Source organism: Streptomyces sp. NPDC089799, from assembly GCF_040684755.1.
In the GTDB taxonomy this organism is placed as follows: Bacteria; Actinomycetota; Actinomycetes; order Streptomycetales; family Streptomycetaceae; genus Streptomyces.
Window position 1 is genome coordinate 1 of the sequence record NZ_JBFBGR010000036.1, and the last position, 81350, is coordinate 81350.

58 protein-coding genes, 1 pseudogene and 1 riboswitch are annotated in these 81350 nt (G+C 73.0%); of the genes and pseudogenes, 30 read left to right on the top strand and 29 right to left on the bottom strand.

What is annotated here, in order from left to right; genetic code table 11:
- Window positions 1-108: 108 nt before the first annotated feature.
- The 5 genes from AB0O36_RS30215 to AB0O36_RS30235 all read right to left on the bottom strand — a co-directional run bounded on the left by AB0O36_RS30215 (window position 109) and on the right by AB0O36_RS30235 (window position 12491).
- On the bottom strand, window positions 109-2133 hold the full coding sequence (locus tag AB0O36_RS30215) for a SpoIIE family protein phosphatase (protein WP_365115675.1): 2025 nt from the start codon (window positions 2131-2133) through the stop codon (window positions 109-111).
- Window positions 2134-2203: 70 nt separating this feature from the next.
- Window positions 2204-2875, bottom strand: coding sequence for a 4'-phosphopantetheinyl transferase superfamily protein (locus AB0O36_RS30220; RefSeq protein WP_365115677.1), 672 nt, complete (start codon window positions 2873-2875; stop codon window positions 2204-2206).
- A 100-nt stretch (window positions 2876-2975) separates the two neighbouring features.
- The gene (locus tag AB0O36_RS30225) at window positions 2976-7985 is read right to left on the bottom strand and encodes an aminotransferase class I/II-fold pyridoxal phosphate-dependent enzyme (RefSeq protein WP_365115679.1); all 5010 of its coding nucleotides are present in this window, start codon (window positions 7983-7985) and stop codon (window positions 2976-2978) included.
- Window positions 7986-8077: 92 nt separating this feature from the next.
- Complete coding sequence (locus tag AB0O36_RS30230; RefSeq protein ID WP_365115681.1) at window positions 8078-10495, bottom strand: MMPL family transporter; 2418 nt, start codon at window positions 10493-10495, stop codon at window positions 8078-8080.
- Between the two features lie 145 nt (window positions 10496-10640).
- The gene (locus AB0O36_RS30235; RefSeq protein WP_365115682.1) at window positions 10641-12491 is read right to left on the bottom strand and encodes a DUF6777 domain-containing protein; all 1851 of its coding nucleotides are present in this window, start codon (window positions 12489-12491) and stop codon (window positions 10641-10643) included.
- A 726-nt stretch (window positions 12492-13217) separates the two neighbouring features.
- Here AB0O36_RS30235 and AB0O36_RS30240 point away from each other — a divergent pair.
- Together AB0O36_RS30240 and AB0O36_RS30245 are read left to right on the top strand one after the other, a co-directional pair.
- Entirely contained in the window at window positions 13218-14498 is a 1281-nt protein-coding gene (locus AB0O36_RS30240) for a phosphatase PAP2 family protein (RefSeq protein WP_365115759.1), read from the top strand.
- Between the two features lie 116 nt (window positions 14499-14614).
- Window positions 14615-15355, top strand: coding sequence for a CPBP family intramembrane glutamic endopeptidase (locus tag AB0O36_RS30245; RefSeq protein ID WP_365115684.1), 741 nt, complete (start codon window positions 14615-14617; stop codon window positions 15353-15355).
- Between the two features lie 35 nt (window positions 15356-15390).
- Here AB0O36_RS30245 and AB0O36_RS30250 read toward each other — a convergent pair whose 3' ends face one another.
- From AB0O36_RS30250 to AB0O36_RS30290, 9 genes are all read right to left on the bottom strand, one after another.
- Window positions 15391-17097: an alpha/beta-hydrolase family protein gene (locus AB0O36_RS30250; protein ID WP_365115686.1), complete on the bottom strand. Its 1707-nt coding sequence runs from the start codon at window positions 17095-17097 to the stop codon at window positions 15391-15393.
- Window positions 17094-18866 (bottom strand): sulfate permease, encoded by a 1773-nt coding sequence (gene sulP / locus AB0O36_RS30255; protein ID WP_365115687.1) that lies wholly within the window; start codon window positions 18864-18866, stop codon window positions 17094-17096. The genes AB0O36_RS30250 and sulP overlap by 4 nt, the downstream gene beginning before the upstream one ends.
- Window positions 18867-18881: 15 nt before the next feature.
- Window positions 18882-21602, bottom strand: coding sequence for an HAD-IC family P-type ATPase (locus AB0O36_RS30260; RefSeq protein ID WP_365115689.1), 2721 nt, complete (start codon window positions 21600-21602; stop codon window positions 18882-18884).
- 42 nt (window positions 21603-21644) lie between these two features.
- The gene (locus tag AB0O36_RS30265; RefSeq protein ID WP_365115691.1) at window positions 21645-22625 is read right to left on the bottom strand and encodes a polyphosphate kinase 2 family protein; all 981 of its coding nucleotides are present in this window, start codon (window positions 22623-22625) and stop codon (window positions 21645-21647) included.
- Window positions 22626-22779: 154 nt separating this feature from the next.
- On the bottom strand, window positions 22780-23871 hold the full coding sequence (locus AB0O36_RS30270) for a substrate-binding domain-containing protein (protein WP_365115761.1): 1092 nt from the start codon (window positions 23869-23871) through the stop codon (window positions 22780-22782).
- A gap of 82 nt (window positions 23872-23953) precedes the next feature.
- Entirely contained in the window at window positions 23954-24946 is a 993-nt protein-coding gene (locus tag AB0O36_RS30275; RefSeq protein ID WP_365115693.1) for an ABC transporter permease, read from the bottom strand.
- The gene (locus AB0O36_RS30280; protein WP_365115694.1) at window positions 24943-26505 is read right to left on the bottom strand and encodes a sugar ABC transporter ATP-binding protein; all 1563 of its coding nucleotides are present in this window, start codon (window positions 26503-26505) and stop codon (window positions 24943-24945) included. The genes AB0O36_RS30275 and AB0O36_RS30280 overlap by 4 nt, the downstream gene beginning before the upstream one ends.
- A 109-nt stretch (window positions 26506-26614) precedes the next feature.
- Complete coding sequence (locus tag AB0O36_RS30285) at window positions 26615-29377, bottom strand: SpoIIE family protein phosphatase (RefSeq protein ID WP_365115695.1); 2763 nt, start codon at window positions 29375-29377, stop codon at window positions 26615-26617.
- Window positions 29378-29454: 77 nt separating this feature from the next.
- Window positions 29455-30414, bottom strand: a complete 960-nt coding sequence (locus tag AB0O36_RS30290) for a cyclase family protein (protein ID WP_365115696.1) — start codon at window positions 30412-30414, stop codon at window positions 29455-29457.
- A gap of 109 nt (window positions 30415-30523) precedes the next feature.
- Between AB0O36_RS30290 and AB0O36_RS30295 the strand changes: the two genes are divergently transcribed.
- A complete protein-coding gene (locus AB0O36_RS30295) occupies window positions 30524-31660 on the top strand; it encodes a PP2C family protein-serine/threonine phosphatase (RefSeq protein ID WP_365115697.1) in 1137 nt (378 codons plus the stop codon).
- Between the two features lie 85 nt (window positions 31661-31745).
- A riboswitch (TPP riboswitch) is annotated at window positions 31746-31915 on the bottom strand.
- A gap of 393 nt (window positions 31916-32308) precedes the next feature.
- Here AB0O36_RS30295 and AB0O36_RS30300 read toward each other — a convergent pair.
- A complete protein-coding gene (locus AB0O36_RS30300) occupies window positions 32309-32896 on the bottom strand; it encodes a response regulator transcription factor (RefSeq protein ID WP_365115698.1) in 588 nt (195 codons plus the stop codon).
- A gap of 1932 nt (window positions 32897-34828) precedes the next feature.
- Between AB0O36_RS30300 and AB0O36_RS30305 the strand changes: the two genes are divergently transcribed.
- The 17 genes from AB0O36_RS30305 to AB0O36_RS30385 all read left to right on the top strand — a co-directional run bounded on the left by AB0O36_RS30305 (window position 34829) and on the right by AB0O36_RS30385 (window position 53273).
- A complete protein-coding gene (locus AB0O36_RS30305; protein WP_365115699.1) occupies window positions 34829-35899 on the top strand; it encodes a ketoacyl-ACP synthase III family protein in 1071 nt (356 codons plus the stop codon).
- Between the two features lie 150 nt (window positions 35900-36049).
- Window positions 36050-36982, top strand: coding sequence for an alpha/beta hydrolase (locus AB0O36_RS30310; RefSeq protein ID WP_365115700.1), 933 nt, complete (start codon window positions 36050-36052; stop codon window positions 36980-36982).
- 422 nt (window positions 36983-37404) lie between these two features.
- The gene (locus AB0O36_RS30315; protein ID WP_365115701.1) at window positions 37405-39156 is read left to right on the top strand and encodes a fatty acyl-AMP ligase; all 1752 of its coding nucleotides are present in this window, start codon (window positions 37405-37407) and stop codon (window positions 39154-39156) included.
- 199 nt (window positions 39157-39355) lie between these two features.
- Window positions 39356-40285: a hypothetical protein gene (locus tag AB0O36_RS30320; protein WP_365115703.1), complete on the top strand. Its 930-nt coding sequence runs from the start codon at window positions 39356-39358 to the stop codon at window positions 40283-40285.
- Between the two features lie 77 nt (window positions 40286-40362).
- On the top strand, window positions 40363-41241 hold the full coding sequence (locus AB0O36_RS30325) for a diiron oxygenase (protein WP_365115704.1): 879 nt from the start codon (window positions 40363-40365) through the stop codon (window positions 41239-41241).
- Window positions 41238-41486, top strand: a complete 249-nt coding sequence (locus tag AB0O36_RS30330) for an acyl carrier protein (protein ID WP_365115705.1) — start codon at window positions 41238-41240, stop codon at window positions 41484-41486. Before AB0O36_RS30325 ends, AB0O36_RS30330 begins: the two co-directional genes overlap by 4 nt.
- Window positions 41483-42310, top strand: a complete 828-nt coding sequence (locus AB0O36_RS30335) for an aminoacyl--tRNA ligase-related protein (protein WP_365115706.1) — start codon at window positions 41483-41485, stop codon at window positions 42308-42310. The genes AB0O36_RS30330 and AB0O36_RS30335 overlap by 4 nt, the downstream gene beginning before the upstream one ends.
- Window positions 42310-43284: a nitronate monooxygenase gene (locus tag AB0O36_RS30340; protein ID WP_365115707.1), complete on the top strand. Its 975-nt coding sequence runs from the start codon at window positions 42310-42312 to the stop codon at window positions 43282-43284. Before AB0O36_RS30335 ends, AB0O36_RS30340 begins: the two co-directional genes overlap by 1 nt.
- 21 nt (window positions 43285-43305) lie before the next feature.
- Entirely contained in the window at window positions 43306-44178 is an 873-nt protein-coding gene (locus AB0O36_RS30345) for an alpha/beta hydrolase (RefSeq protein WP_365115708.1), read from the top strand.
- The gene (locus AB0O36_RS30350) at window positions 44171-44446 is read left to right on the top strand and encodes a hypothetical protein (RefSeq protein WP_365115710.1); all 276 of its coding nucleotides are present in this window, start codon (window positions 44171-44173) and stop codon (window positions 44444-44446) included. Before AB0O36_RS30345 ends, AB0O36_RS30350 begins: the two co-directional genes overlap by 8 nt.
- A 17-nt stretch (window positions 44447-44463) precedes the next feature.
- The gene (locus AB0O36_RS30355) at window positions 44464-45030 is read left to right on the top strand and encodes a 4'-phosphopantetheinyl transferase superfamily protein (RefSeq protein WP_365115712.1); all 567 of its coding nucleotides are present in this window, start codon (window positions 44464-44466) and stop codon (window positions 45028-45030) included.
- Window positions 45031-45101: 71 nt separating this feature from the next.
- Window positions 45102-45362: an acyl carrier protein gene (locus tag AB0O36_RS30360; RefSeq protein ID WP_365115713.1), complete on the top strand. Its 261-nt coding sequence runs from the start codon at window positions 45102-45104 to the stop codon at window positions 45360-45362.
- The gene (locus AB0O36_RS30365) at window positions 45359-48073 is read left to right on the top strand and encodes an aminotransferase class III-fold pyridoxal phosphate-dependent enzyme (RefSeq protein WP_365115715.1); all 2715 of its coding nucleotides are present in this window, start codon (window positions 45359-45361) and stop codon (window positions 48071-48073) included. Before AB0O36_RS30360 ends, AB0O36_RS30365 begins: the two co-directional genes overlap by 4 nt.
- A complete protein-coding gene (locus AB0O36_RS30370; protein WP_365115716.1) occupies window positions 48070-49767 on the top strand; it encodes a fatty acyl-AMP ligase in 1698 nt (565 codons plus the stop codon). The genes AB0O36_RS30365 and AB0O36_RS30370 overlap by 4 nt, the downstream gene beginning before the upstream one ends.
- A 166-nt stretch (window positions 49768-49933) precedes the next feature.
- Entirely contained in the window at window positions 49934-51019 is a 1086-nt protein-coding gene (locus tag AB0O36_RS30375; protein WP_365115717.1) for a monodechloroaminopyrrolnitrin synthase PrnB family protein, read from the top strand.
- 59 nt (window positions 51020-51078) lie between these two features.
- Window positions 51079-52338 carry an FAD-dependent monooxygenase gene (locus AB0O36_RS30380; RefSeq protein ID WP_365115718.1) on the top strand — a complete coding sequence of 420 codons (1260 nt, stop codon included), beginning with the start codon at window positions 51079-51081 and terminating at the stop codon, window positions 52336-52338.
- The gene (locus AB0O36_RS30385; RefSeq protein WP_365115720.1) at window positions 52335-53273 is read left to right on the top strand and encodes an SAM-dependent methyltransferase; all 939 of its coding nucleotides are present in this window, start codon (window positions 52335-52337) and stop codon (window positions 53271-53273) included. Before AB0O36_RS30380 ends, AB0O36_RS30385 begins: the two co-directional genes overlap by 4 nt.
- Before the next feature lie 110 nt (window positions 53274-53383).
- Here the strand turns inward: AB0O36_RS30385 and AB0O36_RS30390 are convergent, their stop codons facing one another.
- Window positions 53384-54082, bottom strand: a complete 699-nt coding sequence (locus tag AB0O36_RS30390; RefSeq protein ID WP_365115721.1) for a TetR/AcrR family transcriptional regulator — start codon at window positions 54080-54082, stop codon at window positions 53384-53386.
- Window positions 54083-54322: 240 nt separating this feature from the next.
- Here AB0O36_RS30390 and AB0O36_RS30395 point away from each other — a divergent pair, with 240 nt between their 5' ends.
- The 5 genes from AB0O36_RS30395 (at window position 54323) to AB0O36_RS30415 (ending at window position 60234) form a co-directional block, all read left to right on the top strand.
- Complete coding sequence (locus AB0O36_RS30395; RefSeq protein WP_365115723.1) at window positions 54323-55708, top strand: DHA2 family efflux MFS transporter permease subunit; 1386 nt, start codon at window positions 54323-54325, stop codon at window positions 55706-55708.
- A 413-nt stretch (window positions 55709-56121) separates the two neighbouring features.
- Complete coding sequence (locus AB0O36_RS30400; RefSeq protein ID WP_365115725.1) at window positions 56122-56952, top strand: diiron oxygenase; 831 nt, start codon at window positions 56122-56124, stop codon at window positions 56950-56952.
- Window positions 56953-57031: 79 nt separating this feature from the next.
- Window positions 57032-58435, top strand: coding sequence for a cation:proton antiporter (locus AB0O36_RS30405; protein WP_365115727.1), 1404 nt, complete (start codon window positions 57032-57034; stop codon window positions 58433-58435).
- A gap of 127 nt (window positions 58436-58562) precedes the next feature.
- Window positions 58563-59306: an AraC family transcriptional regulator gene (locus AB0O36_RS30410; RefSeq protein ID WP_365115729.1), complete on the top strand. Its 744-nt coding sequence runs from the start codon at window positions 58563-58565 to the stop codon at window positions 59304-59306.
- Window positions 59307-59358: 52 nt separating this feature from the next.
- On the top strand, window positions 59359-60234 hold the full coding sequence (locus AB0O36_RS30415; RefSeq protein ID WP_365115730.1) for a sterol desaturase family protein: 876 nt from the start codon (window positions 59359-59361) through the stop codon (window positions 60232-60234).
- A gap of 161 nt (window positions 60235-60395) precedes the next feature.
- Here AB0O36_RS30415 and AB0O36_RS30420 read toward each other — a convergent pair whose 3' ends face one another.
- From AB0O36_RS30420 to AB0O36_RS30480, 13 genes are all read right to left on the bottom strand, one after another.
- On the bottom strand, window positions 60396-61652 hold the full coding sequence (locus AB0O36_RS30420) for a nitric oxide synthase oxygenase (RefSeq protein WP_365115731.1): 1257 nt from the start codon (window positions 61650-61652) through the stop codon (window positions 60396-60398).
- 157 nt (window positions 61653-61809) lie between these two features.
- On the bottom strand, window positions 61810-62469 hold the full coding sequence (locus tag AB0O36_RS30425) for a sterol desaturase family protein (RefSeq protein ID WP_365115733.1): 660 nt from the start codon (window positions 62467-62469) through the stop codon (window positions 61810-61812).
- Window positions 62466-63308, bottom strand: a complete 843-nt coding sequence (locus AB0O36_RS30430) for an SDR family oxidoreductase (protein ID WP_365115735.1) — start codon at window positions 63306-63308, stop codon at window positions 62466-62468. Before AB0O36_RS30430 ends, AB0O36_RS30425 begins: the two co-directional genes overlap by 4 nt.
- 81 nt (window positions 63309-63389) lie before the next feature.
- Window positions 63390-63926 carry a flavin reductase family protein gene (locus AB0O36_RS30435; RefSeq protein ID WP_365115737.1) on the bottom strand — a complete coding sequence of 179 codons (537 nt, stop codon included), beginning with the start codon at window positions 63924-63926 and terminating at the stop codon, window positions 63390-63392.
- The gene (locus tag AB0O36_RS30440) at window positions 63923-64411 is read right to left on the bottom strand and encodes an SRPBCC family protein (protein WP_365115739.1); all 489 of its coding nucleotides are present in this window, start codon (window positions 64409-64411) and stop codon (window positions 63923-63925) included. The genes AB0O36_RS30435 and AB0O36_RS30440 overlap by 4 nt, the downstream gene beginning before the upstream one ends.
- 1 nt (window position 64412) lies before the next feature.
- A complete protein-coding gene (locus AB0O36_RS30445; protein WP_365115740.1) occupies window positions 64413-65744 on the bottom strand; it encodes an aminotransferase class III-fold pyridoxal phosphate-dependent enzyme in 1332 nt (443 codons plus the stop codon).
- Window positions 65741-66817, bottom strand: coding sequence for an SDR family oxidoreductase (locus AB0O36_RS30450; RefSeq protein ID WP_365115742.1), 1077 nt, complete (start codon window positions 66815-66817; stop codon window positions 65741-65743). Before AB0O36_RS30450 ends, AB0O36_RS30445 begins: the two co-directional genes overlap by 4 nt.
- A gap of 369 nt (window positions 66818-67186) precedes the next feature.
- Complete coding sequence (locus AB0O36_RS30455) at window positions 67187-68320, bottom strand: acyl-CoA dehydrogenase family protein (RefSeq protein WP_365115743.1); 1134 nt, start codon at window positions 68318-68320, stop codon at window positions 67187-67189.
- 413 nt (window positions 68321-68733) lie between these two features.
- Entirely contained in the window at window positions 68734-71001 is a 2268-nt protein-coding gene (locus AB0O36_RS30460) for an MMPL family transporter (RefSeq protein WP_365115745.1), read from the bottom strand.
- 207 nt (window positions 71002-71208) lie between these two features.
- Window positions 71209-72615, bottom strand: a complete 1407-nt coding sequence (locus AB0O36_RS30465; protein ID WP_365115746.1) for a HAMP domain-containing sensor histidine kinase — start codon at window positions 72613-72615, stop codon at window positions 71209-71211.
- 45 nt (window positions 72616-72660) lie between these two features.
- Window positions 72661-73341 carry a response regulator transcription factor gene (locus AB0O36_RS30470; RefSeq protein WP_365115747.1) on the bottom strand — a complete coding sequence of 227 codons (681 nt, stop codon included), beginning with the start codon at window positions 73339-73341 and terminating at the stop codon, window positions 72661-72663.
- Window positions 73342-73687: 346 nt separating this feature from the next.
- Complete coding sequence (locus tag AB0O36_RS30475; RefSeq protein WP_365115749.1) at window positions 73688-74851, bottom strand: agmatine deiminase family protein; 1164 nt, start codon at window positions 74849-74851, stop codon at window positions 73688-73690.
- A 200-nt stretch (window positions 74852-75051) separates the two neighbouring features.
- The gene (locus AB0O36_RS30480) at window positions 75052-75699 is read right to left on the bottom strand and encodes a helix-turn-helix domain-containing protein (protein ID WP_365115751.1); all 648 of its coding nucleotides are present in this window, start codon (window positions 75697-75699) and stop codon (window positions 75052-75054) included.
- A gap of 111 nt (window positions 75700-75810) precedes the next feature.
- On the opposite strand from AB0O36_RS30480, the gene AB0O36_RS30485 reads away from it, so the two are divergent.
- The 5 genes and pseudogenes from AB0O36_RS30485 to AB0O36_RS30505 form a co-directional block, all read left to right on the top strand.
- Window positions 75811-77520 (top strand): serine/threonine-protein kinase, encoded by a 1710-nt coding sequence (locus tag AB0O36_RS30485; RefSeq protein WP_365115752.1) that lies wholly within the window; start codon window positions 75811-75813, stop codon window positions 77518-77520.
- Between the two features lie 76 nt (window positions 77521-77596).
- Entirely contained in the window at window positions 77597-78778 is a 1182-nt protein-coding gene (locus tag AB0O36_RS30490; RefSeq protein WP_365115754.1) for an agmatine deiminase family protein, read from the top strand.
- 110 nt (window positions 78779-78888) lie between these two features.
- A complete protein-coding gene (locus tag AB0O36_RS30495; protein WP_365115755.1) occupies window positions 78889-79470 on the top strand; it encodes a helix-turn-helix domain-containing protein in 582 nt (193 codons plus the stop codon).
- 414 nt (window positions 79471-79884) lie between these two features.
- Window positions 79885-80610, top strand: a complete 726-nt coding sequence (ureA, locus tag AB0O36_RS30500) for an urease subunit gamma (RefSeq protein WP_365115757.1) — start codon at window positions 79885-79887, stop codon at window positions 80608-80610.
- Window positions 80607-81350 (top strand): annotated as a pseudogene (locus AB0O36_RS30505) (urease subunit alpha); the annotation flags it as partial. The gene ureA and the pseudogene AB0O36_RS30505, both read left to right, overlap by 4 nt.

Consider the following 81350-nt stretch of genomic DNA (forward strand, 5'->3'; position numbering starts at 1 on the left):
GCGACCAGCAGCAGGCCCCGCCCTCCCTCGTCGAAGGTACGGGCCCGCCGCATGTGCGGGGCGCCCGCTCCCCACGGAGCGGGCGCCGGCCCGTGTCGTGCGCACCCCTCAGAACCCGGTCAGGGACTGCTCCGCCCAGATGGTCTTGCCGATCGGTGCGTGCCGGGTGCCCCAGCGCTGCGCGAGCTGGGCGACCAGCAGCAGGCCCCGCCCTCCCTCGTCGAAGGTACGGGCCCGCCGCATGTGCGGGGCGGTGCTGCTCGCGTCGGAGACCTCGCAGATCAGCGTGCTGTTCTCGTGGATCAGCCGCAGCTGGACGGGCGGCGCGCCGTACCGGATGGCGTTGGTGACCAGCTCGCTCACCAGCAGCTCCGTGACGAAGGAGGCGTCCTCCAGTCCCCAGGCCGTCAGCTGGTCGGTGGTGTTCCGGCGGGCCTGCGCCACCTCGGACGGATCCGAGGACAGGTCCCAGACCACCACGCGGTCCGCGTGCAGGGCCCGGGTCCGGGCGATCAGCAGGGCCACGTCGTCCTCGGGACGGTGGGTCAGCAGGGCCGCCAGCACCCGGTCGCAGACCGTGTCCAGCGAGGAGGCGGGCTTGGTCAGCGCCGAGAACATGGTGTCCAGCGCCTCGTCGATGTCGTGCTCCCGGGCCTGCAGCAGACCGTCGGTGTACAGGGCGAGGACGCTGCCCTCGGCGAGCTCTACCTCGGCCGTCTCGAACGGCAGTCCGCCCAGGCCCAGCGGCGGGCCGGCCGGGACGTCCAGGAAGTACACGGAACCCTCCGGCGAGACCACCGCGGGAGGCGGATGGCCGGCCCGGGCGACCGTACAGCGCCGGGTCACCGGGTCGTAGACCACGTACAGGCAGGTGGTGCCGATGCCGCCGGCGGCGTCCCCGGCGGAGTCCCGGTCCGCCTCGTCCGCGGACAGGTGGATGATCAGGTCGTCGAGGTGGGTGAGCAGCTCGTCGGGCGGCAGGTCGACGTCGGCCAGCGTACGGACCGCCGTGCGCAGCCGGCCCATGGTGGCGGCGGCACGGATGCCGTGGCCGACCACGTCGCCCACGACCAGCGCCACCCGCGCCCCGGACAGCGGGATCACGTCGAACCAGTCGCCGCCCACCCCGGCCTCGGTGCCGGCGGGCAGGTAGCGGTAGGCGATCTCCAGCGCAGACTGGTCGGGCAGCGTGTGCGGGAGCAGGCTGCGCTGCAGGGTCATGGTGGTGGTGTGGGCCCGGTGGGTGCCGGCGGGGACCGGCGCGTCCGCCCCTTCCCGGCCTTCCCCGTCTTCCCGGCCGGTGCCGGTTCCCGCACCCGTTCCGGTGCCGTTCGGCGCGCCGGTCCGGGCGTCGGTGCCCTCGGGCAGCAGCATCCGCGGCCCGTCGTCCTCGGCCGCGGGCCGGTCGTGTGCCGTCAGGCACACGGCGTGCACCCGGCCGTCGGCACCCCGCAGCGGGTCCAGCGAGGTCGTCCAGCTGTGCTCGGCACCCGTACCGGCGGGGCGGACGAAGGCCTCCATGTGCTGCGGCTCGCCGGTCTCCAGCGCCAGGCGCATCCTCCGCTCCACCTCGTCGCTCACCGGGTCCGGGGCGATCTCCGGCAGCCGCAGTCCGCGCATCTCGGCCTCGCTGAGCGCCAGCGTGCGCTCCATGCCGGAATTGGCCCGTACCAGCCGCAGATCCGTGTCGAAGATCGCCTGGAAGCAGGGGGACTGGGTGAACGCCCAGTCCCTCAGCGGCTCACCCGGGGCCGCACCGGGGCCGTCCGTCACGTCCGTCACGGCCGACACCACGAACCACTTGACCGTTCCGCCCGAGGACGTCCAGCGGTGCGCGAGCAGACCCACTTCCACCCGGCGGCCGTCCCGGTGTCGCAGTGCCACCGTGCCGCTCCACCGTTCCCGCCCGGGCGGGAACGGCGGCGCCGTGCCGTCGATGCCGTCGGCGAGCAGCAGGTCCGCGGGCCGGCCCACGACCTCGGAGGGCGGATAGCCGAGGAGGCGGCGGGCGTCGTCGCTCCACTCGGTCACGATGCCCTGCTCGTTCACCGTGGCCGTGGCCGTGTACGCCGGCCCGCGCGAGGCGTCCGGCTCCTCCGGCCGCTCACCCGGGGAGGTGGGAAGTCGCTCCATCGCCGCTCATCTCGCCCTCGCTCGTGTTCAGCCGCTGTCCCACGGGGACGTGCGCGGCCAGGGGCTCCACTCACCAGCATGATCCGGCGGACCGGGGAGCACCAACGCAGTGCGGCGCCAGGACGAGTGCGAGGACCGCTCCGCCCGCCCGCCACACCATGGCGCGGCGCCGCCCGCCGAGGGCCGGCGGGTCCAGGCCGAGGAGCTCGACACCGCGCGGGGCGTCCCCGAAGACGCTGCTCCGGCCGGCCTTGACCGCGGCCTCCTTCAGTGCCCAGACCCCGGCCATCGCCTCGGGCCGGTCCTGGTCGACCAGGGACAGTTCCCCGGCGGAGAGGATGCGGTCCGCGACCCGGCGTACGGCGGCGGCCGAGACCGTCTCGCACAGGTCGACGCCGACCGGTTCCGGTGCCAGGGCCGCCGCCGTGTGGCGGGCGGTGTGGCTGATGGAGACGTGCAGGCCGGGCACCGGGCTGCCGCCCACCAGGATGCGGGGGCTGCCGTCCGGCCGCGGGAGGATCTCCACCTCCGCCGCCGGGACCGCGAGGGCCTCGCCGACCAGGCGTTTGGCGAGCGCGCGGCCGGCCGTCCACTCGGCCTGCCGCCAGGCCGGCAGGGCCCGGAGCAGGTGCTGCTCCGCCGGTGAGAGGGGCGGCGCCCGGTGGGGGCCGGGGCGCTCGGCGACGACGATGCCGGCGCCGCCCCACCGGTGGATCCGGCCGGGTTCGACCGGCGGAAACATCGGCGGACTCGGCGGCGGGCCCGACGGGAGCCGCGGCGGGAGTCGCGACGGCAGCCGCGAGGGGAGCCCCGACGGGGACGCGGTGTCCATGGCGGCGGCCCTACGCGGCGGGCGCCGGGTCGAGGCGCCGCAGCTCGTGCTCCAGCACGGACACGGCCCGCCGGATCTGGTCGGGCGTGTGGTCACGGGTGACGAAGAAGCGCAGCCGGGCCAGTTCCTCCGGTACGGCCGGGTGGAGGATCGGATTCACGCTGACGCCCTGCCGGAACAGGGCCTCCGCCAGACGCAGCGTCTTCGCCGAGTCCCCGACGACGGCCGGCACGACCGGGGTGTCCCGGCTGTCCCCGACGGCGACGCCGGCGTCACGGGCGAGGCGGACGAACAGCGCGGCGTTCTCCGCCAGCCGCGTCACGCGCTCCGGCTCGGCCCGCAGCACCCGCAGTGCGGTCAGCGAGGCGGCCGTGTCCGCCGGGGTCATGCCCGCGCTGTAGACGAAGCCGGGCAGCGTGTAGCGCAGGAACCCGACGGTCCCGCGGGTCCCGGCGACGTATCCACCACAGCTGGCCAGGGCCTTGGACATGGTGCCCGCCCACAGGTCCACGGACGCGCGGTCGACGCCGAAGTACTCGCCGATGCCGCGCCCGGTGGCACCGATCGTCCCGATGCTGTGCGCCTCGTCGATCATCAGCAGGGCGCCGTGCCGGCGCTTGACCTCGATCAGGGCCGGCAGGTCGGCGATGTCGCCGTCCATGCTGTACACGCCCTCGACGACGACCAGGACCCGCCGGTACTGGTGCCGGACCTGCCCGAGGAGGGAGTCGAGGGCGGCCGCGTCGTTGTGCGGGAAGGGCCGTCTGGTCGCGCCGGAGAGCCTGCAGCCCTGCAGGATGCTGTCGTGCGCCAGGGAGTCGTGGACGACGAGGTCCCCGGGCCCCACGAGGTGCCCGATCACGGAGACGTTGGTGGCGTGCCCGTTGGCCAGGGTGAGCGCGTCCTCGCAGCCGAGCAGGCCGGCCAGCTCCGCCTCCAGCTCCAGGTGCAGCGGGCGGCTGCCGGAGAGCAGCCGGCTGGCGGACGCCGAGGTGCCGCAGCGGTCCACGGCCTCCTTGGCGGCCGCGGTCACCCGGGGGTGCGTGGCCATGCCCAGGTAGTTGTAGCCGGAGAAGGAGAGCAGCTCCCGGCCGCCGACGACGGTCGTGTCCGTCATGCCGCCCTCGTGGACGAGGAAGTACGGGTTGGGCAGCCCCAGCCGGGCGAGCGTGCCCAGGCGTTCGCCGTGGGCGGCGACCTCGGGGAAGCACTCGATCCGGGTGAGCTCCTCGGAGAGGGGCACCGGGTCCGGGGCGGGCCCGGCGTCCGGGGCGGTCGCCGGGCCCGCCGACGGTGACGGCCCGGTGCCTTCGCCGTCCCCGGACCGCTGCTCGGGTACGTCTGCCAGTACGGGTACGTCTGCCGGTACGGACACGTCTGCCGGGACGGGTACGGCTCCCGGTTCGGATACGTCCGCCGTTACGGGTGCGGCTGCCGTCACGGGTGCGTCGCCCGCCACGGCCACGGCCGTGCCGGCGTATGCGCTCGCGATCAGGGCCGCGATGCCGGCGACGGTCGGCCGGTCGGCAGCGCGTTCGCCGAGGGTGCACCGGGGCCAGTCCCGGCTCAGCGCCGTGAACAGGTCGGTCAGCATCAGCGAGTCGAAGCCCAGGTCGTCGATCAGCCGGTGGTCCCCGCACAGATGGCCCACCGGGAAGGCGCTGATCCGCGCCACGTGCGCGAGCACGGAGCCGGTGACCTCGTCGTGTTCCTCCTCGACGTCGGCGTTCCCGGCCGGTGCGGGCGGTGGCGCGGGCGCGGGCGTGGGTGCGGAGGCGGGCGCGGGCGCAGGGGCTGGAGCGGGTACGGCCGGGGCGGCCGGGGCCTCGGCCCCGGGCTGCCGCGCGGGGACGGTGGCGGCCAGGCCGTGGAGCAGCACCACCTGCTGCTGGACCAGCTGGAGCAGCTCGTTCATCAGGCCGTTCACCGGGTGGTTCGCAGGCGGGTTCGCCGTGTGGTCCGAAGTGAGGCTCGCCGGGTCGTCGTGGTTCATCGGGGTCTCCGTGGGGGGTGTGGGCCGGGTGGGAAGGGAGTCGGCAGGCGTGGGCTGCGACGAGGCGGGCTGCGGGGTCGCGGGCTGCGCGGTCATGGGCTGCGCGGACGGGGTCTGCGCGGCCGGGGCCGGGCCGGCCGGGCGGGTTCCCGGCACCCAGTAGGACCGGGTGTCGAGCCCCGCCACCGGCAGGTCGATCAGCCGGCGGTCCGCCACGGGAACCAGCGCGCGGGGGTCGACCGGAACGCCGAGGACGGCCAGCTGTGCCAGGGCCCGGACGAAGCCGGTCGCGCCGTCCGCCGCCTCGTCGGCCGCGACCACGTGGACGTCGTCATGGCCGTAGAGGACCCGCCGGACCGATCCGAGCAGCGAGCTGCCGCCGTTGACCTGCAGGAAGATCCGCGCCCCCCGGTCGTAGGCGGTGCGGACGGCATCGCCGAAGTGGACCGGCGCGGACGCCTGCCGCGACCACAGCTCGCGCAGTTCGCCGGGGTCGGTGCAGACCGCCGCGTTCACCGAGGAGACGAACGGCAGGACGGGGCTGCTGATCGGGCGCTCGGCCAGCCCCGCCCGCACGGTCTTGTCCACGGCCGCCAGCAGCGGCGAATGGAAGGCGCCGGACACCTCCAGTGCCGCCGTGACGACGCCCGCCCGGGCACAGACGTCCCGCAGGGCGGCCAGCCCCCTCGGGGTGCCGCTCACCACGACCTGCCGCTGCTGGTTGAAGCAGGCCAGCCAGACGTCGTCGATGCCGTCGAGCAGCCGCCGGCAGGTCTCCTTGTCGGTCTGCACGGCGAGCATCCCTCCCTGCAGACCGCCCCCGGCCTCGCGGAACGCGGCACCCCGGTGGGCCAGCAGCCGGACCGTGTCCTCGGCGGTGAGCGCCCCGGCCGCCGCGGCGGCCGCGAACTCCCCGACGCTGTGTCCGAGGGCCAGCCCGGGGGTGACCCCGCAGTCGGCGAGCAGACGGGTGGCCGCGATCTGGACCGTGCCCAGCACCGGCTGGCACACATCGGTGGCGGTGACCGCCTGCCCGGTCCCGCCGGCGTCGCCCGGGGCGGCGGCCGCCCGGCCGTACAGCAGCTCGCCAGGGTCCAGGCCGGCGTCCCGCAGGGCCACCGCGCTCAGCGCGCCGACCGTCTCCCGGAAGCCGGCGAACCGCTCGTACAGGTGCCCCATCATGCCGGGCCGCTGACTGCCCTGGCCGGGGAAGAGGAAGGCAGTCCGCTGCGCCGCGTCCGGCAGCGGCGCGTCGGCGGCGTACGCGCCGTCCCCGAGGTCGCCCCGGGCACCCTCCCGGAGCTGCCGGCGGGCCCGCCGCAGCCGCTCGGTGAACGCCTCCGTGCGGGAGGCCGCGATCGCCAGCCGGGTCCGCAGCACCTCCCGGGAGCCCAGGGTGTGGGCCAGCGCGGTGAGGGGCGTCCGGCAGTCCGGGCCGAGCACGTCGAGCAGCTCGCCGATGTACGCGTCCAGCCGCTCCGGGCTGCCGGCCGAGAGCAGGAGGAGCTGCGGCTCCGTTCCCCCGGTGCGCACCGGCGGCCGGGTGACGGCCGGGCCGGGCCGCTCCTCCAGGACCACGTGGACGTTGGTGCCGCCGAACCCGAACGCGCTGACGGCCGCCCGCCGCGGGGCGTCCGAGGCCGTGCCCCTGGTCGGCCAGGGGAGCACGCTCCCGGCGAAGCGCAGGCCCGCCGCGGAGACGCCCAGGTCCGGATGGGGGGCGGTGTCCGGCTGCGGCACGACCGTGCCGTGGTGCACCACCAGCGCCGTCTTGATCAGCCCGGCGATGCCCGCCGCGGACAGGGAGTGCCCGATCAGGGCCTTGCCCGCACCCAGGTAGCACAGGGAGGGGTCCTCGTCGGGGTACTCGGTGCGCAGCCGGCGCAGTGCCTCGATCTCGGCCCGGTCGCCGGCGGCGGTCCCGGTGCCGTGTGCCTCCAGATAGGCCACGGAGGAGGGGGCGACACCGGCGTCGTCGTAGGCCCGCAGCATGGCGCGCAGCTGGCCCTCGGCGGTGGGCACCAGCGGTCCGGGGGACGCGCCGTCGTTGGCCGAGCCGATGCCCTTGATCACCGCGTAGACGCGGTCCCCGGCGGCGAGCGCGTCGGCGAGCGGCCGGATGACCACGGCGCCCGCGCCCTCGCCGAGCACGAAGCCGTCGGCCGCCTCGTCGAAGGGGCGGCACACCCCGGACGCGGACAGCGCGCGGAGCCGGGAGAAGCCGACGAGGCCGTCGGGGGTCAGGCTGAGGTACACGCCGCCGACGACGGCGATCCGGCAGCCGCCCTGGCGCAGCTGGGCGACCGCCTGGTCGAGGGCGACCAGGGATCCGGAGCAGGCGGCGTCGACGGCGAAGCTGGGGCCGCCCAGACCGAACTGCCGGCTGACCGTCCCGGCCGCCATGTTGAGCAGGCTGCCCGGAAGGGTGAACGTCTGGATGCTGCCGTGCGGACCCGCCTGGGCCCTGACCGCCGCGATACCGTCCGGGTCGTCCGGGTCCGCGGGGCCGTCCGGGTGGCCGGGGTGGCGGGGGCGCTCGGTGCGGTCGGCGCGGGCCGGGTCGTCGGCGTCGTCGGGGTCGGCCGCCGTCCGTACGGCGTCGGCCAGGGCCATGGCCCGGATGGGGGCCGCCATCAGGTCCTTGTAGTCCGACACCGACACGCCGACGAACACCCCGGTGTTCTCCCGGTCGAAGTCGCCCCGCCCCAGTCCCGCGTCGTCCAGCGCCTCACGGGAGACGTCGAGCATCAGCCGGTGCTGGGGGTCCATGGCCCGGGCCCGGGCGGGAGGGATGCCGTGGTGCAGGGCGTCGAAGCGGTCCACCCCGTCCAGGAAGGCGACCCGGTCGGTGTACGAGGCGTTGGCCGCGGACGGGTTGCCGGGCTCGTGGAAGGGCGCGTGGTTCCAGCGCTCCCGGGGCACGGCGGCGAACTGCCGCTCCCCGCTCTTCAGCAGCTCCCAGTAGGCGCGGATGTCGGTGGCGCCGGGGAAACGGCAGCCGAGTCCGGTGATGGCGATGTCGCTCATGACGGGCTTCCTTACGGTTCGGACGAGGAGGAGCGGGAGGGGAGGGAGCAACGGGAGGGGAGGGAGGGGGAGCGGGGCGGGTACGCCGGCGGTCAGCGGCGGGCGCCGGCCGGGGCGGGAGGCGGGGGAGGCGCGGAGAGCAGCGCCGAGGTCGGGCAGCGCCCGGTGTGCGGGAGGGGCGCGGAGAGCAGGACCGAGGTCGGGCACTTCCCGGCGCCCGGCACCGGACCGGCGCCCGGGGGAGGGCCGGTGGCCGGTCGCGGCTGCAGAGGCGGGAGAGGGAGCGGCGGCAGCAGCGCCTCCGGCGGCGCCTGGCGCCGGAGTACCCGGGGGATCGGGACCCGGAGCCGGGGAGCCCACCAGTTCAGGCCGCCCGCCAGGCGCATCAGCGCCGGTACGAGCACGCCCCGGACGAGCGTGGCGTCGAGGAGGACGCCGAGGCCGGCGCCGATCCCGAAGAACTGCAGCAGGGAGACCTGCGAGGTGCCGAAGCTCAGGAGGGTGAAGGCCAGCAGCGCGCCGGCCGTGGTGACGATGCCGCCGGTGTGGGCGATGCCCGAGACGATCGAGCGGGCGTTGTCCTGTCCGGCGTCGTGCGCCTCCTTGATACGGGCGAGGACGAAGACCTCGTAGTCCACCGACAGCCCGAAGACGATGCAGAACAGCAGCACCGGCATGGTCGTGCTGAGCGGTCCCGGGGTGAAACCCAGCAGGTGCTGCAGGTGCCCGGACTGGAAGACCCACACCATGGCTCCCATGACGGCCGCGAGGCTCAGCGCGTTGAGCGCGATGGCCTTCACCGGGAGCAGCACGCTGCGCGTGAAACCGAGCAGCAGGACGAACGTGGTCAGGGTGATCAGGCCCAGCGCCAGGGGTATCCGGTCCCCGACGGTGGCCTTGGCGTCCACGAGCACCGCGCTCGGTCCGCCGACGAGGGCCCCGCCACCTTCCGGAGCGGGAACCGCGCGGACGTCGTGCACGAGCTGCTGGGCGGCGCGCGACTGCGGGTCGGCCTGCGGCACCACGGAGAGCACCACCGGGCCGCCGGCGGCACCCACCGGTCCGCCGGAGCCGGTGACCGCGCTCCGCTCGCCGTGCCGGAACGATCCTCCGGGCCCGTTGACCAGATCCACCCCGGGGAGCGCGGACAGCCGGCGGGCGTAGTCCTGCCGTGCCGACGGGGACGTGGTGCCCGTCATGACGACGGTGAGCGCGCCGGAGCCCTTCGCGTCGAACGCGTCCCGCACCAGGTCCCCGGTCTGCCGGCTCGACGCGCTCACCGGCAGCGCCCGGTCGTCGGGGGTGGCGAACCCGGCGTGCGCGAACGGACCGGCGAGCAGCGCCAGCAGACCGATCACCGGCAGCGCCGCGAGCAGCGGACGGCGTACGACGATCCGCGCCAGCCCCGCCCAGAACCGCGACCGGGAGCCGGAGCGGACCCGTCGCCGCCACGGCACGGCCCAGGCGTTCACCCGGTGGCCGAGGAGCGCCAGCACGGCCGGCAGCACGGTCACGGCGCTCAGCGCGGCGATCGCCACCACGGCGATGCCGGCGTAGGCGAAGGACCGGAGGAAGTACGGCGGGAAGACCAGCAGCGTGGCCAGTGCGGCGGAGACCGTCGCGGCACTGAAGACGATCGTGTGGCCGGCGGTGCGCACCGTGCGCAGGGCGGCCTCGCGCGGGGCGGATCCGCCCGCGAGCTCTTCGCGGAACCGCGAGACCACCAGCAGGCCGTAGTCGATGCCGAGCCCGAGGCCGAGCGCGGTGGTCAGGTTCAGTGCGAACACGGACACGTCGGTGACGGCGCCCAGGGCGCTCAGCACCAGCAGCGTCCCGGCGATGGCCAGCACCCCGATCAGCAGCGGCAGGGCGGCGGCCACCGCACTGCCGAAGACCAGGACCAGCAGGATCAGGGTGCCCGGCAGGACGAAGGCCTCGGCCCGCTTCAGGTCGGACTCGGAGAGGTCCTGCAGCTGTGCTTCGATCAGCGCGGGCCCGCCCACGTGCACGGTCAGCGCCGGGCCGGAGGCGGCGCGGGGACCGCTCGCACCGCCGGCACCGTTCGCAGCGCTCAGGTCCTCGTCGAGCTGCCGGACGCGCTCGGCGAGCTTCTCCCCCTCACCGTCCACGTGCGCGACCACCATGGCGGCGTGGCCGTCCCGGCTGCGCAGCTCCGCCGCGCCACCCTTCCAGTACGAGGTCACGGCGGTCACGTGCGGCCGGGAGGCGAGGCGCTCGGTGAGCTCCTCGCCGGCCTTGCGGGCGGCCGGACCGTCGACGGAGCCGCCGCGGGCCTGCGCGACGACGACCAGGTTGGGCGTGGCGCCCAGGTGCTCGGCCGTCAGCCGGGTGACACGGCTGGACTCCGACCGCGGGTCGTCGTATCCCTGCGTCTTCAGCCGGCCGGTCGCCCCCGCGCCGAAGACGGCGGAGAGCAGCAGGAACGCCAGTGCGGCGAGGAGGACCAGTCGGGGACGACCGGTCGCAAAGACCCCTGCGCGACGGAACATGGGTGCCTCCGGTCCGGGTGGCGGATCGGTCCCGCTCGGGTGCGGGACGGTCGTCTTCCACCGTGCCGGGAGGCGGGCCGGGGCCGTAGCCCCGGCTGTTCGTTACTTGACAGGAGCGGCGGAGGAGTGGTCCGCCGCCGGCCCGTCACTCGTTCGACTGCTGGTTCTGCTGCTGGTTCTGCTGTTGTTCCTGCTGCTGGTCGGGCTGTTGCTGCTGGTTCTGCTCCTGCGGAGGCGGCTGCTCCTGCCGGCGCTGTTCCTGCTGCCGTTGCCGCTGTTGTTCCTGCTGGTTGGGCTGCTCCTGCTGCTGCCCGGGAGTCTCGCCGCGCGGTGCCTCCTGAGTGGGGGGTGCCGGGGCCTGCGAGGTCGGGGCCTGGGGCGCCGGGGTCTGGGGCGCCTGGGTCGGGGCCGGTGCCTTGGTGGTCGGCGGCGCCTGAGGAGTGGCCGGCCGGGTCCTGGGCGGCCTGGTGGGCGCCTGAGGGGTGGGGGTGGGTGCCTGGGTCGTCGGCGCCTGACCGGTGGGCGCCTGGCTGGGCGGCGCCTGCGGGGTGGGCACCTTGCTCTTGGGGGTTTCACCGGGAGGCAGCGGGCTGGCGGGTGCCTCGCTCGTGGGCGCCGGGGTGGGGGACTGCGCCGGGGTTTCGCTCTTGGGCGTCTCCGTCTTGGGGGTTTCGGTCTTGGGCGTCTCCGTCTTCGGGGTCTCGCTCTTCGGGGTCTCCTTCGCCGGGGTTTCGCTCTTGGGGGTCTCGGTGGGGGAGGTCCCCTTCGTCGGGGTCTCGGTCCCGGGCGCCTCGGTCTTCGGCGACTCGGTCTTGGGCGTCTCGGTCTTGGGCGACCCGGTGTCCTCCGGTGCCTTGGTGTCCTTGGGCGCCTTGGTGTCCTTGGGGGTCTCGCCACCGGGGGTCTCGGTCTTCTCGGGCGTCTTCGATTCCCCGGGCGCCTTGGTCTCCTTGGGAGGCTCGCCCCCGGGCGTCCTGGTGCCCTCGGGCGTCTCGGTGCCGGGCGGCCGCCCGGTGCTGCCCGGGGTCTCGGTACCGGGCCGCTCGGTGTTCGTGGGGTTCCCGGTCTCGTTGCCGGGCGGCCTGGGGCCGGTCGGGGTTCCGGTGCCCGGCGCCTCGGTGTTCGTCGGCGCCCCGGTGCCCGGCGTCCGGGTGCCCGGGGGACGGGTGCCCGGCGTTCCCGTGTTCGCGGGGGACTCGGGCGGCGGCGGCCACTTCGTCGGCGGCAGCGGCCAGTGCCTGGGCGGAGCCGGAGCCTTCCGGTCCTGCCGGCCCTGGTGGTCGCCCACCTGCCGGCTCACCCAGTGCTTGTCCTTCTGGTCGAAGATGACGAAGTTCTTGACCGGCTTGGGCGCGCGGTTGACCACCACCACGTTCTGCGGCCGGTATCCGGGCCACGCGGTGCCCTTCTGCGCGGGCCTGGTCCGCTGCGCGACCGCACGGCTCAGCGGATTGCCGCAGGCGCACCGCACCTTCGGCTCCCCGTGGCTGTCCACCAGTACGGCCGTACCGGCCTGGAGCACCGCCTGGTAGCTGGTCGGGGCGCCGTCGCGGAAGCCGTGGTTGGTGATCCGGGTGTCCGACCGCAGCTGTACGGGGGTCAGCGAGCGCAGATAGCCGGGGACCGCCTGCTCCCGGACGCCCACCACCGAGGCGAACGCCCGGTTCTTCACCGGGTCGGCGTTCAGGAAGCCGATCTGCTTCTCCACGTCGCAGCTGGCGAGGTTCCGGCTCCCGCCGTACAGGCCGGGTTCCGAGCCGGCCACGCTGGCCAGGGCCGCGGCCGTGGTCGCGGTCGGCGGGGCGTCGGGTTCGGCGGCGGGCAGTGCCGTCGTCGTGTTGGCCGTCGACGGGGTGAAGGGATCCGGCCCGGAGGTGTTGGTGGGCTGGAGGATGACCTCTCCGGCCACCGCCGGACCGCCGCCCGGCCGGGTGAGGACGACGGCCAGGACCACGGCGGCCACCACTGCGGTGGTGACCGTGGCGATCCGCGGCACCGAACGCCACCAGTGGCCGTTCCCTCCCCGGCCGGAAGGCTGCCCGGACCCTCCCGCCCCGCCGCCCGGCGGCGGAGAGGGCGGGGGAGGCGGCGGCGGAGGAGGGGGGCCGACCGGGGGACCGGTCGGGGGGCCGGACGGAGGGCCAGTGGGCCGGCCCCCCGACGGGGGCGGCGGGGGCGGCGGAGGGACGGACCCGGCCGGATCGCCGGAAGGGCGGCCGGAGAGGGGACCGGCCGGCGGGCCCGTCGGACGCTCTGAACGCGGTTCGGAACTCATCTTCCCCTCCTCCGCCTCGGCTCGGCTCGTGGAATCGGATGACGATAGGACCTTCTTTATGCCGCTTTGTGAGAGGTTTCACACCTTTGGACTCATTGTGTGCTCAGACGGCATGGATCCGCAGCGTCTGGCCGCCCCCGGCCCTCCCCGGCACGGCCCTGGCACGGCCCTGGCGCGGCCCCGGCGGGCGGCGCGGGGTGGCGGTCGGCGGATCGCGGCTGCAGGACCCCTCGGGGCAACCCGTGAGCTCCGCTAGCATGTTCGGATTCACGACACGCCCTCGTCGCCCGCCCTTCATCGGGGGGAGCGCGTCATCCGGTCGATGAGTGGCTTATTTGACCAAAACCTAACAAATCGGCCAAACAATTGATATCAAAAGCATCGCGGGTGTTTTCCGGGAAAAGCGGCGGAACGGCGTCCGGCGGGGGGCGGCGACCATGGACGGTCCTGTGGATCGTGGCGGGCGTGGTGGTCCTCGGATTCCTCGTCGCGCTGGAGATCACCGCGCGCCACTACGGCCTGCGGGGGCCGATGACCAATCAGGTCCGGGAAGTGGTGTTCGCCCCCAAATCGGCGCCGCTGCTGTACGGCAGCATGGCATTGATGATGACGGTGCTCACCTGGCGCCAGCGCTTTATCTCCCTCGGTGTCGCGATCGGCATCGACCTGGTCTTCTTCCTGGTGCGGCTGGCGGCCGACGCCAAGATGATGCCCGGCAACGGCGCGCTCTGGGTGGTCCTGGCCTGGGGGGTCATCGCACTGACCCGCCGCACCGGCGCGGAACGCGTCCTGCTGCTGAAGGGCGTCGGGCTGGGCCTGCTGCTGGTGACCGGCCGCAAGATCGGTGACATCTGGCTGCTCATCACCTCCAACAGCCGCCCGATGGTGCTGGACCAGTACGTGGCGACCGCCGACCACGCGCTGGGCAACCCCTCCTGGCTGGCGGGTCGGCTCGTCAACGCGACCGGTCCGGTCGGCTTCCACATCCTCGACTGGGTCTACGCCCAGCTCGGCGTCGCCGCGGTCCTCGTCTCCCTGTACGCGCTGCGCAACGTGGCGGCCGAGCGCCGCTTCCCGCGCCACCACCTGGTGCGCACCTTCCTGGTGATCGGCCTTCTCGGCCCCGGCATCTACATGATCTTCCCGGTGGTCGGGCCGATCTACGCCTACGGTGCCGAGGCCGGCGCGCACTGGGCGGTCGCCAACCTGTGGCCGGACATCATGCCCACGCCGTCCAGCGCCCCGCAGCCCATGCCGTTCGACGGGGTCACCCCGCGCAATTGCATGCCCAGCCTGCACACGGCCTGGGCCACCGCGATATTCATCCATTCCCGGAAGGGGCCGCGCATTCTGCGGTTCTTCGGCACTTTCTGGCTGATCGCCACCCTCGCCGCGACGCTGGGATTCGGCCTCCATTACGGCGCCGACATCATCGCGGGCGTGGTGTTCACGCTCACCATCGAGATGGCCCTGCGCACACAGGCGCGCGGCTGGGACCGGGCGGGAATCGGGTTCGTCGCCTGTGGCGCGACCGTGTTCGTCGCCTTCCTCCTGTCCTACCGCTTCCTGCCGGTGGAGATGGCCCGCCTCCCGTGGCTCTTCGGACCGCTCCTCCTCCTGGCGACGGGCTCGGTCATCGCCGGCTACGTACGGATCACGCGGCGGTGGGAACCGAAGGCCGCCGTCCCCGCACAGCGGCAGCCCGAGAAGCAGCCCGAACTGGTCTGACCCACACCACCGGCCCGCGCCCCCCTGGACGCGGGCCGGTGGTCCGAGCGCCGCGCTGCCGGGACACTGTCCCCAGGGGGATCCGCGGCACGGTGCCCGGCAAGGCGGTGAGGAGCATGGCCCGCATCCGCAGCCGGATCCTCAGCCGGGTCCGGATCCGGCGGAGGATCGGCACCCGTACGGCTGTGGGACTCACCGTGGCCGTCCTGGCCGCAGCCAACCTGGCGGTGCACCGCTGGCCGGGCCCGCCCGGCCTGCTGACGGCCGTCGCCGGCACCGCCCTCCTCCTCGCCGTGCTCCGCTGGGCCGGCGGGACCCCGGCCGACGCGGGTCTGGCGCCGGACACCCTCGCCCGCGGCGCCCGGTGGGCCCTGGTCCTGATCGGCCTGGTCGCCGCCGTCTACCTCGCCGCAGCCCTGCTGCCGGCGACCCGGGTGCTGTTCCAGGACAGCCGGTACGAGGCGATGACCGGCGGCGAGGTGCTGCTCCGCGCCTTCGTGCTGGTCCCCGTCGGCACCGTCCTGCTGGAGGAGACGGCCTTCCGCGGCGTGCTCTACGGGCTGGTGGACCGCGACCACGGCGCCGTACGGGCCACGGCCGTGTCCAGCGTGCTGTTCGGCCTCTGGCACGTGCTGCCCTCGCTGGGGCTGGCCACCGCGAAGCCGGCGGTGGAGGGCGTCTTCGGGGACTCCGCGGCCGGCGCCGCCCTGGCCGTCCTGTCGGCCGTGCTGTTCACGGCCGCCGCGGGCGTCCTCTTCTGCGAGCTGCGCCGCCGCAGCGGCAGCCTGCTGGCCCCCATGGGCCTGCACTGGGCGGTCAACGCACTCGGCTACCTCTTCGGCCACCTCCTGCGCTGACCGCCCGCTCCCTCCCCGGCCTCGTGCGCGGCGTCTCATTGCTGCGGCCCGACGATCTCCTTGAGCCGGTCCAGATCGCCCGCCGTGAACCCGGTCGGCCGCATCACCGCGTTCCAGCCGTCGACGTAGGCGACCTTGTACGTGTGCCCGTGCCCGTCCGGCACGCCCGTGGAGAACGGCAGGTCGGCGGTGATCTGCCAGAACGTCACGAAGGGGATCCAGACCATCGACTCCAGCACGTCGTCGCCGGGTGCCTCGCCGATCCAGTCGGGTTCGGACAGGACCAGGTTCGGGCTCCACCACACGATCGGATCGGACGGGTTCATGAGGTACAGCACCCGGGTGCCGTCCCACGGCTTGCCGGCCGGCGGGATCCCGGCGGCCGGGTCGTGGGTGAAGCGCACGGTCCGTCCCTCGCGGTAGACGGGTTCCCGCTCGGGACTGCCCGGGTCCCGGCCGTCGCTGAACTCGCGGAACAGCGTGTTGAAGTTGGGCGGGCCGGCGAACAGGGTGCCGGCGGTGCGGTTGCGCAGGTCGTACTCCCCGCTGAAGGCCGTCTCACCGCCGAACGAGCCCAGGCTCTCGCCCGCCACGAACAGCCGCGGCCGCTGGTCCTGGGGGAGCTTGGACCAGGTGTCGTAGACCGCGTCGAAGAGTTCCCGGCCGGCCTCGCGGGCCTTGGACTGGTCGACGAGGTACGACATCCACGAGGGCAGGTACGAGTACTGCATCGCCACGGTCGCCGAGTCCCCGTTGCCGAGGTACTCGAAGGTGTCCACCGCGGCGGGGTCCACCCAGCCGCTGCCCGTGGTGGTCATCACCAGCAGGTTCTCGCGCTGGAAGCCGCCCGCCCGCTGGAGGTCCGCGACGGCCTTCGCGGCCCGGCCCTCCGCGTCGTCGGCGGACTCCAGCCCGGCGTAGGCCCGGACCGGCTCCTGCGCCGGCCGGTGCGTGAACGCGCCGATCTCCTGGGCCGACGGCCCGCCGCCGGCGAAGGCCCGGCCCTCCCGGCCGAGGGTGTCCCACGGCACGACGGAACCGGGGCCGCCCGAGCGCAGGCCCGTGGTGGGCTGGTGCACGCCCTCCGGGGTCTGCGTGTCGCGCAGCGAGAACGCCTCGTTCGCCGCGTTCACGAAACCCTGCAGCAGCAGCCCGGAGAACGCCAGCCAGGCCAGCACCGCCACCAGCAGCCAGCCGGTCACCCGCGCCGCCCGCTCACCGAACCAGCGGTCCAGCAGCCGGGCGCACCGGCGGTAGACGGCCCGGAGCCCGCGCCCGGTCCACAGGAGCAGGAAGAAGACGGCCGCGGCCACGAACGGGCAGGCCACGGCGGTGGCGACGTTGTGGTCGGTGACCCCCATCAGACGGCGGATCTCGTACTGCCAGTACTGCCCGAGCCCGAAGGAGACACCGAACAGCACCACCGCGGCGACCAGCAGGACCAGCCAGGACCGGCGCGCGGGAGTGCGCGCCGGCCGGTCGGCGAAGGCGCGCCACACATAGGCCCCGACCACGCCGAGCCCGTACCCGATGGCCGCGCTGATGCCGCAGATCAGCCCCTGCAGGACGCCCCCGCGCGGCAGGAGCGAGGGAGTGAAGGACAGACAGGCCAGGACGAGGGCGCCCCAGCAGCCGGGCAGGGTGAGGTGGAAGAGCCGGCGCAGCCTCCCGGGGGCGGCGGTCGCCGGTTCCTGCGGCGACGCCGGCTCCCCGGACGCGGACATCTTGGTTGCGTTCGTCATGGCCGTCCTCCGGGAGCGTGCTCCCCGGGCCCGTCGGGCGGGGCGGTCCACTCCGCTCCGGTGCGCGTGCGGAACGCGGCGACGGCGGACTCCAGGGTGGGGAAGAAATGACGGGGGTCGATGGTGCGGTCGAGCTCGTAGCGCTGGATCTTGCGCCGTACGGGGTCCTTGAGTTCGGCGAACACCAGGTGCACGCCGTCCGCGTTGAGCTGCTCGTCGAGCTCCTGCAGTACGTCGGCGGCAGTGGTGTCCACATCGGTCATGGGTTCCGCCGCGACCACGATCCAGCTGGGCCTGGGGTCCGCGGAGGCCAGCCGCCGGACCTCGTCGCGGAAGGCCCCGGCGTTGGCGAAGAACAGCGGCGCGTCGAACCGGTAGATCACCAGGCCGGGCAGCCGCCCGGCCCGCGGGTAGGACCGCACGTCGTGGAAGCCCTCCAGCCCCGGCACCCGCCCCAGCACCGTGTTGTACGGCCACCAGGCCCGCCGGAACACGTTGAGGACGGACAGCGCCACGGCGATCGCGATGCCGGGCAGCACCCCCAGCAGCGCCACCCCGACGAAGGCGGCGGCGCACAGCAGGAACTCCGTACGGCGCTGCCGCCACAGCCGCACCGTCCCCGGCACGTCGGCCAGGGACAGCGAGGCGGTGATGACCACGGCCGCCAGGGCGGGCTGGGGAAGGTTGCGGAACAGCCCGGGGACCAGCAGCAGCATCAGGACGATCAGGGCCGCCCCGGTCACCCCGGTGAGCTGGGTCCGGGCGCCCGCCCGTTCCGCCACCGCCGTCCGGGACCCGCTGGTGCTGACCGGGAAGCCCTGGAAGAAGGAGGCCGCCAGGTTGGCCGCTCCGATCCCCGCCATCTCCGCGTTGCCGCGGACCTCCTCCCCGGTACGGGCGGCGAAGGCCGAGGCGTTGGAGATGGTGTCGGTCAGGGACACCAGGGCGATGCCCACCGCCCCGGCGAACAGCGGGGCGAGGTCGGCGAGCCGCACCTCGGGCACGGTGAACGGCGGGAAGCCCTCGGGCAGCACCCCGACCAGGCCCACACCGCGCCCGCCCAGGTCGAAGACGGCGGCCGCGGCGATCGCCAGCACCACCATCACCAGCACCGCGGGGACCTTCGGCAGCAGCCGCTGCAGGACCAGGATCAGGACGATGCCCCCGATGCCGACCGCGGCGGCGGCCGGCACCACCGCGCCCTCGGCGATCTTCCGGGCCACGGCCGCGCACTCCTCGATCAGGGAGTCCGCGTCCACCGAGAAGCCCAGCAGCTTGGGCAGCTGGCCGATCAGGATCGTCAGGGCCAGCCCGTTCATGTAGCCGATCATGGTGGGCTTGGAGATGAGGTCGGCGATGAACCCGAGCTTGGCCACCGAGGCCAGGATCATGATCGCCGCGGTCATGAGCGCGAGCACCGAGGCCAGGGCGACGGCCCGGTCCGGGTCCCCGCCGGACGCCACCAGCGGCAGCACGGTGGCCGCGATCATGGGGCCGAGGGAGGAGTCCGGTCCCAGGACCAGGATCCGGGACGGCCCGCACACCGCGTACCCGAGCAGACAGAGGATCGTCGTGTACAGACCGGTGATCGACGGCAGGCCCGCCAGCTCCGCGTACGCCATGCCCTGAGGCACCAGCAGGGTCGTCAGCACCACCCCCGCGACCAGGTCCTTGACCAGCCACTCACGCCGGTACGACGCCACCGCGCGGACCCCGGGCACGGCCCGAAGCCGGGTGGCGGCCCCCCGGACGCTGCGCTCGGTAGTCACGGAAGGGCCTCCCGCTCAGGAGCTCCTGGACCGGCGGGCCAGGAACTTGCCCAGCTCCCACGCGAGCAGGAGCACGACGGCGGCGAGCAGCGCCCAGCCGAACTGCCGCGCGGTGATCGAGGTGGTCCCCAGGATCCGCCGGAAGCCGTCCACCTGGGTCGCCATCACCGCCAGGACGAGCTGGGCCAGGGCCACCCAGTTCATCTGCTTGCTGTCGAAGGTGGCCGTGGTCAGCACGGACTCCGTCTCGTTGCGGCATTCGAAGGCGGCCACGATCAGGCAGAGCGCGAAGGCGGTGAACGCGATCGACTGGCCGGTCGCGGTGCTGCCGAAGTGGTCCGTGCCCAGCCGGATCAGCCCGAGCAGGATCACGGTGACCGCCAGTCCGGCCAGCCCGACGGTGACCAGCACCCTCCGGGTGAGCACCGATTCACCGCGGGGGCGCGGTCTGCGCCGCATCAGGCCGGGGCTCTCCCGGTCGAAGCCGAGCGCGAAGCCGAAGGACGCGTTGACCACGAAGTGGATCCACAGCACCTGCGGAGGCGTGAAGGGCTCGCCCGCCGCGATGTTCAGGACGGTGGCGCCGAGGAACGTCAGCACGAAGGTGACCAGCAGGAGCAGCACGAACCGGATGTACTTGGTGAGGTTGTCGTAGATCGTCCGGCCCTGCTCCACGGCGTAGACGATGGTGGCGAAGTTGTCGTCGGAGAGGATCATGCGGCCGGCGTTCTTGGCCACGTCCGTCCCGCTGCCCATGGCGATGCCGATGTCGGCGGCCTTGATGGCGGGCGCGTCGTTGACGCCGTCGCCGGTCATCGCGACCACCTCGCCCTTCTTCTTGAGGGTGTTCGCGAGCAGCACCTTGTGCTCCGGCGCGACCCGTCCCACCACGCCGATGCCGTCGATCCGGGCGAGCCGCTCCTCCTCGCTCATGGCGGCGAACTCGGCGCCGAGCACCGCCTCGCCGGGGATGCCGAGCTGCCGGGCGATGGCCGCACCGGTCGTGACGTCGTCCCCGGTCACCAGACGGACCGTGATGTGCGCCGACCGGGCACTGGCCACCGCCTCCCCGGCCTCCTGCCGGGGCGGGTCGACCATGCCGACGAGACTGGTCATCCGCAGGCCGGTGACGTACCCGAGCAGGTCACCCTCCGGGTCGAAGGCATCCGGATCCAGGTCACGGGTGGCCGCGGCCATCACCCGGTATCCCTCGCCGCCCATCCGCGCGGTCGCCTCCTCGGCCCGGGCCATCAGGTCGGCGTCCCACGGAACGGTCTCGCCCGCCGCGAGCGCGCCGGCCGCCCGCGCCATCACCGCCGGGGCCGCGCCCTTGACGAAGCAGCGGACCACCGGACGCCCGGACGGGTCCACCGCCGAGTTGAAGGTCGCCATCAGCTTGTAGCCCGGGTCGAAGGGCAGGGTGGCGAGCCGGGGGAGGGCCGCCCTGGTGCCGTCCGTGTCCAGTCCGGCCTTGTGCGCGAGCACCAGCAGCGCGCCCTCGGTGGGGTCGCCCACCACCTTGCCGTCGACCAGCTTCGCGTCGCTGGCCACCACGTACGGCAGGATCGCGTCCTCGATCCCCGCCGCGGCTCCGGCGGCATGGCTGACCTTCCCCTCCAGCCCGTACCCCGTACCCGAGACGGTGTACCGGTCGGTGGGACTGAGCACTTCGACGGCGGTCATCTGGTTCATCGTCAGGGTGCCGGTCTTGTCCGAGTTGATCGCCGACGTGAACGCCAGGGTCTCGACCGACGGCAGCTCCTTGACGATCGCGTTGCGTTTGGCCAGGTTGAGGCTGCCGACGGACAGGATCGCCTGGGTGACGGTCGGCAGCGCCTCGGGGATGGCCGCGATGGCCAGCGAGACGGCGCTGACGAACAGCACGTCCCAGGCCTGACCGCGGCTGCGCCCCAGCGCGAACATCACGATCATGGTCAGGCCGGCCGCCCCGGTGATCCACAGCGTCAGGGTGTCGAGCTCCCGGGTGAGCGGCGGCACCTCCTTCTCGGTGGCCGACAGCATGCCGGAGATCTTGCCGAGCTCGGTGTCCTTGCCGGTCGCCGTGACCACGAGGACTCCGCTGCCGTGGGTGACGGGCGTGTTCATGAAGGCGGTGTTGGTCAGCTCGCCCGGGGTCGCCGGGCCGGCCGGCAGGATCACGGTGTCCTTCGCGGCGGGCACGCTCTCGCCGGTCAGCGCCGATTCGTCGATCTGCAGGGCGCTGGCCTGGACGATCCGCCCGTCCGCGGGCACCTGGTCCCCGGCCGAGATCAGCACGATGTCGCCGACGACCAGCTGTTCGGCGGGGATCTCCGCCTCGGTGTCGTCCCGGCGCACCCGTGCCGTCGCCTTCATCATCGACTTCAGCGCGTTCATCGCGCTCTCCGCCTTGCCCTCCTGACGCAGCCCCACCACCGCGTTCAGCAGGGTCAGCACGATCAGCAGGACGGCGGTGGTCCACTCCCGGATGAGGAGCGAGACCACGGCCGCGGCCACGAGGACCAGCTGCATGTAACTGCGGTACTGGGCGAGGAACCGGCGCCAGGCCGGCGTCCGGGCCTCCTCGGGCAGCGCGTTCGGGCCGTGCGCCGACAGCAGCTCCGCGGCCCGCGCCGCGGACAGGCCGGCCGCCGGGTCGACGTCGAACGCCGCCGCGACCTCCTCCGGTGTGCGCGCGTACCAGCCGACCTCCCCGGGCCCGGCCGGTCCTCCCGTGAAATCCGACTCCACCGTCATCGTTCCGCCTTCGGTCCGCCGGTCCGCCGCTGGTCCCGCCCGCTAGTCCCGCTCCCGCTCCTTCTTCCGCTTCTTCTTCCGCTTCTTCCTCGCCCCGTCCGCGTACGGATCGGCCGGGGCCCCCTCCGGGGCCTCCCGCTCCAGGTCCCGCCGGGCGGAGAGCAGTTCCTTCCGCGCCTCCTTCCCCACGTCGGGGTAGCGCGGATCGATGCCGATCAGGGTGTGGGCGAGGATCGACGCCGCGCAGATCCGGGCGAACCACTTGCGGTCGGCCGGTACGACGTACCACGGCGCCCACTTGGTGCTCGTGGCCGACAGCATCTCGGAGAACGCCACCTGGTAGTCGTCCCACCGGCGCCGCTCCCGGACGTCGGCCGCGGAGAACTTCCAGTTCTTCTCCGGCAGGTCGATCCGCTTCAGGAAGCGGGTCCGCTGCTCCTCCTTGGACAGGTTCAGGAAGATCTTCACCACCTTGAACCCGTTGTCCGTGAGGTAGCGCTCCCACTCGTTGATCTGCCGGTAGCGCTGGTCCCACACCTCCGGCCCGCAGGCCTCGGCCGGCAGCTTCTGCCGGACGAGGTTCTCGGGGTGGACCCGCACCACGAGGACCTCCTCGTAGTGCGAGCGGTTGAAGATGGCGATCTCGCCGCGCTCCGGCAGCCGCCGGGCGTAGCGCCACAGGTAGTCGTGGTCGAGCTCCTCGGCGGAGGGCACCTTGAAACTGCTGACCCGTACGCCCTGCGGGTTCACCCCGCTCATCACGTGGCGGATCGTGCCGTCCTTGCCGCCGGCGTCGAGGGCCTGGAGGCACAGCACCACGCCGTGGGAGTCCGCGGCGGCCAGCCGCTCCTGGTACTCGGCGAGCAGCGTCACCCCGGTCCGCAGCAGCTCGACCCCGTCCTGCTTCTGCATGCCCGCCCGGTAGCGGGGGTCGAAGTCCCGGTCCAGGCGCACTTCCGACCCCGGCTTCACCCGCAGCGGCCGGATGAACTCCGCGATGCGTTCGGCCCTGTCGTCCGACATCACCGACCGTCCTTCCCGGGGCCCGATGCCCTGGCGCTCATTCTCGGCTCGCCCCGCGAAGATCGCCCGCCGGGCGGCCGCAACAGGGCGCAGCGCGGGCCCGGTCGCCGCCCGTCCCCGTGCACCGCCCGTCCCCGCGCACCGCCGTCCCCGCTCACCGCCCGTGCCAGATCCGCTCGTACGCCGCCCGGTAGCCCGGCGGGTCCCAGGACGTGGCACCGCCGCTGTTCCGCGCCGTCACCACGTGGACGGGGGCGACGTAGCCGCTGGCGGGCCGGCCGGCGAAGGCGCGGTTGAACTCGTCGACGATCTGCCAGCCCTGCTGGTGCAGCGGCTCGGGGACGGTGGCGGCCTGGTACTGCCCGCTGTTGATGCGCTGGAAGGCGGACGGATCGCCGTCCCCCGCACCGATGTTGAACGGCGGCCCCTCGCCCGGCCGCCCGGCCGCCCGCAGTGCCGGGGCGGCATCGGCGAAGTACAGGTCGTTGATCGCGACGGAGTCCGTCCACCGGTCGCCGAAGCGGGACAGCAGGGAGGAGACCTGCTGCGGGGTGCGCTGGGTGGCGTCGGGGATGGGGATGTTCTCCGTCGCCAGCAGCCGCACCCCCGGGCAGTCGGCCAGCCGCCGCTTGATCAGCTCGGACTTGTTGCGGGCGAACGGGATGGAGTCGTCGGTGAAGACCACGGCCCCGGAGTTCCCGCCGGACCGGGCGATGACCCAGTCCGCGCTGATCCCCGCCACCTCCTCCACCCGGGTGGTGATGTTGGTGAACAGCCTGGGCCTCGTGCTCGGCCCGGGGGAGCTGACGGCGTGCCAGCCGACCAGCGGGATGCCCGCGGCCGAGGCCCGCGCGGTCTGCTGCGCGGTGAGCAGGGGATCGAAGCCGCCGACCACGATGCCCGACGGCCGGAGCGTGACCGCCTGGCTCAGCGCGGTCTGGATGCCCGCCGGGGTGCCGCCCCCGTCGATCACCCTGACCCGCCAGCCGACGGACGCCGCGGCCTCCCGGACGCCCTGCGAGACCCCCGCGACCCCGGGATTGGTCATGGTCTGGGCGACGTACACCAGGGACTTCCCCGGAACCGCCCGCGGGCCGGTCGTGGGCCCGTTCCAGGCCGGGTCGGTCCGCTCGGCCCGCGCCACCGTCCCCTTCGCCCGCGCCAGGACCGCCGGGCAGCCGGCGCCGGGTGACGGGGCCGCGGCCCGGTCCGGTCCGCCGCCGCAGCCCGCGGCGAGGACGGACACGGCCGCGCACAGGGCCGCGGCCGCGAGGGGGCTGTTGCGGTTCGGGTACACGGTGCTCCTGACGTGAGGCGCTCGCGGGTGGTCAGTGGGTGTCCGGGGCCCGGGCGCGCAGCCGCCGCCGCGCCGTGTAGCCGGAGAGGCCCACGGCCAGAAGGAGCGTGCACCCGTTGAACAGCGGCGTGGCCCAGAACTGGGCGCCGAGCTGCCCGATCCCCGCCAGCCCGACGGCGAGCAGGCCGACGGCCACCAGGGTGCCCAGCGCGTTGGCCCGGCCCGGCCGGACCGTGGTCGAGCCCAGCAGCGCGCCGACGAACGCGGGCAGCAGGTAGTCAAGGCCCACGCTCGGGTTGCCGATCTGCTGCTGCGCGGCGAGCAGGACCCCGGCGAGGCCCGCGACCAGGCCCGAGCCGGCGAAGGCGCAGACGGAGTACCGGCGGGTGCGGATGCCGAGGATCCGGGCGGCCCGCGGATTGGACCCCACGACGTACAGGTACCGGCCGAGCGGCAGCCGCTCCAGCACCACCCACAGCACGGCGGCGGTGGCCGCGACGTAGTAGGCGGGCAGCGGCAGGCCGAGGAACCGGGCGTCGTAGAGGCCGGTGAACGCGGCCGGCAGGCCCTCCGGGCCGGGCACGATCCGCCCGCCGTCGGTCAGCCATCCGGAGACGGCGTACATGATGCTGCCGGTGCCGAGGGTGGCGATCAGGGAGTCGATCCGGGCGAACTCGACGATCACCCCGTTCACGGCGCCGACCGCGGCCCCGCCGAGCACGACGGCGAGGCAGGCGGCCGGCCAGGGCGTCCCCGCGTCGACGATCAGGTACATCACCAGGACGTGCGCCAGCCCCAGCCCGTAGCCGACGGACAGGTCGAACTTGCCGGTGGCGATGGGCAGCGTCACGCCGAGCGCCAGCAGGGCCGGGATCGACTGGTTGGACAGGATCGAGGACACGTTGTCCCGGGTGGGGAAGGTGTCCGGCAGCGTGGCGGAGAACAGCGCGAAGAGTACGACGGCCAGCGCCAGCAGTCCGTAGCTGCCCAGGAGGTGGTGCCCGCGCGGGGACCAGCGGGTCACGGCGCCGCGTCCCCGGTCACCGCGGGCAGTGCCGAGGCGGCGCGGGTGAGCGCGGCGGGCGTCAGCGCGGCACCCGTGAGCTCGGCCGCCACCGCACCGCGGACGAACACCAGCGCACGGTGGCAGAGGTCGGCGACCTCCTCGAAGTCGGTGGACACCAGCAGGACCGCCAGCCCCTCGCCGGCCGCGGCGTCGAGCAGCCGGTGGATCGCCGCCTTGGCCCCGACGTCCACGCTCGCCGTCGGCTCTTCCAAGACCAGCAGCCTCAGCCGCCCCCGGAGCGCCCGGCCGAGGACCACCTTCTGCTGGTTCCCGCCGGACAGGGCCGCGATGGCCGCCTCCGTGTCAGGGGGCCGTACCGCGAACCGCTCGACCAGGTCCGCCGCCTCGCGCCGCTCGCGCCGGGGCAGCAGCGGCCGCCACGCCGGCACCCCGGCCGCCCGGGGATTGGCCAGGAAGTTCTCCCGCACCGTCAGATCGGGGGCGCAGCCCTCCTCCTGGCGGTCGGCGGGCACCAGACCGACCCCCCGCCGGACGGCGGCGGCCACCGACCGCGGGCGGTACGGGCGCCCGTCGAGCAGCGCGAGCCCGCCGAGCGGCGGCAGCGCGCCGGCCAGGGCCCGGCCCAGGTGGACGTGCCCCGCACCGGTCAGCCCCACCATGCCGAGGATCTCCCCGGGCGCCAGGTCCAGGCTGACGGGCCCGGTCCACCCGGTCGTCACTGCGTCCAGGCGCAGCACGGGCGGACCGCTCCCGGGCACGGCGGCGTCCGGGCCCCGGCCGGCCGGTGCCGTGCCCGCGATGTCCCGGACCAGCCGGGCGGGCGGGTACCCGGCCAGCGGGCCCCGGCCGGTCAGCCGGCCGTCGCGGAGGACGGCGAACGTGTCGGCGACCCGGTACACCTCGTCGAGCCGGTGGCTGACGTAGAGGACGCCGTGCCCCCGGTCCCGCAGCCGGTGCAGGACCGCGAACAGCCGGGCGCAGTCCGCGGCGGGCAGCGTGGCGGTCGGCTCGTCGAGGACGAACAGCTCCGCCCGGCGGGCCAGCGCCCGCGCGATCGCCACCAGCGAGCGCTCGGCGGGCGGCAGGTCCGCGATCCGGGCGCCGGGGTCCAGATGGCCGGCGACGACCGCGAGGGCCTCGGCGCACCGGTCCCGGGTGCGCCGCCACGAGATCAGGCCGTGGCGGCGGGCGTAGCCCGTCCCCAGGGCGATGTTCTCGGCGACCGTCATCCACTCCACCAGGCCGAGGTCCTGGTGGATGAAGGACATCGCCGCGGACGCCCCCTCGGAGCCGAGCGGGTGCCCGGCGACCGTCACCTCGCCCTCGTCGGCCCGGTGTACCCCGGCGAGGACCTTGACGACCGTGGACTTCCCGGCACCGTTCGGGCCGAGGAGGGCCAGCACGCTGCCGCCGTACAGGTCGAGGCTGACCCGCTCCAGCGCGACGGTGCCGCCGAACCGCTTGCCCAGACCCCGGATCCGCACGAGGGGTTCCGCGCCGGAACCCCGGGGACGGCGGCCCGCCGGGGGGTCGGAAGGGTCATGGGCGTCATGCACGGACGTCTCCGGAGCCGGCCTCGGATCTCCCTCGCGGGAGCGTGGGACAGACAGGATGCTACCGGGATGAAAAGGGCGTTCTCTGGCATTGCGGGACGTGCGGCGGATGTCATGCGGCGTCCAGGGCGCATTCGGCCCAGATCACCTTGCCCTCGGGGGTGTAGCGGGTGCCCCACGCCTGTGACAGCTGGGCCACGAGGAACAGGCCGCGCCCGCCCTCGTCGGTGCCGGCCGCCCGCCGCAGGTGCGGGGCGGTGCTGCTGCCGTCGGAGACCTCGCAGATCAGGGTCCGGTCGCGGATCAGCCGCACCCGGATGGGTTCGCCGCCGTACCGGACCGCGTTGGTGACCAGCTCGCTCAGCATCAGCTCGGTGGCGAACGCGAGCTCGTCCAGCCCCCAGTCGGCCAGCCGGCGGGTGGCGGCGGCCCGGATGTCGGAGACCCGCGCGGGATCGGCCGGCACGTCCCATACGGCGACCCGGTCGTCGGACAGGGTGTGGGTACGGGCGACCAGCAGGGCGATGTCGTCGGTGGGGTGTTCGGGCGCCATGGCGTCCATCACGGCCTGGCAGGTGTCCTCGGGGGTCCGGCCGGGGTGCGCCAGGGTGCGCCGCAGGTCGTCGAGGGCGAGGTCGATGTCACGGTTGCGGTCCTCGACCAGCCCGTCGGTGTAGAGGATCAGCGTGCTGTCCCGGGGGAGCTCGATCTCGGCCGTCTCGAAGGGCAGGCCGCCCAGGCCGAGCGGGGGCCCGGCGGGCAGGTCGGGGAAGCTCACCGTGCCGTCGGGGCCGACCAGCGCCGGCGGCAGGTGGCCGGCCCGGGCCATGGTGCAGTGCCGCGAGGTCGGGTCGTAGACGGCGTACAGGCAGGTGGCACCGACGATGCCGTTGCTGCCCGTGGGCCCGTCGTCGCCCTCCTCCCGGTCCAGCCGCACCAGCAGGTTGTCCAGGTGGGTGAGGAGTTCGTCGGGGGCGAGTTCCAGTTCGGCGAAGTTGCGGGCCGCGGTCCGCAGCCGGCCCATGGTGGCGGCCGCGTGCAGGCCGTGGCCGACGACGTCCCCCACCAGGAGGGCGACCCGGGTGCCGGACAGCGGGATCACGTCGAACCAGTCGCCGCCCACCCCGGACTCGGCGGGCAGGTAGCGGTGGGCGACCTCGACGGCGCCCTGCTCGGGCAGGCCGCGCGGGAGCAGACTGCGCTGCAGGACCAGGGCCAGGGTGTGCTCGCGGGTGTAGCGGCGGGCGTTGTCGATGCACAGGGCGGCCCGGGCGCAGAGCTCCTGCGCCAGCCGGCCGTCGTCCTCCCCGTAGGGGGCCGGGTCCCGCAGGCGGTAGAAGCTCGCGATGCCCAGCAGCGCGCCGCGGGCGAGCAGCGGGACCGCGACGAGCGAGTGCACCCCGTAGGAGAGGAGCGCGAGCGAACGCTCGGGGCTCTGGGCGAACCAGCCCGCCGCGTCCTTCAGCTGCGGCTCCAGGACCGTCTGCCCGCTGCTCAGGGCGCGCATGTGGGGGGTGCCCGGCCGGAAGTCCAGTTCCTGTCCCGCCGGGTAGAAGGGGCAGTCGTCGGTGATCCCGTGGAGCACGGTGCGGTGCAGGTCGGTCTCGGGGTCGAAGGTCTCGTCGCCGCGCAGCACGGCCTCGGGCAGGTCGACGGTCACGTAGTCGGCCAGACCCGGTACCGCCAGCTCGGCGAGCTCCGCGGCGGTCCGCGTCACGTCCAGCGTGGTCCCGATCCTGGCGCTGGCCTCGGCCAGCAGCTCCAGCCGGCGGCGCGCCTGGACGGCGTACTTCCCGACCTCCGGCTCGCCGACGAGGACCAGGCCGCGGACCGAGCCGGGACGCGCGCCGACGCTGCCGCCGCCGCTGCCGGTCCCGGCCGCCGGGCCGGCGCGCGGCGCGACGGAGAGGTGGTGGACGGGCGGGGTGTTGCTGCCGATCACGGCCTCGACGACCATGCCCTGCACCCCGGAGGCGCTGGTCACCGGGTGGCTCAGCAGGGTCGCCCCGCGCCCGTGGGGCAGGGGCACCTCGATCGCGCCCCGCCGGGACAGGGCGATCAGCTCGGTCGCCTTCTCCTGGAGGATCCGCCGGTCGTGCGGGTCCAGTTCCAGACCGGCCGGCTCGACCAGTTCCTCCAGCCCGTCCGGTCCGGCCGGGACCGCCGGGCCGAGATGGCGCCCGTTCCCGGCGCTGCCGGCCGGTGCGGTCCGCCGCCGTTCGGCGTCGAGATAGGTCCGCAGCAGCCCGCGCTCCCGCGCCGAACTCTGCTCCATCAGCCGCCGCTCGATGGTCTCGGCCGCCCGGCGGACGAGGACGGCCAGGGCGGGGCGTTCGTAGGCGTGCGGATAGCCGAAGCAGAGCACGCCCACGGTGTCCCCGCTGAGCTGGTCCCGGATGGGGACGGCGCAGCAGGCGCTCGTCTGGCTGCGCTCCGCGAAGTGCTCGGCGCCGAAGACCCGGACGAAGTCCCGCTCGGCGAGCGCGAGGCCGATGCCGTTGGTGCCGGCGTACCGCTCGGCGAAGACGAAGCCCGGCACGCCCTGGATCGGGGGCAGGGTCCGGGCCAGCGCGGGGTCGCCGAACCGGCGCTGCAGCACCGTGCCGTTCGCGTCGGCGACGGAGATGTTGATCTGGCTGCCGGAGAACCGGGACTGCAGCTGGTCGAGCACGGGTACGGCCGCCCGCACCAGGCGGCTGTCGGGGTCGAAGTCGTCCCGGTAGGGCAGCTCCGTCTGATCCGGGGAGAGCCCCAGCAGCCGGCAGCGCAGCCACGAGTTCAGGATCGGATCCCGCACCCCGGTCTCGACCGACTCGCCCCCCAGGAACCGCTGACGGGAGCGCGCGGGACCGATCTGTTCTCCCGTGACCCCCATCTGCATCACTTCCCCTGGCCGGACGGTGGGTGAAGTTGCATCGGCGCCTTTGAGTATATTCCCGGCGATTTGTCCCTTCACAGGAGAGCGACGGGATTGACCGGGGATCCCGTGCCGCCGGGAACGTTCAGCGGAGTGACGACGATCATGAACTCATGGCGTCCCGCCGCGGCGCAGGCGGCGGAGAGCGCCTCCAGGTCCAGGTTGTCCAGCAGCGGCACCCCCATGGCCGCGACGGCCAGGGCGTGCACCGGCGAGTGCACCCCCTCGACCGGGGAGGGGCGCAGGTCGCTGTCCCCGTCGGCGCCGAGCAGGCTGACCCCCCGCTCGGCCAGCAGCGGCACCGCGTCCACGTGGAAGCCAGCGCTCGCCGCGCCCACGTCCCACGGCCCCCTCTCCCGGAGCCGCCGGAAGCGGCCGGAGCGCAGCAGCACCGCGCACCCGTCGTCCGCCGACACCCCGAGCGCCTCCTCGGCGGCGAGCACGTCAGTGGCGCGCACGGCCCGGCCGGGTTCGAGCCAGCCGGTCCCCAGGACGAGGGGCAGGTCGAGGAGCACGCCCCTGGTGACGAGCGGGCCCAGCGCCGCCACCGAACCGAATCGGGCACCGTCGGCGCCGATGGCCTCGCGGGCCGGGTGGCCCCCGTAGAGCCGCCCGCGGTAGGCGACGTGGGAGAGCGCGTCGAGGTGGCTGACGGACTTGCCGTGGTAGTCGGTGCCGAGGAAGTCCTTGTGGGTGGCCGGCTCCGGCGGCTCCACGTCACCGAGGTCGGACATGTAGTGCAGGGCGGGCCTGGGGTTGTCCGGGCCGGGCCGGGTGTTCCAGGGCAGCCCCAGGGGCACCGCCGTACCGTCCCGGACCAGGGCGGCCGCGCGCCGTACGTGCGCGGGGGTGACCCGGTTCCAGGCGCCCCGGTCGGCCCGCTCCCAGCGGCCCCAGGTGCTGACCTCGGCGAAGAGGGCGTCGAATTCCCGACGGGAGACCCGCGGAGCCTGCGGAGCCTCCGCGGGGACGGTGCTCGCGGGGTCGTTGCTCACCCCGTATCCCTACCCCGCCGGCGCCGCGGTGCGCGGTGACGCGCCGCCGTACGTCATGACGTGTCGTGACGAGTGGCGTGCGTGCGTCCGGGCGAGGCAGGCTGGACCCATGACAGCGCCGTTGCGCGCGCCCCCGGAGGCGGGAGCCGGCGGCCACCACCAGGTCCTCTTCCGCATCGTGGAGGCCGTGCCCTTCGCGATCGCCCTGCTGGTGCTCGTCATCGAGCTCACCCCCGCCCACGTCGTGTACACCGGCCCCCTGCTGGTCGCGACGCCCGCCCTCGCGGCGGTGACGATGGGCCCGAAGGGCACGCTCGCCGCCGCCCTGCTGGCGGTCGTGGTCAGCGTGATCACCGCCACCCACAACCATGCCTGGGGCGGCCAGCAGGTCTACACGAACCTGTTCGCCCTCACCATGGTGTCGGCGGCGAGCTTCATGACCAGCCGGGCGGTGAGCAGGCGCCGGGAGAACGAGCTCAATCAGGTCCGCCGGATCGCCGCGGCCGCCCAGGACGTCCTGCTGCGCCCCGTGCCCGCCAGACTGGGTCCCGTACGCGCGGCCAGCATGTACCTGGCCGCCGAGACGGGCGCCCAGATCGGCGGCGACCTCTACGACGCGGTCCAGACCCGGTACGGGGTACGCCTGATCGTCGGGGACGTACGGGGCAAGGGGCTGCCCGCGGTACGGGCCGCGGCGGTCGTGCTCGGCGCGTTCCGGGAGGCCGTGCACTACGAGGACGACCTGGTGGAGGTCATCAACCACTGCGGGGCGGCCCTGCGGCGGGACGCCGCGCTCGCGGGCGCGAACCGGTCGGGCGGGGAGGACTCCGTACTGGAGGGCTTCGTCACCGCGGTCGTGGCGCAGATCCCCGAGGGGAACGACGTCGAGCTGATCAACCGGGGGCATCCGGCGCCGCTGCTGCTGCGTGACGGCAGGGTCCGGCCGCTGACCCCCAGCGTCCCGCTGCCGCCGCTCGGCCTGGAGGAGTTCATCACCGGGCCGCCCGGGCGGCTGGAGAGCTATTCCTTCGTGCCGGGGGACCGGCTGCTGCTGCACACCGACGGCGTGCTCGAGGCCCGGGACGGCGAGAACTCCTTCTTCGACCTGGCAGGAGCGATGGAGAGGATGGGCGGCCATACCCGGAAGGGGTTCCTGGAGGGACTGCGCGAGGCGCTGCTCCAGCACACACGGGGCCGCCTGGGGGACGACGTGGCGATCCTGCTCGTCGACCGGCTGGACGCGTGAGGGGGGACCCGGATGCGTCGTGAGGGGGGACCCGGATGCGTGAGGTGCGGCCGGGCGCCCGAGCGGACCGGCCGGGCGCATGAGGCGACCTACGAAACGGGCTCCCTGCGCCGGTATGGTCCGGATCAGGTGATGGAGGTCGCCCTCGGGTCGTGGACCGTCGGGCCTCTCAGCCCTACCGCTGCAGTCGGCCAGGGCGGCGAACCTGCTTCCGCCTCAGTCGGCTACTCCGGTCGGACTCCCTCGCTCGCTTCGTAGGTCTTATGGGTTCCATTGCCCGCTCACGGCGGGGAGAAACCTTTTTGCGTGGTTGTGTTCGGATTTTTTCGAGCGGATCGGGACTCCGGGGCGGACGGAGGGCCCGGGGCGGGGCCGGCCTGCGCCGCCCGGAGCGGAGGGGCGGTCGGTGAGGGGGGCGGCCGGCCGGCCGCGTGGCGGTCACCGAAAGGGAACCGGTGTTCGCAATTCGGCTTCCGATTGTGAAGAAACGAGCATTCGGTTATGAAGATCTCATTTCTCTGCACAAGGTGGGATCCGGGTCATTGCGTGAGGGGGGACCCGGGTGATAATTCTTGAGTCTGCGCCTGATGGGGACGAGTCGCGACGGACAGGAGCGGGGGTCCTGCGAGGAGGGCACGTGAGGCGGATTCAGATCCAATTCGAATCGCGGGCGATCCGCAAGGCGTCAATCCGGTTGCGCGCTCCCAATTTCGTGACCATCGACGAGAGGTAGTTGCGCACGGTCCCCTGGGAGAGGTGCAGTCGTGCGGCGATCTCGACCACCGTGTCACCCCGGGACACGTGCTCCAGAACGGAGAATTCCCGAAGACTCAGCGGGCAGTTCTCGTTGACCAGGGCGGCGACGGTGAGCTCGGCGTCGAATACCCGCTCCCCCTGGTAGACGCGGTGTATGGCCTCGAAGAACTGGCGCGGCGGAACGCTGCGTTCCACCATGCCGCCGATGCCGGCGGCGAAGGCCTGGCGGACGACGGACCGGGTGAAAGCGGTCGCAAGTAACATGCTCCGGCACCCGGGGAGGCTCGCGATCTTCTCCGCGACGACGATCGCGTCGCTGTCTGCGCCTTCGAAGCTGATGATCACCACGTCCGGCTTGTGTGACTCGGCGAACTGAAGTGCGTCCAGATTGCTTTCCGCTGAGCCGATGACGCGTATCTCGTCGTGCCGTTCGAGCAGTGCGGTAAGCCCGTAACGGGACAGGTGCAGGTCATCGGACACCAGTACATCGATTCCCACTCGATCCCCCAAAGTAGTTCCTCGACCGGCCGGTCAGGCCGAAACGTGTCACTCGCGATCGATAATAGCGAACGCGTGCGAAAAGTTGAAGCCGACTCTCCTCACCCGCACCACGGAAAAGCGGAATGCGCGCTCCCCGAACGAAACGGATTCGTTTCCGGGGTGCGCGAAGTTCGTTCCAGCTTCACCTAACTGCTGCAACGCAACAGAATCGGCCGGTACCGGATCGATGAACAGCAGTCGCTATTCCGGTTCCGGAGGAGAGGAAAAGCTCGACCCGGGGTTGGTCCGCCCCGGGCTTGTTGCGCGCACGGTCACTCCTCCCGTCCGCCGGGCCGGCCGTGGTCATGGGCCGGTGCTGCGGTCGGTTCCCCGAGCAACCTGCGGGGTGCAGCTACACGGTGCTGCAGGTCCGTCTGCGATGTCGATCCCGTCGGGTCGCTCGGTAACGGACGTCCATGTCTTTCCTCCGGATGCGGCAATCACGTCAAGTGCTCTTGCCCGTGGGCGCGTTCAGCTGAAGGAGGCGTACCTCAAGGTGGCGGCGACGCGTGCTCCGCGTATGCGGAAAGGCGAAACCGGCGCGCAGTCTTGACGCTGTGACGGCGACGCAGGAATGGGCGTGGCAGCCGGATGGTGCGCTGAGGTCAGCCAGGGGTTATCGCCGGGTCAACTCATTTGCGACTGCTGCACGGTTCGCGCGGCAGTCCGGGCGCTGTGACATCCTGCAACGATCGCCATGCTTGCATGTGTTGGCGTAGGTACACAAAGCCCCCGAGTAAACCACCAGTCAAAGATTGACTGAGCACGTTTCCCCCGTCTTCCACCCGTAAGGTGTACGCGGTCACACGGTAGCGGTGGGGCGGCTGATTGTCACCCCTCCCGCTCGAAGCGCAAGCGTACTCCGCTCGATGCGTCAACTCGGGCCATATGGAGATGTGTTGGTGGCTGTGTCCGGCGTGGGTGGGGATGTGCCGCGGGGCCCGTTACGCCTCTCCGTGCAGGCCACGGGCGGGGTCGGCGCCACCGCCGGCCCGACGGGCTCCGCCCGGGTTCTCCTCTTCTTGCGGCGTGTCTCCCCGACTTGACGGTGCATCAGTCACGGCTGCGCGGTAGGGTAATATTCGGACGTGTTTCGAAACGGGGTGGCGGCGCGGTGATCACGAACGATGCCGCCCGGACCGGGGGCGGGTGACGGGCGCGTGCCGCCGGGGTGAAGAGGGTGGAGGACCCGCACGGGCCGGCGTGGGGCGGCCTGGCCGGCCTGGGGCTCGGGGTGGGATGAAGAGCAGGGCTGCGGGGTGACGCGCCGGGCCGGCCGGCGAGTGGCGACCCGGGCCTGACGGCCGGGGCGTGCGGACCGGGGAGCGGGAGGTGCCGCCCCGGCGGCCTCGGCGTGCGCCGCCCCGGCGGCACGGGTGTGCGCCGGCTCCCGCCGTGCGCACCGTACGCCCCCCATCGGCGCCCGCGTTTGGAATGCCGTGATTTACGCGCGCTCCGGCAGCGCGCTATTGCGCGTGTTCGCGTCCCGGGGTTCACGAGATCGCTACTCGCAGGTACGCTCCAATTCGACGACTGCAATCACCGGATGCCGCCCGGACCTTGCCTCCTGTCCGGGGCCTCTCCGTGCCGTGCAGGATTAACCGCAAGTCGTGAGAAACGCATATGAGAATGCCCGGGGCGGACGCTGTAGCGTGGGCGGCGGAAACAGATACGTGATGGTTTCGGTCGGCGGAAGTCTCACAGCGTCGCGCAGCGTGTTCGCGAACTGATACGAGCCGGATCGCCGAGCGGGAGCGCGGGTTGACCCCTGGTCAGTCCCATGGCGCGAAGCCGCCGCAACCGGATCGGTCCGGCATTTCAGTGCCCGGGAACTGCCGACTCGACGGGCATCGAACTGGGAGGAACCACAGCATGAGCATTCCTGTCTACATTACGTCAGCCGCGACCTGGATTCCGTCCGCGGAATCGTGCAAGGACGCGCTGGCCGAGGGCAGGTACAGCGCCGAAGAGAACGAAGTCAATGACATCCCCTGCCTCCCGGTCGCCTCGGCCGACATATCTGTTCCGGACATGGGTGTCATCGCGGGACGAAAGGCCCTAGAGCGGGCCGCCGGCGTGGTCGGGGAGCAGGTCGACCTGGTCCTCCACGCCTCGATCTACCACCAGGGCCGCGACCACCACTGGAACTCCGCCCCCTACATCCAGCGCGAGCTGGGGATCACCGACGCCTTCGCGCTGAACGTGGAGGGCATGTCCAACGGCGGCATGGCCGCGATGGACCTGGCGGTGGCCCAGCTGGAGACCGGCCGGGCCAAGAGCGCCCTGATCACGACCGCGGACCGGTTCTGTCCGCCCGGCTTCGACCGCTGGCGCGGCTCCTACGGCATCGTCTTCGGCGACGGCTCCACCGGCATGGTCCTCTCCACCGAAGGCGGCTTCGCCCGCATCAAGGCCATCGCCTCGCTCACCGACGCCTCCCTGGAGCCGCTGCACCGAGGCACCGACCCGTTCACCTCCACCTACGGCGAGGTGATCGACGAGAACCTGCGGGTGGCCAAGAAGTCCTACCTGGAGGAGGTCGGCAAGGAGTCGGTGCTCCAGCGCGCCGAGGAGGCGCTGCTCCGCGTCGTCCGCAAGGTCTGCGAGAAGACCGGCCACAAGACCGAGGACTTCGCCAAGGTCCTGCTGCCCAACATGGGCAACCTGATGATGCACGTCCAGTTCTACAACCCGCTGGGCATCACCGCCGACCGCACCCTGTGGAACTGGGGCCGCTACACCGGACACCTGGGCGCCGGAGACCTGACCGCGGCCGTGGCCCGCCTGGTGGAGACCAAGGAGGTCCGGCCCGGCGACCACGTGCTCCTGGTCGGCGCCGGCGGCGGGTACTCGCTGACCGCGGCGGTCGTCGAGATCGAGTCGGTGCCGGAATGGACCGAGATGACCACCGACTTCGAGCTGCCCGCCGACGTCACCCGCTGAGAACCACGGCCGGCATCCGGGGCGGACGCCGGCCGTGACGGCCGGCGTCCGGTACCTCCCCCGCACCCCGCCGCATCCCCACGTCCCGTACCGCCGGCCGCGCGGGTTCGACCGCCGAACCCGCCGCCGGCGTGACCCGAGGAGAGATCCGTGCCCCTCGACCGTTTCGTCCGCGCCCTGATCCAATGGCAGGCTGTCGATCGACCGGCACCCGTACGCACGCTCCCCGTGGAGGAGGTGCGCCGGCGGTACGCCGACGGCGCGACCCGCACGCGCGGCGGCGCCGCGCCCGAGCCGGTCGCCGAGGTGTCCGACCGGACGATCGGCGTCCCGGACGGCAGCTTCGGGGTGCGCACCTACCTCCCGGTCACCGACCGGGGCCGCCTCGTGACCTACCTGCACGGCGGGGGCTGGGTCGTGGGCGACGTCGACACCCACGACGGGGTGTGCCGGCGCATCGCCGCCGTCCTGGGAGCGGTGGTCGTCTCCGTCGACTACCGCCGCGCACCGGAACACCCGCACCCCGTCCCGCTCCGGGACGGCATCGCCGCCGCCGAATGGGCGGCGGCCGCCTTCCCCGGGCGGGAACACGTGATCGCCGGCGACAGCGCCGGCGCGAGCCTGGCCGTGGGGATCGCCCTCCACGAGCGCGACCACGGCACCGTGACCTTCGCCGCGCAGGTCCTGGTGTACCCGCCGGCCGATCCCGGACTCACGTCGGAGTCGGCCAGGACCTACGGGACGGGCTACCTGTCCGACGTCGAGGACCTGCGCTGGTACTACGAGCAGTACGTGCCGCGGCCCCGGCACGGAACCGACCCGATCGACCTGCTCGGCGCGGACCACCGGGGGATGCCCCCGACGGTGATCGGCACCGCCGAGTACGACGCCCTGCACGACGACGGCGTCGCACTGGCGGCCCGGATGGCCGCCGACGGCGTCGAGGTGCGGCACGTCCCGGCGCCGGGCCTGGTGCACGGCTACCTCCTGCTGGCCGACGTCGTTCCCGCGGCAGCGGAGGCGACGCACCGGGTGCTGGCCGCCGTGGAGCACCTGCTGACCCAGGTGGCGGTGCCGCACTAGGGCCTGTCCGGCGGATCAGGGCCGCCACCCCGGCCACGATCCGCCGGACAGGCCCCCAGTCGGGCCGGGCCACCGGGTCCGTACCCCGCGCCGGCTGTGCGGCGCCGCGGGGCACGGACCCGGACCCGGCCCCGGTACCCGGCCCCGGACGGGGCACGGAGCACCGGACCGGTTCCGGGTGCCGGCCTTCCCGGCGCGCCCGGCGCCCCGGCGTACCCGGCCCGCCGGCCGTGCGTCCGCCGCACGCCGCGGACCTCCGCCCCGTGTCCGCCTCTTCCTGCTCCCACTTCTTCCTGCTTCGACTGTCCCGCTCGGAGCCTTCCCGCTTCCCCGCATTCCCCGGCCCTGACGGGCAGACGGTGCACCCGGACGGCGCGCGCCGGCCCGCGTGCACGACGACCGGCCAACAAGGAGACCTGACCGTGAGCACCACCGGACCGCATACGACCGTGGGCGTCCGCACCCTCCGCGACGCCCTGTTACTGCGCAGCGAGAAGCAACCCGACGAAACCGCCTTCGTGTTCCTGCACGACGGTGAGGAACCGCAGGAGACGCTCACCTACCGCGAACTCCACCACCAGGCCGGCCTGCGGGCCGCCGCCTTCGCGGCCCACGGGCTCGCCGGCCGGAGCGCCGTGCTCGCCCACCCGGCCGGACTGGAGTTCGTCCGCACCCTCCTCGGCTGCATGTACGGACGCGTGGCCGGCGCCCCCGTCCAGGTGCCCCGGCGCCGCGACGAGGTCGAGCGGATGCGCCGGATCGCCGACGACGCCGGCACCTCGACCGTCCTCACCACCAGCGAGGTCGCCCGTGACCTCCGGGAGAACTTCGGCGACATGCCGGCCCTGGCCGGCCTCACCCTGATCGCCACCGACACCCTCCGGTACGACCCGGCCGCGCCCCTGCCGGCGCCCCCCGGCCCCGAGGACACCGCGCTGCTGCAGTACACCTCCGGTTCCACCGGGACCCCCAAGGGCGTCGTCGTCACCCACGCCAACTTCCTGGCGAACGTGGCCGAGACCGACGAGGTGGGCCCCTGCGAACCCGACGGCACCGTGGTCAGCTGGCTGCCGCACTTCCACGACATGGGCATGCTCTTCGGCATCGTCATGCCCCTGTGGGCGGGCATCCCCTCCTACCTGATGCCCCCGGAGGCGTTCATCCGCCGCCCGGTCCGCTGGCTGGAGGCCATCGCCCGGTACGGCGGGACGCATTCCGGCGGACCCAGCTTCGCCTACGAGCTCTGCGCCCGGGCCGCCGCGGAAGGCAAGGCCGATACGGTGGGCGACCTGTCCCGCTGGCGCCTGGCGGCCAACGGCGCCGAGCCCGTCCGCTGGTCGACCATCCGCGCCTTCACCGAGGCGTTCGCGCCCCACGGCTTCGACTCCCGCGCCATGTGCCCCGGTTACGGCCTCGCGGAGAACACCCTCAAGACCACCGGCTCCCGCCCGGAGGACGAGCCCGCCGCCCTCTGGGTCTCCGCCGCCGCCCTGCGCGACGGCACCGCGCTGCCCGCCGGCGAACACGACGAGGGGGCCGTACCCCTGGTCGCCAACGGCGGCACGGTCGGCCGCACCGTGATCCGGATCGTCAACCCCGCCACCCGGCGGACCCTCCCCGACGGACGGGTCGGCGAGATCTGGATCTCCGGCCCCTGCGTGGCGGCCGGCTACCTCGGCCGGGAGGCGGAGAGCGAGCGGACCTTCCGCGCACGCCTCGCCGGCCCCGGCGCGCCGACCGCTCCCCACCTGCGCACCGGCGACCTCGGCTTCCTCCACGAGGGCGAGCTCTACGTCACCGGGCGGCTGAAGGACGTGATCATCCGCAAGGGCCGCAACCACTACCCGCAGGACTTCGAACTGTCGGCGGAACGCGCCGTACCGGGACTGCACCCCAACAGCGCGGCCGCCTTCTCCTGCGACGACGGCGAGCGCGAGCGTCTGGTGCTGGTCGTGGAGGCCGACGGCCGGCTGCTCAACACCACCGGTGCGGAAACCATTCGCCAACGCGTGTACGACGCGGTGCGCGAAGGCCACCGGATCACCCCGGACGAGGTCCTCGTCGTACGGCGCGGAGCACTGCCGAAGACCTCCAGCGGCAAGGTGCAGCGCCGCGAGTGCAAGCGGCGCTACGAGAACGGCGAACTGAACGCGGCGGGTGAAAGGGCCCGGTGACGGGTAGGTCCGGTGCGGCTGGTCTCCGGGCATTGATTTCTCCAATGCGTTTGTGTGAAACGCATGGGTACGTATGTGAAGTTAATCTGTCGCGACGTGAACTCCGGCTGATACCGTCGGGATTGTTCCGCAGATTTCAGGCAGGGGGGCCGGCACTGTGCCAGACCAAGCTGTAGCAACGGATACGCCCTGGGAGAAAGTGGCGGATTCCATCGAGTTCATTCCCGGCGAGTACGCCGTCAGGACCCATTCGGAATCCGCGGCCCGGGAAATGCTGCGCTGCGGGCCCGAGGAGATCGAGCGGCTCGTCGACGCGGGCCTGCCTTTCGAGGAAAAGTCGGGCGTGCGGAATTTCGACGCGAACGACCTGTACAACCTCGGAATGTACTCGGGCAAGTCGAACACGCAGCCCGAGCTCGCCTTCCGCATGCTCTTCCGTTTCGCCGGGCGGTCGATGGACGACCTGCTCCGCGAGAAGACCTGGGACTTCCGGGTCCACCTGGAATGCACCGAGTGCGACGGGGTCGCACCCTGGCGGTTCGAGGCGCCCGACGCCGCCCGCTTCGGCGGGCGCGTCGAGGGCGGGACGGCACCCGTGCCGAGCGCCGGGTCTGCCGAGTACGCGGCCACCGTCACCACCACCGGGGTGCGGACCCCCCTGGTCTCCTCCGAGCTGCGCAGGCTGACCCGGGAGTACCTCGGCGCCGGCTACCGCTGGCAGATGATCCCCGTCGCCATGCAGGCCGACTATGCGCTGGTGCACGACCTGGGCGCGACGAGCTGCATCGCGGCGAGCCTCCTGCTGGCCGAGCGGTTCCGCGCGGCCGGCTACCGGGCCGAGGCGAAGCGGGGCTGGTTCTGCGGCGTCCTCGGCGGCGCCCTCGACCTGCCGCACGCCTGCGTGGAGGTCGAGGACGAGGACGGTGTGCTCAAGACCGTGGACATCGCCAAGGCGCAGCTGGCGGCACGGCTTTCGGCCGACACCGGGGACTTCCAGGAACTGTGCATCGGGTCGATCTACAACAAGGTGATTCCGTCCACCGCTTCCGGTAACGGGTCCTTCGGCTATCACGAATGTGGCTCACCGCTTCCGGTCCACGTGCGCGCCGACATCCGTTCGGCGCGTTGACGCCGAGTTGACGCCGAAGAAGTCCCCGGTGCCGAAGTCGCATTTCCAGAGCCACTCCGTTGGGAAGGATAGTCAAAATGGCGGTACGTGAGATCGAACCGGTCGTGCTGGAGCTGGACCGGCTGGAGCAGCTGGCCGAGTCCGGGTACTACAACCCGTACACGATGTTCGACTGGCCCGAGAAGATCGAGCCCGACATGCCGTGGATGAGCGAGAGCCTGACCACGCTGGCCGGAACCCCGATGTGGGACGAGCTGACGCGTGAGCAGCAGATCGCACTGACCCGGTACGAGGCGATCAACTTCTTCAGCCTCAACATCCACGGCATCCGCGAGCTGATGAGCGAAGTCGTGATGCGCATCCACGAGCGGACCTACGCCGACGTCTCGGAATTCCTCCACCACTTCATCGGTGAGGAGAACGAGCACATGTGGTTCTTCGCGCAGTTCTGCCTGCGCTACGGCGGCAAGCTCTACCCGGCCCAGCCCACGCTGAAGGCCGACTCCGTGGACCACCTCTCGCCGGTGGCCCGCGAGCTGATCGTGTTCGCGCGCATCCTCATCTTCGAGGAGATCGTCGACTACTACAACGCGCACATGGCGACGGACCAGTCGCTGCCGCACATCGCCCGCGAGATCAACCGCGTCCACCACCAGGACGAGAGCCGCCACGTCGCGTTCGGCCGGATGATCTTCACCAACCTGCTCTCCCAGGTGGCGAAGCGGGACCCGGAGGAGGTCCCGGTGGTCGCCGAGTACCTGGAGAACTACCTCCAGTACAGCATCGGCACCCTCTACAACCCGGCCGCCTACCGCGACGCCGGCATCCCGGACCCGCTGGCGGTGCGCCGTGCCGCGCTGGAGCACCCGGCCCGGATCGAGGCCCACGACGCGGTGCTGAAGCGGACCCGCAAGTTCCTGTCCAAGTCGGGCGTGGGCCGAGAGGTGATCAAGTGACCACCGAACCGATGCAGGCGGTCCGCGAGTTCATCACCGGCCGGAACCCCAAGCTCGGCGTGCTGACGGACGACCTGGACCTGATCGACAGCCGGGCCATCAACTCCCTGGCCTTCGTCGAGTTCATCTTCCTGCTGGAGGAGCTCACCGGCGAGCCGATCGACCCGGAAGAGCTGGACCTGGACGACTTCCGCACCCTCCTCGCGCTGGAAGCACGATTCTTCAAGAAGGAGCCGGTCCGATGACCACAGCGACCGACAACGGCCTCGGAGTCCTGCAGGGCAGCCAGCTCAAGCTGCTGCGGGCCGCCGACGCGGTCTTCCTGCGCCTGGCCGAACGCTGGGACGCGCCGGAGTTCCGCTACCCGTTCCTGATGCGGTGCAAGGACCTCGACACGTTCGACTACTACGACAACTTCCCGCACCTGGGACTCACGGCGACCCGGCTCGACCCGGAGCGCCTCGGCGGCCTGCTCGGTGAGGCGCCCCGGCCCGTGGACCGGATGCCCACCGAGGTGATGGAGCCGACCTCGTTCGCCCTCCCGTCGGCCGCCTGCTACTCGATCTACGTCGACCTGGCCGGCCGTACGCTGCCCGCCGAGGGCACCATGGTCACCACCGTCGGAACCTGCTTCCGCAACGAGGACCACTACCGGGGCCTCCAGCGGCTGCTCGGCTTCTCCATGCGGGAGATCGTCTGCATCGGACCCGAGGACCGGGCGAAGGACCACCTGCTCCGCGCCAAGGACGCCGTCACCGCCCTGTGTGACGAGCTCGGCCTGGACATGAAGATCGAGCCCGCCACCGACCCCTTCTTCGACAAGAACAGCGGCAAGGCGAAGATGCAGCGGCTGTTCCCGGTGAAGGAGGAGTTCATCGTGAACGGGCTGTCCATCGGCTCGGTCAACTACCACCGGAACTTCTTCGGCGAGCGGTGCTCCATCGAGGCCGGCGACAGCACCGCGCACACCAGCTGCCTCGCCTTCGGACTGGAGCGGTGGGTGCACACCCTCACCGAGCGGTTCGGCAGCGCGGAGGCCGCCCTGGCCGCGGTCGAGAGCCTGAGCTGATGCGTCCCCCACTGGCGGCGGTGCTCGGCATCGACGTGGGCCTGCTGCAGTCGGGCATGGGCGGAGTCGCCGGCGCGGAACTGGCCTGTGCGGTGTCCAACGCCGGCGCCGCGGGCTGCGCGGGCGGCTACAAGCTCGTCGGCGCCCCCCTGTCGGCCATGCTCGACCGGCTCGGCACGGGCACCGACCGGCCCGTCGGCATCAACCTGATCCCCGAGGTGGTCGGAGCCGAGGAGCTCGACCACCAGCTCACACAGGTCCTCGACGAGACCCCGCCGCACGTGTACGTGTCCCTCTTCGGCATGCCCGACGACAAGGTCTTCGACCGGGTCGCCGACGCGGGCCGGCACCTGGTGGTCCAGGTGGGGACCGTCGAGGACGGGGTCCGCGCGGCCGGCCTGGGCGCCGTGGTGGTGGCCCAGGGCATCGAGGCCGGCGGCCACCTGCTGGGCACCGCGAGGCGCGACGAGCTGGTCGCCGCGCTCCGCGCGGAACTGCCCGACGCGTGCATCGCGGCATCCGGAGGCATCGGCTCGCCCGAGGAGGCGGCCCGGGCCGTCGCCGCCGGCGCCGACGGCGTGCTCCTCGGAACGGCCTTCGTGGTCGCCCACGAGTCACGGGCCCACGAACGGTTCAAGGCACTGGTGACCGCGGCCGGCGAGAGCGACACCGTGATCACCGACGTCTACGAGATCGGCTGGCCGGGCCGCCGGCACCGGGTCCTGGCGACCGCGGTGACCGCCGACCCGGACCAGCCGAAGAAGTTCATCGGCAAGACGGTGGTCGAGGGCAAGCCGTACCTGGTGCCGCGGTTCAGCGCGGCGGTCCCCACCGAGGCCACCACCGGCCGGATCGAGGAGATGGCCCTCTACTGCGGCCTCTCCTGCAGTGCGATTCCCGCCGAGACATCGGCCGCCGACGTCGTCGCCGGCTTCGCGGGGGTACTTCCCGGTTCCCCCGCGGTCACGAACTAGAGAAGGACGAAGGACGAGACCATGACGGACACCGAAGCGCCAGAGAGCCCGTACGACCTCTCCTACGAGGAGGGCACCGAGCGCATCACCACCCGCGAGGGCGTGGAGATCTACTACGAGTCCCACGGCGAGGGACCCACCACGATCCTCACCCTCAACAACTTCTTCATCACCGCCCCGTTCTGGCGGTCCCACACGCAGTCGCTCATCCAGAACCACCGGGTGATCAGCTACGACCTGGCCAACCACGGCCGCTCCAGCCGCCTCGACCGCGAGCCGACCTGGGAGGAGCACGCCGAGGACGTCATCGGGATCCTCGACGCCCTGGGCGTCGAGTCCGCGTACCTGGTCGCCACCTCGGCCTCCACCCAGATAGCCCGCGACGTGGCGATCGCCCACCCCGACCGGGTCAAGGGCCTGGTGCTGGCCGGCCCCGTCTACGGCCTCCGCGGCTTCCGCCGCCACCGGCAGCTCAACAAGTCCTGGCTGCTGACCCTGCAGAACCACGGCATGGCCTCCCTGTACAACCAGATCTACGCCGAGGTGATCAGCGGTCAGATGAACGAGGAGGGCGGCACGCCGGCCTTCCTCGGGTTCCGCGAGAGCTTCATGGCCATGTCCACCCCCGAGGAACTGGCGAACGGCCTCTCCCTCGTGCAGACCGGTGACACCGACCCCGAGCTGCTGACCCGCGTCACCGCCCCGTCGGTGATCTACCTCGGCGACGACGACATCCTGCTGAGCCCGGGACGCGGCCGGGAGGTGGCCGCCCTGTTCCCCGACGGCCGCCTGGAGCTCGTCCCCAACGCCGGCCACGTGCCCTTCCTCGACGACCCCGACGGCTTCGAGGCCGTCATCCACAAGCTGATCGAAGAAGTGGAAGCGCGTGGCTGACACCGGGGTCCGCGAGGCCGACACCGAGGTCGCGGTGCGGCAGCGCATCCGCGACCTCCTGGTGGAGCTGTTCGGCCGTGAGCGCTTCCCCGGCGGCATCGAGGACTCGGTGTCGCTGCGCGAGGCCGGACTGCCCTCCACCGGACTGGTCAGCCTGCTGGTGGCGATGGAGGACGCGTTCGGGTTCGAATGGGACGACGACGTCCAGCCCGAGGTGCTCCGCTCCGTCGACTCCCTCACGGGCCACGTCCTCGCACTGCGCGGCTGACGGCAGCGGGACCTGCGGTGGCCGTCGCCCTGGAACTCCCCGAGGGGGTGGCACCGCAGACCACGGTCTCCTGCCACCCGGTGCCCCCGCCCCACGGTCCCGCCGAGCAGTTCGCGGCGGGCCGCCGCGCGGCCGCCGCGGCCCTGGCGGCGGCCGGGTCGGCCGAGCGGACCGTACCCAGGGGACCCGGCGGCCGGCCGGGCTTCCCGCACGGGTTCGCCGGTTCGATCTCCCACACCGACCGCCTGGCGGTCGCCGTGGTGGTCCCCGGCGCCGCCGCGGTGGGAGTCGACATCGAGAACGCGGCCATCAGCCCGCGGGCGGCCGCGTTCGTCCTCCGCGAGCGGGAGCGGCGCCTGCTGCTCCCGCCCGGCGGGGCGTACACCCCGCGCGATCTGTTCGCCGCCAAGGAGGCCGCCTTCAAGGCCCTCAACGGCATGGGCGCACTGGGCGAGTTCGTCTTCTGGCGGATCGAACTCAGCCTCTCGGACACCGGGCTGACCGCGTCCTACCGCGGTCAGCCGGTCCCGGTGTGGGTCCGCTCGGAAGCCGATCTCTCGTTCGCCGTGTCCATACGGCGCTGAACTCCGCGACGCGCCTCTCCTCCGCGCCCCGTCCGGCCGGAGGAAGGGTGTCCGAACGGGGAAGGAAGACAATGAGCCACGACATCCTCGCGGTCGTCGACGAACTGTTCCGTCGAGAACTGCAGGTACCCGACATCAACCCCGACGTCCCGCTCACGGACTACGGCCTGGACTCCATCCGCTCGATCAACCTGATCGTCGAGATGGAGTCCAGGTTCGACGTGCACATCTCGGACGAGCAGGCGGCCTCGATGCAGACCCTGCGCGACGTCGTGGACCAGGTCGCCGAATCCCTGGCCGTGACCGTCGGCCGAGGAGACGGTGCCGCGTGAACGCCCGGGACGATTTCGCACGGTACGCACGGCCGGAGTTCGCCAGGCTCTTCCGCGCGCTGCACCTGGACGTGACCTACACGGCCGGCCGGGGCGACCACCTGACCCTGGACACCCCCGACGGCGCCGACCAGGTCCTGGACCTGGTCGGCGGCGCCGGTTCCTCGCTGTTCGGGCACAACCACCCGGCACTGCTGGACGTGGCACGCGCGTGCTTCGACGAAGGCACCCCGTTCAACGCCCAGGCCAGCATCCGCCCCGGAGCGGCCGAACTGGCGGAACGGCTCTCCTCGATGGTCGGCGCCACCACCGGCACCCGCTACGTGGTCACCCTCGGCAGCACCGGAGCCGACGCGGTGGAAGCCGCCGTGAAGCACGCGACGGTCGAGCACCGGCGCCGGCTCGGCGCCTTCCAGGAGGAGTGCGAGGTGTCGCTGCGGCGCCTCCGCCGCGACGGCCTGGCAACCGTCCCCTGCGCCACCGGGCCCGCCGAAGGGCGCCCCTGCGCGGAGGTGCTGACCGAGACCCTTGACCGGATCGCCGGGATGCGCCGGACGGAGCCGGTCTTCGTCTCCCTGCGCAACGCCTTCCACGGCAAGACGGCCGGCGCCGCGACCCTGACCCACGGCGGCAACGTACCCGCGGACCTGCACGTACCCGGACCCCGGCACCGGCTCCTGCACGACTGGACCCCGGCCGAGGTGACCGGGGCGCTCGACGCCGAATGCGTCGCGGTGCACACCGTCCGCGTCGACGCCGCCGGCGTGCCGCACTCCGAGGTCCGCCTGATCTCCCCGCTGGCCGCCTGCTTCGCCGAACCCGTCCAGGGCGAGGCCGGGGTCCGCGAGGTCCCCGCCGAGACCCTCGCCGCCCTGCGCGAACTGGCCGACCGGCACGGCGCGGCGCTGGTCTTCGACGAGATCCAGTGCGGCATGGGACGCACCGGCACCTTCCTCGCCTCCGAGGCCTCCGGTGTGACCGCCGACTACTACCTGTTCTCCAAGTCCCTCGGGGGCGGCCTCGCCAAGGTGTCGGCGATGCTGGTCGCCGCCGACCGGTACGTACCGGACTTCGGCCGCCACCACACCTCCACCTTCGCCGACGACGAGTTCTCGTCCCGGATCGCCACGGCCGCCCTCGGCCTCTCCGAGACCTACCGCGACCGCATCACCGAGACCGGCCGGCTGCTGCGCGACCGGCTGGCGGAGGTCGCCGCCCGGTGGCCCGACGCCGTCGTCGAGGTCCGCGGCCGGGGCCTGCTCCTGGGCATCGAATTCGCCCTGCCCAGCCCCGGATCGGCACTGCTCCAGGGAGTCCTCGACTCCGAGTCGCTCGGCTTCGTCATCGCCGGCCGGCTGCTGCACGCCCACCGGATCAGGGTCATGCCCACCCTGTCCGCCCCCACCACCGTCCGCGTCCAGCCCTCGGCCCTGCTGGAGCCGGCCGACGTGGACCGGATCGCCGCCGCCTTCGACGAGGTCGCCGGCCTGCTCTCCCGCGGCGAATACGCCACCCTGCTGGAGCACCTGACCGTACCGCCGGCCGGTGACTGGCAGCCGCGGCAGCACGTACCGCTGCCCCGCCGCGACCGGCCCGCGCAGCACGGCGGGAAGCGCTCGGGCGTGCGCCGCGTCGCCTTCCTCGCCAACCTGGACGTCCCCGGCAAGCTGTCCTCCATGGCGCCGGAACTCTCGGCGTGGACCGACGAGCAGTGCGAGGCCGCCCTCGACCGGATGTGGGGGGAACTCGACCCCTACGAGGTCGCCCGCCACCGCATCACCTCCGCCGCCGGGGGAGAGGTCGAGGTCATCCTGATCGCGGCGCCCTTCACCGCGGCCCAGGCCAACGCCGCGCTCCGCGCGGGACAGCGGGCCTGGCTCAGCCGCACCGTGCTCGACGCCGTGGAACTCGGCGTCTCGCTCGGCGCCGAGGTCATCGGCCTCGGCGGCCACACCTCCATCGTCACCAACGCCGCGCGCGACGTGGTGGAGTGCGACGTCCGGGTCACCTCGGGCAACTCGCTGACCGCCGCCTGCGCCCACGACCTGCTGCTCGGCCAGCTGGCCCGGTCCGGTCCGGGCGAACGCCGCGTCGGAGTGGTCGGCGCCATCGGCAACATCGGCGCGGTCATGGCCGAACTCGCCGCCCCGCACTGCGATTCGCTGGTGCTGGTCGGCCGGCCCGGCTCGGCCCGCCGGCTCGAAGCGGTCGCCGCCCGCTTCTCCCACCTGGCGGACGTCGAGGTGGCCGAGGACATGGCCGCCCTGCGCGACTGCCCCATCGTGGTCAGCGCCACCAACTCGGCCGACCCGGTGATCCTGCCCCACCACCTCGCCGGCGACCGGAACGTGCTCGTCTGCGACCTCGCGGTCCCCGGTGACGTGCACCCGGCCGTGGCCGGCCTGCCCGGCGTCGACCTGGTCTCCGGCGGGCGCATCCGCCTCCCGGGCGGCCAGACCCCGCGCTTCCCCGGCATCACGCTTCCGCCGGGAATCGTCTACTCCTGCCTGGCCGAGACCATCCTGCTCGGCCTCGAACCCGGCACGCCGAGCCCCTCGTACGGCGGTCTCACCTCGGCGGGCGTGCTCGCCGCCACGGACCTCGCCGTCCGGCACGGACTCCATCCCGCCCGCATCGTCTCCGACGACGTCTCGGTCCAACCGTGGATCGTCGACCAGCTCACCGGCGCCCTCGAGGAGAACATCGGATGACCGCCCTTCGCCCGCGCTTCCCCAGCATCCTGCACGCCTTGGCGGCGGAGGCAGAACGAGGCTCCGACGCGTCCGGGGTGACCCTGGTCCCAGAGCCAGGCAGAGAGGAAACGCTCCGCTACGACGAACTGCTCCGGGCCGCCCGGCGGTGCGCGGCACACCTCGCCGAGCACGGCGTCGGCCACGGCGACCGGGTGCTGCTCTGCCTGCCCACGGGCTCCCAGTTCATCGTCTCCTTCTTCGGCGTCCAGCTCCTGGGGGCCGTACCGACGGCGATCTCGCTGCCCATGAGCCTCGGCGGCGCCGCCGGATTCGAGGGCCAGGTCAAGGACCTCGTGGGATACCTGCGGCCCGCCGCGGTCATCACCACCTCGAAGGTCATCGAGGCCATTCCCCACCTCGGCGACACCCGGTTGCTGCACGGTGCCGGAATCCTGGCCCGCGCCCTGTCGGACGACGCACCGCTGCACCCCGTCCGGCTGCCCGACCCCGAGGACCTGGCGCTGATCCAGTGCACCTCCGGGTCCACCGGCACGCCCAAGGGCGTCATGATCTCGCACGCCAACCTGGCCGCCAACTGCGAACAGTCGGCCAGTGCCGTCGACTGGTCGCGCGCCGACACCACGGTCAGCTGGGCGCCGCTCTACCACGACATGGGCCTGATCACCGGCCTGCTGTGCCCGGTCTTCGTAGGGTCGAGCACCGTGCTCATGCCCACCACCCGTTTCCTGCGGGCACCGGGGGAGTGGCTCCGGCTGGTCAGCGCCCACCGCGGCGCCATCGCGGCCGCGCCCAACTTCGCGTACGGCTACGCGGCGGCCCGGGTGCGCGACGAGGAACTGGAGGGAGTGGACCTGTCGTCCTGGCGGGTGGCGGTCTGCGGGGCCGAACCCGTCCAGCCGGCCACGGTCCGCCGCTTCGTCGGGCGCTTCACCAAGTGGGGCCTCCCCGAGAATGCCTTCACCTCCTGCTACGGCATGGCCGAGGCCACCCTGGCCATCACCAACACCGGAGCGGACGCACCGCTGGTCTTCGACTCCATCGACCGGCAGGCCGCCGTGGGCGAAGGACGCGTCGTCGACGTCGACCCCGAGAGCGCGGAAGCGCTCCAGGTGGTCGACTGCGGCCACCCGGTGGCCGGCACCGAGGTGCGGATCGTCGACAACGACGGCAACGCCCTCGGTGAGGACCACATCGGCCACATCCAGTTCCGCGGACCCTCGCGCACGGCAGGCTACTTCAACCTCCCCGAGGCCACCGCCGCGTCGGTGGACGCACCGGACTGGTGGAAGACCGGGGACGTCGGCTACCTGCGCGACGGCGGCCTGCGGATCACCAGCCGGGCCAAGGACCTGGTGATCATCCGCGGCGCCAACTACTTCCCGTCGGACTTCGAACAGGCCGCGGAGACGGTGCCCGGCGTACGCCTGGGCAATGTGATCGCCGTCGGCTACCGGGACGACCACAGCGACTCGGAGGAACTCCACCTGGTCGTCGAGACGGAGCTGGAGGACGAGCGGCACGAGGAGCTGCGCCGGGCCGTCGGCGCGGCCGTGAGCTCCCGCACCGGCGTCCGGGCCGCGGCGGTCCACCTGGTCCCGAAGCACAGCATTCCCAAGACGACCAGCGGAAAGCTGCAGCGGTCGAAGGCGCGGGAGATGTTCGTCGAAGGATGGCTGCCCTCCGGCGCCTGATCCCACGGGCGACGTACGGAGACGGCCGGCGGACGGACCGGCCGGCAGCGGGGGCCGGTGCGCCCGGCGTGCAGTGCGCCGGGCCGCACCGGCCCCCGTCGCGCGGTCGCGCCCCCCTCCTCCGACGTCCAGTGACAATCAATCCCCATCGGAAGAGTTGGTCGACATGCAAGCTGACATCGATGTGACCTCCGAGGAACGCAACGAAGCGGTCAGACGGCTCGACCCGCTGAGGCTGGACGAGGACCTGCGGTCGCTGGCGAAGATGAACGAGGCGGCCGACGTCGCCGCGCTGGCGCGGGTGCTGGGCGAGGCGCTCCCCTGCGAGGACATCGTCTCCGCCTTCACGGTGCCGGAGTGCCTCGCCGCCATGCGCGACCTGGGCATGTACCTGGGCAGCCTGAAGAGGCACGGGGTGTCCGCCTTCGAGGCCGTCCCCGGAGCCACCCGCTGCTTCCAACTGCTGGGCCTGCGCACGCGGATGATCCCGCGGGACACCGTCTACCACTACACCTGCTGGAACCCCGAGGGGGACCGCGAACGCCTGTACAGCGGACAGCAGATGGAGCGCAGCCTCATCGGCGCCGTACGGCGGTGCATACCCGATCTGGCCCACGCCGTCGCAGTGGGCCGCTCCCTGCAGGACGACGGGGACCCCTACGGCCCCGCCCACGCCGAGAAGCTCCTCTGCCTGGCCGCACACGTGACGGCGGCCGACCGGGCCATGGGCGACGTGATGGCGAACGTCACCCCCGAGTTCTTCGCCCTGGAACTGCGGCCCTTCTTCGAGGACGTGCACATCGCCGGCCGGCGCTACATGGGGCCGGCCGCGGCGCACATCCCCCTCTTCCTCATCGACCTGCTGCTCTGGGCGTCGGACCGGGGCAGCCCCGAATACCTCGACTTCTGCCACGAGGTCGCCCTGCACACCCTCCCCGACTGGCAGGAACGATACGCCGAGTGGGCGCGGATGCCCTCCCTCACCTCCCGGATCGCCGAGGCGCTCTGCGGTCCGTGCGCGCAGTCCGGGCCGGACCCGCTGGAGTCCGGCGCCAGGGGACTGCGGCAGGCCCTCCGTTCGCTCACCGCGTTCCGCGGAAAGCACCTGGTGATGGCGCGCCGCGCCTATCACGAGGAGGTCCGGCTCTACGAACTCGGCAGCGGCGGGGGGAGCGTGGGGCTCCTGGAGGACATCCTCACCCTCACCCGGGAGAACGGCGCCCTGATCGGCTCCGCCATGGCCCCGCGCTGATGGGGACCGACCCCTGAGAGCCCCCACGACCCCACCACCTACAGGAGTGACGTGAGGCGATGAGAATCGCGATTGCCGGAGCCGGGATCGGCGGACTGGCCGCCGCGCTCAGCCTGCACGCCGCAGGGTTCGACGAGGTCACCGTCCACGAGGCCGAACCCCGCATCCGTTCCCTGGGCTTCGGCCTGAACATCCTGCCCAACGCGGTGCGCGAACTCGACGGACTCGGACTGCTGGACGCCCTGGAGCAACGGGCCGTCCGCACCCGGGAACTGGCGATGTACAACCCGTACGGGAACCTCGTCTGGCGGGAGGACCGCGGAGTCGGGGCGGGCTACCGGTGGCCGCAGCTCTCGGTCTCCCGCTCCCACCTCGTCGACGTCCTGGCGGCGGAGGTGCGCCGCCGGCTCGGTGACGGCGCGATCGTCACCGGCGCCCGGCTCGTCGGTCTGGACCACGGACCCGGCGGGACGTCCGCGACCTTCACGGACCCGGCCGGCACGCTCCGGACCGTCGGGGCGGACCTGCTGATCGGCGCGGACGGCATCCGGTCGGCCGTCCGCGCGGCGCTCCACCCCGGCGAGGGCCCGCCCCCCGCCAACGGGACGACCATCCACCGGGGGACCGCCTGGGCCGAACCGTTCCTGACGGGCGCGTCGATGGCAGTCCTGGGGGACGACAGGCGCAGGCTGGTCCTGTACCCCATCGAAACGGACCGGGCCACGGGCCGGACCCTGGTCAACTGGGTGGCCGCCCTCCCGGACGCCGAGGCCGACGACGGGCACGCCTCCGTCCTGCGGCACTTCGGCGGCTGGTCGCCCCCCGGAGTGGACCTGGCCCGCCTCGTCGGCGACACACCGGAGGTGCACCACCACCCGATGACCGACCGGGACCCCCTCGCCCGGTGGACGTACGGGCGGGTGACGCTGCTGGGCGACGCCGCCCACGCGATGTACCCCGCCGGGTCCAACGGGGCCACCCAGTCCGTCATCGACGCACGGGTGCTCGCCTGGCACCTCGCCCGGAACTCCGATCCGGGCGCGGCCCTGCGGGCGTACGAGGAGGAACGCCGGCCCCAGATGACGGAACTCCAGCGGAGCAACCGCTCCATGGGGCCGGAGCGGGTCATCACCCTGGCCCACCAACGGGCCCCCCGCGGTTTCGCGGACGTACGGGAGGTCTTCGGCGAGGAGGAACTCGCGGAGATCTCCCGAAGCTATGCCGAGACCGGCAGGTTCGACCAGGACCGGGTCAATTCCAGGCCCTCCCTGTCCGTCCGCCGGCCCCCGGCCGCCATGGAGAGCTGGAGAACACAGTGACAGACGCAGCCATGCAGGACACGGCCGGGCAGGACGCAGCCGTGCAGGACGCCGCCGGCCACGAGGCAGCCGAGCACGGCACGGCCCGGCGGGACCCGGCCGCCCCGGACCCGGCCACCGAGGCCGTCAAGGAAACCGGCTTCATCACCGCCGTCATCAGGGCCCTGGAGAACGAGCGCCCCGACCCCTACCTGACGGACCGGCATGCGGAACTGCTGAGCACGCCGGTCTCGCGCGCCATGGCCGCCGAGGCGCTGGACGCGGGCGGCACGGTCGGATCGGTGATCGTACGGGGCCGGTTCGGCGACATCGCCCTGTCCCGGGCGGTCGCAGGGGGGATCACCCAGGTGGTCTGCCTGGCGGCGGGAAGCGACACCCGTGCCTGGCGGCTGGGCCTCCCGGCCGGCACCGCGTTCTTCGAGGTCGACCTCCCCGGGCAGCTCGAAGCCAAGGAGGAACTGCTGGAACCCCTGGGCGAAGGGCCCTCGTGCCGGCGCATCGCCCTCGGCGCGGACCTCCGCGACGGAACCTGGCCCGGCCGGCTGCGCTCCGCCGGCCTCGATCCGTACGCCCCCACGGCCTGGATCGTCGAGGGCCTGCTGCCGTACCTCCGGCTGGAGCACTTCACCCGGCTGCTCACGCAGGTCCGCGAACTGTCGGCCCCCGGCTCGGTCCTGCTCATCGACGCCCCGCACGCCGACTACTTCACCGACCCGGCGAACGAGACGTTCCTGGCCTTCATGAAGTCCCGGGGATCCGCCTTCCGGCTGGGCCTGGACGACTTCGGCGGCTTCCTGCGCGGTCACGGCTGGGAGGCGGAGGCCCACACCCTGCACGCCCTCGCCGAGGGCGCCTGCCCCTGGCTCCCCACTCCTCCGGCCCGTCTCTGCCCTCCCCGCGACCACCACTGGCTGGCCCACGCCCGGCTGGCCTGACGGCGCGGCGGCCCGGACCGCGGGGGGCGGCCCGGCCGGGCGGGCGGGGGTCCCGCTCTCTGGCCGGTACGGCCCCGGCCGGCGGTGCGGCGCCGGCGGGCCGGCCCCGGTCAGCCGAGATGTGGCTGTGGCGCCGGCGACGTGGACTGGGCGAGGAGCCCGTCCGTGAAGGCGCGGAGCCCCAGGGCGAAGGTGTCCTGCGTGGCCAGCTTGATCCACTGCTCGCTGAGCGCGGCCAGCCGCGGCAGCTGGGTCGTGTCGCCGAGCTGCACGAAGTCCTCGGCGGTGGGCAGTTCGTCGACCGCCTGGGCACGGGCGGAGTGCGCGCGGACCAGGATCTCGCCGACCGTGTAGTACCAGATGCTGCGGAAGACGTAGACGGACTGTTCCGGCGTGCAGCCGTGCTCGACGGCACCCGACAGGATGGCCTCGACCAGCCACAGCGCCGAGTCGCCGAGCCGGGCGATGAAGCCGTCGGTGGTGAGGACCTCCGCCGCCCACGGCCAGGCCGCGAGCGAGTCGTGGATGGCCGCGGCGGCGGTGATGATGCGCTCCCGCGGCTCGTCGGGCAGCTCGGGCTGCGGGATCTGCTCGGCGTACTCGCGGATCAGCAGCAGGAGCAGGTCCTCCTTGTCGCGCACGTGGTGGTAGAGGGTCGTCGCCCCGATGCCGATCTCCGCCGCCAGCCGGCGGATCGTCAGCTTGTCCCAGCCGTCGCGATCGATGAGCCGGCGGGCCGCGCTCAGGATCTGGGTGCGGGACGTGACGGGGGGTCGGCCGACACGGCCGTGGGGTGTGTTGGGTGACATCGTCCCATCATGCCCTAGCCGAACGCCGTGGCCAGTCCCTCTCCGCAGCATTTTCGAACTATCTCCGATTCCTCGCCGCTCGACAGCGCGGCGGGCTCGGTGCTAATTTCAGAACGAGTTCGGAAACTCTACTGACACGAGAGCGCAGAGGACTGGCTTGCTGTGACAAACACGGATTTAACAAGCGGATCGACCGTCACCAGCCGGGATGCCCGTGCTGCAGGGCTCACCCTTGCCGCGGTGGCCGTCGTCCAGTTCATGGTGTCCCTCGACCTGTCGGTCGTGAACGTCGGACTTCCGGAGATCAGGACCAGCCTCGGCTTCAGTGAAGTCGGCCTGACCTGGGTGATCCACGCCTACGCCCTCACCTTCGGCGGACTGCTCCTGCTGGGCGGCAAGATCGCCGACCTCTTCGGCCACAAGCGGCTGATGATGCTGGGCCTTCCGGTGTTCGGCCTCGCGTCCCTGGTCGGCGGCTTCGCCACCGAACCCGGCCACCTGGTGGCCGCCCGCGCCGTACAGGGCGTCGGGGCCGCGGCCCTCGCACCGGCGGCACTGGCCCTGCTGACCGCCACCTTCCCCTCCGGCAAGCAACGCGTGAAGGCGTTCGGCGTGTGGAGCGCGATGAACGCCGCGGGCGGCGCCTTCGGCGTCCTCATCGGCGGCCTCCTCACCGAGTACGCGGGCTGGGAATGGGTCATGTACGTCAACGTCCCGATGGCGGCGGTCGCCCTGGCCCTGGCCTGGCGCATCGCTCCTGACAGCCCGTCCACGCACCGCGGACGCCCGGACGTGCTCGGTGCCGTCCTGGCCACCGCGGGCATGAGCCTGCTCGTCTTCGGCGTGGTCCGCACCGACCAGCACCCGTGGACCTCCTCGCAGACCCTGACGACCCTGGGCATCGCCGTCCTCCTGCTGGCCGCGTTCGTCTACGTGGAGAAGACCACCTCCCGCGACCCGCTGATCCGGCTCGGCCTGTTCACCAACCGCTCCGTCGCCGGCGCCAACGCCTTCATCCTGTTCCTCGGCGGCGGCATGGCCTCGGCCTTCTACTTCGTCTCCCTCTACCTGCAGCGCGTGCTCGGGACCGGTCCGGCCAAGTCCGGTGTGGAGTTCCTGCCGTTCGCCATCGGTGTGATCATCGGCTCCGTCCTCGCCATCAAGTTCGGCCTCAAGGTGGCCCCCCGGAACATCCTGATCGTCGGTGGCGTGCTGACCGCGGCCGGTTTCGCCTGGTTCGGCATGATCAGCGTCGGCGGCTCGTTCACCGGCGACATCCTGGGCCCGTCGATCATCGCCAGCATCGGCATCGGCCTCTGCCTCGCACCGGCCGTCTCCCTGGCCACCGCCGGTGTCGAACCCCACGAGTCGGGTGCGGCCTCCGGCCTGCTCAACAGCACCCGCCAGATCGGTGCCGCCCTCGGACTGGCCGCCCTGGGCACCGCCGCGAACGAGCGCACCGGAGACCGCCTCACCCTCGAGGCCCTCAACGACGGCTACGCGCTCGCCATGACGATCGGTGCCGTGGTCGTGCTCGGCGCCGTCCTCATCGCCATCGCGGTCCTGCCCCGTACCGCACCCGCGGCGGAAGCGGACGCCCGCGACGCGGTCCCCAGCCGGGACTAGCCCCGTGGGGGCGTGGATACGGGCCGGTGGTGACCGTGTCTCCCGGGGCCCGGACGGCCGGTTCCCGCCGGGCGCGGGCGACCGTGCCCCGGCGGACCCGGACGACCCCGTCCCGGGCGACTCGGGAAGACCGGCCGCGGCGAGCGCCACGGCCCGGTCCCCACCAGGCCGGCCCACCGGCCGAACGGAATGAGGACAGCACAGGGCTCCCGGCAGCCGCGGAGCGGACCCGAGGGTCCGCGCGCCCGGCCGCCGGGAGCTTCGTCGTTGCTGCACGGCCCCGGGGCCGCCCGGGTGCCGTGCGCGACGGCACCGCTCCCGTCCGTGCGAAACGCACGGACAGGGGTGCGCAATTCATCTGCCGGGCCGTCAACCCCGGCTGGTAGCGTCGACATCCGAAAGGGCGAGCGAAGATGGCGGTAGGCGAATTGTTCGACTGGCCCGAAAGCATCGAGCCCGGCCTTCCGTGGATGAGCGAGTTCCTGACCACGCCGGCCGGCACCCCGATGTGGGACGACCTGACCCCCGGCCAGCAGACCGCGCTGACCAGGTACGAGGCGATCAGCCTCTTCAGTCTCGGCGTCCACGGCAGCCGCGTCTTCGTGAGCGCGGCCGTGATGCGCGTCCACGAGCGGCCCTATGCGGACGTCTCGGAACTCCTGCACCGTTTCATCGGCGAGGAGAACGAACACCTGCGCGTCCTCGCCGAATTCTGCCTGCGCCACGGCGGAAAGCTCTATCCCGCCCCGCCCTCGCCGAACGCCGACCACCTCGGCCGGCTCTCGCCGGCGGCCCGTGAAGCGATCGTCTTCGCGCGCGTCCTGATCCTCCAGGAGGTCGTCGACCACCACCACGCGTACATGGCGGCCGACCCGTCGCTGCCGCACGCCGTCCGGGAGATCCACCGGGTGCTCCACCGGGACAAGAGCCGGCACATCGACTTCGGGCGCACGCTCGTGCGCACCCTGCTCGGCCGGGTGGCCGACCGGGACCGGGACGAACTGCCGCTGCTCGCCGCGTCCCTGGAGGACCACCTCGGGCACACCGTCGGCACCCTCTACAACCCGGCCGCCTACCGCGACGCCGGCATCCCGGACGGGCCGGCCCTGCGGCGCCGCGCCATGGAGCACCCCGCCCGGCTGGAGGTGCACGACCAGATGCTGCACCGGACCCGGACCTTCCTCCGCGCGGCGGGGGTGGGCCGGGACCCGGCCCCCGCACCGCGCCGGGTGAGAACGTGGTGAACGCAGCGCCGAGACCCGCGCGCCGCCCTCCCCGGCCCGGCACCATCCCCCTGCCCCACAGGCCGAGGAGGCACCCGTCGTGGCCGAAGACCTGACCCTGGCATCCCCGAAGAACGCGCCACCGGGCCCCGGGACCCGATCCCGCCCCCGGCACGTCTACGTCCTCCTGGTACTGCTCCCGGCAGCCCTGGTCCTCGTCGTGCTCCGGTTCGGCGCCGGGACCGCCGACGGCGGCGGTGCGGCCGGCGGCAAGACGCCCGCCGCCGGGACCTTCGCCGCGCTGCTGCTCGCCCTGCCGGCCATCCTGATCGTCTGCCACCTGATCGCCGGTCTCTTCCGGAAGACGGGCCAGCCCTCCGTCATCGGGGAGATCTTCGCCGGCGTCGTCCTCGGCCCCTCACTGCTGGGATGGCTCTGGCCCTCCGGACACCAGTGGCTGTTCCCCGCCGACATCTCCGGCCCCCTCAACATCCTCGCCCAACTCGGCCTGGTCTGCTTCATGTTCGTCGTGGGCTACGAGCTGGACCTCGGCGCGGTGCGCGGCCGCGGGCAGACCGTCCTGGCCATCAGCCACGTCGGCGTGGCCGTCCCCCTGCTCGCCGGATCCCTCCTGGCCCTCGGCATGTACGGGACGTACGCCCCGGAGGGGCTGGGCTTCACGGCCTTCGGACTGTTCATCGCGGTCGCCATGAGCATCACCGCCTTCCCGGTCCTGGCCCGCATCATCGCCGAACGGCGGCCCGGCGAACTGCGCGTGGGACCGGTCGCCCTCTCCTGCGCGGCCGTGGGCGACGTCACCGCCTGGTGCCTCCTCGCCGTGGTCGTCGCCGTCGCGGCGGACTCCTCACCGGCCGGCGTGGGCTGGATCCTCGTCCTCACCCTCCTGTTCTGCGCCCTGCTGCACTTCCTCGTACGGCCCCTGCTGCAGCGGGTGCTGAGCGCACCGGGACGGGCCACGGGCCCCGCCGTCCTGCCGGTGCTCTTCTCCGCCATCCTGCTCTGCGCCCTGGCCACCGAGGAGATCGGCATCCACGCCATCTTCGGGCCCTTCCTGCTCGGCGCGGTCACCCCCCGCGGCTCGGCCCCCCTGGAGTGGGCCCTCGCCCGGCTCCGGTCGGTCACCGAGTCGCTGCTCCTGCCCCTGTTCTTCGTCTACTCCGGGATGCGCACCTCGCTGGGACTGCTCGGCGACGCCGAGGCGTGGCTGTGGTGCCTGGCCGTGCTGGTGGTGGCGATGGCCGCGAAGTGGGGCAGCACCACCCTGGCCGCCCGCGGCTGCGGCATGGGCAGGGAGGACTCCATGGCCATGGGCGCCCTGATGAACTGCCGCGGGCTGACCGAGCTGGTCGTGCTCAACGTCGGCCTGGACCTCGGGGTCATCACACCCACGGTGTTCACCATGTTCGTCATCATGGCCCTGGTCTCCACCGTGCTCACCGCCCCCGCCCTCACGCTGATCAGCCGGCGGTACGCGGGAACCTGAGCCGCCGGGGAGCGGTGCGAACAGGCCGTTCCCCGGACGCCCTTCGGCCGGGGCCGTTCGAACCACCGCACCCCGGGGCATAACACCTGCGTCGTGACGTTGCCCCGGGTGAGGTCGGGTGTCGCCGGTGACGCAGAGGTGGAACGGCAAGGTGACCCTGGAGCCCGGCCGGCTCACGTTCCACGGACGGATCGGGTCGGCCCACGCCCACGCCCACGCCGCCGTGCAGATCGTGATCGTCACCTCCGGAACGGTCGAGCTCACCGACGGCCACGGGCACGCCCGCCCGGTCCGCGCCGCGGTGATCCCCGCCCGCGCGCTGCACACCGTACGCGCCCTCGACGCCCGGGGGACCCTGGTGTACTGCGACACCGACTCCGTCCTCGGCCGGGCCGTGCGCCCCCGCCCGGCCGGGGGCGACCGGATCGCCGACTGGATCAGGGCCGCGCAGCCCGACGGGCCGGCCGACCTGTCGCTGCTCGTGGCCACGGAGTACCCGGCCACTCCCGCCCACCCGGCCGTACGCGCGGCCACCGCCCGCATCCGGGCGCTGCTCGGCGGGCCGGTCAGGCTGGACGACGTGGCGGCCGCCGCGGGGATCTCACCCAGCCGGCTGGGACACCTCTTCGCCCAGGAGGTCGGCATGTCCTTCCCGGCCTACCTGCGGTGGGCGCGCCTGCGCCGGGCCATCGAACTCGTCCGGGCCGGCGCCACCCTGACCCGCGCCGCGCACGGCGCGGGCTTCTCCGACAGCTCCCACCTCACCCGGGTCGTGCACGAGATGTTCGGCACGAGCCCCTCCGACCTGCTGCGGGGCCTGCGGTGGGAGGATCCCGCCACCGCGCGGCCGGCCCCCCGCCGGTCGGCCTGAGGGCAGCGGATCCGTACAAGCCGACGCAGCCGCCGGCGCGCACGCTGACGGCATGGTCGAAACCCTCATCCGGTACGGATACGTCCCGTTGCTCCTGGTCGGTGTCAACGGGACCGGTATCGCGCTGGCGGCCGCCGGCGCGTCGAAGGCGTGGCTGCTCCTGCTGCTCGGGGCCGCCGTCGCGGCCTCGTTCACGGCCGAACGGCTGCTCCCCTACGCCGACGAGTGGAACCTCCCGATGGCCGACCGCCGCCGGGACGTCCTCCACGCCTTCGTCAACGAGACCCTCATCCTGGCGAGCGTCGCCTCCCTGCCGGTGCTCGCCGGCGCGGTCACGGTCGCGGACGTGTGGCCGTCCGCGTGGCCGTTCCCGGTCCAGGTGCTGCTGGCGGTGCTGGTGGCCGACGCGGGCATCACCCTGGTGCACTTCGCGAGCCACAAGGTGGGCCTGCTGTGGCGGTTCCACGCGGTGCACCATTCGGTGAAGCGCTTCTACGGCTTCAACGGGCTGATGAAACACCCCCTGCACCAGAGCGCGGAGCTGGCGGCCGGCGTGGCGCCCCTCCTGCTCGCCGGGATGCCGGCGGACGTGGCCGCCGCCCTCGCCCTGACCGTGGCCGTGCAGCTGCTCCTGCAGCACTCCAACGCCGACTACCGGGTCGGTGCGCTGCGGTACGTGCTGTCGCTCAACGAGGGCCACCGCTTCCACCACCTGAAGTGGGCCGGTGTCGGAGACGTCAACTTCGGCCTCTTCACCCTGGTGTGGGACCGGATGCTCGGCACGTACTCCTTCGACCCCGGCCGGCGCTTCTCCAGCGACGACCTGGGCATCGCGGCCAAGCCCCGCTATCCCACGGAGTACCTGGCCCAGCTGTCCGAGCCGTTCCGGCCGCGGGGGGCGTGCGCCCCGGGAACGGACGGCGGCTGAGGCCGTCGGTCCCCGAAGGACCGTCAGCCTCAGCCGTCTCCGCCGTATCCACAGCGTCCGCAGTATTCGCAGTTTTCGCAGTGCGCGGTTTTCGCAGCGCCCGCAGTGCCCATGGTGTCCACAGCGTCCGCCGTCGCGGCCGGCCCCGCCGGCCGCCGCCCTCAGCCGTGGCCGAAGGGGCATCCGCCGCGGCCGCGGGCCCGGGCGTCCTCGTCGAGGTGGAAGTTGGGGCGCTGTTCGGCCTCGTCGTAGTAGCGGTGGAAGACCGGGGTGATGCCGCCGGACACGGGCGGCACGATCCAGCTCCAGTCCGCAGGGACGGTCCGGCCCTGCTTCTCCTCCTTGGCCAGGTGCGTCATGAAGTGCCGAGACTCGGTGTGGTGGTCGCTGATCTTGACGCCGTCCCGGTTGAAGGAGTGCAGCACGGCCACGTTGAGCTCGACCAGGGCGCGGTCGCGCCACAGGGTGCTCTCGCTGCCGGTGTCGAGGCCCAGGAGTTCGGCGATCACCGGCAGCAGGTTGTACCGGTCCTCGTCGACGAGGTTGCGGGCACCGATCTCGGTGCCCATGTACCAGCCGTTGAAGGGTGCCAGCGGGTAGTCGATCCCGCCGACCCGCAGCCGCATGTTGGAGATGGCCGGGACGGCGTGCCAGCGCAGGCCGAGGTCGGCGAAGTCCGGCCGGTCGGGGTGGGTGAGCGGGACCTCTAGGACCAGGTCCGGCGGGACGTCGAAGAGCTCCGGCTTGTCCTCGCCGGCCTCGATGACCCAGGGCAGTACGTCCCAGGCGCCGCCGGGGGCCTGCCAGCCGAGCCGCTGCACGGTCTCGGTGAAGTCCGTGTACGTGGGGTCGCCGATGACCGTCCCGTCCTCCTGGCGGTATCCGGCGTAGCGGATGAGCTGGTCGTTCCAGACCCGGGGCGCCCGGCTCTGCGGGGTGTCCGGGGCGAAGACGGAGATGACCGGCCGGATGCGGCCGCCGTTGGTGGCGTGGCGCAGGTGCTCGCCCAGGTAGCGGTGCACGTCCTCGCCGGTGGTGGCGTCGCGGCGGTCCAGGACGCGCAGGCTCTTCCAGTACAGGCGGCCGATGCACCGGCTGGAGTTCCGCCAGGCCACCCGGGCGCCGAAGGCGAGTTCGTCGGCGGTGTGGGTGTAGGTGCCGGTCCCGTCGATCTGTGCGCGGACCTGCTGGAGCCGTGCGGCCGGCGGCACGGCCTGGTCGGGGTGCTCGCCGTGGTGGAGGCGGATGAACTCCTCCGCTTCGTCCCAGTCGGCCTCGGCGGGGTGCGGCCGGCTGACCGGCGCGGGCCGGGACCCCGGCGTGCTGGTGTCGTCGGTGGCGGTGTCGAGGGTGTAGATGCGAGCCAGAAGCGTTTCGGAGTTCATCAGTTCCTCGCGGATGGCGTTCGGCTCCGGCATCCGGTCCTTGGGGCAGGCGGGCGTGCCGGGTGAGCGGTGGCGCGACGTGGGCGCGGGCACCCTCGCGGGGGCATCGACGACTACAGGGGGTCAGTCGTTCGCCGCGGGGTGCCCGCGCCGTCTGGGGGCCGGGTCGCAGGACCGGCGGGGACGCACCTCAGGCGGCCGGTTCCTTGGACCGGGTCTCCCGGGCTATGGAGGTCCCGAACAGCTCGTCCCAGTACGGGGCCGAGATGCCGAAGCCCTTGGTGTCGTCGCGGAAGTGGTGGCGCATGTGGAGCGACCGCAGGTGCCGCATCAGCCTGCTCTTCGGCGTGGCGAGGTGCAGGTAGAGGTGGAACAGGTCGTAGGTCAGGTAGCCGAAGGTGTAGCCGGCACCGAAGACCAGCGGCAGTGAACCGACCCCGGAGGCCAGGTAGATCGTTCCGCCGACCATCGGGATGCTGAGCAGCGGGCTGAGGATGGAGCGCCGCGGGTCGGTGGGGTAGTCGTGGTGAATGCCGTGCAGGATGTAGTGCAGGCGGGCACCGAAACCCTTCTCGGGCTCGTAGTGCAGCACGATCCGGTGGCCCCAGTACTCCGACAGCGTCCAGGTCAGGTAGCCCGCCGCGGCCCAGCCGAGCAGGGCCCAGCCGCCGGCGTCGCCGATGGAGAACCACACGCACACGGCGATCACCGGGGAGAACATGAGCACGGTGGTGACCGGATGGACGTGGATCAGGTGGTCCAGCCAGCGCCAGCCGACGACCGCCGGCGCCTTGCCGCGGCGGACGGCGCCCTTGTAGTTGTTGGGGCGGGCGGGTGTTGCGGAGGTCACGCCCCGGCTCCTTCCGCGCTGGGGACCTTCACCCGGGCCTCGTAGGCGATGCGGGCCTGGTAGTCCGTGGTGCGCAGCAGCTGGTCCGCCTTGAGGAAGCGGCCCATCGCGTCCCGCCACGGCTGGGGCAGCAGGAACAGCGAGCGGGTGACCGGGTTGGTCCAGCCCGGCACGTACCGGTTGTAGACCGGGCGGCGGGCGGTCCGCAGCACCGCCTTGGCGATGTCGTCGGGGGTGAGCAGCGGCACGAAGCGGCCCTTGCCGACGCCCGAGGTCAGCTCGGTCTGGGCGGGGATGGGCAGGATGATGGACAGGTCCACGCCGCTGCCGCGGAGTTCGGCGCGGACGCCCTCGGACAGGCCGACGACGCCGTGCTTGGCGGCCGAGTACGTGGCGCAGCCGGGCAGGCCGATCATGCCGACGGCCGAGACCATGTTGATGATGTGGCCGTGGCCGCGGGAGCGCATCGGGCCGATCGCGGTCTTCATGCCGTTCAGGGTGCCGATGAGGTTGACGCCGAGCTGGTGCGCGGTGTCCTCGTCGGACTCCTTCTCGAAGGGCCCGACGATCATTTCGCCCGCGTTGTTGACGAAGATGTCGATCGCGCCGAGGTCGGCCTCGACGGCGTTCCAGAACGCCTGGACGCCGGCCGGGTCGGTGACGTCCAGCGGGTAGGCGCGGGCGCCGATGTCGGCCGCGACCTTGGCGGCGAAGTCGTGGTTGCGCGCGCCGATGGCCACCTTGGCGCCGGCGGCGATGAACTGCTCGGCGGTGGCACGGCCGATGCCGCGGCTGCCGCCGGTGATCGCGACGATCTTGTTCCTGATGTCCCTGGGCACGGTGGGAAGCCTCCAGAAGAGTGCCGGTTGGTACGGAGCGGTGCGTACGTGGCGTACGGGGAGCCGGATACGGGTGGTGGATCAGGCGAGGATCCGGAAGGTGCGGTTGTGCCAGAGCAGCGGATGCCCGCCGCCCAGGCCGAGCCGGCGCACCCCGGCGGTGAGGATGGTGTGGTCACCGCCGGGATGGGCGGCGTCGACGGTGCAGGCCAGCCAGGCCAGCGCGTCGTCGAGCACGGGCAGGCCGTCCTCCAGGTGGTGCGCGGTGGCGGCGAACCGGGCGTCCTGGCCGACCTGGGGGTCGGCGAACCGGCGGGCGAGATGGCCCTGGTCCTCGCGCAGGACGTTGACGGCCAGCCTCCCGGTGCTCCGGATCCGGGCCAGGGTGCGGCTGTGGTTCGCCGCGCAGGCCAGGATCATCGGCGGGTCCAGGGAGAGGGAGCACACGGCGCTCGCCGTCATGCCCGCCATCCCGCTGCCGTCGGGTCCGGCGGTGGTCAGCACGGTGACGCCGGACGGGAGTTGCGCGAGGACCTCCTTGAACTCCCGGGCCGTCACCGCCGCCGCGGCACCGCCGGTGGGCGGGGCGACGGCGGGGGCCGTGAGCGCGCCGCTCACGCCGCGTCCGCTCCCGCCGAGGCGCCGACGGGTTCGGGGGTGGTGAGGGTGATGTGCTCGCCCAGCAGTCCGCGCAGGATGAGGCCGATCGCCTCCACCAGGGCCTCGCAGGCGATCGGGTCGATGATCGAGGCGAGGGTCGGCATGCCGAGGTCGAAGCGGGCGGCGAAGCGCACCGTGACCGTGCCGTCCGCGTGGCCGTTCACCGTCCACGCGCCGTCGAACTGGTCGAAGTCACCGTCGGTCTGGGTGAAGTCGATGGTCAGGTTGGCGGCGTCGATGCGGTCGCGTTCGGTCCAGCACAGGATGCCGTTGCGGAAGTTGACCGACCACTCCGAGTCCATGACGTCGCCGCCGTTGTCGGTGACGGCCACCTCGCGGACGGCGTCCGTGTAGGTGGGGTAGGCGGAGAAGTCCCGCAGCCGTTCGAAGACGGCCGGTGCGGTCGTGTCGGGTACCAGGGCTTCGAGGGTCACCTCGGGCATGTCAGCGTGTCCCCTTCGTGGGTGCGGAGGTCCGGGCCAGAACGGTGGCCGCGGAGGTGAAGGCGTCGGTGATCCGGTCCAGGTCGGCGGGCGTGAGCACCGCGGGCGGGGTCAGGCGTACGACGCGGTGGGCGTTGAGGGAGTGGTTGACCAGCACGCCGGACTCCAGCAGGTGCATGACGAGCTGGCCGGCGGCCCCTTCGTCGCACATCTCGATGCCCAGGAGCAGGCCGCGGCCGCGGATGTCCGCCACCACCCCGCCGAGCAGCGGGGCCAGCGCCGTACGGAGGCGGCCGGTCAGCTCGTCGCCCAGGGTGCGGGCCCGCTCCACCAGGCCCTCCTCCCGGATCGTGGCGACGGCGGCCGCGGCGGCCGCCATCGCCACCGGGGCGGCGGCGAAGGTGGAGGTGTGCAGGAACGGGTCCTTGTCGAACGGCGCGTACGCCTCGGGCGTGGCGACCGCGGCGGCCACCGGGATGACGCCGCCGCTGAGGTTCTTGCCGACCAGCAGCACGTCCGGCCGCAGCCCCTCGGCGTCGGCGCCCCACCAGGAGCCCAGCCGGCCGAGGCCGGTCTGGATCTCGTCCAGGACGAACATCGCCCCGTGCTCGGCGCACAGCTCCTGCACCCGGGTCAGGTAGCCGGGCGGCGGCACGACGGCACCGCCCTCGCCCTGGACGGGTTCGAGGATCACGCAGGCCGGGCCGCCGGCGGCGAGCGCCCGCCCGAGGGCCTCGGCGTCCCCGTACGGGACGTGCTCGGCCGGCAGCAGGGGCCGGAACGGGTCCTGGTAGAGCGGCTTGGCCGTGACGGCCAGCGCGCCGGTGGTCTTGCCGTGGTACCCGCCGACCGCGGAGATCAGCCGGTGCCGGCCGTGGGCGCGGGCGAGTTTGATCGCGGTCTCGGTGGCCTCGGCACCGGAGTTGACGAAGTGGACCCGTTCCAGGCCGGGGGGCGTGACCGAGGCGAGCTCCGCCGCCGCGGTCGCCGCGACCGGCTCCAGGAGCATCCGGGTCGCCATGGGGTGCCGGTGGATCTGGTCGACCACGGCCTCCACCACGCGGGGGTGGCGGTGGCCGAGGAGGAACACCCCGTAGCCGCCGCAGTCCAGGTACTCCTTGCCGTCGGCGTCCCACACCAGGCTGCCCGCGGAGGCCACCTCCATGACGGCGCCGGTCAGCGAGGCGAGACGGGCCCGGCCCTTGCTCACGTGCCGGCGGTAGATGCCCAGCACCTCCGGGGCGGACGGCGCCGAGGCCGGGCGCGGCGCGGCGGGCGCGGCGGGGGAGACGGGCGTGCCGGGGTCGGTCGCGGGAAGTGTCAGTCCGCTCATGCCGGGACCTGCCCGCCCGCGAGGACCGGCTCCGGGAGGCGGCGGACCATGCCCTTGGCGTGGGCCATGTAGGCGACCGAGGCCCGCAGCGCGGCCTCCAGCTCCTCCGGCCTGGGCGCGGCCGGGACACCGGGCTCCCGGCCGAGGCCGGTGGGGAACACGTGGCCGTGCGCGAACAGTGCCGTCATGGCGAGCATGTCGTCGAACCGGCGGCGCGCCCTTGGGTGCAGGTTCGCGATGAACACCGGACGGATGAGCCGGTCGATCATCTCGGGGCCGACCATGCGCGGCCGTACGGGGTCGAGGCCGAGCTCCTCGGCGGTGTCGCCGACGACCTGCATGACCCGCTCGGTGCTCAGCGCGCTGTTCCCGGCGGTGACCCAGACCTCGCCGTCCCGCCGGCCCTGCCGGATCAGACCGGCGATGGTGGCGGCCACCAGGTCCTGCGGCACGAAGTCGACGGGCGATTCGGCGGGCACCGGGACCAGCGGGAGCACACCGCGCAGCAGACCGTGGAGGATGCCGTGCATGCCCTGGAAGGCGGAGATCGCACCGGTGACGGAGTCCCCGATGACCACCGACGGACGGATGATCACGGCCGGGACCCCGGACGAGCGTACGACGTCCTCGCCTGCCCGCTTGGAGTCCAGGTAGTCCTCCGGACGCGCGGTGGCGTCCCCGTGGTCCTGCCCGAGCTGCGCCCGGGTCAGGTCGTTGCGGTCCACGAAGGCCGTGGACACGTGGTGGAGCACGGCGCCGGCGTCCGCGGCGAGCTCCGTCATCCGGCGGGTGCCGGCCTCGTTGAGCGCGTGGGTGGCCTCGGGGCCGTTGGAGAAGCCGGTGACGGCCGCGCAGTGCACGATCACGTCGACCCGCGCCGCCAGGGCGCGGTAGGCGTCCGGGTCGAGGCCGAGCCGGGGCGCGGTCAGGTCGCCGGCCAGCTGCTCGTCGGCGCCGGCTACGGGAGTGCGGTGGATCAGGGCGATCACGTGGCAGTCGGACAGCTGGGGAAGGAGCGCGCTGCCGACGACACCGGAGGCGCCGGTGAGCAGAACGGTGGGATGGCTGGGCACGATCGAGCACCTCACGGACGGGTCAGTGGGCGTACGGGAATCGAAGACGGGCGGCAGCCGGTGGCGGAGCGGCCGGAGCGGTCGCGGCGCGCGTGGGGCGCAGGGCCGGGAACCGCGGGCGGTGCGGAGGCGCGGGGGGAGGCCGGGGACGGGGCCGACGGGACGGCCGGCGGGGAGCGGAAGGCACGGCGGACTCGCGTGCCGGGCGGCCGGGCGGCCGGTCCGGAGGTTCCCCCTCCCCGACCCCTTCCTCCTGCGCCCTCCCCGGATCCTTTCCCGGCTGGGGGAAGGGGCTCCGGGCCCCGGGCCGAGCGGTGGACCGGGGGAGCGCCGGAGCGCGGGAGCGGAAGAACGCGGGAGCGGGGGTCCTCAGGGGATGCGCAGCGGCTCGTTGCCGGTGAAGTACTCGGTCAGCGGTGCCGCCATCCGGGCGCGCGAGGGCGGGTGGAAGGAGAGGGCGCGACAGGTGGAGTTGAGGTAGGCGATGTCCCCGGAGCCGATGAAGGCCATGCCGCCCAGCGCCTCCACGCACAGCGACAGGACCCGGCCGATCGCGTCCTGGGCGGCGTAGCGGCACATCAGGGAACGGGTCAGGGTGTCCTCGGTGACCTCACCGCCGGCCACCTCCGCCGCGAGGCCCTCCAGTGCGAGGGCGACCGTCTCGACGGAGGTCACCGCGTCGGCGGCGACGGCCGCGTCCCCGCGGGGGTTGGCGAGGACGCGCTCGACCAGCGCGGACGCGGCCCCCAGGTAGCTCGCCGTCATCAGCGCCTCGAACCAGACGAAGCCGACGGTCTGCAGCTGGTCCAGGCGTCCGTCGGCGGTGACGTCCGTGACGACCAGCAGATCGCCCGGTACCTCGACGTCGTCCAGCACGATCTCCTCGCTCTCGGCGCCGGCCAGGACCGGGCTGCCCCAGAACGGCCGGACGGACAGTCCGGGCGATTCGGCGGGGATCAGGGCGAAGGCCAGCCGGTCGGTGCCGTCCGGTCCGGGCAGCGGCAGGGACGCGGTGAGCAGGTTCATGGAGTGGGCGAGGCTGCACGGCTTCTTGGAGCCGCTCAGGAACACCTTGTCGCCCTCGGTGCGGGCGGTCAGGGAGGGGCTGAGGATGCCCTGGCCGGTGCGTCCCTCGGCGAAGCCGGAGGCGAGCAGCAGGTTGTCCTTGGCGATGGCGGCGAGCAGCAGCCATTCCATGCCACTGCCGGCGGCCGCGGCCTCGACCATGGAGGCCACCGAGAAGTGGTGCATGGTGGTCGCCACGGCCAGCGAGGGGGAGCGGGACCCGAGGGCGCGCTGCACGTGCAGGGCGGTCCGCAGGTCGGCGCCGGCTCCGCCGTGCTCGGCCGGGACCAGCAGTCCGGGGCCGCCGGCCTCGCGGAACAGCTTCACCCCGGGGCCGCCGACCGCCTCCAGCTCGGTGAGCGGGGTGGCGGCCAGGAGCTCGTCCAGGCCGGGCAGGACTTGCTCCAGGACAGTTCGTTCACGCTGCAGGAATCGCATGGACCGGGACCCCCCACTGGTCGCTCGACACTTTCCGGCCGGGGGACGCATGCGGGCGGATCTTGGTCGGACGTCCCAGCGGCACGGCCCACGCTATGAGCCCCAGATGCAGCGCCCATGCAGTGGAAGTAAAGGTTCCGCTCAGGAGTTCGACACGATCTCGCGTGGGTGGACCGGCTCGTGAAGCCTTCATGCCGGGGTGTGAAAAGTTCCCGGGTGTCCTGTTCATCCAGCACGTTGACGCCCCCGGGCGGTGTCGCCGACGGGTACGTCGACTCTGCCGGGCACATCGGCGCCGACGGGCACATCGGCGCCGACGGGCACATCGGCGCCGACGGGCGGCGCGGTGACGCCGACGGGGCGCGGGCCCTGTCGGCCCGCGCCCCGTCGGCGTCGGAGGATAGGTCGGTGCCTCAGTCCTTGAGGCCGATCTTCTCGTGCAGCCTGGCCAGCGGGCGCGGAGCCCACCAGTTGGCCCGGCCGGCCAGGCGCATGAACGCCGGGACCAGGACGCCCCGCACCAGCGTGGCGTCGACGATCACGGCGAGCGCCAGCCCGATGCCGAGCAGCTTGATCGGCAGCAGGGAGGAGGTGGCGAAGGCGAGGAGGACCGTGGCGACCAGCGCGGCCGCCGCGGTGACCAGCCGTCCGGTGCGCTCCAGGCCCCAGGAGACCGCGGAGATGTTGTCACCGGTGCGGTGGTACTCCTCCTTGATCCGGGACAGCAGGAACACCTCGTAGTCCATGGACAGGCCGAAGGCGACGCAGAACATCAGGATCGGTGTGTCGATGTCCAGCATGCCGGTCACCGAGAAGTCGCCGACCAGCCACTTCAGGTTGCCGTCCTGGAAGATGTACACCATCGCGCCGAACGTGGCGGTCAGGCTCAGCAGGTTGAGCACGATGGCCTTGAGCGGGATCAGCAGGCTGCCGGTGAACAGGAACAGCAGCACGATCGTCGACAGCGCGATGATGCCCAGCGCCCACGGCAGGTCCTCGCCGATGGTGTCCTTGGAGTCCACCAGCAGTGCGGCCTGCCCGCCGACGAGCACGTGGTCCGGTGCGGGCTGCGCACGCAGGGTCTTGACCAGGTCCATGCCGCGGTCGGAGTAGGGCTCGGTGTCGGAGACCACCGACAGCCAGGTGCCGCGGTCGCCCTTGAAGCGGTCCGAGGCCGGGCCGGGCGGGGCGACCTGGGTGCCCTCGCTGTAGGAGCCGGTCAGCGTGTCCACCCGGGTGATCCCGGGCACCGTGGACAGCTGCTTGGCGTAGTCGGCCACCTTGCCGGAGGACGCGGCCGCGGTCGCGTCGATGTCCGGCAGGACCACGTTCAGGGGAGAGCTCTCCCGGTTGTCGAACTGCTCCCGCAGCACCTGGGCACCCTGGTACGCCGGGGAGCTGGCGGGCAGCACCCGGTCGTCGCTGTCGCCGAACGTGGCCCGCATGAACGGCAGTCCCAGTGCGACCAGGACGGCCGCGACGGCCAGCGCGAACGGCACCGGCCGGCGCATGACCGCCGTGGCCAGCTTGTGCCAGAACCCCTCGGTGTCGGAGGTGGCGGCGGCCGCCTTGGCGTTCCGCCGGAACAGCCGCCGGATGTTGAGGGAGTCGATGCGGTGCCCGAGGACCGCCAGCAGTGCGGGCAGCACCACGACCGAGCCGAGCGCGGCCAGGATCACCACGGCGATGCCGGAGTAGGCGAAGGAACGCAGGTGGTACATCGGGAAGACGAGCATCGCGGACAGCGACACGGCGACCGTCAGCGCGGAGAACAGCACGGTGCGTCCCGCGGTGCGCACGGACTCGCCGACCGCCTCGTGGACGGTGCGGCCGCGGGCGAGCTCCTCGCGGTAGCGGGTGACGATGAACAGGCTGTAGTCGATGGCCAGACCCAGGCCCAGGGCGGTGGTGATGTTCACGGCGAACACCGACACCTGCACGAACATGTCCAGGATCCGCAGGATCACGAAGGAGCCGATCACGGCGAAGATGCCGACCGCCAGGGGCATGCTCGCCGCCACCACGCTGCCGAACACCAGCAGCAGGATGATCAGGACCAGCGGGCCGGAGAGCAGCTCGGCCTTGTTGAGGTCCTCCTCGCTGATCCGCTCGATCTCCATGCGCACGGCGGTCACACCGGTCGCGGTGACCTTCAGGGAGCCCTGGTCGCCGACCACCTCGGGCACGATCCGGGCCGCGGTCTTGCGGATCTCGTCCTCGTCACCGGACAGGCGCACCATGATCAGGCCGGTGCGGCCGTCCTTCGAGCGCAGCGTCGCCGGCTTGTCGAGCGTCCAGTACGACGCCGCCTGCACCACGCCGCGCTCCCGCGACAGGCGGTCGGTCAGCGCCGTCGCCTCGTCCGCGATCTTGGGGTCGTCGACGCCGGCGCCGGCGGAGGTGACCAGCACCAGGTGCGGGGAGCCGCCCCCGAAGCGGGTGTTGAGCAGTGCGTCGGCGCGTGCCGACTCCGAAGCCGGGGCGGTGATGCCGCCTTCCGACAGGCGGCTTTCCACGTCGGAGCCGAACGGCACCGCGACCACCAGCGCCGCCAGGGTGATCAGCAGGACGACGAGCCTGCGCCGGGCCAGCCAGTGGCCGAGTGCGGCCAGGCCCCTGGGGGGCGCCGGGGGTGCGGCCTTGGGCGGCGTTGCGGTGCGGACGGTGGATTGGGTACCCACGCCTCCTCCTTGGAGGTGAAATAGGGCGAGCGGCCGGATGGAGCCGCGCACGGGGGGTTCAAGGGCCGTAGCGAACGGGCTGGGCGGACGGACCGCGCGTGCCGGTGCGGTGCGTCGCGCGTGCCGGTGCCGGGCGTCAGCGTAGGAACGACCGCTGCAGCGGTCCGGCAGGGCACATGCAGGAGAGGTGCAAGAGTCGACCCAAGATCACCCCCGTTGGCCCGAGAGCCCGGCGGCGACGCCCTGACCGCCGGCGGGCAGGCGCACCTCGGCGTGCAGTCCGCCGCCCGGTGCGTCCTCCAGCAGCACGTGTCCGTTGTTGACGCGGGCGAGGCTGGCGGCGATGGCCAGGCCCAGTCCGGACCCGTCACAGGAGGCGGCGTTCGCCCCGCGCCAGAAGCGGTCACAGGCACGCGCCCGTTCGGCGGCGGTCATCCCGGGTCCGGCGTCGATGCACCGCACCGCCACCATGCCCGCGTCCTCGACCAGGTGGACCCGTACGGTCGTACCGGCCGGTGCCATGCGCAGGGCGTTGTCGAGGAACACGTCGAGGATCTGGTCGACGGTGCCGGCGACCGCCGCCGCGACGAGGTCGCCCTCGCCGTCGATGGTCACGGTGATGCCCCGCGGCTCCGCCACCAGCCGCCAGGACGCCACCCGTTCCTCGGCGACCGCGAGCACGTCCACCTCCTCGGCGGCGCGGGTGCCGGACTCCGCCCGGGCCAGCAGCAGCAGCGCGTTGAGGATGCCGGTCATCCGGTCCACCTCGTCGAGCGCCTGCTCCAGTCCGCGGCTGCCGTCCGGCTCGATGTGGGGCTCCAGGTTCTCCAGGCGCAGCCGCAGCGCCACCAGCGGGGACCTGAGCTGGTGGGAGGCGTCGGAGACGAAGGACTTCTGCACCGTGACCTGGTGCTGGACCTGCTCGGCCAGGTGGTTGAAGGTTTCCGCGAGCACCCGGAGGTCCGGCGGACCGAGGTGGACGGGCACGCGCGCGGTGTGGTCCCCGTCGGCGAACCGGCGGGCGGCCGCCTCCAGATAGCGCACGGGCCGCAGGATCCAGCGGGCCAGCGGCTCCGCCAGGAAGCCGCTCATCGCCAGGGCCAGCGCCCCGATGACGGCGACCACGGCCCAGATCGTCCACTGCTGCAGTTCCAGGTCGTCCAGGTCCGAACACACCACGACGAGGCCGACCAGGGTGCGTTCGTCGATGACCGGCACCGCCACGATCAGTTCGTGGGTGGCCTCGGAGACCTGTGGGTCGGCCGAGTCGGTGAACCGGCCCGCCAGCGCCTCCCGTACGACGCCCTCCCGTGCGAGATCCGCGGGGGCCAGCGAACAGAGCGCTCCTTCCACCGAGCGTCCCCGGTCGTCGACGACGTGCGCCCGGGCGCCGGTCCGGTCCTGGTACTCGGCGATCTGCTGGCGCAATCCCGCCCGTTCACCGTTCCTCAAGGCCTGCCCCGCCACGGGCGCCAGCTCGCGCGCCTCGGCGGTCCGCGTGTGGGCGAGCTCCCGCAGCGCCTCGTCGCTCCGCTGCAGGGCCAGCGGCAGGCCCAGCACGATGATCACCGCGCAGGGCAAGGCCACCAACGCAGCCACCAGATGACGCCGCACGCCAGAATCCCCCCTCGTCCCGCCCCGGTCGCTCCGGCCGGCCGGTCACTGCTGGTCTGGCAGGACCAGGCGGAAGCCGACGCCCCGCACCGACTGGATCCACTCCCGTGCCCCGAGCTTGGTCCGCAGGGAACCGATGTGGACGTCCAGGGTGCGGGTCGACCCGTGCCAGTTGGGATCCCAGACCTCGTTGATGAGGTCCTCCCGCCCGCACACCGCGCCGGCGTCCGTCAGGAGGGCGGCCAGCAGGTCGAACTCACGGCGCGTCAGATGGACCTGCTCGCCGTCCAGTTCCACCTGACGCGTCCGCATGTCCACCGTCAGCGGTCCGAAGACGCAGTGCTCGCCGCCGCCGGCGCCGCCGGGCGATGCCACGGCGGGCACGGGCGCGTGGACGCGGCGGGAGACCGCCTCCATCCGCGCCAGTAACTCGCGCATGCTGTACGGCTTGACCAGGTAGTCGTCCGCGCCGGTCTGGAGCAGCAGTACCCGGTCGAGCTCGTCGTTGCGGGCCGTCACCGCGATGATCGGCACGGCCGAGGTCTGCCGGACGCGCCGGCACACCTCCTGCCCGTCGAGGTCGGGCAATCCGAGATCCAGCAGGACGAACTCGGTGTCCGGCACGGCCTTCAGAGCCTCCGCGCCACTGCCCACCCAGTCGACGTCGTGCCCGAAACGCTGCAAGGCCTCGGTCAGGGCCTCCGCGATCCGTGTGTCGTCTTCCACCACGAGCACCTGCATGTCCGCACCCCCGGCACAGTGGAGCCGTCCCCCTGACGACCCACGCCCGATTCGGATGCTACCCAGGTGATCGAACGGCGCGGAGATAAAACCGGTCAGTAATGCAGAACTTTTTGGAATCTGTTCCGAAATTTTGGCGCCCCGTACATCGAGCAGGTGGCGAAACGGGATCGAACGGTCACCTGTGACGGGCCGGGCAAGGGAGAGGCTGCCCGGACCGGCCGGCGGGGGCGGGGCCGGCGAAAGACAGGTGAAAGAAGGCGCCGCCCGACGCGGGTCGGGCGGCGGGCGGCGGGCGGCGCCGGTCGGGCGGCACGGGTCAGGGGGTCGGTCAGGCGGCGGGCTTGCCCGGCTGGTCGTGCGTCGAGCAGTGGATGCCGCCGCCGCCCGAGGCGATCGTGTCGATCGCGACCGGCACGACGTCCCGCTTGGGGAAGTGCTCCTGCAGGATGCCGCGGGCGCGGTCGTCGGCCTTCCGGTCGCCGAACCGGGGCATGAACACCGCATCGTTGGCGACGTAGAAGTTGGCGTAGGTCGACACGAAGTCGTCGCCCTCGCCCGTGATCCGGTTCAGGTCGGGCTGCGGCAGGTCGATGACCTCGAAACGCCGGCCCCGGGCGTCGGTCGCCTTGGACAGCACGGACTTCGCCTGGTCGGCGGAGCGGGACCAGGAGTCCGGCGGGGTGCTCGGGTGCGCCCGGTCCAGCAGCACCACACCGGGTGCGGTGAACCGTACGAGGCTGTCCACGTGGGCGTCGGTGATGTCCTCGCCGCGTACGCCGGCCAGCCAGATCACCTTCTCGACGCCCAGGGTCCGCTTGAGCTCGGCCTCGATGGTGTCGCGGGACTTCCCCGGGTTGCGGTTGGCGTTGACGATCGAGCTCTCGGTGATCAGGAGGGTGCCCTCGCCGTCGGGCTCGAAGGAGCCGCCCTCGGCGACCAGCGGCGCCTGCACCCAGGGGACGCCGTACTTCGGCAGCAGGGTCCGCCCGACCAGGGCGTCGTTCGCGTGCTGCTGCTTGTTGCCCCAGCCGTTGAAGTTGAAGTCGACGCCGGTGGTCTTCCCGTTCTCCTCGACGAAGACCGGGACGGTGTCACGGGCCCAGAGGTCGTCCACGGCCAGCGGGATCACCTCCACCTGGGAGCCGACGGCCCGCTGGGCGGCGGCCACCTGGTCGGGGCGGGCCATCATGACGACCGCCTCGTACTCGCCGACGGCCCGCGCGATGCGCGCGATGTCCTCCCGCACGTAGGGCAGGTCGCCCTCCCAGACCGCGGACAGTGCCGGCCAGGACATGAAGGTGCGGGTGTGGCTCTCCCACTCGGCGCCCAGGCGGCGCTTCCCCTGCGCGGCCGCCTGCGGCGGCGGACCGCTGGCGGCGCCGGAGCCGGGTGCGGTCCCGGCGGGGCCGCACGCCGAGGCGCCGAAGACCAGGGCGCCGAGACCGCCTAGGGTGCGGAGGACGGACCGGCGGGTGGGGGGAGGGAAGGACACGGGAACTCCGATCGTGGTCCGGCCGGAAAGCGGAACGTCCGGCCGGGTCGGGCGCGGGAGGGTGTGGGGCGGGTCCGCGGCACCGGCCCGGGGCCCGGGGCCCTGGTACCAGGGTGCGCGCTCCACCCCCGGAACGGCCGTCACCGAAGGCGAAGCGGAACGGCCACGTGTCGCCACTGTGACACTGACTGGATTTTCAGTCAATTCAAGAAGGGGAGGGCGGGGGCGGGGCGGGCAGGGGATTCGGCGGGGGAGCCGGCCGCCCGGTCCAGCCGGCCGATCTCCACCCCGATCGCCTCCCTGACCAGCTCCCGGGCGTGCCACAGCGGCAGCAGACCGCTCAGCCAGCGCATGCTGAGTCCCTCCAGCAGGGCGGTCAGACGCTCGGCGGCAGCGGTCAGATCGGCCGCCGGTGCGCCCGGACGCAGGCCGCCCAGCAGTCCCGCGACCTCCGCCGCCCAGGCCGCCCCCGCGGCGGCGAGCTCCTCCCGCAGCTCCGGGTCGAAGACCGTGTGGGCCCGGAGCTCCCCCCAGGCCGTACTGTTCTCGCGGACCTCGGGAAGGTCCTGGAACTCCAGCAGCATCGTCCGCTCCAGGAGCTGCCGGGGGTCTGCCGGGGGACCCCCGGCAGCGTCGTCCTCCACCGCGGTGTAGCGGTCGGCCCGGTCCCCGATGAAGGCCAGGGCGTGGCGCAGGATCCCGCTCCGGTCCTTGAAGTGGTAGTACACCAGGGCGGTCGACACGCCGGCCTCGGCCGCCACGTCCGCCACCCGCAGGCCCCGGACGCCGTGCCGCGCGATGACCCTGGCGGCGGCTTCCAGGATTGCCGTTCTGCGCTCCGTCGTCACTGTGCGATTCCTCCCGGCCGTCTGCGTCTCGTATTGTCACACATTGACTGAAACTTTAGTCAGGGGCACGATACGAAGCAGGTCACTGCCGCATCGTTGAAAGAGCCACAGATGTCCGCACCACTTCCCGGCGCACCGCCCGTCCCCACGGCCCTGTCCGCCGAAGACCCCCACGAGATCGGTGGTTACCGCCTGCACGCCCGGCTCGGCTCCGGCGGCATGGGCGTGGTGTACCTGGCGTACACCCCCGGCGGCCGCCCGATCGCCCTGAAGGCGGTCCGCAGGGAGTTCGCGGCGGACCGCGAGTTCCGGGAGCGCTTCGCCCAGGAGGTGGCCAGCGCCCGCCGCATCCACGGCCTGTTCACCGCGCAGGTGGTGGATTTCGGGGTGGACGACCACACCCCCTGGCTCGCCACGGCCTACGTGCCGGGCCCCTCGCTGGACCAGGTGGTCCGGCGGCACGGCCCGCTGCCGGTGCGCACGGTGCTGCTGCTCGTCGCGGGCATCGCCGAAGCCCTCCAGGTGATCCACCGGGCGGACGTCGTCCACCGGGACCTCAAGCCGGCCAACGTACTGATCGCGGGGGACGGGCCGCGGGTGATCGACTTCGGCATCGCGCGCGCGGCCGACGCCGCCGCCCTCACCGGCACCGGCCTGCGGATCGGCACGGCCGCGTTCATGGCGCCGGAACAGGCGCTGGGCCTGCGGGTCACGCCCGCCACCGACGTCTTCGCGCTCGGGGCGCTCGCCGCGTACGTGGCGGGCGGGGTCCCGCCCTTCGGGAACGGGCCGGAGTCGGCGGCCCTGTACCGCGTGGTCCACGAGCAGCCGGACCTCGCCCGGATCCCGGGGGAGCTCCACGACCTGCTCGCCCGGTGCCTGGCCAAGCGTCCCGAGGACCGCCCCACCACGGCCGAACTGATCGCGGCCGTGCACGGGCACCCGGCGGTGGGCCCGCGTCCGGAGTTCACCGACGGCTGGCTGCCCGGCCCGGTCCGGGACGAGCTCGGCGGGGCGGGCGGGGCGGGGACCGGGGCCGGTGCCGGTGCCGGTGCCGGGGGAGCGGGCTTCGGTCCGGGGAGCACGGCACGCGCACCTGCACCCGCACCCGCCCTCGGGACGACCCCCGCTCCCGGGCCTGCGGTCGCGCCGCCGGCGGACGGGGAGGAGGACGGTCCGGCCCCGTCCCGCGGCCGGACCCGCCGTGCGCCGCGACGGGCGCGGCGGCGCCTGCAGACCGCCGCCCTCGCGGCGTTCGCACTGTCGGCCTCCTGCGCCGCCGTGTACCACCTCGGCCTGCCGGCGGAGGGCGGCCCGGACACCGCGGCGGCAGCGCCCTCCCCCCGCCCGCCCCAGCCGGCCGCGGCCGCCTACGTGCCCGGCTACCGGCACGTCGAGCTCACCGTCCCCGCGGCCGACTACGAGTTCGACCTCCGGACCGGGAAGGTGGTTCCGGCGGAGACGGCCGCCTGGTACCTGGCGCGGGAGGCGGACTCCTTCGTGCTGTCCGAGGAGTCCGACGCCTTCGTCTCCGACGGGGCGGGCGCCGACGGGGAGGCCGCCGGCGACAGCGCCGCCGGGGACAGTGCCGACGCGGACAGCGCCGCCGGGGACGGTGCCGGCGGCGACCTGACCGTGGCCGACTGCGTCCGGGGCATCGAGACCCGGCCCGTGACCGAGCTGCCCTTCACCGGGCTCGCGGGGGAGCGGCCGTTCTGCGTCCGCAGCCCGGACCAGCGGGAGATCGCGATCGTCCGCCTGCTCGAAGCCGCCCGGGGCGGTTCCGTGACGATCTCGGTGGACCACTACCGCCGAAGCTGACCCCCAAGGCTTGACTGAATTTTCAGTTAACGAAAGGATGCCGGTCATTCCGCTTCCTCCGCATCAGGGAGTTCCCATGGACATGCCCCGCACCACCCGTCGCCGGCTGCTCCAATTCGGCGCGGCGGCCGTACCGCTCGCGGCCCTCGGCTCCGCCCTCCCCTCCGCCGCCGCCCGGGCGGCCGGGTCCCCGACCGCCGGCCCCGCGCCCCTGCGCATGCCCGCCGAGACCGACCGGCACATCCGTACGTACATGGCCTGGCCCGCCCTCTCGTCGGTGTGGGGCGACGGCCTCGGCGCCGTACGCCGGGACATCGCCGAGGTCGCGCACCGGATATCCGGCTACGAGCCGGTCGTGGTGCTGGCCCGCCCCGCGCAGGCGGCCGAGGCCCGCTACCGGTGCGGACGGGGTGCCTACCACGGCATCGACGTCATCGAGATCCCCAACGACGACCTGTGGATCCGGGACTTCGGCCCCACCTTCGTCGTCGCACCCGGCGCCGTCGCCGGTGTGGACACCAACTTCAACGGCTGGGGCAAGACGGGCACGAAGTACGCGCAGCCCTTCGCCAACGACGCGGCGGCGGCCGGCATCCTCCTGGGCGAGTACGGGGTGCCCCGGGTCCGGGCCGGATTCACCGGCGAGGGCGGTTCGCTGGAGACCGACGGCGAGGGCACCCTGCTGGCCACGGTCAGCTCGCTGGTGAACCCCAACCGCAACCCGGGCATGACCCAGGATCAGGTCGAGCAGGCCCTGAAGACCTCGCTCGGCATCGACAAGGTGATCTGGGTGCCGGGGCTGGCCGGGCAGGACATCACGGACTGCCACATCGACTGCCTGGCCCGCTTCACCGCCCCCGGCAAGGTCATCCTGGACAAGCCCGGTCCCCGTACCGACCCCAAGTGGGTGGCGGTCTACGAGGAGACCAAGCGGGCCCTGCAGAGCGCCACCGACGCCCGGGGGCGCCGCCTGGACATCACCGAACTCCCCGGCCCCGACCGCCTGGAGATCCGGGGCAAGGGGGATGAGTTCCTGTCCAGTTACACCAACTACTACACGGCGAACGGCGCGGTCATCGCGCCGCAGTTCGGCGACCCGTACGCGGACGGGGTGGCCTACGCCATCCTGCAGGCGGCGTACCCCGGTCACCGTGTGATCCAGGTGGCCATCGACGGCATCGCGAGCGGTGGCGGCGGCATCCACTGCGCCACCCAGTCCCACCCGGCGGCCCCCGCGGCCGTCCCCGCGGCCGTCTGATGCGGCGCGTACCCGGCCGCCGTCCGCCCGGCGCCCATCCGCCCCCGGCCCGTGCGGGCAGGTGACGGGCCGTGCACGTGCGGCCGGGACCGCCCGGTAGGGTGCGGAGCATGGCGTCTCGCAGTACTCAGATCCTCGAAGCGGCCGCCCGGGTCATCGCCCGGCGCGGGGTCCGCGGGCTGCGCGTGGAGGAACTCGCGGCCGAGGCCGGGGTGTCCACGGCCCTGATCTACTACCACTTCAAGGACCGCACCGGGGTCCTGCGCCAGACCCTGGAGTTCATCAACGACCGCGCCGAGCGCTACACCACCGACCGCGACCCCGACGCCCCTCCGCTCACCCCCCGGGAGGAGCTGGAGGAGACCCTGCTCCTGGAGCTCCAGGACACCGTGGAGGTCCGGGAGAACAGCTCGGCCTGGGGCGAGCTGCGGGCCAGCGCCGTCTTCGACGAGGTGCTGCGCGAGGACCTCGCCCGGGCCACCCTGGTCTGGGTTCAGGAGGTCGCGGCCCTGCTCGGACAGGTCCAGCCGATGGCGCCGGCCTCCTCGCTGGCCGCGGCGGCCGAGCGGCTCACCGCCCTGCTGGAGGGCCTGAGCATGCGCTGGCTCAGCGGCGGCATCCGGATCGAGCATGCGCAGCACCTCATGCGCGGGGCGATCGACGCCGAGCTGTCGGGCCTCCGGCAGAGCTGATCGACGCCGGGCCTGCGGGTCTCCGGCAGAGCTGACGGAAGCACGTCCCGGCCCTGTATCCACATGGCCGGGACCTTTCGCCGCCGCATCTATTGACTGAATTTTCAGTCAGTGCCAGAGTGAGCCCCAGGCCGGCACCGCCGCAGGTACGCGCCTCCGGGCCGCCCCACCACCAACGGGGCTCCCCGCCGGGCCCCGCCGAGTCCGTACCGGCTCCGCGCCGAGTCCCTCCGGCCGCCCACCGGCCCCGTTCCTCCCCCGGCCGCCGAGGCCCCCGCCCCTCGCGCACCCCCCGGCCCTCCACGTATCCCCGTACCGCGGGTCCGGGCCCCTCCCGGACCCCTCGCCCTCCCGCAAGAGGGCAAGAAGGCAAGAAGGAATGACCATGAACCTTCGGAACCCCCGGCGGGCGTCATGCCCCTGACACCCACCGAGCGGGACCGGCTCCTGCTGTTCACCGCCGCGGAACTGGCCCGCGCCCGGCACGCGCGGGGCCTGAAGCTCAACGTCCCGGAGGCCACCGCCCTGATCGCCGACACGGTGTGCGAGGCGGCCCGCGACGGCCTGCGTCTCGCCGAGGCCCTGGAACGCGGCCGCGCCGTACTCGGCCCGGCCGACGTGCTGCCCGGCGTCGTGGACGTGGTGACCGAGGTGATGGTCGAGGCGGTGTTCGAGGACGGCACCCGGCTCGCGGCGATCAGCGATCCCTTCGGTGTGCATCCGCGTGACGACCGCGCCCCGGGAGCCGTGCTCCCGGCCCCGCACGGCGTCGACGCCCCGCTGCCCGCCGTGACCCTGAGCGTCCGGAACACCGCGACCGTTCCGGTGAGCGTGACCTCGCACTTCCACTTCTTCGAGGCGAACCCGCGGCTGGACTTCGACCGGGCCGCCGCCTACGGCATGCACCTGGCGGTCGCCGCCGGCTCGTCCACCCGCTTCGACGCCGGCGTCACCGTGGAGGTCGGCCTCGTCCCCATCGGCGGCGACCGGATCGCCATCGGCTTCGCCGGTCTCGTGGACGGGCCGCTGGACGCGCCCGGAGCCAGGGAGGAAGCCCTGCGCAGGGCCGCTGCCTGCGGATACCTAGGCGCGGACGGCACTGACGGCACTGACGGCACGGAAGAAGGAACCCCGGCATGAGCAGGCCCACCAAGCACAGTGACCACTGCGCCCCCGGCAGCCGGCACATCGACCCGCACGAGTACGCCGCGGTCCACGGTCCGCGGGCCGGCGACCGGGTCCGCCTGGGCGACTCCGGGCTCGTCGTCCGCGTGGAATCCGACGCGCAGAAGCAGGGCGACGAGTTCCTGGCCGGTTTCGGCAAGACCGCCCGTGACGGGCTGCACCTCAAGGCCGCCGCGGTCCGGGAGACCTGCGACGCGGTCATCACCAACGTGCTGGTGATCGACGCGGTGCTGGGCATCCGCAAGGTGTCCGTCGGCATCCGCGAGGGCCGGATCCACGCGATCGGCCGGGCGGGCAACCCCGACACCCTGGACGGGGTCGACGTGGTCGTCGGCACCGGCACGACCATGATCTCGGGCGAGGGCCTGATCGCCACGGCGGGTGCCGTGGACACCCACGTGCACCTGCTCTCCCCGCGGATCATGGAAGCCTCGCTGGCGAGCGGCGTGACCACGATCATCGGCCAGGAGATCGGTCCCAGCTGGGGCGTCGGCGTCAACTCCCCGTGGGCCCTGCGGCACGGGTTCAACGCCTTCGACGCCTGGCCGGTGAACATCGGCTTCCTGGCCCGCGGCTCCTCCTCGGACGCCGCCCCGCTGGTCGAGGCCCTGGCCGAGGGCGGCGCCTCCGGCTTCAAGGTGCACGAGGACATGGGCGCCCACACCCGGGCCCTGGACACCGCACTGCGGGTGGCC

Bases quoted from the DNA above. Each gene is read 5' to 3' on its own strand.
- AB0O36_RS30250 (WP_365115686.1), bottom strand. From the start codon at position 17,097: ATGACGAACGCAACCAAGATGTCCGCGTCCGGGGAGCCGGCGTCGCCG.
- AB0O36_RS30490 (WP_365115754.1), top strand. From the start codon at position 77,597: ATGGACATGCCCCGCACCACCCGTCGCCGGCTGCTCCAATTCGGCGCG.
- AB0O36_RS30455 (WP_365115743.1), bottom strand. From the start codon at position 68,320: ATGCGATTCCTGCAGCGTGAACGAACTGTCCTGGAGCAAGTCCTGCCC.
- AB0O36_RS30370 (WP_365115716.1), top strand. From the start codon at position 48,070: ATGACCGCCCTTCGCCCGCGCTTCCCCAGCATCCTGCACGCCTTGGCG.
- AB0O36_RS30400 (WP_365115725.1), top strand. From the start codon at position 56,122: ATGGCGGTAGGCGAATTGTTCGACTGGCCCGAAAGCATCGAGCCCGGC.
- AB0O36_RS30340 (WP_365115707.1), top strand. From the start codon at position 42,310: ATGCGTCCCCCACTGGCGGCGGTGCTCGGCATCGACGTGGGCCTGCTG.
- AB0O36_RS30420 (WP_365115731.1), bottom strand. From the start codon at position 61,652: ATGCCGGAGCCGAACGCCATCCGCGAGGAACTGATGAACTCCGAAACG.
- AB0O36_RS30260 (WP_365115689.1), bottom strand. From the start codon at position 21,602: ATGACGGTGGAGTCGGATTTCACGGGAGGACCGGCCGGGCCCGGGGAG.
- ureA (WP_365115757.1), top strand. From the start codon at position 79,885: ATGCCCCTGACACCCACCGAGCGGGACCGGCTCCTGCTGTTCACCGCC.
- AB0O36_RS30245 (WP_365115684.1), top strand. From the start codon at position 14,615: ATGGCCCGCATCCGCAGCCGGATCCTCAGCCGGGTCCGGATCCGGCGG.
- AB0O36_RS30285 (WP_365115695.1), bottom strand. From the start codon at position 29,377: ATGGGGGTCACGGGAGAACAGATCGGTCCCGCGCGCTCCCGTCAGCGG.
- AB0O36_RS30440 (WP_365115739.1), bottom strand. From the start codon at position 64,411: ATGCCCGAGGTGACCCTCGAAGCCCTGGTACCCGACACGACCGCACCG.
- AB0O36_RS30215 (WP_365115675.1), bottom strand. From the start codon at position 2,133: ATGGAGCGACTTCCCACCTCCCCGGGTGAGCGGCCGGAGGAGCCGGAC.
- AB0O36_RS30360 (WP_365115713.1), top strand. From the start codon at position 45,102: ATGAGCCACGACATCCTCGCGGTCGTCGACGAACTGTTCCGTCGAGAA.
- AB0O36_RS30415 (WP_365115730.1), top strand. From the start codon at position 59,359: ATGGTCGAAACCCTCATCCGGTACGGATACGTCCCGTTGCTCCTGGTC.
- AB0O36_RS30325 (WP_365115704.1), top strand. From the start codon at position 40,363: ATGGCGGTACGTGAGATCGAACCGGTCGTGCTGGAGCTGGACCGGCTG.
- AB0O36_RS30220 (WP_365115677.1), bottom strand. From the start codon at position 2,875: ATGTTTCCGCCGGTCGAACCCGGCCGGATCCACCGGTGGGGCGGCGCC.
- AB0O36_RS30225 (WP_365115679.1), bottom strand. From the start codon at position 7,985: ATGAGCGACATCGCCATCACCGGACTCGGCTGCCGTTTCCCCGGCGCC.
- AB0O36_RS30265 (WP_365115691.1), bottom strand. From the start codon at position 22,625: ATGTCGGACGACAGGGCCGAACGCATCGCGGAGTTCATCCGGCCGCTG.
- AB0O36_RS30380 (WP_365115718.1), top strand. From the start codon at position 51,079: ATGAGAATCGCGATTGCCGGAGCCGGGATCGGCGGACTGGCCGCCGCG.
- AB0O36_RS30335 (WP_365115706.1), top strand. From the start codon at position 41,483: ATGACCACAGCGACCGACAACGGCCTCGGAGTCCTGCAGGGCAGCCAG.
- AB0O36_RS30345 (WP_365115708.1), top strand. From the start codon at position 43,306: ATGACGGACACCGAAGCGCCAGAGAGCCCGTACGACCTCTCCTACGAG.
- AB0O36_RS30230 (WP_365115681.1), bottom strand. From the start codon at position 10,495: ATGTTCCGTCGCGCAGGGGTCTTTGCGACCGGTCGTCCCCGACTGGTC.
- AB0O36_RS30295 (WP_365115697.1), top strand. From the start codon at position 30,524: ATGACAGCGCCGTTGCGCGCGCCCCCGGAGGCGGGAGCCGGCGGCCAC.
- AB0O36_RS30390 (WP_365115721.1), bottom strand. From the start codon at position 54,082: ATGTCACCCAACACACCCCACGGCCGTGTCGGCCGACCCCCCGTCACG.
- AB0O36_RS30445 (WP_365115740.1), bottom strand. From the start codon at position 65,744: ATGAGCGGACTGACACTTCCCGCGACCGACCCCGGCACGCCCGTCTCC.
- AB0O36_RS30485 (WP_365115752.1), top strand. From the start codon at position 75,811: ATGTCCGCACCACTTCCCGGCGCACCGCCCGTCCCCACGGCCCTGTCC.
- AB0O36_RS30495 (WP_365115755.1), top strand. From the start codon at position 78,889: ATGGCGTCTCGCAGTACTCAGATCCTCGAAGCGGCCGCCCGGGTCATC.
- AB0O36_RS30375 (WP_365115717.1), top strand. From the start codon at position 49,934: ATGCAAGCTGACATCGATGTGACCTCCGAGGAACGCAACGAAGCGGTC.
- AB0O36_RS30305 (WP_365115699.1), top strand. From the start codon at position 34,829: ATGAGCATTCCTGTCTACATTACGTCAGCCGCGACCTGGATTCCGTCC.